Raw genomic sequence first — 115,343 nt, 5'->3', positions numbered from 1 at the left:
CGACCAGTTTACAGAAGATCTTGCCCATTTACAGGATCAACTTCCCGCTTTTGATGGCAAGAAAGCGATTGCGATCATCGAACGAGAACTACAAGGAAAGATCGACGACTTCTTCCTGTCTTTTGACGATACACCTGTTTCAGCCGCCTCTATTGCCCAAGTACACTTTGCAGAAACTCTGGATGGCAATCTGGTTGCTGTTAAAGTTTTAAGGCCCGGTGTCGAAGAAGATTTCAAAAAGGACCTGACCCTTTTCTACAGTCTTGCTGGATTACTGGAAAAAGCACGTCCTGGACTGAAGCGGTTCAAATTAACCGAAGTCGTTGAGACATTTCACGAGACAGTGCGCCTTGAAATGGATCTCCGGATGGAGGCTGCCGCAGCGTGCGAGCTTAATGACAACTTTGCGGGCGACTACACCTATGACACACCAGAGATTGATTGGGATAGGACTGCCCGTCGCGTTCTGACCATGAGCAGAATCGAAGGAATTCCGCTAGATGATCGTCAGGCGCTGCTTGATGCCGGACATGATCTGGAAGAAGTTCTGACAACCGCCGCTGCAATATTTTTCAATCAGGTCTTCCGCGATGGATTTTTCCACGGGGACCAGCATCCAGGTAACATGTTTGTCGGCGACGACGGCAGAATCGTCGCAGTCGACTTTGGCATCATGGGTCGAATAGATAAATCCACCCGCCACTTTCTTGCGGACATGCTCATTGCCCTTTTGAAACAAGACTATCTCCAGCTGGCAAAAGCCCATGTTGCCGCCGGGATGATTCCGCCAAATCAAAAGATAGAGACCTTTGCTCAAGCGTTGCGATCGGTTTGCCAACCAATAATGGGAAAAGATCTAAGCGACTTTTCTTTTGCTAAGTTGCTGGGTCAGATGCTGCATCTGGCCGAATCCTTTGATATGACAATTCAACCACACCTACTGTTATTACAAAAAAATATGGTTATGGCAGAGGGCGTCAGTCGAGGGCTTGAAAAAAATCTAAATCTTTGGGCAATTTCACAACCACTCGTCGAAGAATGGATCATCGAGAACCGAGGACCAGAAGCCATTGTCAAGGAAGGTGTCACAAATCTCTCTGACAGCCTCAAAGCACTCCCTAAATTAATTCATAATCTTGAGGCAGCATCAGGGGTTTTCTCTCAGCAAGGTCTGCGATTACACGACAAAACTATTCAAGACTTTCACAGTGAAAGTAGTGGCACAGCCAAGTGGGCATTTATCATCGCAATTGCCAGTTTCACATTTTCCATTGGATTTGCTGTAAATTTTATATTCTTCAATAGTTAACAATTATTAACATCTACTGTTGACAACTGAGTGATTTAGCCAAAAAATTAATATGTTAATTTACGCAATTTTACAGTGAAATAGTACATTTAATAATGATAGCTGGCAAAAGCATTCTACTGGTGGTTACTGGTGGTATTGCAGCATACAAATCTCTGGAGTTAATTCGTCGCCTTAAAGAGCGCGATGTCTCTGTGCGTGCAATCCTAACCAAATCCGGATCAGAGTTTGTTACGCCACTCTCCGTTTCGGCCCTTACGGGTGAAAAGACGTTTGTTGATCTCTTTTCACTTACTGATGAAACCGAAATCGGACACATACAGCTTTCACGCCAGTCAGATCTGGTCGTTGTCGTCCCTGCAAGTGCCGACTTCATGGCCAAGATGGCCCAGGGACGTGCAGACGATCTTGCATCCACGGTTCTACTCGCTACAGACAAAGATACTCTTATTGCGCCAGCAATGAATGTACGTATGTGGGAGCATCCTGCTACACAGGAAAATCTAAAAACCTTGATCGATCGCGGTGTCAAAGTCATCGGTCCTGATGAAGGTTCCATGGCTTGTGGTGAATTTGGCCCCGGCCGCATGTCTGAACCAGCCGAAATTCTTAAAGCAATTGAAAACTATTTTGCTACTCCGTCGAAAAAGCCACTTACCGGCATAAAAACCCTCGTCACAGCAGGGCCTACTCATGAGGCCCTTGATCCTGTCAGATACATTGCAAATCATTCATCAGGAAAACAGGGTTATGCCATTGCTAAGGCTATGCAACAACTCGGCGCTGACGTTACATTGGTGTCCGGCCCGACCAAATTGCCGCCTCCCAATGGGATCAATTTTATTTCCGTCACAAGTGCAGAAGAAATGCTTGCGGCATGCCAAAGCGCCCTCCCCGCAGATATTGCCATTTGTGCTGCGGCTGTTGCTGACTGGCGAGTGGCAGAACAGAGTAAACAGAAAATCAAAAAGAAAAGCGGTGAAGAAGCACCAACGCTTAGCTTTGTTCAAAATCCCGATATTTTGGCAACTCTGTCAAAGTCAGGGCCAAATCGTCCCGGGCTTGTCATCGGCTTTGCTGCGGAAACAGAGCAGGTAACCGAAAACGCAATCTCAAAACGAGAAAGAAAGGGATGCGACTGGATTCTGGCAAATGATGTATCTCCAGAGACAGGAACTTTTGGTGGAGACGACAACACGCTGTTTTTAATTGATAAAAGCAGTGTCGAAAAATGGCATAAAATGACAAAAGACGCAGCAGCAGAAAAGCTGTCCAAGCGTATAGCAGACTACTTAATCCTCAACGCTTAATAACAAGCAAACATGTCAGGAAGAACTTGTATGAACGTAGAGATTTCGATCATTCGTCTCTCTCACGGAGAAGGCTTACCCCTTCCCTCTTATGCCACCCCACAATCAGCTGGGATGGATCTTCTTGCTGCCGTTAATAAGACAATCGAATTGGCACCGGGCGATCGCACACTGGTTCCAACCGGCCTCAAAATCGCACTGCCTGATGGCTATGAGGCTCAAATAAGACCGAAATCAGGCTTAGCACTAAAACACGGAATAACTCTGGTAAATACGCCAGGGACAATAGATGCCGACTATCGTGGAGAAATCGGTGTTATTATGATCAACCTTGGCAAAGAAACCTTCACTATCGAAAGAGGCATAAAAATCGCCCAGATGGTGGTGGCTCCCTGTATTCAGGCTCGTTGGTCCACAGTAGATTCACTAGAGGATACATTACGTGGAGAAGGTGGTTTTGGATCAACAGGCGTCTTTGCTCAGGAATAATAGGGACTGGGAAATAAAAAATGCTTCGGCTATCAAAAAAACTACTCTTTGCAATAGAAGCAGTAGTAGATATCGCTTACCACGCAGGCTCTGCACCTGTACGATCAACTGAAATATCACGTCGGGAAGGCATTCCAAGACGCTATCTTGAACAGGTGCTTCAACAACTGGTTCATAACGGTGTTCTTGCAGGTCAACGAGGACCGCGTGGGGGTTACCGCCTAGCAAAGGAAAGACGGCGCATAACTGTCGGTGAAATTATCCGCGTTGTCAGAGATTTGGAGGGTGCATCAGATCCTGCCAGCGAAAACGAGGGGTCTGACATTGGTATCAATGTCGTTCGCCCGATCTGGGTTGACATGCAAAAGGAAATAATGGAGCGTTTCGACAAAATAACCATTGAGCAACTTTGCGACGAAGCAAGAAAACAAAACATTCCCAGCGAGGCCACAGCCGCAATGCCTGATTTCAGTATTTAATCAGGCGGTCTCCAGGGGGTCGTATAGCGAGAAACCATGAAGACCAAAAACAACACCTTATCTTCCTCTTTCCGAGGCAAAATATACGATTCTATCCTTGATACGATCGGCGCGACACCACTGGTGCGATTGCAAAAACTTGCCGACGCCCACGGTTCAGGTGCTGAAATTCTCGGAAAGTGTGAATTCTTTAATCCGCTAGCATCGATTAAAGATCGTATTGGCTTTGCCATGATTGAAGCACTGGAAGAATCCGGAGAGCTCGACAAAGATACCGTTATTATCGAACCAACCAGCGGTAATACAGGCATCGCCCTTGCCTTTGTTTGTGCGGCAAAAGGTTACAGGCTGATCCTGACAATGCCCAAAACCATGTCTGCAGAACGTCGCAAAATGCTGCGTTATCTCGGCGCAGAATTGGTTCTCACAGATGGCGCGCTAGGCATTAGTGGCGCAGTTGCACGTGCAGAAACCTTGGTCAAGGAATTGCCCAAGGCAGTTATGCCTCAACAGTTCATGAACAAGGCCAACCCAGCAATCCACAGAATCACAACGGCCGAAGAAATTTGGCACGATACCGCTGGTCAGGTCGATATGGTTGTTTGCGGCGTTGGGACTGGCGGCACCCTCACGGGTGTAGGTGCGGTTCTTAAAGAGCTGAACCCGGAAGTCAAAATGGTTGCAGTCGAGCCCGAAGACAGCCCTGTTCTTTCTGGTGGACAACCCGGCCCTCATAAAATTCAGGGGATTGGTGCAGGATTTATTCCTAGCATTCTCGACACTGGATTGATTGATGAAATCATTCGAATCGGAAATGATACAGCCTTCAGAACTGCTCGCGAAGCAGCAGCTCTTGAAGGACTACCAATCGGAATTTCTTCTGGCGCTGCTCTTGCTGCAACGCTGGAAATTGGCGGCCGACCAGAAATGATGGGTAAGAAAATTGTCACCATTTTACCTTCTTTTGCCGAACGCTATTTGAGTACAGATCTTTTTGAAAATAACTAACGGTCTGAAATCTTAACCAGCTGAAAAAATGCACTCAGATAAAAGTGCACATCTGCCGAACGGAAATTTGAAACGTGAATGAGCAATTGGAAGACGAGCTAACAGACGATCAAATTGACCGTTATGCTCGACATCTTGTCCTTCCAGAAGTGGGCGAAGAAGGACAACTAAAGCTTCTGCGTTCAAAGGTTCTCGTTATCGGTGCTGGGGGACTTGGCTCCCCCCTTCTACTTTATCTTGCTGCTGCTGGTATTGGGACCATCGGCGTTGTCGATGATGACGTTGTTGACCTGTCAAACCTGCAGCGCCAGATTTTACACGATACAAATCAAATCAATCACCCCAAGGTGCAGTCTGCTAGGTCGCGTCTGGCCGCGATCAATCCGGACATAGATATCCAGCCCCATCATTTCCGTCTGGATTCAGATAATATTGATGATCTGATTGGTCAGTATGATTTGGTGGCCGATGGGTGTGATAACTTCAATACTCGTTATCTAGTCAATGACGCCTGTTATCGACAAAAGGTCCCTTTGGTCTCCGCCGCAATTATGCGCTTTGATGGACAACTGACAACGTTCAGAGCTTTCGAAGAGGGAGACAAACCCTGCTATCGTTGCCTTTTTGGCGATGAACAGGTCGCGGAAAAAGGCAGTTGCGCTGATGTTGGCGTACTCGGCGCACTGGCGGGTACAATGGGCAGCCTGCAATCCATCGAGGTTATCAAGGAATTACTGGGAATTGGCGATAGTATGAGTAACAGCCTGTTACTGTACGATTCTCTGGGAACATCATTCCACAAGATGAAAACCAAACGCGACCCCGCCTGTAGCTTGTGCGGAACTGCTAATTAGAACCAGATAACTTCATCACTCCCTATATTCCTCCTTAATTCCAATAAGATAATTCATGGAATCTTCAATATTACTTAAGAAATACAAACTACCGTTACTGAAACTTAAAGACACCATAATGTAGCTGTTTCCACAAAACAGCATTAACAAAAAAACAGTACCGTATTTTAAATGATAAAAGCCTTCCTAATTCTTGCCATCCTTACCCTTTTCATGGCCAGCCCAGCATACGCGTTCCAAATTTTTGTATCTGTGCCAGAAAAGACCATCACTCTTGATGTCGAGGCTTCTGATAAAATTGAAGAAATCAGGATTAAAATTCAAAACAAGGAAGGAATAAGCCCCACCCAACAAAAACTGACTTTCTCTGGCCAAGTCCTCTTAGATGGCAAGACACTCTCGCATTATAATATAAAAAAAGAATCTACGTTACAGCTCGTCATTATTAGCAACGAAATAGACGTATCCAATAATGCTCAAGCAGCTGTACAGGTATCCATATCAAACTCACAATCTATCGTACTTACCAACAATATAGGTGCCAGAATTACAACAATTGGCAGCCCTTCAGGTATTAGCCGTTCGACCTCCACAGGCGCGGGGCGTGATTCTCCTGGTGGCACTGGCCGCACATCACCCCAATCTGAGTTAAACCAAATCACGCTGTTTACTGAAAACTTTGAGACGGGAGCCAATAGTTCATCCACAAAAGGAAACTCAGCACGTGAACTTGCGATGTTGGCGTCCTTTGATTCAAGTGTAACATCCATATTCGCGGCTCCTCAAACTGATTCTCAAAATGAAATTAAATCCAGAACAGACCTATCAACAGATCAACCTTGGACAGTTTGGGGGCACGGTTCTTATAACAGCATTGAAAACAAACATGATGAAACGGATGGTGATAACCGTTTTACGGGTGATGTCTGGGGGTACAATATTGGATTTGATTACAGTTTGAATAATGCAACCTACGTCGGCTTATCATTGGGTTATTCAGATAGCGATCTTTCAACATTGTATAACTCTGGAACTTACGATGAAGCCAATTGGTCCCTAACCCCGTATGCTGTGTATCAAGCAACCGATAACATCAAGCTTTCTTTTCTTGGTGGATATAGTTTCGGAGATATAGAACAAAGTCGCAATAACGGATCAGTCACATCAACCACAGACAGTTCCATGCTCTACGCAGGTATAAATGCCAGCTACAAAATCGAACCTCTACAGGATATCCCTTTTGCGGTCTCAACAAAATTAGGATTAACAGCACTTCATAAAGTCGTCGATGCCTATACAGAAAGCGACGGCACTCATGTCGATAAAACAGTATCTAATACTTGGCAGATACAGCCAGGGTTAGAGGCAAGTTATAGCTTTATCAGTGATCAAACAGAAATTCAGCCCTTTGTTAAAGTGGATTTCATTCATGATTTCAGAGATTCTATAAACAATGATGATAATGCCTATGACTTTGGGGGAGGTATACGTATTAATAACCCATCAATGGGGTTGAACGGTATAATCGAAGGGCAATCACAAATTGGTCGTGATGATTACAGCGAATATTCAGTGAGCGGACTATTAGCTTATGGTTTCTCGCTAGATGATGGCCATTCAAAGACATCAAGCTTTTTGGAACCATTTGTTAAATCGAGCTTTATAAACGACGCGCGAATTTACGGGACAGGAATCACCTACCAACATGAATCAGGGTTGATAGAAGCCGATTTTGATATATCCCATACAATGGAAACAAACAGCCAAGAAGGCTATACTTCGGTACTTCTTGGCGCAAAAATCAATTTTTAAATTCCATATCATTTCGTAAAAAGTTGCTAAAGAAGCTTTTCAATCGGATAGCCAGAAAAATGTTTGGATGTGTTTAGCACGACATGACTACTGATGTTCATCACACCAGGTGTGTCCGTCGCATCCAATAGATGATCGTTTATTTCGTTGTATCGTCCCATATCAGGAGCCACGATCCTTAAACAGAAATCAAAAGACCCACTGACCATATAGCACTCGACAACTTCCGGGATCTTTTGCACATAATCCTGAAAGGCTTTGAATTGATCCCGGCTATGGTCTTTGAGGGTCACAGTTGCGATGACCATGACAGACCGACATACCCGTTCCAGATCAAGCATTCCAAAATAGGGACCGATAAAACCGCGTTCTTCCAGTTTACGGACTCTATTTAAACAAGAACTTGGTGATAAGTTAACTCTGTCAGACAAATCCTGATTGGTTATGCGGGCTTCTTGCTGAAGAATCGAAAGAATCTTTTGATCTATTCGATCCAGTTGCTGACTAAATGACATTTACAGGCCTTATTTTTACCAGACTATACATTACAGAACGCAGTTTCATTCTGGATAAACAGAAAATTATTCTCTGGAAATCCTTATTTTCTCAATACATCAGACTTGCACATTAATCAAAACTCTAACGATATTTGTAAATACCTATTACAAAGAACAAAACAAAATATAATTCGGTATAGTTTATTTAAACCGCAGTATCTGCAGTTAAATAGAGCGACTTCGATAAGACCTTCGGCAGATTCTGCGATAAACTTATTTAACTGAGCGAAACCACGGCGTTAGAAATTCGCCAACAACAAACTCGCCGAACAATGCGTAATACACAGGTAATATACTGGGACGCCTGATCAAAGATCAGGCACAGATCCACCAAAGGAGCACATAATGTCTAACGTTCTTCCTGGCCGCGAAGCCATGATGACCACCTACAACCCGCCAAACATCGCCTTTGAAAGAGGTGAAGGAACCTGGCTTTACGCAGAAGATGGTACAAAATATCTCGACTTTTATAGTGGGATTGCCGTTTGCGCCTTTGGTCACGCGCACCCGCATCTGGTTGCTGCGCTGAAAGATCAGGCGGATAAATTCTGGCACTGTTCCAACATGTTCCGGGTCACACAATCAGAAACACTGGCAAAACGCCTAACAGACAATTCTTTTGCGTCAAAAGTTTTCTTTAGTAACTCAGGTGCAGAAGCCAACGAATGTGGCCTGAAAATCCTACGAAAATATCAAGACGCCAAAGGTCGTCCGGAACGTAAGCGTATTATTGGTATGACCAGCGCCTTTCATGGTCGTACACTCGGTACCATTGCTGCAGCAGGAAACCCTGCGCATACAGCCGGCTTCCTGATGGAAGACGAAGGCTATGATCACGTTCCCTTTGGTGATCTGAAAGCACTGGAAGCCGCAATCACAGACAAAACAGCTGGCGTCATTTTTGAGCCCGTTCAGGGTGAAGGCGGCATTCGCCCGGGCACGGCTGAGTACCTTCGGGGTATTCGCGCCCTGTGCGACAAACACGATATCCTGATGATGGTTGACGAAGTCCAGTGTGGTATGGGTCGTACCGGCAAGCTCTTTGCTTATGAGTGGTCAGGGATCGAGCCTGATGTCATGTCCCTTGCCAAAGGCATTGGTGGCGGGTTCCCACTTGGTGCTTGCTTGGCAAATGACAAAGCTGCAGAAGCCATGATCTTTGGTACACATGGCAGCACCTATGGCGGTAACCCTCTTGCTGGTGCTGTTGGCAATGCTGTTATGGATCTCTTGATGGAAGATGGTTTCCTTGCTTCCGTGACAGAAAAATCCAACAAAGTTCGTGCCCAACTGGAAGAGCTTATTGCGAAACACCCCAAAGCCCTGATTTCTGTACATGGTCTTGGCCTGATGATCGGCCTCAAGTGCGCAATTCCAAATGGCGATGTACTGCTTGAGCTTAGGAACGAAGGCATGCTCTGCGCAAAATCTGGTGACAATCAGATCCGCTTCCTGCCACCGCTCAATGTCTCTAATGATGAACTGGATACCGCGATTGAAATCCTTGATCGTGTTTGTACGAAACTGACAGCCTAAGGAAAACGGTCGATGACTTATACCCCTTTGCTCGAATGGATCGATGCACAACAGGACAGTATGCTTTCGGAAGTTTTGACGCTGAGTGAAATCAACTCCGGAAGTGCGAACATTCCGGGAATTGAAAAGGTCATCGACCGACTTTCTGACTTTGCATCTTCGTTAGATGCAGAAGAAGAACGTCTTGAGTTGCCACCCCGAACAGATGTTCTTGATAACGGTGAGGTCGTCGAGAGCGAAAGTGGTCCGCTGCTTCGCCTCACAAAATGGCCAAACGCCAATCGCCGTATTCTTCTGGTGGGCCACAGCGATACCGTCTATCCCAAAGACCATAGTTTCCAACACTGTACCAAGCTTGATGAAAACACCATCAATGGTCCCGGTGTTGCCGATATGAAGGGCGGCATTGTTGTTATGCTCACTGCCTTACAGGCTCTTGAGCGCAGCCCCTATGCCGGTAATATCGGTTGGCAGGTTATTATCAACCCAGATGAAGAGATCGGTTCTTTTGCATCAGCACAACATCTGGACCAAGCCGCCAGAGCAGCCGATATCGGTATGATTTTTGAGCCCGCATTGGCCGATGGTACGTTGGCTGGCGCAAGAAAAGGCAGCGGCAACTTTGCCCTGATTGCTCGCGGACGTGCTGCGCATGCCGGTCGGGAACATCACCTTGGCAGAAATGCCATCGCAGCCCTCGCCCGGGCTATCTCGCTTCTGGATGGCCTGAACGGTCAAATGGAAGGCGTCACCATTAACGTTGCCAAGCTCACCGGCGGCGGACCCAACAATGTCGTTCCCGATTTTGCACTATGTCGCTTTAACATTCGTGTACCAAACCCGGAAGGGCAGGCCTGGGCAGAAAAGCAACTGCAAAAAATCATTGATGAAATCAGTCAGACCGATGGTATTTCACTTGAACTGCACGGTTCATTTGGGCGGCAACCAAAGGTTATGGACAAGGCCCACCAACAACTCTTTTCCCTGTTGAAAAGCTGTGGAGATGATCTGGGTCTTTCAACAGAAGCAAAAGCGACAGGCGGATGTTGCGATGGAAATAACCTCGCAGCTGCTGGCCTTGCAAATATAGATACGCTCGGTGTTCGTGGTGGGGCAATTCACAGTACAGATGAATTCCTGCTGATCGACAGCCTGAGTGAACGCGCCAAACTTTCTGCTCTCCTGCTCTTTAAACTGGCAGCAGGCGAAGCAAGTTGGCCCGACCGTACAACCACAGCCTAATTTGGCTGACAAATCCGGGGAAATCGTCCCAATGTTAATTATCAGACCTGCTCGACAAAGTGATCTAGGTGATCTTATGGATTTGTCCCACGCTGTGGGAACAGGCATGACATCCATGCCAGCCAACGAAGGTTCCTGGCTTGAAAAGCTCACCCGTTCAGAAGCCAGCTTCAAATCCCCCGCAATGGGACCACAAGGTGAGATTTACTTTATGGTTCTCGAGGACACTAAGACCCAAAAAGCGGTTGGCACCACGGCGCTATACGCCGGGGTTGGGCTAAAGTATCCCTTCTATTCCTATAAGATATCGACATTGGTCAATGCCTCATCCGAGTTGGAAACAACCCGTAAAATGAAGGTCATGATGCTAGTGAACGACTACACCGGCGCAACTGAGATCGGGTCGCTTTATCTTTCAAAAGAATACCGCCAGCCCGGTATCGGTCAGTTCCTGTCCAGATGCCGTTATTTAACTTTGGCGGATTTTCCGGATCGTTTCGGTGACATGGTGATGGCCGAAATGCGTGGCTGGCAAAACAAAGACGGCTCCTCTCCTTTCTGGACGCATCTCGGCGAAAAATTCTTCGGCATTGCTTTTGAAAACGCAGACAAGATTTCTTCCGTCAAGGGAACCCAGATCATTTCAGATCTGATGCCAAAGTACCCGATCTATATCGATCTGCTTCCGGAAGAAGCACAGGAAGTTATTGGCAAGCCACACGAATCATCCAGCCCAGCGTTGCGTCTGCTTGAAAAAGAAGGCTTCAACTTTAACGGTTATGTCGATGTTTTTGACGGCGGCCCCTCTGTAGAGGTTCCAACCAGAAACATTAAAACCCTACAATCAAGTCGTGTTGCCTCTGTTAGCGGCACAACAGAACAGGTCGTAACAGAAGATCAATCAAATCTCTATATCATCAGTAACGCAAATATCGATGCTTATCGCATGTGCCTTCAGCCCGCAGAGCTGGACGACAAACAATCCATCAAACTGACACAAGAAACGATTGACGCGCTCCGCCTGAAAGATGGCGATGAAGTACGTTACGTAAAATTCCGGGAGAACAAGTCATGAGCCTAGCACAGAAACTTTATATCAATGGCGTGTGGCGCGATGGCAAAGGCAGTATACTTTCCTCTACCAACCCCGCAAACAACGAAGTCATCTGGCAAGCGGCCTCTGCAACGGCAGAGGATGTAAACGATGCCATTATCGCAGCACGTTCTGCGCTGCGTGGATGGGCGCTCACTTCATTAGACAACCGTATTGAAATCATCACAAAATATCGCGACCTTCTGAAAGAACGTCAGGAAGATATCGCCGTAGCAATTGCAATGGAAACCGGCAAACCGCTTTGGGAAACCAAAACTGAAGCAGCCGCGATGATTGGCAAAGTTGCTCTGTCCCTCGACGCTTTTGAAAAACGTACAGGCGATCATGAAAATCAAATGGGCGAAGGACTGAAAGCAACCCTACGCCACAAACCTCACGGCGTTGTTGCTGTCTTCGGACCCTATAATTTCCCCGGCCACCTGCCAAACGGGCACATTGTACCCTCTTTGATTGCAGGCAATACCATCGTCTTCAAACCCAGCGACCTGACCCCGATGGTTGCCGAAGTTATGATGCAGGCGTGGCATGACGCCGGACTTCCTGCGGGCGTCCTTAATCTGGTGCAAGGTGCCAAGGAAACAGGTGTAGCCCTCGCCGGACATGATGGCATTGATGGCCTCTTTTTCACTGGTAGCTCCGCAACAGGCGAGCTATTGCACCGCCAATACGCAGGTAAAACCGGTAAAATTCTGGCTCTGGAAATGGGCGGTAACAACCCACTGGTTGTTATGGAGGCAAGCGATCACAAAGCTGCGGCTTATCACACCATACAATCAGCCTATGTCACCTCTGGACAGCGTTGCACCTGCTCCCGCAGATTGATCGTTCCAACAGGGAGTGAAGGCGATAGATTTATCGAAACACTATCATCGCAAATTGATGGTATCAAAGTCGGACAGGATGATCAGGAAAATCCACCTTTTATGGGGTCTTTGATTTCCAATGCTGCGGCGGACGGTATCCTTGCCGCACAGGAAAATCTTGAGAAACTGGGTGGTAAAGTTATCAAGCGCCTGGAACGTCTTTATGATGGCAAACCATTTTTAACGCCTGGCCTGATAGACGTTACAGCCATCAAAGACCTGCCAGACGAAGAATATTTTGGCCCTCTCCTCCAGATTATCCGCGTTGCTGATTTTGACGAAGCCATTGCGGTTGCCAACAACACCCGCTTTGGACTTTCAGCCGGGATTCTAACGGACAACAAAGGCCTTTGGGAAAAGTTCTGGATCGAAAGTCGTGCCGGTATCGTGAATTGGAACCGTCCGCTGACAGGTGCCAGTGGATCAGCACCTTTTGGGGGTGTTGGTGCCAGCGGCAATCATCGCCCAAGTGCTTTCTATGCTGCTGACTATGCCGCTTATCCTGTCGCTTCTCTTGAAGCCGATACGCTTAACGTCCCTGCACAGCTAACACCTGGGATCATTCTACAGGATAAGGGATAAGTCGATGACCTATTACGAGGTTAACTTTGACGGTCTTGTCGGCCCAATACATAACTTTGCAGGTCTTTCCTATGGCAACATAGCATCCGATAAGTCAGCCAAAGGAACCTCGAGCCCTAAAGGCGCCGCCTTGCAAGGGTTGGAGAAAATGAAAGCCTTAGCTGACATGGGTATGAAGCAGGGGGTTTTACCTCCTCAGGAACGTCCTCACCTACCAACCCTTCGCGGCTTGGGTTATAGTGGAAACGACGGTGATATCCTTAAGAAAGCCGCAGAAGAAAATCCAGCTCTCTTTGCAGGTACTTGCTCTGCCTCTTCAATGTGGGTTGCAAATGCGGGAACGGTATCTCCGCGTCCTGATACAAAGGACGGCAGAACACATTTCACCCCGGCAAACCTGATCTCCATGTTTCATCGCTCTATTGAGCATCCGACAACCGGACGTACGCTACAGACGATCTTTGCCGATGAGAGCCGCTTTGCTCATCACCCTGCCCTACACGGCAGCCACCATTTCGGGGATGAAGGTGCCGCGAACCACACACGTTTTTGCACCAACTATGGCGACCCCGGCGTAGAGTTCTTCGTTTATGGTGTCGAAGCCCTGCGCAAAAACGCGCCGGGTCCGAAAAAATTCCCCGCCAGACAAACCTTAGAAGCCTGTCAGGCTGTTGCTCGTCTCCATGGCCTGTCCGAAAATCGGGTTGTTTATGCGCAACAGAACCCCGATGTGATTGATCAAGGGGTCTTCCACAACGATGTGATCTCGGTTGGCAACGGACGAGTTCTGTTCCATCACGAAAAGGCTTTTCTCAATACCGATGCTGTCAAAGAAGAGCTGAACAGGAAGCTCTCGAGCAGTGACATGGTTTTTGTCGAGGTTCCCGACAATCAAGTATCCGTTGAAGATGCTGTGCAAAGTTATCTCTTCAACAGCCAGCTAATTTCACCTTCAAGCAGTGGCAGCAATGCCATGACCTTGATAGCCCCTATCGAGTGTCAGGAAAATCCACGGGTAAAAAAATATCTGGAAGATCTTGTTCAACAAGGCGGTGCCATTAGTAATGTAGAGTTCTTCAATCTTCGCCAATCCATGAAAAACGGCGGCGGTCCGGCATGCCTTAGACTGCGTGTTGTCCTCAGCGATGATGATTTAAGCAATCTGGGTGCACGTGTCCTGCTTGATGATGCCCTTTACGAAGACCTCAAGACGTGGGTCTCAAAACACTATCGGGATGAGCTTTCACCCGATGACATCAAAGATCCAGCACTTCTGTATGAAGTGCGAACTGCCCTTGAAGAGTTAACTGACATTCTAAATCTTGGCAAACTTTACGATTTCCAGCGGGCTTAAGTCGGATTCCCGTCCTGACTTAAGCTTCTTTTATCCCGGGTGATCATCGCATCACTCGGGATCTTTTTGTCCGCCACAAGAACGGTTTACAACAGTTCTAAAATATTCCTGTACGATATTTTCATCAAACCATACCGCTTGCACTGATGTATCGAAAGAGATGATATCTCCATTTTCATCGACATCATTCCAAGTCAGTTGTTCAATAAAATTCAACGCATCTAGAACTAATGTTTTACCATTTTCCAACATCTGACAACTTGGCCGATACGCTTCTACATACGGTATGATCTCATCAAAACTAATCTTTTGCTCTCCCCACGCCGTTTCCATTGATGCCACAGGTTGATACAAAATATCCAAAGTAATGCCATTTATAAGCGCTAAGGTACCGCGCTCTATCAAATCCTTATAAGATGCTGATTCTCCGAAATGATCATCAAAATCAATGGAGAGGTACTTCCAGTATTCTTGTTTAAAGACGTCAAAAGGCAAATATAGATCCAGTGCTTCTCCAACATTTTCATCAAAATACAATAAAATATCTTTTCTGATTGAATGAAGCTCTAGATAAGATAATTCAACTTTTTTCCCCTCTAAACTCAACCGATAGAAAGAGCTATCTGACATAACCAAAGCCTATAAATAATATATTATTTGTAAAGTTAATCCCTAGAGATAAAGATCAGATCGTGTTGGCGGCATTCCGGAAAGCCCCTTGGTTCTTTTGGTGGCGACGGTCTGGAAAATATTCAGTGTGCCTCGTGTAAAGGCTAACGACACACCAGTGAGATAGAGGACCCAGAGGCGATAGCGTTCTTCACCAGCTTCTGCAATCGCTTCTTCTTTTTTCTCGATCAAGCGACGCGCCCACAGTTCCGTGGTTCTGGCGTAATGTTCACGCCACGCTTCGACGTCATGGACCTCAAAACCATGTGCTTCAAGGTTTCTCGCGGTCATACCGATATGATCAACTTCCGCGCCGGGGAAAATATATTTGAGCATCGAATTATATTCTGGACGCTTTCGATTGAACTTCGCATCGCTGGTTTTGCCCCTGCGGGTAATGGCGTGGTGCAAATAAATTCCGCGCGGTTCCAGCAAACGATTAACCGTCAGATAATATTCCCGGTGATTTTCTATGCCCACATGTTCAAACATACCAATGGATGAAATCTTATCAAAGGTGCCTTCAAGCAAACGAAAGTCCTTGAGTTCAACCGAGACCTTATTTTCAAGACCTCTCTCTTTAATCCGCTGTTGTGCCAGAGCCAACTGTTCTTCGGACAACGTAACCCCGACAGCAGTGACGCCAAAGTGTTCAGCCGCATGGCAGATCAACGCGCCCCATCCACACCCGATATCCAGCAAGCGATCCCCGGGTTTCAGGCGTAGCTTGCGACAGATCATATCCAGCTTGTCGCGCTGTGCCTGTGCAAGATCATTGGCCCAGTCCGTGAAATAGCCACAGGTATAAACCATCTCGGGATCAAGAAAGAGCTCATAAAACCTGTTGGATACGTCATAGTGATATGCAATATCGTCCTGCTTGCTACCCCGGCCCGACGTCTCGCCTTGACCGTCCAGCTGGACGTTTTGTTGATCCGTTCGCGCAAAGAGAAGCGGAAAGAGATTCCGTAGTAGAAGGCTTTTATTCAGGCTTTTGAGCAGCTTCTTGGTTTTGCCTTGGGGGCGACGTTCGGCCAGATCAAAAAGCGTGCCGCCACGAATATCCAGCCCACCTGAAAGATAGAGATCAATAACCGTCTTAAGTTTTGGCCGCCTGAGTAGTTTGGTTAAGACCGTTCTGTCCGTAAGCGCCAGACGGAGGTTATTTTTTTCAGCATCAGAAGGCGGAACAAGAGACCCATCCCAAAGTTGAAAAGAGAAATCCAAACCAAGTTTTTCGTGGAGATGCGAAAGTGCTTTTCTGACGCTTTCTAGCGAACGGTCCTGTCCCATAACAGACATTACTAATCCTTTGATAAATCAAACAAGATTGCACCACACCCATCAAAAGCTTACCCAAGCAAATAGCCAGAAGCAAATACTCTGTCCGGCACCACTGAAAATTGATCAGAACGATGATAATTAAACCATTATCATCGTTCCACACATCCCCAATCAACAAAGGTTCTAAACATACATTGAGAGATAAGTATCAGCTTGTAATTTAGCTTTCCGCGTCCTATTTAGCTTCGAAGAGACGTCATGTTTAAGCAGACAAAAACACCCAGATAACTTATTAGGTAATTGCCTTGGGTAATTGCTTTGCTTGAATATAAAGAAGCAGGTATGTAGGCTGTTCTTAATTTATTATTGCCTGCAACCTCCCAACCAGTTGAGATGTGTTTACAATGGACATTATTCTAGGGCCTTTGATTACTGTACTCGTGATTGCGCTCGATCTATTCAAATGGGCTGTTATCCTTTCGGCAATTCTAAGCTGGCTCGTTGCTTTCAACGTAATTAATACGCATAACCAGTTTGTCAGTATGGTTGGAGAGTTTCTCTGGCGTTTGACAGAACCTGTACTTCGCCCGATTAGAAATATCATTCCCAATATCGGCGGCATGGACCTGTCCCCAATCGTACTTTTACTGATCATCATATTCCTACAAAATGTGCTCATTAACCTCCGCATCAGTTTTGCGTAAAACAGCTTAAATCTGGCTTATCAACAAAGAAGGTATCGCGTTATGTCCCATTCTCTAAGTTTGAGCAGCCGCGATGCCCTCTTGATCATTGATGTGCAAAACGATTTTTGCACGGGTGGGGCTTTGGCGGTACCAGAAGGTGAAGCCATTGTCCCCGTTGTGAACAAACTGATTGACCGCTTTCCCCACGCACTTGCTACACAAGACTGGCACCCCGAGGGACATTTATCTTTTGCTTCATCCCACAAAAATCAGACCCCTTATGGAATAATCGAGCTTAGCTATGGTCAACAGGTTCTTTGGCCGGATCATTGTGTTCAAGGAGAAGACGGATCAACTCTGCATAAAGATCTCAATAAAAATGCGCTGGAGCTGATCCTGCGCAAGGGCTTTCGGAAAGAAATCGATTCCTATTCCGCCTTTTACGAAAATGACAAAAGTACCTCAACCGGCCTCAGCGGATATTTGAAAGAGCGCGAGATCACGCGCATCTTCCTTTGCGGCCTTGCAACGGATTTTTGTGTGTATTACTCGGCAATAGACGCCATCAAGCAGGGGTTTGAAACCTTTGTGATTGCCGACGCCTGTCGAGCAATTGATCTGGATGGATCATTGGCTAAAGCGATGTCTCACATGCGAGAATCAGGCGTTGAAATTCTGAGCTCTGACGAGCTTTAACCGGATTATCCGATCAATTAATTCAGAATTCAAAACAGAAAGCCTATCCTGCCTTGCGATAAGTCATTGCATCGCCAGACCGAAAGCCATAAAACCACGAAAACAGAAGTCGAGATTCCCCATACTTTACATCGCCTCAGGCGGAATTTTGTTGGGCTTATGATACTGACCAATTGACATTGAGATCAATCGCCCCCGATGTCAATTGGCACTGGGATCAATCAAGGAGACCTATGATGTCCACTGCGACAATTATTGACGGTAAAAAGTTTTCCGCTACCCTTCGTGGCCGCATTGCAAAAGAAGTTACCCGCCTGAAAAACGATCATGGGCTAACACCCGGTCTTGCCGTTGTTCTGGTTGGTGAAGACCCTGCTAGTCAGGTTTATGTGCGCAGTAAAGGCAAACAGACCCTTGAAGCTGGCATGAATTCTTACGAACACAAGATGCCCGTTGAAACTACTCAGGAAGAGCTTTTGGCAAAAGTCGAAGAGCTCAACAACGATCCTGCTGTTCACGGTATCCTTGTTCAATTGCCTGTTCCCGATCATATTGATGATCACGCCATCATTAATGCCATTGATCCAAACAAAGACGTTGATGGTTTCCACGTTATCAATTCTGGTCGTTTGGCAACTGGCGCACGTGGCGCAAGCGCACCAATGATCCCTTGTACCCCGCTTGGTTCTATCATGTTGCTCAAAGATCACCTTGGTGACCTTTCTGGCAAAACAGCCGTCGTTGTTGGTCGTTCTAACATTGTCGGCAAACCAATGGCCCAACTTCTGCTACAAGAAAGCTGTACCGTGACCATCGCGCACAGTCGTACAAAAGACCTTCCAGACGTTGTGCGTCAGGCTGATATTGTGGTTGCCGCTGTTGGACGTCCTGAAATGGTTAAAGGCGACTGGATTAAACCGGGCGCAACCGTTATCGACGTTGGGATCAACCGCATTGAAGTTGAAGGTAAAAATAAACTGGTCGGTGATGTCGCGACAACAGAAGCCATGGAACATGCTGGCGCAATCACCCCGGTTCCAGGTGGCGTAGGCCCGATGACAATTGCTTGTCTTCTTGCCAACACACTGACGGCTGCAAGTCGCCAAAACGGACTAAAAGAGCCTAACCTCCTCTAAGATTTCGCTATGGAATTAGCCATAAAAAACCCCGGGCCTGAATCCTCAGTCCCGGGGTTTTTCTTATTATCGTCGTTGGCGCTAAAAAAAGCCAAGCAAGACACACAATTTTAATGCTTGCCCTTAAGCAATCACAAGCTTGAACAGCCCCTTGATCGGTGCCTTCGGGTCAGCCACTTCGCCTTTGCGAATAATATTGATCCGGCCTGTGCGTGCCAAGTGCAAAGCCTGCTGGCGAACGGCAGGTAAATATTTGCGCCAGGCATCCGGGCGATCTTCTTTCTTTGCACGAGGCTTGTAATAAGCGCGCGCAAGAGCATCCGGGCTAACGGCATTCTCAGCCCCGTAGAGTTCCCCAAGGATAAAAATCGCAATCGGGTCGTCAGTTTTTTTCTTCTCGTCGCTCATATCAATCTCTCATCATAAGAATGGCGCCTTCACTAACGTGAATCTCGCCCGGGGGCAATGACAATCTACACGATCCTCTGCCTAGCAGCTTTGCGGTGAAGGCATTGGATTAAACCATGAGGTTAAGATAGCTTATCAAAGTTTCTTTTGGACAACGATAAATAATCGCGGAAAAGTCAGTAGAACGCGGCCATCCTTCAACGGCTTATAAGCCTGTTTAATCTTGCTTAGATACTGTTCCAGATATGCAGTCCGTTCCTGATCATTTAAGGGATCCAAGAAAGGCCTGAGACCTGTTGATTTGAACCAATCCACAATGCCCTCCGCATCAACCAAAACATGCTCATAACTGGTCCGCCATATATCAATCACATCAGATTGATCCGCCACCCAATTATAATAATCCGCACAACGGCCAATAGTTTCGCGCGATTTCACCGCTTCTGAGAGCACCTCTGCCCATGGTCCTTCTGAAGCAGTCTCTCTCATCAAAGCATGAGTTGGCTCGGATAGGTTATCCGGCATTTGAACGGCGAGGATACCGCCCGGCTTAAGGCACTGCATCAAACGAGGAAACAAATCGCTATGCCCAGTTACCCACTGAAGCGAAGCATTGGCAAAAATAACGTCTGCTTTTTCCTGCGGATGCCAAGTTGCAATATCATCAAGGGAGAACTCTGCGTTAGGGAGTCTCTTTTTTGCCTCTTCCAGCATTTTCGGCGAAGAATCCACCCCAAGAATAGCAGCTGATGGGAACTTTCTCTGTAAAAGCTCTGTCGAATTGCCGGGACCACAGCCAAGATCAACAACCGTCTCAGGCTTATCAATACTTACCCTGTTCAGTAACTCATACGCAGGACGTGTCCTAAGATCCTCAAACTGAAGATATTGATCAGTGTTCCAGTCGTTTTTCAAAACATCTCTCCCAAAAACAAAAAGCCCCGCGATTGCAGGGCTTTTTTTATTCGAAATTTACAAAGAAATTATCTTTGCTTATTCAGTAGCTTCAACCGCAGAGCGTTCAGCTTGATAAAGCCTTCAGCGTCGCGTTGGTCATAAACCGTATCTTCTTCAAAGGTCACATGCTCTAAGCTATAGAGTGATTTTGCTGACTCACGTCCGGTAACGATTGCATTGCCTTTATAGAGAGACAAACGCACATTACCTTCTACATGTTCTTGCGATTTATCGATCATAGCCTGCAACATTTCACGCTCTGGACTAAACCAGAAACCGTTATAGATAAGCTCGGCATATTTCGGCATCAGCTCGTCTTTTAAGTGCATCGCGCCGCGGTCCAACGTAATGGATTCGATCGCGCGGTGTGCCGCAAGAAGGATTGTTCCACCCGGTGTTTCGTAGATACCACGAGATTTCATCCCGACAAAACGGCCTTCAACCAGATCAAGGCGTCCAATACCGTTTGCACCACCCAGCTCATTCAGCTTGGTAAGGATTTCAGCAGGGGACATTTTTTGACCATTGATTCCAACCGCATCACCTTTTTTGAATTCAATGATGACTTCAGTCGCTTCGTCCGGCGCATCCATTGGTGAAACAATGCGCTGATAAACATGTTCGCCCGGTGCGACCCACGGATCTTCCATTTCCTTACCTTCAGAGGAAGTATGTAGAAGGTTGGCATCAACAGAAAACGGCGCTTCGCCACGCTTGTCTTTTGCGATTGGAATTTGGTGCTTTTCGGCAAAATCAATCAACTTTGTACGGGATGTCAGGTCCCATTCGCGCCAAGGTGCGATAACCTTGATATCCGGGTTCAACGCGTAGCAGCTTAGCTCAAAACGAACCTGATCGTTTCCTTTACCCGTTGCACCATGGGCAACAGCATCTGCACCTGTTTCTTCAGCTATTTCAATCAAACGCTTGGAAATCAGCGGACGTGCGATTGACGTTCCCAAAAGGTAAACACCTTCGTAAACAGCGTTGGCACGGAACATTGGAAAGACAAAATCGCTGACAAATTCTTCACGCACATCTTCGATATAGATATCTTTAACGCCACAAGCTTCTGCTTTCTTACGGGCTGGCTCCAGCTCTTCACCTTGACCAAGATCCGCTGTGAAAGTCACGACTTCACAATTGTAAGTTTCCTGAAGCCATTTCAGGATTACCGAAGTATCAAGTCCGCCTGAATAGGCAAGTACGACTTTTTTGATATCGCCCATAAGAGTTCACGCCTCTGCAAATAGTGGCTATGCCGCAAGAAGGCATAAGTGCCGTTTGTTGGTAAATCTGCCGGGAGTATAGGTAAATCCTGATCCAGAGCAAGTATTGTCCGCAGAAATTACAGGGAAAAATACAATTATTTTACCTAAGCAAATTAGTCTATTTGCCTATAAATCCAATACGACTTCACTCTCATCATCAGAATAACCTGCTGGCTTTTGTGGCACGGCAGAACAAAGAAGAACCTCATCATCTGCAATTCCTGCTGAATACCCTTTCGGATAACTGACAGCACCAGACTTCAATTTCGTCACGCAAGCACCACAATTTCCTGATCGACAGGAAAAATCTGGAAAGATACCATTTTCTTCTGCCAACTGTAACAGGCTCCCTTTTTCAGGACTCCATTCTGCCACCTGATCTGAAGACGCAAACCGAACCATGACAGGTTCTTGAGGGAGGTCACTTTGGGCAGCCATTTCGAGACTGGCGCTACCTTCTTCCGAACCTATTTTTAACTCCGCAGAGGATTTAAGCACCGTCGAGGAACCAAAGGTTTCATAACGAATACGTTCCTCGCGCACGCCCAGTGTCCTCAAGGCTTCATAAACGGATTGCATAAATTTCTGAGGGCCACAGAGATAAAAATCGTAATCATCAAGGGACAGATGTTCCCGCAACAAATTCAGATCAATACGCCCTTGAACTTGAAACCCTTTACCCAAAACATCAGAGGATTCTGGCTGAGAATAGGTGTTATATACTTCAAAGCAGTCAAACCATGTCGCCAAGGCATTTGTATATTTTCCAAAGGCGTGCTCATTCCCGTTCCGCGTCCCATGGATGAAATGGATTTTACGCCCACGAGGGAACTTTTTCTCTTGCTCCAAAAGTGCTTCGGTTATGGCCATCATTGGCGTCACACCGACACCGCCAGAGAGAAGAACGACAGGACGCGTACTTTCTCTATCCAGATAAAAATCACCCCATGATCCTTGCGCTTCAATGATATCTCCGGGTTTCATACGATCGTGAAAGTATTTGGAAACCAATCCTGCTTCTTCACGTTTGATCGAAAGACGATAATAACGCCCGTTAAAAGCATTCGAAATTGTGTAGGTTCTTCTTACCTCTTGTTTTTCTCCCGTTAGCGTCTTGTTCGGGATATCAACCCGTATTGGTAAGTGTTGGCCGGGTTCATAGTCAGCCAGTGCCTTTTTATCTTCCGGGACCAGGTAAAAGGATGAAATGCTTTTGCTTTCTTTCTCTATTTTAGCGACCACATAGCGCCGCCATGCATTCCGATCCTTTAAAGTCGAGAGTATCTCTTCCGCTTCTTCCCAAGACCCCGTCAAATCAAGAAAAGGAGAATAGCTCTCAAAAGTCCAGGACATCGGTAGGCTCTTTTCAACAAGGCGTACCTCTTCCACCTTAATCTGCACCAATCGTTGAGCATCAGCAAAAGCCAGAACTTCTGGACCATCCCAGATGACTTCAGCCTGCCCGGTAATATAGAGAAGATCGCCAGTTTCGAAATCAGGAACCAGCAAACCAGCTTTCGGATAAACCTCTATGTTCCCAAAAGTATTAAAGTGGTTATTTCCCGGGAAATCAGGAAACAATAATGTCGTGTCATCAACAACCTTTAGAAAACCTGGTTTGCCGCCACGATGGGACACATCCACACCAAACCGATGATCACGATTATCCGGAAAATAAGCTGACGAGATAAAAAAAGTATCCGCTTTGCCAATGATGTTTTTAGCACTCTTACCCAAAACCTCAGAGTGTTTTCCTGATTTTTCTCCCAAAGTTTTTAGAGCTTCTAGTTCAGAATTTTCATCATAGGCGGGCGTACGCGCTTGTATATATTGTGGGCAATTGCCAAAGCTCTGATCAACGCCAACAGTAAAACCGTTTTTAGCCGTTCGCCCGCGCACCTTACCTGCCAGACGATTTCGACGCCGCGTATGGAATTCAATTCCTAAAAATCCTAACGGAGATCCGATTTCCACGTTTTCTGACAAGGGATCCCCCGATAAAGGTGCGTTATCAATAACCAGCGTTTCTCGATCAGGTGAAGTTATAAAGCCAGATTGACCAACAACCATTGATGCCCATGGGCGACCCTTTTGGTCCAATGATCCGACAATAATTTGTGGCAGATTTCCATAAAATTCACGGTGTTGGTCTGGTAAAAAATTGCGAACAAATTTAGGTGCGTAGTGATGAACATTCTCCAGGACACCCAAGCGTCGCTGAACCGCCAACTCTCCTTCGTGAAAAGGTGTTGTTTTGGGATCAAAAAAGGATGTGCTCATAACTGAACTCCTTATTCATTCTTATTTTTTTGAACGAATGGGCAAAATGGAGCGAGAACCCTGAATCATTCACTATTTTCAGAGTTCTCTCGCAAACCTTTAATTAAGCCACATCACTCAAAGGCGTTTTTTGCATGCCGACAAAGTTTGGCAAGGCTTCAATTCTTGAAATCCAAGCTTGGATGTTTGGGTAAGGATCAAGGGAAACACCACCTTCAGGGGCGTGAGCGATATAGGTATAAGCAGCAACATCCGCAATACTTACCTTCTCGCCAACCAAATAACTCTGCCCATCAAGAATCTTGTTCATTGTTTCAAAAAGCGCTGTCGCACGTGCTTTAGCAACATCGTGATCCAGATTTGCACCAAATACAGTTACCAACCGCGCCGAGGCAGGACCGGATGCAATCGGACCAGCTGCAATGGAAAGCCATCCCTGAATTGCAGCTTCGTCTTGCGCAGAACCCAAGCTCCAAGTCTCGCCCCCATATGTTCGGGCAAGATAAACAAGAATGCCATTGGAATCCCACAGGACGACACCGTTATCATCAAGGACAGGTACCTGTCCAAAGGGGTGCATTTTCAAAAATTCTGCGTCCTTATGCGCACCAGCCATCAAGTCCACATCTACCAAATCATGCTCAAGACCCAGCAGAGAAAGAAACAGTTCAATACGATGAGCATGACCGGAAAGTGCATGGCGATATAATTTAATCATCTTCTAATCCTTAGAGGCTTAAATCAAAAAAAGAGTCATTCGCTTGAGAAACGGAGTGTTATCCGCCCTCTTGAACATAAGATAATTCGCTAGATATTCATTTATTATCCATACATACTGGACATAATTATAAACAAAATAGATATAATAATGGACACACTTGAGAGTATGCGTGTTTTTACCGCAGTCGTAGAACACGGCAGTTTCACCGCAGCCTCAAAAAGCCTCGGTATCTCAACAATGCTCGCCAGCAAGCATGTAAAAAAGCTCGAGGAAAAGATAGAAGCACGCCTGCTTAACCGTACAACGCGCAAAGTAAGCGTCACAGAACTTGGACAAGCCTATTATGATCGATGCCTATTAATCATTGAGCAAACCGATGAATTGCATGACCTCGTAAGCGAGCAAACCGATACCATAAAAGGGCATCTTCGCATCACCGCCCCCAGAGTTCTGGGTGAAGAGATTGTTGTCGATTGTGCCAATGATTTTATGAAACTTCATCCCGCAGTCACTCTGGATTTACGATTGGAAGAAAGAACCGTAGATATCATCCAAGAAGGGATTGATGTCGCAGTAAGATTGGGTGCCCTCAACGATAGCAGCTTAATCGCCAGACACCTCGCTAAATACAAATATCTGCTTTGTGCAACACCGGGGTACCTAAAAGAACGAGGTACACCAACGCACCCTAATCAGTTAATTGATCACGATTGTATTCTTGGATCAACCATCAGTCCGACAAATCAATTGGACTTTATTGTCGACGGAAAAAAAACGGCGCTAACCATCAAACCACGTGCACGTGTAAACGCCGCACAACCCATAAGAAAAATGACTTTAGATAGCCACGGTATTGGTATGTGTTTAATTTCTACTGTTAGAAAAGACCTTGAAGAAGGCCGTCTAGTCCGGGTTCTTCAAGAGTTTGAAGCCTATGACAGAAGTGCCTATGTGATTTACCCACATCGGCGGCACCTTGCCCCGCGGGTGAAGGCCTTTGTTGATCATGTTGCCCTGCATTTCAAAAAATCAGACAAGGTTGAACACTAATCGGCAAAAGCTCCGGATCGACTATAGTTGTTCCAGGCAAACCAGTAGGAAATATGTCCCGGTAATCGTTCCAGTTGATGACCATCTTCAGAAATCAGTGCATCCTCGGTCACTTCCCAACTACCATTTTCACTTTTTAAATAACCTGCTTTTTGAACAAGAGAAAATACTTCATCATTTCCAGCATAAGCCCGCACTGTTCGGGTCTTTTCATTTCCGATCAGAATAATTTTTTGTTCACCAATCTTATCCTGAACCACTTGCCCACCACGGAATCTCGAAAGCGGCCAAGCCTGTTCTTTGCCCTGCAAACGCAAGACAAAAACATAAGATTTTGCGACATTTTCGCTTTGGTCTACCTGCGCCGGAAACATGAGTTCGGGCGAGGAAAAATACTCTCTATAGGCAACCCCTGATCCATAGTCTCTTCGGTATCCCGTATCGATATTCAGAATTCTTGTTTTTGGATGATGAGCCTTCCATTGTTCCCAGCGTGTAATCGTCACCGGTCTGGTTTTAAGCTCCAGATCTGTGCCCGTTAAAGTCCCCACGACAGGACGTCCTGTAAACTGATTCCACAGCGAATGTGTTCGTCTATCAAACATAAGCTTATTTGAGCGATAGAGAAAACCAGATGATCCGAATATCATCGGCTCTTTTCCGTCTCCCAAATCAGTTTCGTACAAAATACCCGACCCGCAAAGTGTACAGTAAGCCAAGGCAACGGGAACTCCCCCAATGACATCATTGAACATTTCATGCCAGTTCATAATGCGTAGCGGGTAAGCCCTGGTGTCGCCATTAATGGAAATGCCAAATACCAAATCATCATCGCGCATGTAGTCAGCTTTTTTCGCGGGGATCATTCCTGGATGATCCAGTGAGGGAATACCGTCTTTGTTTACGCCACCCCATGCTATTTCCTCTAAGCGGATTGAATGACGAACGCCCGGATAAAGAAAATCAGCAAAATTTGGATCGATGAGTTGTGTTACACGCGCTTTGAATACATCAAAACCGTCAAAAGGTTTAATCTCGGGGTGTTCTTCCTGCCAAAGCATCCAATCGTCCCAACTCTGATCCGGCTGCCCCGTCAAGGAAACCAGTGTAGATCTAAGTTGAGTGCTATTGGGTTGAAAACGAAGCGCTTGTATCAAAGCAGGAACGACATCTGTCTTTCCTCGTTGTTCGAAAATCGCAAGGTTTTTATCCCGATCTTCACGACTACCCACCAAAACCTGCAGGCTCTGTTCAACAAGAAGAGGGGGATGTTGAACACTTTGAGCCTGAAGGTGTAGTGGTAACACACAGAGGAACATAGACAACAATAGGGCAAAAGCCCTTCGTGTAGAAATAAAGACCATAATATCCTCGCGACCTTCGAACACTCTCAAGGTAAGCAGAGATCATTACGGGGTAAAAACACAGCGCGTCACAGTTCTGTGACGTCAACTTGAGCGAATTGAACTAATTCCTGTTAGGCCAAAGCTCATGATGGCTATCGATCACAAAGGTATGTTTGTGTACCTGTTTGGGGTGGTAATGCGGGTGGCGATGTGGTTCCGGCCCTTCCCATCCTTCGTGGTCGTGGTCGTGGTGTTCATCATGGGTGTGCAAATGTAGGTGTGATACTTCTGGATGTACATGAGTCAACACGGCACTATCTTTTGAAGGCCACACAATAATTGCGACGACCAGTCCACCAAACACACCAACAGCGCTGACAAGGAATGTTTCTGATAGTCCAAGATACAGGCCCAACCAACCAGCTGCCGGATAGGCAATAAGCCAGCAGGCATGGGATAACGCAAAGTGGCTGGAAAATAATGCGGGAAGATCCTGTTTATGGGCAGAGCGCTTCAACAATAAACCGCCCGGTGTTTGGATCAAGGAAGTCCCTGCCCCAATCAGGCACCAAACGACCAAAGCAAGGCTATAGGACAATTCCAAAGAGCCGACAACAAGCGTGATCAACAGGACCACAGCCCCTAAAAGCATAATGGATCTCGGTTCAAACTCATCGAGTATTTTCCGTAAGCTTAAAGCAACACACATCGAGCCCAGACCTGCTGCCCCAAGAAAAACAGCGACGTCACTTTCTGTACCATCAAGGACTTCACGCACGTAAACAATAGTATTCACGATGACCATGACACCCGCTGCTGAAACAACAAAACTCAATGCAAGCAACCCTCGTAACCGTGGTGTCGCCAGATAAATCCTTGTTCCTCTGGATACTTTGCGAAAGAAATTTCGCTCTTCTTCTGTTGGTTCAACTTTGGGCAGAACAATCGCAACCACAAGTAAGGCAGACGCCAAGAAACCAATGATCGTTCCTAAAAACAGCCAATGAAAACTCATAATCGATAATAACAGCCCTGCAAAAAGCGGGCTTAATAAGGCTTCGAGATCATAAGACAAACGAGATAAGGAGAGCGCTTTGGTAAAATCACTCTCTTTAGGCAAAACATCCGGGATGGTCGCCTGAAAGGTCGGAGTAAAGGCAGCAGAGAACGACTGAAACAAAAATACCAATAGATAAATTTCCCAGATTTCGGTCACAAACGGTAGAAAGATAACCATTCCTGCGCGGCATAAATCCAGGATAACTAAAAAACTCTTCCGCGGAATCTTATCTGCAAATGCCCCGACAACAGGCGCAATTCCCACATAGGCAACCATTTTAAGTGCCAGTGCTGTTCCCAAAACAGCACCCGCATTTTCCCCGGCCAAGTCATAGGCCAGAAGACCGAGTGCCACCGTTGTTAATCCGCTCCCCATAAGGGACAAAATCTGAGCGGTAAATAAAGTTCGGTAAGTCTTGTTTTTCAGAACACTGAGCATAATAAAAGTCTTACAGAATGATAAGCTACTCCCCAACGCTATCCCCCCATAGGGGATAAATCAAGGAGCCTTTCTCAAGAAAAAAACAATTTTATAAATTCTTTTACGTATTCGTTAAAGAATACAATATTCATAAGAAGCTGTATTAGTTTATCTTTTCACACTTTTTGAAGAAAAATAAAAAATTTCACCATCGTGACAAATTATTTACCTTTTGCACTTTAAGCTTCTGGTCAAAATTAAATAGAGCAGTAATTGTGCGGTTAAGGAGCAAGAGGTATGAACGTCCCAAATACTAATAATTCCCATGAAGAGGGCGTAAGGGAAGATAAAGTTGGCGACATGCCTAATACAGGTGAAACCAATACCATCGCAACAAATGACGATGTAAATAATCATAATCCGCTGGAAGCGCCTGAAACAACCCAGCTTTCGGAAGAAGCACCGCAAATAAAATTCGGTATTGGTAAGCGCCTGATTCTTTCTTTTGGTATTGTTGCCACCATGACAATTTTGGTGAGTTTCATTAGCTGGTACAACCTAACCAAGCTTTCCCAAACACAGGTCGCACTGACAGAAGAAACTGTTCCAGCCATAACCTCTGCACTGAAGTTATCTGAAGAAATATCAAGACTGGCTGCAACCGCACCCCTTTTAGAATCTGCATCAGACACAGCACTAAGGGATCAGAGATTTCTAGAATTACAAAGCTCTATTTTATCTGCTCAGGGGCATCTTTCGAGTTTAGGCGAACTAAATGTGAGCCAGGAAACAGTCAACAATATCCAAACAAGTCTGGGGGATATTGGACCAAAGATTGACGAACTTCGCGAATTGGGGAATGAAAAACAAACCTATGCCGTTCGCAGAGAAGAACTGGGCAAACAACTTTCATCTTACAGAGATCTCGTTGCCAAGGAAATTTCGCCTCACCTTATCAAAGTAAGACTTGCCGTCATTGACGGAGAAGGAGAACCACTCCAACTTTTCCAATTACAACAAGGCCTGTTGGACTTCAAAGGATCGACCAACCTTCTTATTGGCCTTCTTGCAGAGGGTGGACAGACGAATACACTGGAAGATATTGAAAAAATTGAACAGTTATTCCTGACATCTTTGGGATCAATGGCAACACCGCTTTCGAAGCTATCCCAAACCCAAAAGGTGGAGAAACTCTCAGAACTTTTCAAAAATCTCTTAACTCTTGGTAGTAAAGGGGATCTTCAGAATAACATCTTCGCGCTTCGCAGAGCTGAATTAACAGCGCAAAACAAGAGCAACGCGATTATGGAAGAAACAAGAAAAATCGCAGAGAATCTCTCGGGACAAATCAGCGAATTGGTCAATAATACGGAAGCTGGGATTGCTGTCACCGCAAAAGAAAACAAAGCATCATCCAAACGAACTGAAATCATTATGATTGTGATCGCCGCAGCTTCCCTGCTTGTATCAATTTTGATCGGATGGCTTTATGTTGCGCGTTCTTTGCTGAGACGGTTGATGGGCCTTGTTCAATCTATGGAACAAATTGCCAATGGCGATCTGACGATCAGCATCATGCGAAACGGAAATGATGAAATCAGTAAAATGGGTTTTGCTCTGGCCGAACTTCGTAACGTTTCAAGAGAAGCAGAAGCTTTGAAACAAGAGCAAGAGCTTAGCCAAGTGCGTTTAGAGGAAGAAAAACGCCTCAACGCAGAGAAGCTCGCTAATGATTTCGATGCTTCTGTTGGTTCTTCTATCAGTATTCTCTCTAGTAATGTCACCGTAATGCGGGATCAAGCCAAAGAAATGCAGAACTTGGCCGCGGGGTCACAAAAAGAAGCCCAGGAAATCAGTGGTGCAAGTGAAGCTATGTCCAATGACATTTCCACTGTTGCCGCCGCAACAGAAGAACTTTCGGCCTCAATTTCAGAGATTTCAAATCTCGTAAATAAATCAACGGACTGCTCACACAGTGCCGTCGAACGTGCCGCCACAATGAACGGTAATATTTCTCGCCTCAATGAAGGCTCGCAAGAGATCGAAAATGTCATCAGTATGATCAGTGGCATTGCAGAACAAACCAATCTTCTTGCTCTCAACGCGACCATTGAGGCTGCTCGCGCTGGCGAAGCAGGCAAAGGATTTGCCGTTGTTGCTGCCGAGGTCAAGAACCTCTCAAATCAGACTACATCAGCCACGGAAGATATTCGTTCTCTCATTGGCAACATTCAAAACGAGATAAGTAGTGCCGGCGGTGCGGCAGAACAAATTGATAACGTCATCAAAGAAATCAATGAAATCGCTGGCGGCATCTCAACGGCAGTAGAAGAACAAGGTGGCGCAACCCGAGAAATAAGTCAGACAGTCAACCAGTCCGCAAACAATTGCTCGGTCATTGCTGAACGTGTGCAAGAAGTTTCCACAGCCTTAAGCAAAACAAACCAATCTATGGAGCAGGTCATAAACGGTGTCCAGAAAATTGATGAGGAAAGTTCACTACTCACTGAAAATGTGGACCAATTCCTAAAATCAGTTCGCGGACAGTAATATCAAGACAAAACCAAGCCCCGGGTACGTTAGTGCTCGGGGCTTTTTCGTGTCTTATGACACAGCTTGCATCACCAGAGATATAGCAATAGTCCACATGACGATGCCAATAAAACTGTCCAGTATACGCCATGCTATCGGACGCTTGAATAAAGGAGCCAGCCACTGCGCCCCTAAGCTGAGCGAAAAGAACCAAACAAAAGAAGCAACAACAGCCCCCAGCCCAAACCATATTCTGGTCTCTGCAGGGTATTGCCCGCCAATGGAGCCCAATAAAACCACTGTATCCAAATAGATATGCGGATTAAGCAAACTAATGGCCAATGTTGTTAGTACGGCCTTGATAAGAGTGTCCGAACCTGTGCCCTGTTCTGCCATCAGCACAACAGGGTTTAAAGCTGACCTGAATGCTTTCAAGCCATATACAAAAAGAAAAAGAGCACCACCCCAAACAGCTAAATCAAGAAGCAAGGGGTTTGATGTGATCAACACCCCCATACCAGCCACGCCAATGGTGATTAGTAGCGCATCAATAAGGCTGCAGAGCCCCGCAATAAGATATTGATTATTTCGGCGAAGCCCTTGAGTAAGAACAAACGCATTCTGTGCCCCAATCGCGATAATCAACCCGGCACCAATTCCCATGCCTTTTAAAAAGGGTACAGCAATCCCGAACATTATCCCATTCCTATAAAACCAATTGAAGCCACTGAGTTCCATCCTCAGCGGCTTCAATTTATTCAATCACAAGAAACAAGTAATGCTAATAATTTTTATGTTACATAAGAATTACTAATTAAGCTTCATCTTCCTGCACGATCCAAGGTTCAGCCTTTCCTGCTTGTTCCCATTCCTGCCAGGCGGATAGATCTGTCATCGCTGAAGAATAGTGCTTAACGACGGGATCATCGCTCAACTGATACTTAGCAATACGGTTCACAACCGGGGCAAACATTGCATCAGCGTTACAAAATTCCCCAAACAGAAAAGGCCCCCCGGACTTTTCCAAACAATCGCGCCAGATATCAACGATACGTCGGACATCTTTATGAACACCATCAGAAACATTCATCGCTTCGTCCTTACGGCGCATGTTCATGGGACACTCAGCTCTTAAAGACATAAATCCCCCATGCATTTCATTTGAAATACACCGGGCTTTCGCTCGATCAGCTTGATCAGCAGGCCACAAACCTGCATCTGGAAATTTCTCTGCTAGGTATTCAAGTATCGCCAGAGATTCCCATACTGTCAGCTCACCGTCTATAAGAACCGGTACCTTTTTTGTCGGTGAAAAAGCCGCAAAATGTTTGTGCCCCGTCGATTCATCAAATTGAGAAAAAACCTCTTCAAATTCAATTCCTTTCACCTTTAAGGCAATCCAAGGGCGTAAGGACCAGGATGAATAGTTTTTATTAGCAATAATCAGCTTTAAATCTGACATAACAACCCCTTTGGATCAGTCGTGGAGCAAAGAAAACAAGATAGAAGAAGCACACTATGATCAATAAATCCTCCTTCTACTACCAACTATTCCACTTTTGGCAGCACTTATCTGAACTTTGTCATTTTTCAGTACACCTTTTCAGTCAGCTAAAACCTCTCTACAGTCGACCTAATGAAATAAGATAAATATTAGCAGAGCTAATTATGTTTGATTATCGACAACTTGCTGCACTCAATGCCATTCTCGAAGAAGGTAGTTTTGAGAAAGCTGCAAAAAAATTATTTATAACCCAATCTGCCGTTTCTCAACGTTTACGACAACTCGAAGACAGTCTGGGACAAACACTCGTTGTTCGCGGTACCCCGCTTACCGCAACGGTCTCTGGTCAACGCCTGCTCAAACACTATAAACAAGTCAGCCTGCTGGAAAACGAACTGGATACAGAGCTCAAAAACCAGAATAGTGAAGATTTCACCAGCCTCACGATCGGTTTGAATGCGGACTCTATCGGTACATGGTTCTTCGGGGCAGTTAAAAGCTTTGCTGAAGAAAATAAAATACTGTTGGAGCTCAAAGTTGATGATCAGGAACAAACCCATCACCTTTTACGAACTGGCGAAGTACTTGGCTGTATTAGTGGCAGTCCTCTTGCTGTTCAGGGATGCCGCTGCATCCCTCTGGGCCAGATGATTTATCAGCCTTTGGCCTCTCCTGATTTTGTAAAGCACTATGCGCCACGAGGCCTTACCAAGGACAACGCATCCAACACTCCCGTCGCTGTTTTTAATCGCAAAGATCCCTTACAGCACCGCTATTTGGAAAATAAATTCGGCATCACGGACTTCCCTCATCACCTTATTCCAGCCTGCGATGGTTTTGTTGATGCGCTAGTCAAAGGATTTGCCTATGGCCTTATTCCCAATCAACAGGGGCAACCTTACATTGATAGCGGTGATTTAGTTTCGATAGATCCCGATCATAAAATCCCGGCCCCTCTTTATTGGCACATCTGGAATTTACACACCGACATGATGAAGGGCCTGACAAAAGCATTGGTTTCAGAAGCAAAGCGTGTGCTCACACCGCTTCCGGATTGTTAAACTGTTTAGTTCTTGCGACTTGTCAGGATGTGGCTGCATTATCACCACAAATATTTTAAATAGCACCCAAAGAATAAAGCACAAAATCAATGCAAAATCGTAAATATTATACCGAAGCTAATCGTATTTCCTGGAACGAAGCTGCACCGCGGCACGAAAAGAGAAATCAGCAAAAGCTGTTACAAGACGTCACGCATACAGATTTCAATGCTTTGGAACCCGAGCTCACAGAAACTTTAAAGCGTATAGATATTCAGGGAAAACGGGTCGCTCAAATTTGCTGTAACAATGCAAAAGATTTGCTGTCTGTTATGAAGATGGGCGCAAGTTATGGCCTAGGTGTCGACGCAGCCTCGGCCTTTATCGAACAGGGAAATGAACTGATCACAACAGCACACTATCAAGACAAAATGGAATTGCTCGTCAGTGATGTCTACGACATTCCAGACCAGTATAAGGAACAGTTTGATGTCGTTTTAACCACCGTCGGCGTGATGAGCTGGATGCCTGATATCTCTGCCTTTTTTAAGGTCATTCACAGCCTGATTAAGCCCGGTGGACACTATGTCGTCGAAGAAATGCATCCTGTATTACTGATGTATGAAGCGGATGATCAGGGCGTATCAAGACCTCTTTATTCATACTTCAAGAAAGATCCTTGGAAAGATACTGACGGTTTGGATTATTTCGGACATGTTGAATACGAAGCAAGCCCAAGCTATAGCTTCCAACATAAGATGGATGACATCCTCATGGCGGGGATCAATCTGGGTATGAATTTGAAATATATTCGGGAAATTGATCGGGATATTTCAAATTTCTGTATGGATCTAGAGCATCAAGAAGCGAAGCCACCACTTGGCTTTAATATGATCATGCAAAAGCAAAGGTAACGTCTTGTCCCAATGATCCTAATAACGCAAAAGAAGGTCCGTAAATCCCAGGCTTTCTTTTGTTCTATTATTCTGCGGCACAGGGTTTCTTGGTTTTACGCTTTCTTTCCGATTCAGATTTCAACTGACCACAGGCGGCAAGAATGTCTTCGCCTCGTGTTGTACGGATCGGCGCTGACACACCCTTTTCAAAAAGATAATTCGAAAAACGGCGGATCTGATTGTTTGAAGAACACTCAAAAAACGATCCTGGCCAAGGGTTAAAAGGAATCAAATTAATTTTTGCCGGAATACCCTTTAGAATTTGAAGCAGTTTCTTTGCATCTTCCATAGAATCGTTCACATCCTTGAGCATAACATACTCAAAAGTAATGCGACGGGAATTACTGACACCCGGATATTCACGACAAGCATCCAACAGCTCTTTTAGGGGATACTTGTTATTGATTGGCATAATCTTGCTTCTGGTCTCGTCGTCAACCGCATGAAGAGAAACAGCAAGATTTACACCTAAATCAACACCACAACGTCGAATTTCAGGTACAACGCCAGATGTTGAAAGTGTAATGCGTCGTCTTGAGATGGTCAGCCCTTCTCCATCCATAACGATCTTCAAAGCCGCTTTTACATTTTCATAGTTATAAAGTGGTTCCCCCATTCCCATCATCACAATGTTTGTCACCCGCCGTCCGGGCGCAGAGCTTGGCCATTCTTCCATGGCATCTCTGGCATGAATGATTTGGGAGACAATTTCATTGGGGGATAGATTACGAACCAGCGGCTGCGTGCCTGTGTGACAGAACTTACAGGTCAAAGTACAGCCAACCTGCGATGAAACACAGAGCGTGCCGCGATCATCCTCAGGAATAAAGACCGTCTCGACTTCATTTCCATCGGGAAAACGAAGGAGCCATTTGCGCGTCCCATCAACCGAGATTAGGTCTTCAACAATTTCCGGGCGCCCCACAACATATCCGGCTTCCAGCTTTTCTCGAAAGGGTTTGCCCAAAGACGTCATGTCTTCAAAGGACGCAGCGCCGCGATTATAAATCCATTGCCACAGTTGTTTAGCACGAAACTTCGCTTCACCAAGGCTGAGAACTTCAGCCTCTAATTCTTCGCGGGACAACCCCACCAATATCTTCCGACCATCCGCAGCATGTGACGACGGAGGAGCAAAGGCTTTCGCGTGCCCTCGAGAACCTGCATTACTTGCCTGCGCACTCTGAACTTGCGCTTTGGCAGTATTTTCAACTTCTTGGGTCGTCTCTACCGTATTTTCAGTGATTTTCGGTGCTGTGGTCATAGCTCATCAATCCTTATGGCAGATATTTTATCTGCGATTGAGGCTTAAATAAAGCGAGTCACTTCCGGGTTCAAGCGGATTCGCTCTGCAGTAACTGCATAACAGCCGCTTGCTGCGGGTTAAAATGCCGTCATTGCCCCCAATGACGGCGACAGCTTTCTATAAATTTATCAATCTATAAGTAACTGTTCTATCCCGATCAAAACAGCCACTTGCAGAGTATCAAGGATATTATTTTTTACCACACGCCTGATTAATCGCGCGATAAGCCGCTGAAAACCCACTTAAAGAGTAAGTATCTTTGGTTTTTGTACCACGGCCAGAAACGCCACGTACAATAAGACTGGACCCTTTGATCATCGCCTTGATAGCCTTCTGATCATCTTCTTGATTATAAGCCCAAGCACTGTCCCCAGCGGTAAAGAATTTATAGCTGCTTTTACCCACACTGAGAGTTACTTGAGAATCCGGGCGATAGCTATAACCAGCCTGGATAGAAATTTCATCCCAGCGCTTTTCAGCTGCTCTGTGGGATACAACCAGATAAATATCGCCACGTTTTTTGTAATTCCCTTCAGCTTTCTTCGGAACCGAGTTCATAAAACAAACTTTATGACCATTTTCTGTATAGCTGTAAGAAGTCCAATCCTTGTGCTGTCCGATAGCTTTAATTCCCTGGGCAGAACTTGGTGTCGCAGTAAAAGCAGACAGACCAAAGGAAACGGATACCATAAGAGCCATAGGAATGGCGGATTTCATTGACAATAGCTTACTCATTATTTTCCCAGTTTATTCTAAATATCCAGTTACTCTAATACTCTGCGCTGTATAATATTCTGCGCGATAAATTCTTAATCTCAAGCATTAAGCCACAAAATAGGTAATTCTAAGGCAGGTCTTTTAATTTCGTCCAGCCTGTTAATCTTTTTTTGTTCGAATGATCTGACGACCCTGAACATGTTTGGGTAGAGGAACCGCCGCAGCCCTTGAATTAACAGGCCGTCCCGGGAACCTACCCATAGAAATCAATCTGTCATAAAGCACGATTGCACCTGCTACGCCAACATTCACACAAAACTTCATTGGAATTTTCACAATAAAGTCACAGCGTTCTTGCATTTCAGGGGACAAAGATCCTTTTTCGGGACCTAAAACATAAGCCGCCTGTGTTGGGTGACGAAAACTTGGAAGCTCAATTGATTCGTCTGTAAGCTCAACCCCAACCAATTGAACACCCTTTGGCAGTACCATCTCCTCGACACTGTCAAAGTTATAAAGCGGCAAAGTCTTTGCGGCATCCGATGTATCAGATTGTTTGACCTGTTTTGCATCGTAATGCGGTGCAACTGTAAAAAAGAAACTTGCTCCAAAGCTATGCGCTGACCGAAGCAAATTCCCCAAATTCATGGGTTTGCTACCGCCCTCGACCCCCATGCCAAAAAATCCTCTCATGGTTCTCTCTGCCATAGTCTTAATTCAGGTCCTTCTTAAGCCTGTTAATCTTCATTATTTTGCGCCTATAATGCCTGCGTAAAATAAGTGGGTGGTTGAGCCCCTCGGTTCAGAGTAGTTCTGAATTGAGCCTCGTGTTCTTAACATAAGAGTTTTCTAGTGTCCGATTTAACAAAAAACAACAGCTCATCCTCAAATGAGGGTCAAAATAACCCGATTATGGTCGAAGTGACCCGGGGAAATATGGTCGAAAGTATTCATCGTGCATCTTATGCCGTTGTGGATACGGATGGAAAAGTTGTTTTATCTGGTGGTGATTATGAAAAAGTCACCTATGGCCGCTCAGCCATAAAATGCATGCAGGCTCTCCCCCTTATTGAAAGTGGTGCCGCAGATGCGTTCAATCTAACCGATGCAGAAATATCTATTGCCTGTGCCAGCCATGACGGCCAGCCAGAACACGTTGAAACCGTTAAAAAGTGGTTGAACAAAATTGGCTGTACCGAAGACGATCTGGAATGCGGATCTCACCTTCCCTACCATGTCCCTTCAATGGTTGATCTTTTGAGAAATGGTGGTACAGAAACAACGTTGCACAATAACTGTTCCGGCAAACATGTTGGCTTCCTAACTGTCTGCAAACAATTGGGCTTCGACCTCAAAGGCTATGTAAAATACGACCATCCTTTGCAACAACGCATCCTTGGCGCAATGGAAACCATGTGCGGCATGGATCTAGGTGATGCCCCTCGCGGCATCGATGGTTGTGGCATTCCGGTTATTGGGGCGCCCCTTGCGAACATCGCTCTGGCCATGGCGCGCTTTGCCGACCCTTCCGATCAACCAGAAGCACGTCAGGAAGCTTGCCAACGAATTAACAAAGCCATTGCAGCAGAGCCCTTCATGATTGCGGGGTCGGATAGGTTCTGTACAAAAATTGTTGAGGCAACCAAAGGTCGTGCCTTGATTAAAACGGGAGCCGAAGGTGTTTACACAGGTATAATTCCGGAACTCGGATTAGGTATCGCTCTTAAAGCAGATGATGGGGTTACACGCTCTGCCGAGACAGTTATCGGTATGATTTTAAAGCATCTAAAGATTATTGATGGCCCCCTAGCCCAAGAAATGAAAGACGTACTGGAGCCTCCTTTGTTTAACCGTGCTGGAATACAGGTTGGTCAAGTTAGAGCCGCGCAAAACGTTCGCTTCTAAAAAACAAGACCTCTTCTCTTAAGCTATTGCCTATAAGAGAAGGGGCTTCTTCTAATGAAATACAGATACAGCTGCCCATTATAAATCTGCCAGAGGAATCGGCTTGACCAAGATGACCGTTCAGCCAGAAGTTCAAGATCAATATGAAGCCTATCCCTATCCGTCCAGAAATCCGGCGGATGAACATAAACGCTTAATCACAGGTTCCCCGAGTAATCTCGCTGAACTTAATCACTATCTTTTTGCTGGTAAGAGAAACTTCTCCAACCCCTTCAGAGCATTGGTTGCGGGTGGCGGCACGGGTGACGCTACTATTATGCTTGCCCAGCAGCTGGCTGATGCATCCGACGATGGACAAGGTCAACCAGGACAAGTTACCTATCTTGATCTTTCGTCAGCATCACGGGACATCGTAGAAGCAAGAGCAAAGGAACGTGGCCTAAATAATATAACGTTCCTGAGCGGATCATTGCTCGATTTACCAAACCTTACTTTAGAGCCTTTTGACTACATAGATTGCTGTGGCGTCCTTCACCATCTCTCCTCCCCGGAACAGGGATTGCGAGCTCTGACCTCTGTTCTCAAGGAAAATGGTGGTATGGGCATAATGGTTTATGGGGAATATGGGCGTGAAGGCGTTTACCCTATGCAAGACCTTCTGCGCAACCTGAGTGGAGATTGTTCAAGTCTAGCCGAAAAGGTAAAACTGACCCGACGTCTTTTGGAAAAACTGCCCCCAACGAACAGCTTTAACCGCAACCCCTTTGTCATTGATCACAAAGCGAGTGATGCAGAGCTTGTCGACCTCCTTTTACATAGCTGTGACAGAGCCTACACCGTTTCACAAATTTCCGACCTCGTCGCCTCATCCGGATTAGAACTAACCGCGTTTGTCGAACCAATTCGCTACAAAATTGATACCTATGTAAAAGACGCAAAACTTCTTCAGCATGCACATGCATTGACCCCTTTAGAACAGGCTGCTGTAGCTGAAAAACTTGCCAGTAATATGAAACTGCATGTCTTCTATCTATCTCGCCAAAAAAATACGATTGCTGATCTATCGCAAGCAGAAAGGGCAATCCCAGTTTTTCGCGAGATGCAGCCCAATGCCATTGCTGAAAGCCTAAAAAAATCGACCACGCTTAAAAGCAACCTTGATGGCATTCCGCTTAACCTTACTTTACCGCGACTGTCTGCTGCGATAGCAAAAAGATGTGATGGTAAGAAAAATCTGTCCGAGATTTATACCGAGCTGAAAGAGCTGGATGCACGATTGGAATGGGACAAGTTCTTACAACAGTTTAAAGAGTTTTATATGGTCTTCAATGACTTGAACCATCTGCTTCTCAGGTATGAAGATAATTGAATTTATTCACTTAAAACATGACAATCCCTTTTGGGTACAGTAGGCTTCAAGTCCTCTCCAGCCCCCAAGGCGTCTATTTTTATGTCCCATTTCAAAAACATTCCGGCTCCTTTACAAGGAGCCCTTTTGGTTGTCCTTGCGACTTTCGGCTTTTCAATTATGAACCTACTTGTTCGTATTGCCGCAGAAGAGCTACCTCTATTCGAAGTGACTTTTTTCCGTAATTTTTTTGCGTTTGTTTTTATGCTCCCCTGGATGCATAAAATTGGCTTCAAAGAACTCAAAACAAAGCATCTCAAATTACATTTTTTACGTTCTGCTGTGGGCATATCTGCAATGATTGTCTGGTTTGCCTCTGTAAGCTGGCTGCCGATGGCACAGGCCGTAGCTTTGAACTTCACCGTCCCCCTTTTTGCAACAATCGGGGCAGCACTTATTTTAAAAGAAGATGTTAAGCTTCGCCGTTGGGGCGCAACAATTATGGGGTTTGTGGGTGTGCTTATTATTGTACGCCCTGGGTACGGAGACTTCAGCCCCTTATTACTTCTACCCGTTTTAGCAGCCTTATTAATGGCAGGGTCGGTGATGATCGTCAAAACGCTCACCAAAACAGACTCTTCAAGCGTTACTGTCTTTTATACAACGATTTTTATGACCCTCTTATCTCTCTTACCAGCAATCTTTGTCTGGGAGTGGCCAAGTACCAATGTTTGGTATGCTGTTATTGGACTTGGTGTCATTGGCGCCCTAAGTAACTTGTTAATCACAAAAGCACTTTCAATTGCTGATGCGTCTGCCGTAATGCCCTTTGATTATGCCCGCCTCCCCTTTATGGCACTTATGGCCTTTCTTGCCTTTGGAGAAATTCCGGATATATGGACCTGGATTGGTGGTGGCGTAATCGCAATCTCGGCAATCTATATTGCACAGCGAGAAGCAAGTATTCGCAAAAAAGCTGACGCAGCGCTATCAAGTCGTAATACGGTCAAACCTGCAAGTAATTCACCCCAAGGCACGCTATAACTTTTAAATATACGTAAGGTTGCCTTAACTTGGATTTTCCACTGATTGTCGCTTACGAAGACGATCCAACGCAGCCTGCCACTTTTGAACCGTCGCAATCGAGGTACTTTTGGAGAAAGCCAGATACATATCATATTGCCCGATGAAAGCTGCCTCGCTGACCGTATCTTCGGAAACATCTTCCTCTTTAGCCATATAAGCCATGTAAGTGTCAGATGTTTCCAACAAATCATACCGTCCTTTTAGCAATAAAAATAAAGCTTTATTGACGTTTATAATTTTATTTAGGTTCTGAAACTTTAACGTTGTCAGCAATTCTTCACCTGCGCCACCTAACTGAACAGCGATATTACCAACCTTTCGAGCCTGCTCTAAGTTTTCTTTATTACTTCCCTGATAAAAGTGTTTATTCCCTTGTATTGTATAGAGACCAACACGAACGGTATAAAGTGGCCCAACCCATTGAAAAACGTCTTCTCTTTTTGGCGTTCTCACAATAGAAAAAATACCGACATCCGGCATTTCTTGTGCATATTTATAAGCACGAGCCCAAGGTAAAACCCTTATCTTGGGCTCCTCCCCAACCTCTGATGACAACTCTCGGATGATATTTGGGCCAATCCCCTTTAGTTCACCTTTTTCCAAATAATTGTATGGGGGGAAATCTTCTGTATAGAACTCGGTCGCGTTAACGTTCCCGATCGCAAAAAAGGAAAAGAACCAACAAAAATATATCCATTTAAACATAGCTACTTTCCCTGAGAATTCTCAGAATGCAATACCATAGTATGCAAAAAAAATTAGAAAATACCTAAGATTAAAAAGAAACTTGCTTTAAAATGTCAATTACCCGCTTCTTAATCGTTCACATCAAGCCAGACTTGCGCTTTCTCTTCATGCTCTGTGGTTATATGAGACTTCACAGAATTGATTGCAGCGATAAGAACCGAAATATCATCCGTAAAACCAAATGCGATAATAAAATCAGGAATTAAATCAGCGGGCACAACAAAATAGGCCAAGGCTGCCATTAAAATCGCTTTGGCTTTCAGCGGTGTCTTTCGATCAGTCGCACAGAAATACGCTGCCAAAAGCTTCTCTGAGAAGGTTATTTTTAAAGCGACTCTTTTAAGCTTCCTTAAAAAGCCTTTTTTAACAACCTTTTCATCCGCGGCCAGCAAAGCGGGCTCAGAATCTTCAGGATCTGGTTTTCGAAGCTGTATAAATCTCATATATCGAAGATGAGAGAGCAAGGCGTAGATTACAAGTCCTCACCCTCATGCCGATTTAGACTTTAGAAGCAAAAAGGTTCATTTTTTTCGCCAATTCAACATCCAAAGCTGATAGGCCATTACAATCATGTGTGGTCAGGACAATATCGACCTTGTTATAAACATTAAACCATTCAGGGTGATGCCCCATCTTTTCAGCAACAAGAGCCACACGGTTCATAAAGCCCCAAGCTTGATTAAAGGTTTTAAAGGTAAAAATCTTGCGAATAGCATCCCGGTCACTTTCCTGAGCCCACCCTTCTAGTTCCGGAAGAAGACTTGCTCTTTCGCTATCAGATAGCTTCGTGGGAATATTACGTTCCGGCATAATGAAAATCCTGTTTTACTGAAATTTGTTCTTTTTTTAACAATAGCATAGAATAATTTGATAGATGAACGGTGATTATGAAAAAAGGTGTTTGATTTTCCCTACGGTCTACGGGTAGGACTTTAAGATTGACAGCGCCTTTGAATCTATGCCTATTGCCGTCCTCGGTTAACTGGATTGAGAAAATGGGCCAACTTCATAACATAGAACGTTTTACGACTCCCCCAGAGATCAGTGATATTGAATCTCTGGCGCGTGAAGCCTATGCGCATATGCCTGATGAGCTCAGAGATGTCGCCAGCCAACTTAGAATAGAAGTTCAGGATTTCCCATCAGAATACATGATGGAAGCTATGGATTGTGAAACCCCTTTCGAAATTTTGGGGCTATATCAAGGTGTCGACCGCCGTTCTATGACTCAACAAAGTAGAGAGCTGAACGAAGAAAAAGATACTGTTTTCCTTTTCCGTCGCCCTATTCTTGATTTTTGGTGTGAAAACGGTGAAGACCTTAATCAGGTTGTCCGCCATGTATTGATCCACGAGATCGGTCACTATTTTGGCATGTCAGAAGACGATATGGACAAAATGGAAAGCCGTACGGTAAGTCTTTCTTAAGGCTCAGCATCGACATAGAACCCAACTAAACAAGTTCTTGCACGCGGTTACGCAATACAGGCAGCACATCATCTTCAAACCATGTATTTTTTTTGAGCCACATGGCTGAACGCCAACTCGGGTGTGGGGTAACAAAATAATCCGGTTGATATTCCTTCCATGCTTTTACTGTTTCCGTCAGTGTTTTTTTCTTTCCCTTGCCCAGATAATATTTTTGGGCGTATTGGCCTACCAATAATGTAATGTTCAAATTTGGTAATACGCCAAGCAATTTATCATGCCACAAAGGGGCGCATTCCGGTCGTGGTGGCGCATCGCCCCCTTTATCTAATCGTCCCGGATAACAAAATCCCATCGGCATAATTGCTATTTTTTCTGGGTCATAAAAAAGCTCTTTCTCAATCCGCAACCACTCTCGCAAACGATCACCCGAGGGATCATTCCAAGGAATACCTGTTTCGTGAACCCTGGTACCAGGGGCCTGTCCAATTATAAGAATTTTAGCTCTTAGAGAAATTTGCACAACAGGGCGGGGCCCCAAAGGAAGATCCTTGGCACAGTGCGTACAGGCACGCACGTCCCCTAATAGTTTGTCCAAAGCATTATCCATCAAGCTGCATTCTCCATAATAACAGGGCGTACGACATCCCCCACTATAAACTAACGAGAAGTAACAGACATCAAATCAATGTGATTGTCTTCTTGAAAAGGTATCATTGAAAATCTTCGAGCACTTTGGAATGGAAAACCTAGATGCCAAACATTCAAGCATCCTTTTCTTACTCAAAAGAGCTCTTAATCACGCACCCGTCTTTTGCATAAACTCAAGGCGGTTACCAAAGGTATCATTCACGAAAAACCTTTTATAACCTTCCAATTTATCATCCCATTGTACGGCAACATTATTAATAGCCAACTTGTCCGCCAGAAGATCAAGATCTTTTAAAAGAAAGGCAGGATGAGCCTTTTTCGCAGGTTGAAAATCTTGTTCTATGCCGAAATGAATTTGAAAAGAATCTGTACAAAACCAGACACCTCCTCTACCCGCTAAGCTTTCGGGTTTAGGGACTTCAGTCCAGCCCAGAATTGCTCCATAAAAATTTCGACATAAATCTTCACTATCGACAGGAATAGCTAATTGGACATGATCAAGACCTATCCAGTTCATACGATCCCCTCTTCGTTAAAAAAGTTACCGACAGAAATCCTAAATTCCAGTACGTTCGAGTACGGACAACCAATTTTCATGGGCAATTTTGTTGATTAATTTATCACCAAAGCCAGATTTCTTCAGTCCGTCCAGTAACTTAGGCAGACCTGTTGCATCCTTTATTGCATCTGGCACCAAGCACCCGTCAAAATCAGACCCAAGAGCAACACCATCTTCACCCAACTTATCAACAAGATAGGCTGCATGCCGGACCAAAACATCGATGGATGTGTTCACATCATGAGCACCATCGTCACGTAGGAAAGCAACATGGTAATTGATGCCCACAAGTCCTTTACTTTCTTTAACAGCATCCAACTGTTTATCCGTTAAATTTCGTGCAGAAGGGCATAAAGAATGTGCATTGGAATGGGACGCGACCAAAGGCTTGGTTGATAAATTAGCAACATCCCAGAAACCTTTTTCCGTGATGTGAGACAGATCAATCATAACGCCCATTTGGTTACAGTTCGCAACCAACTCGCGCCCCACATCGGTCAAACCAGTACCCGTATCAGGCGAACTGGGAAAAGCCATAGGAACTCCGTCCGCAAAAATATTTTTGCGGCTCCAGACCGGACCAATAGAACGAAGACCTGCGGCATAAAGGACTTCCAGAGCATATAGATCTTTATCAATTGCCTCGGCCCCTTCGATATGCATGATCATCGCAAGCTTGCCCACAGACATCGCTTTACGGGCCTCGGCAACCGACTTCGCAATAACGACCTGGCCATCACTCTCCCTTACCCAACGTCGTGCCATCGAAAACATTCGATTGGTAAAGTTAAGAGCTCCGGGCTGGTCAACAGGAGCAAAGTTAGCAGGATCTTCAGGATCAAACGGCACACCGGATGTATCATCATATTTAGAAGGAACAAACATCGCAAAAAGGCCACCTTGCAAGCCACCTTTTCGTGCCTTTGGCAGGTCAATATGCCCGCGCTCATTTTCAGAGAAAAAAGATACTTCTTTCGCTGTTCCTTCGTTCATGACATGGCGAAGTAAAGTATCATTATGCCCATCAAATACGGGAATAGGTAAAGCTGACATTAATCAATCCTGCTACATACAAATACAATAATATAAAATTTCAGGCTTCTGGTTGATAACCTTCACTGGCTTCTAGTAACTCACGGGTATATTCGTGTTCAGGTTTTGATTCACGCATCGTTTCGACATCCATAATCTCAACGATTTCACCGTGGCTCATAACCGCAATTTCATCACACATATGGGCAACAACTGCGAGATCATGGGTTACCAGAATATAGGTCAATTGACGCTTTTTACGAATATCCGAAAGCAAATTGAGAATTTCAGCCTGCACAGAAACATCCAGAGCAGATGTCGGTTCGTCCAACAACAGAATGTCTGGCTCCAACATCAAGGCCCGCGCAATTGCCACACGCTGTCGCTGACCACCAGATAACTGATGGGGATAGCGGAATCTGAACGAGGCCCCCAAACCAACATCAACCAAAGCCTGATTCACCCGGTCATCAATATTATCAAACTTGTGAAGTCGCAGCGGTTCCGACAATGTACGGTCTATACTGTGCCGGGGATGCAAAGACGCATAAGGGTCTTGAAAGACCATTTGAATCGTCCGGCAATAGGACATCTCTCGTTTTTTGCTGATTGGTTCGCCATTAACGGCAACAGTACCGTCCCAGCTTGGTACCAAGCCGCTTACCGCGCGAAGGACCGTGGATTTACCTGATCCGGATTCCCCTACGAGACCAAATGACCCCCCTGCTTCAACAGAGATAGAAACATCTTTTACCGCACGAAACCTTTCATGCCCTTCGCCAAAATAAACATTCAAATTTTGAATATCTAAAGCAACCGGGGCTTGGTTCAACTTTGTATTATCAGAGGAAGGCATCGACACTAGGGTCCTCTATCCATTTCGGGTCACGTTCAAGAACCGATAGCTGATCTTTGGGCTTGTGAATATCCGGCAAGGCATTAAGCAAGCCCCGCGTATAAGGATGTTTCGCATTTTGAAGTTCATCCGCGCGACAGGTTTCAACAATCCGGCCACCGTACATAATAATCACACGATCACAAAAGGATGCGACAAGGTTCAAATCATGGCTAATAAAAATCAAGCCCATACCTCGTTCTTGCACCAACTTATCCATGATCTGCAAAACACGGCGTTGAACGGTTACGTCCAAAGCTGATGTCGGCTCATCCGCAATTAATAGATCAGGTTCTGGAATCAACATCATGGCAATCATGATACGTTGTCCCATGCCGCCAGAAACCTCATGCGGATAGCTATCATAAACCCGCTCAGCATTACGAATTTGCACCGCATTCAGCATCGCAATAGACCTTTCCTTGGCCTCGGTCTTTGATGCATTTGTATGAACGCGATAAGCCTCGGATATCTGATCACCAACTTTCATCACCGGGTTCAGGGAAAATTTAGGATCCTGCATAACCAGAGAAATCTTATGTCCTCTGACATCACGCATTTCCTTTTCGCTTAGGGCTTGTAAATCCTGTCCATCAAAATGGATTTTCTTTGCTTCAACCTCACCCGGATGGCGGATCAACCGCAAAATCGACCGACCAGTCATAGATTTACCGGATCCGGATTCACCAACAATCCCTACGCGTTCTCGACCAACAGAGAAGGAAATGCCCCGAACGGCCTCTACAACACGTTTTTTAGACGCAAAACGCACCCAGAGATCTTCTACTTCTAAAAGTGGTTTACTCATGACTGTGCCTTCTTCGGATCGAGGATATCACGCAAGCCATCACCAAGCAGGTTGAACCCAAGAGAGACAATAAAGATCGCCAACCCAGGCATCGTCGCAATCCACCAATGGTCATGAATGAACTGTCGTCCAGAAGAAATCATCGCTCCCCATTCCGGACTAGGCGGTTGTGCGCCAAGACCGAGAAAACCAAGTCCAGCAGCTGTCAGAATAATGCCCGCCATATCCAACGTCACCCGTACAATCAACGAAGACATGCACATAGGCCAGATATGTCCCAGAATGATCCGTAATCGACCTGCCCCCTGAAGCTGAATGGCAGCAATATAGTCACTGTTTCGAATGGTCAGCGTTTCTGCCCGCGCAATACGGGCATAAGGTGGCCAAGCCGTCAAAGAAATGGCAAGAATTGCATTTTCGATCCCCGCACCCAAAGCAGATACAAATGCAAGTGCCAGAACAAGTCGGGGAAACGCAAGGAAGATATCAGTGATACGCATCAAGACCGTATCAACCCAACCGCCGAGATAGCCGGCTACAGTTCCAACCAACAGCCCAAAAACAGGCGCTGTAAAGGCAACCAATGCGACAATAAACAATGTTATCCGTGATCCGTATATTATACGGCTCCAGATATCGCGCCCAGAATCATCCGTCCCCAGAATATGTCCATCTGTAAATGGCGGCAGCAGTGTAGATTTTAAATTTTGAATAGAAGGATCATGGGTTGCCAATAACGGCGCAAAAATTGCCACCAAGATTAGCAAAACAATGATCATAAAGCCCAAAAACGCAAGACGGTTGGCAACAAGGGACTGCCACCCTGCATATAGCTGTACCATTTGGGCATGAAATCGTGATTCAGGGGACTCGCTGTTCAACCAGCCCTTCAATCCCTGATCGTACGATGTTGTATCTGTACTCATTCTAACGTGCCCTCGGATCAACAACTTTATATAGGAAATCAGACAAAAGATTGAGGCCGACAAAAATCAAACCAACGACAACTGTCCCGCCGATAACAGCATTCATATCGGCTGAAAGCAGAGCTGTTGTCAGATATGAGCCTAATCCAGGCCAAGCAAAGATAATCTCTGTCAAAACAGAGCCTTCTAGAAGGTTTGCATAGGAAAGAGCGATCACAGTTATCAAGGGGATCATGACATTACCCAATGCATGGCGCCAAATAACAGTTCGCTCTGAAAGGCCTTTGACTCGGGCCGTTGTAATATATTCTTGCGAAAGCTGCTCAAGCATAAAGGATCTGGTCATACGGCTTATATACGCCAGGGAATAATACCCAAGGATAGAAGCCGGAAGAATGATATGCGAGAAGGCATTCCAGAAAATATCAATATCGCCCTCGATAAGACTATCGATCAAAATTAATCCGGTTACGACAGGAATGATATCTTCGTAATAAACATCCAGCCGCCCAGGGCCACCGACCCAGTCCAACACGCCATAGAAAACAATAAGCCCGACAAGACCAATCCAGAAAATGGGCATGGAATAGCCAAAAAGGCCGACAAAACGAACAACTTGGTCCTGCCACTTTCCTTCGTGCACCGCAGCCATAACCCCCATTGGCACACCAAACAACACGCCAAAAATTGTGCCAACTGTTGCCAATTCAAGGGTAGCAGGAAAAACACGTAAAATGTCTTCGGATACAGGCCTTGCAGTTAGGTTGGAAGTACCAAAATCACCCACTGCGATCTGTTGTAAAAAGATCCCAAACTGAACCATCAGGGGCTTGTCTAAACCAAGGGACTTGTAAGCCGCATCATAAATTTCTTGCGACGCACGTTCGCCTACGATCGCCAAAACGGGATCGACGGGCATGACACGACCAATAATAAAAGTAACAAACAAAAGGCCAACTAAGGTGAGCAGCACAGTAAAAAGCACTGTGATCAAACTCTTAAGACGCTTTAGAAGCGGCACGGAAGACCCGCGCCGCTTCGGCGTCGCTGTATCAACAGCATCACTCATCAGATACTACTTTGTAACAGTCCAATAAACGACCTGAGAAACCGCAGAACCAGTATAGAATCCTTGAACATTGGTACGACGGCCAGTTTGTTCGTTCTTCTGGAACATTTCAACAAACGGTGAATTCATCTGATGCTCTTTTTGCATATCAACATACATCTGAGCACGTTTCACACTATCTGTTTCCTGAGCCGCGGCGATGGTTAAGGCGGTCATTTCCGGGATATCCCATGAATTACGCCAAGCCAATTTACCAGCGTGCGTTCCATTGTTGTCCGGGTTTGATGCAAATGTATCCGCATTTGTATGTGGATCCGGATAATCTGGTCCCCATGCCCCAACATAAATCTGGAAGTCACGTGCACGATATTTACCCAAAATCTGTTTACCAGTACCCTGGGTCAGACTAACGTTTATACCAGCTTGTTTGAAGGTATTCTGAACAGATTGAGCAATCTGAATACGTTCTTGCGCATTCCGTACAATGATTTCAACATCAAAACCATCTGCGTGACCAGCTTCGGCAAGTAGCTCCTTGCCTTTTGCTACATCCAGTTTAAATGGCTTGTCTTTCAGCTCACCCATATAGGTCAAAGGCAAGAAAGCTTGATGAACAACGTATTGACCTTTTAGGAAGGAATTCACCATTCCATCATAGTCGATCAGATAACGCAGCGCTTCACGTACTTTTGGTTTGGAAAGAATAGGATCCTTCTGGTTCATGGAAATATACATGATCCGACCACGCAGATCATTATCTACTGCCAAATCTGAATTATCAGAAATACCTTCGACATCAGTCGGATTTAGATTACGCGCAACGTCAATATCACCTTTTTCCAAAAGCAACCGCTGTGTTGATGATTCTGGAATATGACGAACGATAATCTTCTTCATTGTTGGCTTTGCTGCCCAGTAATCAGCATTAACTTTCAGGTTATATGACTGGTTAGGCTTCCAGTTAACCAAAGAATAGGCACCTGATCCTGCTGAATTAGTTTGCAACCATTTATTACCCCAGTCACCGTCAACTTCGTGAGACTGAACCAGTTTTGAATCAACAATAGATGAAACCACTGCGGCAAAACAGTTCAACACAAAAGAAGGGGCATATTTTTTGTCAGTTGTCACAACAAGCGTATTATCATCTGTCGCTTTGATTGTTGCATCAACATTATCAGCGTTAAAACCGAACTGTGTCAGGATAAAAGACGGTGTCTTTTTCATAACGACAGCACGACGAAGAGAATATTCTGCATCGTGCGCTGTAATATCATTACCCGAATGGAACTTACGACCTTTGGCAATTTTAAACGTAAAGGTTTTGCCATCTTCACTGATCGTCCAGCTTTCGGCCAAACCAGGCTGATATCCTTTGGATAGATCTGCAGGATCAAAGGTTACAAGCTTGTCGTAAACATTATTGGAATAATCAGACCCGGCAAATTCAAACAAATCGTGCGGATCAAGTGATGTAATGTCATCAATACGATTGGCAATTACGAGTACGTTATCTGGTGTTCCAGCATAAGTAGCAGTCGCCGATAATGCAGAAACAGAAACAGCCGTGGCAAACGCCAGACCTTTCAATAAATTCTTTATCTTCACTTTGGACTCCCTGTATTAGATGCGCCGCTTTTTGGAAAACCAGTTTCGGTTCTCAGGTGATTTTTTTCGCGCCGCTACCATAGCGTTGCCGTAATCAGAACTTTTGTCAACGCTATGGAAACAAATTAACCGAATGAAAACTATAGAAAATTATCAAAACTTGGCCTCCATACTTCAACTTAAAATTGAGAAACAGATTGCAAATAACATTTTAAAAACGACTGAAACTATTCAATATCTACCATCAAAGATGGTTTAATATTTATAAAATTCAAAAATTTAGCACTTTTACAAGATACGCGCATGAAGTGTCTTATCTAAAATCTATACGCATTAAGTGACTTCTTTGTAATTCAGTCAAATTGGTTGAACCAAATTTTTCCTATTTTTTTCTCGCCACATCAAATTGTATACAATCTGTGCTGGACAGACGATCTCGCATAAGATTTAGTAATTGTAATCACAATGCACCGTATCGGTTTTGTGTTCCTTAAAACGGAAATTCGCAGTCCGTTTTTCCAAAGAATCTCTGAATAAGTTGTATCACACAAGCCATACAATGCCTAAGACCACATAACAGAACGCAGACCTTTAGCAGGAATATTCCATTAATGAAAAAGTACAAAGTTCTCTTCGTTTGCACAGGCAATATTTGTCGCTCACCCGCGGCTGATGGCATCTTAAGGCACAAGCTAAGGGAACAGGGCTTGAATGAGATGGTTACGACAGATTCAGTCGGTACACACAGTTACCATATAGGTGAAGCACCTACCCAAACTGGTCTGAAACTAGCGTCAAAGAAAGGCTATGACTATTCTGACCTCAGAGCACGCCAACTTTCAGCAAAAGACTTTGAAGAGTTCGACATGATTCTCGCAATGGATTTTGGCCATCGAGACATCATTCGAGAAAAATGCCCCCCAGAATACCAAAACAAAATAAGCATGTTTTTGGATTACAGCCCTTTTGATATCAAAGAAGTTCAAGATCCTTATTATGGTGGACCTAAAGATTACGAAGACATGCTTGATGTCATTGAAACGGGCGTTATCAACCTTGTGAACCACTTTAAAACACAACTCAAAGATCAATAAAATGAGTACATCGACAGGGGCTACGAAAAAGCAACACGAAGATAGAATTATTCTTGGAATCATTTTGGCGATTCTGATGGTTTTTTGCACATCTGTTATGGATGGCATAGCCAAATGGCTCACAGCGTCTTACAGCATCATTAGCATTATACTTATCCGGAATTTATTCAGCCTGCCACTTGCTATTACCCTAGTCGCTAAAACAGGGGGGATTGCTACCCTTAAGTCAGATCGGCCGCTTCTTTTGCTAGTACGATCATCCCTGATTATTTTTGCAGCCGGGTCATTTTATGCAGCATTACCTTTTATGCCGCTGGCGGAAGTCTTTGCCATCGCTTTTGTCGCCCCCTTGTTCACAACATTACTATCGGTGATTTTCCTAAAAGAAAAAGTGGGCTTTCATCGCTGGGCCGTCGTCTTCACTGGCTTTGGCGGCGTTCTGATCATATTGCAGCCAGGGACAGACACTTTCCAGCCCGTTGCAATACTCCCGGTCATTGCAGCCTTTTTTTATGCCTTGCTGATGATCATGACCCGACAACTCCGTCATCATTGCAGTTCATCTGGTATGACTTTCTGGGGGACAGTTACAACTGTTTGTCTCGCATCAACAACCCTCGTCTTACCTTGGGAAGCCTTTGCCTGGACTCTGCCAAGCAACACAGACCTTCTTATGCTAATGGGCATGGCAGTCGTTGCAACAACCGCGCACTTTTTAACCGGACAAGCCTATCGCTACGCCCCGGCAGCTGTTGTCGCACCTTTTGACTATACCATGCTGATATGGGGGCTTATTTTCGGTTGGGCCTTTTGGGACGAAATTCCCGAAGCACATGTTCTATTTGGGGCGAGTATCATCGTCATCAGTGGCCTCTACATTATATATCGAGAGTCTCGGTCCACGAATAAAACGGTTCTGGATAGTCAGCTTCCAGAAAATAGCACGCCCCCGATGGTGTAAGTTTGCTGGAATAAAGGCCAAAACTTTCCACTGTAAATTCAGGATGAGAAAAAAGATTATTGTCGCGTAGATACGCCCCAAAAGCAGGACCGGGGTTACTTTTAAAACGACAAAGCGTCACATGGGGCGTGAATTTCTCTCGCTCTAACTTTATGCCAGTTGATTGTGCAGCATATTCTACCTTACGGCGGAGATCTGAGATTTCAGGGGTTTTCTCAACCCCTGCCCACAACATTCTTGGACCGTTCTCTTTACCAAAAAAACCCACGCCACTTAAACGGACAGGAAAGGGATTGAAATGCAATCGACTAAAAGCATCGTCCAAATCCCGAGCCTGTGCACCGTCCAAGTCCCCGAAAAACCGTAAAGTAATATGAAAGTTTTCAGGAGCAACCCACCGCTGTCCGGGTAATCCGTTACAAAGCCCCATAAGTCGTAATCTTGCTTCTTCGGGAAGAGCAATGGCGCTGAACAGCCGCATGGGTACCTCCTGTAAACAAACAACAAAGCTAAAAGGCTGAAACAGAATAGCTTATTCTTGAAACACTATACCGAGACGATTTTTTAAACCTGAATGACTTTTTCTTATCCCAATGGCTAAACCCATCTATCAATTACGGGTCATTACGGGCAAGGAATCGTATGTTTTCGTCCAAGTTCTTCGATTTCCGCTAAAACCTCTTTTGAAAGATCAAGTTCCGCTGATTCAATATTTGCCTTCAATTGTGCCATCTTTGTGGCCCCGATAATAGGCGCGGTAACAAAGGGACGCGAACGGACAAACGCCAATGCCATTTGCGCAGGATCAAGGTGATATCTCTCCGCAAGATCCACATAGTCAGCAATCGCGGCCTGACCTCTTTCGCCCATATAACGGGTATTATCAGGGAAAAGTGTCATGCGCGCACCTTGTGGCCGGGCACCAGCAAGATATTTGCCTGTCAAACTGCCTGCACCCAATGGCGCATAGGGAAGCAAGCCAATATCTTCACGCATAGAAATTTCGGCAAGGCCAACCTCAAAGCTTCTGTTTAAAAGGCTATAGGGATTTTGGATAGAAGCCATACGCGGTCCTCGCCCTTCTTCAGCGAGCTTCAGAAACTGCATAGTTCCCCAAGGCGTTTCATTGGACAATCCAACATTTCGGATCTTCCCGGCCTTAACAAGGTCATCAAGAACACTCAACGTTTCTTCTGGCTGAGTAATTTGCTCCTGATCACGATGTTCAAACCCGAGTTGCCCAAATATGTTGGTGTTCCGATCAGGCCAATGAAGTTGGTAAAGATCGATATAATCCGTCTTTAACCGTTTTAGTGAATTATCAAGCGCCTCGACAATGTGTTTTCGATTAAATCGAGCAATTTCACCGCGAATATAGGTTTGCGCAGCGCTTGGGCCTGCAACTTTTGAAGCAAGAACAACTTTGTCCCGATTGCCCCGTTCTTGAAACCAATTCCCGATTATTTCTTCTGTACGGCCATAGGTCTCAGCTTTAGGTGGCACGGCATAGATTTCGGCAGTATCAAAAAAATTAATCCCTTTACCCAGCGCATAATCCATCTGTTCAAAGGCTTCGTCTTGTGTGTTTTGTTCCCCCCAGGTCATCGTTCCCAGGCAAATTTCACTGACTTTAAGATCTGTACGACCTAGTTTGGTATATTTCATAACATCCTCAATAACTTTAATAAAAAAGCGTCAAAACCCCTGTGTACCCATACAAGCGATCATGGGACACTTCACCATTCGCGTAAAACCCCACCAATGGCATATCCCCGAATTCCTGACGAAGGATATTGAGTTCTTCCGAATTTGGCCCAAAAAGTGCCTGCCCTCTCCCCAGACAAGAATAGTATAGCCCAGCTTTAGGGGCGCGTGGTAATCGTGCGCGTATATCATCCAGTAAACGATTGAGATCTTTTCGAGCGGCCTCGTTATCTCGTCGGCAGAAAAAAATCGGCTGCCCTGCCTCTACCTCTTCTGTAATGTTCAAGGAACCGTCACTGGTATCAATGCTCATGAGATTGCGCACCAGATAGTCATCACCGTCACTACCTTCAACCGGAAAACCGACAAAGATATAGCCCCCAATCTTACTCAAATCCCGGGATAAAAGCTCTCCTATATCTTCTTTGAGAACATCCAACGCCGGTCGACCATCGATCGTATAAATCTTCTGATCATCCGCTGATGTAATCGTTCTCTTTGGACCGATTGGTGTACACCCTTGCGTCAACCCTGTGATTGCAGGCACAGAATCGTTAAAGAAAACACCGGACAAAGGACAGTCTGTAATATGGTTTGCAATTTGTGGCAACTCGCCCCGCGAAGACGTCAATCCCCCGACGAGATAAACCTCTAACCCCGCGGAAAGAGACGAAATCTGCAAAGGAAGATCATAATGCCGTGGATCACCATGTATCAGCCCCAGATAGGCCTGATTCTTTTCCAACCAACTTTCAACGCCCTCACCAGTGACGACAAGTTTGTCCCCTTCTTCCGTTTCCATCTGCCCCGATTCAAACACTTGAAACGTGCCAGATGGGAAAGAGCCAATCATAACGCTCAAGCCTGGTTCGTCGTATAGCTCTACAGCTGAAAAACGCCCGAGTTGATTGGCAGCATTAGTCCCGACACCAATCCCGATTGTGCCGGTCCAGTTTTCAAGGCCCGTTTTTGTCTTCAGAAAGGTCAAGATACTCGACAAATCATCTGCGAAAACATCGGTGGCATAAATAAACCCCAAGTTAGCTTCTGACGGCAAATCTCCCAGACCATTCAGAATCTCAGCACAAGCCTTGGACCAGTCCGGCGAGGACGAGAAAGCCGCCTTAAATTTAGGATCTGGCTGTAACATACTCACTCTGTGCCTTTCTCTGCGCCTTTTTCAAGCAACGGCACGAGATAAGGCAGAATATTCTGAACAATCAAATCCACTCCTGCACGGTTAGGATGGATGCCATCAGCTTGATTCAATGCAGGGTCAAGTGCCACGCCTTCCAGAAAGAAAGGATAAAAAGCAACATCATATTGCTCTGCCAATTCTGGGTAAATCTTATCAAATTCAGTCACATATTCAGTACCCAGATTTCTGGGGGCCTGCATTCCGGCTAGAAGTACTTTCGCCCCTGAATCTTTGAACCCCGCAATAATCTGGCTGAGATTTTCACGGGTTTGCGACGGCTCCAAACCTCGCAGACCGTCATTCGCGCCAAGCTCGACAATAACAACCTGCGCTTCATCCAGCAAAGCCCAGTCTAGACGGGATCGTCCCGAAGCCGAGGTGTCACCAGAATTCCCACCATTAATAACAGTGATATTATACCCAGACTCTTTCAAAGCTACCTGTAACCGTTCAGGGAAAGTATCCCCAGCTTCCAGGCCATAACCATGGGTAAGACTATCCCCAAAAGCCAACAGCTTAACGGGCGTTTCTGCATAGGATAAATTTGCGGTAAGAAGAGTAAGTAGAAAGTACGGAACGAGACGGAATACACGTCTGCAAAGAAATTTAATCATCATCTATAGGATCAATCATTTCCCAAAAAAGCAATAACCATTACGTAGTATACCCTGAAATATGTTCGATACCTTAAAGGAACAAGCCCTGTTCACGATCTCCTGACCATTCTTGTATGGATTTGTTTTTTAATTCTGCAGATACTTTTCAACATTACTGTTTTAGAACAAATATTTAATCAATATAACGAGAGTACACTTAATCTCAATGATTGAAATCCTCACATCCACCACCATATAGGTTTTTGATCAAAGCTTTATGACAGTGCAGAGAAAGTCTTTCTTACCATGACCACGGGCTCAAAAAATCTTGTTTGTCTTTCCGACGTCAACCTGACCTTGAGCTCATTGGCCGGAAAGGTTGATATCCTTAAAAATATCAACCTTCATATCGATAGGGGCGAAACTGTTTCTGTCGTCGGGCCATCCGGTGCCGGTAAATCATCCATGATGATGCTGATGGCAGGACTTGAAGCAGCAACGTCCGGAAGCGTTGAAATAGACGGACACGATCTGGGCAAAATGGACGAAGACGCCCTCGCCCGTTTTCGCAGAGACTCTGTCGGTATTGTTTTTCAGGACTTTCATCTCATCCCCACAATGACGGCATTGGAAAACGTAGCTGTTCCATTAGAGTTTGCGCGCAAACCCGATGCATTAAAACGGGCACAAGAAAGACTGGAAGCTGTAGGGTTAGGACACAGGCTTGATCACTTCCCCGGACAGCTTTCTGGTGGTGAACAGCAAAGGGTCGCTCTTGCCCGGGCCTTTGCCGCAGAGCCAAAAATCCTTTTGGCAGATGAACCGACCGGGAACCTTGATAGTACAACAGGGGAAATGGTTATTGAACTTCTTTTCAAGTTGCAAAAAGATCACGATACGACGCTTATTCTCATCACCCACGATCCGCGCCTGGCAGCAATGTGTAACCGAACAATCACGCTCCAGGACGGATTGTTAAAAGAAGAAACCAGCAGCACCGCAGCCAAAGATACGGCATCAGCAATGGCATCGCAGGGCTGATTGTCATGTCAAAAAGTTTACCGTTCTCCCTTGCCGCCAGTTATGCCTTTCGCGAACTTCGAGGCGGTATAAAAGGCTTCCGCATATTTCTTGCCTGTTTATTTTTAGGTGTTGCGGCCATTGCTGCGGTCGGATCAATCTCATCTGCGATTGAACAGGGATTGCGTAATGATGGTCGAAATCTTCTGGGTGGAGATATCGCGCTTAACCTAGTTCACCGGAAAGCCTCTGACGATCAACTGAGTTGGCTCCAGGACAAGGGGGATATTTCTCTTGTCCGTGAAATGCGGACGATGGGCAAGCAACCCGTCGAAGGCGGCAATCGCACCCTGATTGAACTACGCGCCGTTGATGATATTTATCCGCTCTATGGTGATGTCATCCTTGAACCCAGCATGCCCCTCTCAGAAGCACTAGCTAAAACAGACAAAGGCTGGGGCACAGTTCTTGCGCCAAACCTTTTAAGAAAACTCAATTTAGAAGTGGGCGATCAAATCGTTGTCGGCAATGGACACTACGAAATACGCGCGTCACTCATAAAAGAACCAGATCTTTCAACACGCGCCTTCACTTATGGCCCAACGGTCATGGTATCAGGGGATAGTCTCGACGGCACAGGCCTTATTCAACCCGGCAGTATGGTTCGGTACGATTATCGTTTGGCCTTGCCCATTGAAACAGATCTCAAAGCTTTTCAGGAAACGATCACCACAACTTTCCCAGAAGCAGGGTGGCGGATTAGAAGTTCAGAGAAAGCAGCGCCGCGTATCAGCCAGTTCATTGATGTCCTAGGCATGTATCTAACGCTTATAGGATTGGCGACATTGCTTGTTGGCGGTGTTGGTATCGCAAACGCAGTGAAAAGCTTTATGGACAGTAAAGTCGGTGTGGTCGCAACATTGAAATGTCTCGGCGCCCCGTCCCGATTAATTTTTCAGATCTATCTTATTCAAATACTTTTCCTCACGCTAATTGGTACGGTGACAGGTTTAATCGCTGGCGCGTCGGCACCCTTTGCTGCCAGTGCCTTTGCCAAAGATATGCTTGGCTGGGAAATCGCCGCACAGTTTTACGCTGAACCTCTTTTGCTGGCCGCAGCTTTTGGCTTTCTCACTGCCTTTACTTTTTCAATCTGGTCGCTATCCAAAGCCGGAAAAACCTCTCCTGCCCGCCTTTTCAGGGATTTAACATCCCCGATCACAGGACGGCCCACACCAAAGGCAATGATCGCCCTATTTTTCAGTGCTGTTCTGTTGGCACTAACGGCTGTTACCTTCGCAAGTAACCCCAAAATTGCCGGGTTCTTTATTGTAGGTGCCATTGGCACTTTCGCCATTTATCATTGTGTAGGGTGGCTCATAACCAAACTCACCAAGTTTTTGCCTCGTGCAACACACCCAGCCCTACGAACCGCGATCGCAAACCTTCATCGACCTGGTGCGCCGACAACAAGTGTCATTCTGTCAATGGGGCTTGGGCTTACCGTCCTTGTTATCGTTGCACTATTGGAAGGAAATGTTCGACAGGCTGTAACACAAAGTCTGCCCGAAGAAGCCCCTGGCTTTTATTTCATTGATATTCAGCCTCAACAGGTTGAAGAATTTGAGAAACTTGTGCAAAGCACCAAAGGCGTCAACGAACTGCGACGCGTCCCCATGATGCGGGGCAGAATTACAGCCGTGAATGGTACCCCGCCTTCCGAGCTTGAGATTCCAAGCGAGATCAAATGGGTATTCCGCAGTGATCGCGGTCTGACATGGTCGGCTGAAATGCCACGAAATACCAAACTGGTCGATGGAAACTGGTGGCCTGAAGACTATAACGGCAAACCCTTGGTTTCTCTTGATCAGGCTGTCGCAAAAGGACTGGGCCTCACCCTTGGTGACAGTCTTACAATCAATCTGCTCGGACGACCCATTGATGTCGAAATTGCTAACTTGCGAAAAATCGACTGGGGCGGATTAGAAATCAACTTTGTCATGGTTTTCTCACCTGGCCTTATGTCAAAAGCGCCACAAACACATATTGCCACGGTAAAGGCGCTACCTGAAATAGAAGACGCGTTGGAAATCAAAGTCACAGATGCATTTTCGAACGTCTCGTCCATTCGGGTCAAGGAAGCACTAGAAGCGGCAACCGAGCTACTCAGTCACGTAGCACTTGCCCTTTCTGTCATTGCCGTTGTCGCCCTGTTAGCAGGTACGCTTGTGCTAGGTGGTGCCGTCGCCGCTGGACATCGACGCCGGGTTTATGATTCCGTTGTCTTGAAGGTTCTGGGTGCCAGCCGACGATCCCTTGCCGCAACTTTCTTTCTGGAATTCGGTATGCTGGGGCTGATTTCAGCTGTCGTCGCCGTCGTCATTGGTGCCGCTGCATCCTGGGCAATTACGATCTATATCTTACGCCTTGAATTCACTTTATTAACCGAGGTTGTCCTCTTCACACCTTTGCTGGCCTTGCTTGCAACACTGGTGTGTGGCTATGCCGGAACGTGGAGCGCATTGCGACAACGCCCCGCTGCATTGTTACGAAATGAATAAATTTTCGGTTGAGATAATAATATCCGACTAAAAAACCCGATTATTGTTGATTTTTAAACAACAAGACCCAATATTAGGATCAGCTTTTTAGTACAAACGAAACGAGGTTTCTTATGATCGACCGTTCCACACACCGCAGTGTTGGATATGGCCAGGCAACAGCGGCCGACACAGATGCTGGTCTGCGCGCATACATGCTTGGCGTATACAACTATATGTCAATTGCACTTGTCATTACAGGACTTGCAGCCTTCGGAGTATCCCAGAGCCCGGAACTTCTACAACTCGTTTACGGCACACCACTAAAATGGGTTGTGATGCTTGCGCCATTGGGAATGGTGTTGTTCCTAAATGCGCGTATCCACGCTTTGGCCGCATCTACAGCCCAGATCCTTTTTTGGGTCTTTTCGGTACTCATGGGGATCTCAATCTCCTACATCTTTATCGCTTACACCGGTGAGTCCATCGTTCGTGTTTTCTTTATCACAGCGGCGTCCTTTGCAGGCCTTAGCCTTGTTGGTTATACTACCAAGAAAAACCTCTCCGCTTTTGGTTCTTTCCTGACTATCGGTCTGATTGGTATTGTAATAGCCAGTATCGTGAACATCTTCTTAGCATCCTCAGGTCTAAGCTTTGTCATTTCCATTCTCGGGGTTCTGATTTTTGCTGGACTGACAGCTTACGATACCCAGCGCATCAAACTGATGTATATGGAAAGTGACCATTCGGAAGTTGCCCAGAAAAAATCTATTATGGGTGCCCTTTCACTGTATCTAAACTTCCTGAACATGTTCCTGTTCCTGCTACAGCTTTTTGGTAACCGCGAATAAGCGTTGATGACATAGCGTCATAAAAAAAAGCCCGGCGATTTGATCGCCGGGCTTTTTCGTGGCCTTAAATCCTAAAACAATCTAATCAACAATTTGCACAACCTTCTCTTTAAGAGAGTCAGCGACCTGTTGAAATATTTCAGGACCATCGCCCAAAATTTCATTCTCAATCACCGACTTCATCGCCTTGAGGTGTGCTTCGTAAAGTTGGGGTGTCGACAGATGGAGTGTATCCTGTGCCACTTGATGCTTTAAAAGCGTATAAAAACTGTCACCAATACGTGTCATCAAAGGAAAACCAAAACTGGTCCCCTGTCCCTTAATGTTGTGAACAATACACCGGGCCTGATCCATAGCTTTAAATGCTTTATCAGAATTGTTTTGAATTTCATCTAAAATTCTATCCAGAGTAGAGAAATCTTCTTCTATACCTGATCGGTAAAGTTCGACAAGCTCTTCATCGGCATAAATATTTTGACCTGTTCTTGACACCTTAACATCCTTTGTTTGGGTATGCTTACAAGCAAAAAAACGTATTTCTGAATAATAATGGCAACAACTTATATCACATGCGCATTCAACGATAGCGAGAATATTAAACAACACATACAGAATATAACATAATCTCTTAACAAACTCTTTTTGACCGACCACGGCGGACTTGGCTATAAGCCAAGCATGGATTCAATCACCCCTCAAATACCATCTGCACAGGATATTCTTAGCCGTATTTTTGGCTATGATAGTTTCCGTGGAGATCAAGAAGCTGTCATTGACCATGTGATTGATGGTGGTGACGCACTTGTCTTGATGCCGACAGGCGGGGGAAAATCCCTTTGTTACCAAATTCCGGCACTTTGCCGCCCTGGCCTTGCCGTTGTTGTTTCCCCCCTGATTGCCCTTATGCAGGACCAGGTCACTGCGCTTCAACAACTTGGCGTCAAAGCATCAGCCTTGAACTCGACCCTCCCCTATAGCGAGATCCTCGCCACGGAAAGGGGTATGCGATCCGGGGAACTTGATATGGTTTACGTGGCCCCGGAAAAGCTTCTCACCGATGGTTTCCTTGGTTTGTTGGAACAGTGTGACCTGTCGCTCTTTGCTATTGATGAAGCCCATTGTGTTTCACAGTGGGGGCATGATTTCAGACCGGAATACCTGCAGCTGAGTCTTCTGAAGGAACGTTTCCCCTGGGTTCCCCGAATTGCCTTAACGGCAACCGCAGACGGACCAACAAGACAAGATATAAAAGAGCGCCTTCACCTAAGTGAGGCCAGAGCATTTGTCGCCGGGTTTGACAGACCAAATATCCGCTACAAAATTGGCCTTAAGGCAGCCCCAAAAAAACAGCTGACAGATCTGCTAGAACGCGAACATTCGGGGCAGTCCGGCATTGTCTATTGCATGTCTAGAAACAAGGTAGACGAGATCGCACAAGCCCTGTGCGAAAAAGGTTTCAATGCCCTGCCCTATCACGCAGGCCTTTCTAAAGACATCAGAGCAAACAATCAGGATCGCTTTCTCAAAGAGGATGCTGTCATCATGGTTGCCACCGTTGCCTTTGGCATGGGCATAGACAAACCCGATGTCCGCTTTGTTATCCACCTCGACCTGCCCAAAAGCTTGGAAGCTTATTATCAAGAGACAGGGCGCGCAGGGCGTGATGGTCTTCCGGCCGAAGCCTGGATGATCTATAGCATGAATGATGTCGCCCGGCTTTATCATATGGCATCACAATCCGATGCCCCGGAAGCCCAAAAACGGATCGAAAACAGAAAGCTGGAAGCTCTATTGGGATTTTGTGAGACCACCCGTTGCCGTCGACAGGTACTGCTAGAATACTTTGATGACAATCCGATTGAGCCCTGTGGAAATTGTGATACCTGCCTGACACCTGTTGAAAGCTTTGACGGCACACAGGCCGCGCAAAAAGCATTGTCGACAGTCTATCGTACTGGCCAAATTTTTGGATCCGCCCATGTGATTGATGTGCTTCTTGGCGCAAAGACAGAACGCATCGAAAAACTTGGTCATGACCAACTCAGCACCTTTGGCATTGGTACAGAGTTCTTAAAACAGGAGTGGCGGTCTATTTTCCGCCAACTGGTCGCCCTTGGTTATTTAAAAGTGGATATGGAAGGCCATGGATCCTTTCAGCTCGGCGAAGATTGCCGTCCCGTGCTAAGAGGTGAAAAAACAGTACAATTCCGCCGCGATCCGGCGAAGAAAACCCGCGCCTCTCTCCGCAGTCATTATAAAAAATCCTTTGGTCCTGCAGCAACAATTGATGATCCAAGAGACGAAGCGTTATTCCAGACCCTTAGGGCAAAACGCCTCGAATTGGCGAAGGATCAGGGGGTCCCCCCTTATGTGATTTTTAATGATAAGACGCTTTTGGAAATGGTCATGGCGCGCCCGGTTGATCTCGGTGATATGGCAAATGTACCCGGTGTCGGCAAGCGCAAGCTCGAACGCTATGCCGATATCTTCCTAGGCGTCATCAACGAAAGCCGCGCATAGTTTTCGTCGTCGGTGCGGCCCGTATCCTCAGGCTTTTTGGGTTCTAAGATTAGCCTTTTTGATTTTCACTTTGCGTTTCAGGAACATCTTCATCAGAAGCGAGCTCTTCCTCCCAAAAAGCGGGGCCATCCTCTAAAATATCGGACTCGGCTTCTTCCTCTTCCGTGACATGGTCAGGACTATCACCTTCAGCTTCGGCGATCACTTCCTCATACCATTCTTCACCTTCAGGGGTCATTGCAACAACCATCGTAGATGATTCTGCTGGCACCCCAATGTAATCACCTTGGTCTGCAATTGGCACAGAACTACGTTGTGTCATACGGAAGACACCAAAAGATGAAATCATAAACAAAGTAACGGACATACTATACACAAATGCATTAGGACCCAGTTGCCCCATCAAAAATGTACTGATGATTGGTCCAACAATAGCGCCGATTCCCCCAATAACGATCAGGGCACTCGTGGCTCCAACAATTTCAGATGCATCCAGATAGTCATTGGTGTGCGCAATGGCTAATGAATACAACGGCAAGCAAAGTGCACCAAATAGGAAGGCACTTCCCAAAAACCACACTGTTGCTTCAGAACCAGAGAAAAAGCCCATCGAAAGCGCAATCAGCCCTGCAAGAAGAGCAACGACAATTAAAACCTTACGACGGTCAAAGTGGTCAGAAACCTTACCAATTGGCCATTGTAGCGCAACCCCGCCAATCGACATTGTTGCCATGAATATAGAAATATCCACCGTATCCATTTCCAGCTCTTTGGCATAGATAGCCCCAGCACCAAAAATTTGTGCCTGTACGACGCCGACCCCAAAGGCACAAACAAAACCCAATGGAGAAATTTTAAATAGCCGTTTGAGGCCAACAGGCGTCGGGGATTCAAACGTAGGCACCTGGGCAACCGTCAGAGTTGTTGGAATGAGCGCCAAGGATACGAGTACTGACATTAAGATAAACGGTAAGAAACTACCTGGATCCGAGGTATTAATCAGGAGTTGCCCCAGTCCCATAGCACCATACACGACCACCATATAAACAGCCAAAAGTTGTCCACGGGTTTCATTGGTAGAGCTATCATTAAGCCAACTTTCTGCAACAATATATAGCCCCGCGAAACAAAATCCGGTTATAAGGCGCATCGCGCCCCAAGTGTAGGGATCAATAAAGACAGCATGTAACAAGGCTGAAGCAGAAGATAATGAAGCCAGTGCTGCAAAAACACGTACATGCCCTACATTGGCAAGAACCTTGGGTGTCACAAATGATCCAGCAAGATATCCGATGAAATAACAGGTCATCACCGCACCAATTGCTTCTGTCGAGAATCCTTCTATGGATCCACGCACACTCAACACAGTACTCTGCAAACCATTGCCCAGCATAAGAAAGGCAATACCGAGCAAAAGTGCCCAAGAATTAGTAATTGCTGATAACATTTATTATTTCCCTAGGCCTAAAGCGTGACCAAATTCCATTCCTACCACTTAGAGAATATTTATTAAGATAATTCTACCTTAGTAGCGACTTTTCGCTTCTCTATTCACCACTTTGACAGGCAAAAACAAATAACTATAAATCTTTAAAATCAACCAATTGAGCTTCTGGATATTACAAAGGTGGCTAACACTCCATCGTCAGCCACCTTATATCACTTAAATTTTAGACACCCTTTTATGCAAAAGGTGCTACCAGCTCTTCTTGGGCAAAAGCCCTCAATACAGCCGGATGTTTGCTCATAAGAGAAACATTTTTCCCCAGGCACTTCATTTCACTCGGTTTTTTAGGAAGAAAACGTCCCCAACGGCAAAGCATCAGAAGATAAAAGTCCAAAAATGAAATTGCCTTACCCATCATATAGGGACCTTTTTTAGCAAGCTGGGCATCGATTATCTCAAAATACCCCATCAAGCGTTGCTCTGCGGCTTCTTTAATCGCCGCTGCATCAGACGCATCGCTGCTATAACGTTCGGAATAATAATAAACCAGAAACTCTGTTTGGATCGTATTCGTTAAAAACATCAACCATTGATAAAACTTGGCGCGTTCCGGGGTTGCAACATCGGGCACCATGCGACCTTCGGGGTGTCGATCTGCAAGATGCAGACAAATCGCCGCTGTCTCAGAGATAACCATGGCGCCATCTTCCAATACTGGGATACGGCCCGAAGGATTCAAAGCAAGATACTCTGGGCTTTTATGGGCTTGCTTATTCCGATCGACATAAACAAGTTCATAATCAACGCCGAGTTCTTCCATCAACATATGCGGAGCAATGCTTGCGTTACCGGGGTAGTAGTGAAGTTTATACATTAGAAGCCATTCCTGTATTGATAAACACCCATCAACAGATTGTTATCTATGCTCAAATCCTGACAATAAAACGATAACAAAATAAAAAATTGATTTTAAGTTGCAACATAACACATCAGCTATCAACGCTTTATGGTCAAGGCATAACTATGAATGGAAGGACGACTTGCGCGCACGAAGATGTGAATTGATAACGTTAATACACGCATAAGATTCAATGTTCACAAAAATCACACAAGTCACAGAGTAAATCACGGCAATTAGAAAGGAATTGGTAAGGATTAGTATCTAGAATCATCAACAGTAACAAGATTAGGTAAAAATGTATTAGATGATAGAAAACCGCCAATATAAAAGGTATGCCGCCGGGGATAATGCTTCCTTAGGCATTGATGGTTCTTGGCACCCTTGTTCGGTTCAGAACCTTTCTGGAAATGGTCTTTTTCTGGAAACCTTTTGCCGTCCACCTATTGGTACCGTTGTGGAACTCGATCTAAGCAGCCTGGGCAGGTATTCAGGCACTGTTGTGCGGCACGCTTGGGATGGTGTTGGCGTACAATTCAGAGACGGACACCCCCACACACCACACCTCCCCGATCACCGTCAGGGTGCACTTTTTACCAATATTTGATATGATTTCTCTTTTGACAAATTGGCCAGTAGCAGACTGACCAGTAGCAAAGTTCCATTGATTAACGTTTATTTCTTCAGAATTCAAAAGTTTGAATATTAAATAAACCTGATTAATAATCTATCTTTTAAGCAGCCGGTTTTCTGTTCTTAAGTTTCAATGCCGTGATTTTATAAACATCCAGACCTGTAATGCTCGAAATTTCACGGATTGTGAGCTCTGTTTCTCTCAACAAAACAGCAGCATGAATTTTGGGGGGCATACCACGTGGTTTTTTATTTCTGACTTTCACAGGGCTCGCCAATGATTTTTGAGGCTTGTTATCCTTTGCCAATCCCCGTTCATAAGCAGCTTTTAACGCAGCTTCATGGCGTGCTTTTTCTTGCTCAAGATGGGAATCCATCAAATGGAGAGAATTTGCAAAAACCCGTTCCGTTGCAGACATACTATAAGAAGCAGGACGTGCCTTCTGCTTTGGCTCGTCTCTTGGTCCACCTTCTGCAGCCTCTTCCAAAGACATGTTATGCTTTGCCGCCATACGCTTAGCAGCAGCCAGAGCATTCTCTCTCTCCCCGTCATAGGGGCTTAAGGCCGCAACCTGTAATAGGTTGTGAAACCTGATACGCTCTGCTTCTGAAAATCCCTCACTAATGGTCTTAGTTCCTTTAATCTGTTTCCAAGCCACCCATTATACGCAAACTCTGGCTTATGGGCAGTAAACTTTATTTATTTTCTTCTGTTTTTTTCTTCTGTTGATCTGTTTTTGGGCCTCTACGAAGATCAGGCTCTTTCACTGGGTACTTTCCTTTTCCCTCAATCACATTGAGCAACAGGATAAAGGGGATAAAAAATATCCACATTATATAGTAGAAAACCTTAGCCAATAGAACCGCTCTCCGCTTTATTCCCCAAAAAATTCCAAGAAAAACCCTTACCTAAACGCACCCTAGTTCTCAGCACCATTTGTTGAATCAACTTCAGCTTCAATAGAATATTGGCCAGCGGTGGTTTCGTCTGCCAACCCGGCATGAAGGGTTAACATCACAATTTCTGCATCAATGCCATCTTCGAAAATTTTGACCATTTCTAACCGACGAAGCATTTCTTTTGAATCTTCCGGGCCATTAAAATCCTCGAAATCTTCCTGCCCCAGAATACAATAGCTTAAAAAACCAGCGAGATCATGAAGGGTCACCTCTGGGTTATCTTTCAACAGTCCCCGATCTTTTGCCAACCGCCACAAAGTTAATTTTACTGCATCAGGCACAACAGCACTAAACGTGCCCGCCCGCTTCAACCCATCATCAATCATATGGATTTCTTTTTTCCGGCCAAAAAATCCAAAAATCATCGGTTCAATCTCGCATCAAAATTCGTGACTAGAGCTTATCTCACTTCGAAAGCCCCTCGTTTCAAACCAAGGGTATAGATCAAGAATCATAAAAATGAAACTCCGGGATTAATCAGCAATAAAACTCAGCACGGAATCACAACGTAAGAGATGGTTTCCTCAAGCCCAGAAACTGGTAAGTTAAATATAAATTTTCAAGGATAACTATTTCTGAATCATGTGTGGACGTTTTGCCTTAACCACCCCTATTGCTGACTTAAGTGACCTTATGGGCTTTCCTGAGCGCCCCAACCTGGAAGAACGGTATAATATATGCCCCACTCAACCTGTTGCGGTCATTGTTCTCGGTTCGGACAAAAAAAAGCATTTTACACTTCATCGTTGGGGGCTGATTCCAAATTGGGTTAAAGAACCGAATCTCAACAACCCAATGCACAACGCTCGTAGCGAAACAGTCAACGAAAAACCATCCTTCAAAGGTCCCTTTCGGGGCAGGCGTTGCCTGATTCCCGCCGACGGCTTCTACGAGTGGCAAAGTGGGTATTCCGGGAAGACAGGTACAACGACGAAACAAGGCTATTACATCACGCAGACTAACAATACGCCCTTTGCTTTTGCAGGAATCTGGGATGATTGGCTGGGCGCAGATGGCAGTGAAGTTCAATCCTGTGCCATTCTGACGATCGAGGCTAATCACGACATTTGCCATATACACAATCGTATGCCTGTCATTGTGCCAAGAAAAAATTACAACACATGGCTTTTCAAGGGTGGGCATGACCTGTTGAAGCCACTCCCAATCAACAGCCTAAAATCAACCCCCGTAACCAGCTATGTGAATAATGCACGCCATGAAGGTCCCGCCTGTCAGGAACCACAAGCTCAGCAAGCACAACTTTTCTAACGCTTAACAAACAACAACGTTAAACCGTCACAAACAGACATTAAATTTCGGTAATACAGAAAATCTGTCCCCGAAAAATATTTTAAAAATATTTCTAACATCTAGCCCTGTTCTCCTTTGAAACAGATCACTATCATCACCTTTCTTACCAATCAGCCCCTATAAAAGGCCTTATAATGTCTAAAATAGTTGTCAGTGACCTTCTGATTTATCCCGTTAAATCTGTTGCCGGTATCTCAATGTCCAAGGCTTCTGTGCTGACTGCGGGTCTGGCTGGGGATCGTCGATACCTGATCACAAAACGCGACGGGACCTTTGTTACTGGGCGAACACACCCAAAAATCACAGCGATTATCAGCACCTATCAGGGGGCTCTTTTAACTTTGTCTCATGAAGACAAAGAACCCATCATCCTAAATCCGGAAAGCTTCACTGATACATATCAAAACAGTAATGTTTGGGGTACGGATCTGATCGGACAGGAATGTGGTGCTCAAGCCGATAAATGGATAAGTGATCTTCTCGGCGAGCCAATGAAACTGCTCTATTTCGGCAACAGGTCTGAACGCTTTATCAAGCAACATCCAGAGAACGATGTCGGATTTGCTGACGGATTTCCAATTCTCATCACCGCAAATAGCTCGTTAGACGAGTTAAACAGGCGTTTACTTGCCCCTGTTTCAATGGCCAATTTCCGCCCGAACATTACAGTTAGTGGCACCTTGCCTTTCGAGGAAGATGGCTGGTCCTTAATCAGGATTGGCGATGTAAGATTCGAGTTGCCTAAACCCTGCGCGCGCTGTGTTTTTACAACGGTTGATCCCTTTGCCCATGCCGCAGATAAAAATCTTGAGCCTCTAAAAACTCTCACCGAATTTCGCCAAGTTCAAGGTGGAAAAGACGTCATTTTCGGGGAAAACATGATTCCCTTGAATACAGGAACCATTCAAGTTGGTGATCCTGTCGAAATACTAAAAACCAAGTCCAAACCACATTACATTGATAATTGGAAACCAAAATCAGCGCGCATTACCGCTCACCTGAAGCCTAGGCCAGCAGAAACTTTTGACCAAGCCCCCATATTGCTGAGGTGCGTACAAGTCATAGAAGAAACCAAAGATGTGAAAACCTTTAAATTCACGTCTGATCCGGTAAAACGTTTTTCTTATCAACCCGGTCAGTTTCTGACTCTCCATATTCCGATTAACGGCGAAATCGTTAGCCGTTGCTATACCATTTCCTCCACACCATCACGCCCGGATACGATTACAATTACAGTCAAACGGGTTAATGGCGGACGTGTTTCAAATTGGCTGCACGATCACGTTGCTGTTGGATCCAGTCTGGAAGCAATCGGTCCGGCTGGCGTTTTCCATCTTAAAGAAAGCCAAAAGAAAAAAGTTCTAATGATTTCCGGTGGTTCAGGCATAACCCCCATGCTCTCCATGACCCGGTTCATCACGGATACAGGGTTGGATTATGACATCCATTTCCACCATTCTGGTCATACTATTGATGACTTGATTGCTTGGTCAGAACTGTCCTTACTTTCAAAGCAGTTTCCCCAGCTCGAACTATCCTACAACACAACACAGGGTGTTCCTTCCTCTCATTTAGCAGAACACGGCATCAAGGGCCGAATCTCGCCAAAAATATTAAAAGAAGTTTGCCCCGACTATATCCAGCGCGATGTGTTCGTCTGTGGCCCTGATCAGTTTATGGAAACTGTGCAAACGCACTTGATGAACAATGGCCTGCCAAAAGAACAATACAATCAAGAAAGCTTCACCATAGAACCAACTCTACCACCAGAAGATGGATCAGCTGCAAGCTATTCAATCCACTTTTCTAAATCGGGTATGACTGCGGAAATAAAGGGGAATCAATCCATTCTCGATGCAGCAGAAGCTGCGGGGATTGATATTCCCTACAGCTGTCGAGGCGGACTGTGTGGCACCTGTAAAAGCGAGTTAAAAACTGGCGAGATTACAGCACCCAATGCGATGGGGTTAAGTGAGGAAGACACAGAAAACAACCTCTTTCTCGCCTGCTGTAGTTTTGCCAAAAGTGATATCGAAGTCGATCTTTAAGCAAACAGGACCGGTACACATAATCAGTAGAGATGAAAATAACCGCAGGCATTCATTGTACATAAGCACAATGAATGCCTGAGAATATATATCCCTTTAATCTTGCTGTAATGCCGGAATATTACGGTAGAGGTCCAAAGCTTCGGGGTTAGCCAATGCTTCCTTATTCCCCACCTCGCGACCATTGATGATATCGCGTACAGCCAGCTCGGTGATTTTACCCGATCTTGTTCGCGGTATATCTGAAACTGCAACAACCTTTGCCGGAACGTGACGCGGTGTACACCCGGTTCTGATTCTAGTTTTTATTTTCTTGATCAGCTCCTCACTAAGGCCTTCAACACCATCCTGCAAAATAACGCAGAGAACCACCCGCACATCGCCATCCCAGTTTTGACCAACGACAATAGCTTCACGAATTTCTTCCAGTGTTTCGACCTGACGATAGATTTCTGCAGTACCGATACGCACGCCGCCGGGGTTGAGGGTTGCGTCAGAACGACCATGGATAATCAGACCGCCATTTTCCGTAACTTCAAGAAAATCGCCATGGGTCCAGATATTATCAAAGCGTTCAAAATAAGCTTTGTTATAGCGCGATCCGTCTTCATCACCCCAAAAACAAAGCGGCATGGATGGAAAAGGTTCCGTACAAACCAACTCGCCCCGATCATCGGATACAGGCTGCCCTTCATCGCTAAAAGCAGAAACCGCACAGCCCAAGGCAGGTGTTTGGATTTCACCGCGATACACAGGCCCAATAGGATTTCCAAGCATAAAACAGCCCAAAATATCTGTTCCGCCAGCAATCGATGCCAGCTGAACATCTTTTTTCACATGCTCATAAACAAAATCAAATCCTTCGGGTAACAGAGGGGACCCGGTAGAATAAATCGCCCGAAGTGCTGGTAACTTATAATTTTGGATCGGGCTTTCACCTGCTTTTTTCAAGGTATCCAGATACTTGGGTGACGCCCCAAAATGGGTCACCTTTTCCTGTTCCGCCAGATCGAAGAGAATTGTTGGACTACCCGCAAACGGCGACCCATCATAGCAGATCAATGTTGCGCCACAGCCCAATCCGGCGGCAAACCAGTTCCACATCATCCACCCACAGGTGGTGAAATAAAATAGGCGATCATTTTCTTTCAAATCGCCGTGGAACTTGTGCTCAACCAACTGCTTCATCAGCGCCCCACCTGCACGGTGAACAATACACTTGGGCGCCCCGGTCGTCCCCGAAGAGAACATAATATAGAGAGGATGATCAAAGCTCTGTCTGGAGAAGGCTATTTCTGTGGGTTGGAAAGGACCGACAAAATCCCGCATATCGACAGCATTTGGCAATCCAGACAAATCAAGATCTTCACCCGACCAAGAGATCACAACAACCTTTTCAATAGCAGGAATCTCTTTGACAACCTCTGTAACCTTGCCCAAAACATCGTGATTTTTCAGGTTATAATCATAACTATCAGGAGCGATTAAAACTTTTGGTTCAATCTGACCAAAGCGATCCAGAATTCCCTGAGCACCGAAATCCGGTGAGGCCGATGACCAAACACCGCCGATGGCAGTTGTTGCAAGCATCGCGATAATGGCTTCCGGCATATTCGGCATCAATCCGGCAACACGATCGCCAGGCTCAACACCCTGTGCTTTCAGCGCTTGAGCAAGGCGGGAAACTTCATAGTACAAATCGTCTCTACTTAGTGATCTCTGACGTCCTTTTTCGCCCCAGAAAACGATAGCATCCTGATCACCGCGATAACGCAGCAAGTTTTCAGCAAAGTTGGTTTTTGACTGAGAAAACCATACGCTTGATTTGATATCCAGATCATTACGCGTATAAACATGACCGCCCTTTTCGCCAGAGAGGTCAAAATAATCCCACGCGGCAGACCAGAAATCGGCGATATTCTCTACAGACCATTTATGCAGATCAGCAAAATTATTCACCTTTGTTCTATTCTGTTGATTCAGCCAGGCCATAAAATCGGTGACAATCGCATTTTGCACACGATCTTCGCTTGGTACCCACTGAGGTTTGGTCACAGAAGTCATATCGCCTGTCGCTCCCTGATATTTTTTTATATGTCGATTTGGACTAGCGATCATTTATGCTGCACCGCACACCAACCGTCAAGGGATGGGATATAGATGCGCGCGTTGAGCAGGCAATATTCAGAAATACTGTTTCAAAAACATAGCGAAACTTAATCCATGCCTAATACTTATTCCTGATGAAGCTCATCCATAGACGCCGTTATATAGTTGACCAGCCGCAGCCCAGCCTCACTTAAGTTTCCCTGACGATAAAACAGACCAACTTCAACATCTGCCAACCCCGGATAACCGTTTTCTACAGGTACGACTTCTAGGCTGTCCGGTACTGTTTTTTCAGACAAAACAGTCAAACCCAAACCTGCTTTTACCGCAGCTTCGATACCCGATTGGCTGGGGCTGGAATAGGATATGCGCCACTTCTTTCCGGCCCTGTTCAGGGCATCAACTGACCTCTGTCGATAGATACACCCTTGCGGATAAACGATCAGAGGTAAGGTATCTTGCGATAACAATTCTGCATCTCCGTTGCCAACCCATGCCAGACGATCAGACCATGTTTTGGCCAACGAAGGTGACGGTGTATCGGAACAAAGGGCAATGACCACATCGTACTCATTCTTGTCCACGGATTGAATAAGATCACGACTGATCCCGCAATCAACTTCCAGCGTGATTCCGTCGTGGGCACTGGTAAATCCGCCAAGGATTGTCGGCAACAGAGATACGGCAAAATCATTTGGCAAACCCACACGGACAACGCCCCCGACTTTCGGGGTTTTCAATCTGGAAATAATCTCATCATTCTGCGCAAGGATTTGTTTGGCATATCCGCGCAGAATTTCCCCCTCTTCAGTAAGTGTAATCTTTCGCCCGCTCCGGTTAAAAAGCGATATTTCCAAAAGATCTTCCAACCGTTGCAGTTGAAGACTTATCGCAGGTTGAGAACGCCCCAATGTCTCTGCTGCCCGGGTTATGCTTCCCAAGTCATTCACAGTAGAGAAGGTACGCAACAGATCAGTGGGGATATTAATCATAGTGCAAAAAAACACATTATCTGGCAATCTGGGTTCGTTTATGGATAAGATAAAGCTTATCAATATTTTACACAGGAACAAAGCCTGTTCGCCGTCAACGAGTTTCTGCGCCTGATCGATAGCTAGAAAAAGAATATCACCTCCAGGATATAGCTCCTGATTTTGACAGAATTCCTTTGGCTGAAATCATTTGTTTCAGCTTTCCCGGATGCCGCATAATGTATATTTGGCTTATCTGTCCTTTTGCGTCATATCCGAATGATAGTGCCGCATGCGTTTTACCCTCATCCACAATCACCAACCCCAAAGTACCATTAAGTACTTGAAGCTTGATCATCATGTCTCGCCATGCATGCGATAAAATATCCTCGATAAATCGACAAATTGCATCATGACCAACAATGACATCGCGCACAGCCTGAACTTTACCACCACTATCCGCGCGCAAATCACTATCCGCCCGTAACATGGTTCCCAGATCGTCAACCTCTCCGGTTCGGATCGCCTGCTGAAAAGCTTCTAACAATTTTTCCTGATGCTGCTTTTCCGGTACATGTCGCACATTATTCTTTGCCACATATGCGCGCGCACGTGTCGCCAACTTACGGCAATTTGCTGATTGCATATCCAGAACACGCGCCACCTCGTCAAACGGCATCGAAAATACATCGTGTAACAAGTATGCCGCTCTCTCCTTTGGCGTCAGTCTTTCCAACAACAAAAGAAAGGCTGTTGTCAAAGACGAAGCTATTTCTACCTTCTCTTCCGCACTGGCTTCAAATTCCGTTTGAATTTGATCCGGTATCCACGAACCAACGTAATCTAATCTTTGATGACGGGCCGACTTCAGTTGGTCCAGACACCGGTTTGTACAAACGCGTGACAACCAACCGACAGGGTTCTCGATCTCCGGTCCAGAATAAGAGATCCATTTCAAATAGGTTTCCTGCACAACATCCTGTGCATCACTTACAGACCCCAACAAGCGATACGCGAGCCCCATAAGCCGGGGCCGCGATAGCTCAAACACATCAGTTTTATTTTCAAGCATTATATGAGCCTTGCCATATCAATGCTTGGAGATCTGTACACGGTTCCAAAGGTTGATCATCCCGATATCTGTCGTAATTAATGTAATTTCCTTGTCAGAAAAATGTTGCCGTAACTCAGACCGAAGCTTCGCATAATTTGTTTTTGGGTCCAATGTTGTCAACGCTTCGGTCCACGCCAAAGCTGCACGTTCTGGTGCAGAAAATATACGCACATAACGCCAGACAATCACTTTATCCAACTTATCCTGACTAACACCGGCTTTTCGCGCGTCAGATATATGCATATCAACACAATAGGCACACTGGTTTATTTGAGATGCCCGTAATTCAATGAGTGCAGACAAAGAATGTTCTAAACCACGCTCTGCCATCATCACATGAACCTGGCCTAGATACCCAATCAGTTTTGGGTCATTTTTTTCATGAATAACGGGGCTTTCAGATGCCAAAGGCACAAAAGAAAGAGGCCCGGAAGACGTTGTCATCATTGTATTTCCTTTGTTGTTCTTGAAGTTGTTTTCAGGAATATGACGCTTGATGAACCCTTAATGTGACATCAATTATTTAAATACTTCACCAAAAAGAAAACCCGGCACCAATATGCCGGGTTTAAAGTTTGAGACATCAGAACCTCCAAAATGGAGTTTCCAAACAAGGGAAGATATTTACTTACTGATAATGTTGTGCTCCGGACCGTAAGGGAATTTGGTGATGTTTTCTGCACCATTTTCGTCCACAACCAGAATGTCATGTTCGCGATAGCCGCCAGCGCCAGGATTACCCTCTTCGATCATGATCATTGGCTCCATAGAGACGACCATACCCGGTTCCAGAACGGTTTCAACATCTTCACGAAGCTCCAGTCCGGCTTCACGGCCGTAGTAATGGCTTAGCGTTCCGAATGAGTGACCATATCCAAAGGTCCGATACTGCAACATATCGTGCTTCTTGAAAATTTCATTGAGCTCAAGCGCAATATCGCAACATCGAACGCCGGGCTTGATTAAATTCAAGCCAACTTCGTGCACTTCAACGTTGGCTTTCCAATATTTCAAATGTGCATCAGATACATGCTCGGCAAACAGGGTTCTTTCCAGCGCGGTGTAATATCCGGCAATCATCGGAAAGCAGTTCAAACTCAGGATATCACCCGCTTCAATCTTCCGACTGGTCACAGGGTTATGGGCACCGTCTGTATTGATCCCGGATTGGAACCAGGTCCAGGTATCCATTAGCTCTGCATCGGGAAAGGTCTTTGCAATATGGCGAATCATTGCCTGCGTCGAATGAAGCGCGACTTCGTGCTCTGGAACGCCCACAGCAATGGCTTCTGCACAGGCAGCACCACCAATATCAGCCGTCGCTGCACCATGTTTGATAATCGCGATTTCTTCTGCAGATTTCAGCATCCGCATCCGCATGGTCGATGCACCGATATCAACAAACTCAGGACTGCCAAGTGCCGCAGCCATTTTGTTTTTGTTATCGATGTTAATATGATCGAATTCCAGTCCTACACGGCTCAGGTTTTGCCCCGACAGCTCATCCTTGATCGCAAAGAAATAGTTATCTTTTTGCCAATCCGTGTAGATGACGTTGTCGTCAAAGCTGCGTCTCCACGGTTGCGCACCATCAATATTCGCCGTTACAGAGATATGTTTGTCCTGTGTGACAATCAGACCGTAAGGACGCCCGAAGGCACAGTATACAAAATCATTGAAATAGTTGATGTTGTGATAAGAAGTCAAAACCACGGCATCAATATCATTATCAGCCATATGCCGACGTAGATTACTGACACGGCGTTCCATTTCTAATCTAGAAAATGTGCCTCGTACTTTTTCTCCGTTACGGATGCGCAGTGTGCGTTCCATTGCTGACTCCAATAGTAAGGGAATTATTTTTCGCCCTATTGGTATCAAAAAAACCTACATAAAAATAATTTATAATATGAATTCAAACATTAATAATACAAATGGGTGAGGGTCACCTTCGGGGGAAGGCGACCCTCGATACGCAAGCCAGCAATCTTTTAAGGGAAAAGTTGCGGCTCAAGCGCAAACGGATTGTAGAGGCAGCATTTAAATAAGCTGCTCACAATCACTATAATGTCCCCTGCTTAGGCCAAATGATAACCCCCGCGCAACAAGAATTTATTGGGCTAATTTTATGTAAAATTTTATATATTTTAAGGACTTAAGATTATTTCATTTAATAGTAAAGGAAAACAATAACTTATAATTTAACCAGCTCGTTCGATAAGCAAACATGGGCGCTTTATTCATACAAACAGGAAGGAAAAATTATCCAAAATTCTTTTCCGTTAATATTAATTGAGTATGTGAATCTCTTTTAAATTCCAGATCCAATTTACGGTCGAGATTTCCCTGTAATTCATTTCCCCATCCCTTTCCTTGATCATACAAGGCAAAAGAAGGCGGATCGGTCCCTTCTTCTCAACTCTGATCTCACGAGATTGATATCGTGTCGCGACAAACAGACAACTCGCAGGCCACTTCGCAAGCGTTAAATCAATTGCATAACCACCTAAAGCAACCATTCTAACTTGTCTAGCATCTGATATTCCCGAGGTTCTTAGAATATCTGGCAATAATACTCCCTGATACGGTCCAGCCTCATTCTCCCAGATTGACGGCAGTGAAACTTCATAGAGAGGTAATTTTTCAAGATCCACGGTTCTAAATTTTGAAACTTCTTCTCCCTTCTTAACAATAAGCACACGTTTATTGCTAATAGAGGTCTCTAAATTTTCTTTGAAAAAACTAACCGAGCCTAGATCAGCATAGACTTTTGAAACCCCGATAAAAAATATACTTACAAAGATCAAAACTGGTAGAAAAGAACGCTTATCCACTAGACTAACTCTCAAAGATTTTTCCTGATAAACATATGATAAATATTAATAATTAATAAAATACCTAACTTATGATGTTTTATTTAAGCCATACGATGTGCAAACATTATTTTACTGAACCTTCTCCGACTATTATTAAAGGTTTCAGTCGCTTGAAAAAAGAACATCGCTCAACCTTGCAAAATACAGCCTGTTAAGCAGGGGTATCTGATTCAGGGAAATAGAGTTACAGGAAGTCAAAAAATATCTAACAGGAACGCCTACAGAGGCGTATTACAATTCCGTAGCTTACATTCCTTACCAAGCGGTATTTGAGAGTATGACACACCTTAGCCAAAATAAGGGCTAAAGCCCGACGATATCGACAAAAAAGTGGTGATTTTTCACCTTAGTAGTGGGTAATAAACTTTGGTCTCTTTAGTATCTTGTTTAAATAAATGCAATGTTATATCATTACGTTTATTTAAACTTACGTGATGACATCCCCCGAATAAACATTGATGAAAGGCACGGTCTCTTGAAAGGCCTGAGCGGTAAGGCATAAAAATGCAATTGACTAAATCCCTCATCCACACCGAAGCTGACGTTATGGTGCAAGGAAGTGACGCATCAACACTGTCACACATCCAACAACGTGGTGTTGCAGCAGCTGTCTGGCAACGAGAACTAGCATTAGATTTTTCGGACTGGATCAGAGAACTCAACCCAGAAAACTTGCCACAATTTCGGAGCCTGGTAACCCTAGACGCACTTGAAAAAAGCATCCATGCAGCTTGCGACCTGTCGCATACACCACTCGGCAAATATCGCGACATGTTGGCTGGGGATATCGCTGCTCTAGGATTCATTATGAGCGAAATCATGGGAAGTTCTTTACTTCACGTTCGGCTCGAACCTGTAAATACAAACGCTTGCCGTAAATTCCATGTCGACAATATGACGGCCCGCATGCTTTGCACATATCGCGGAAGGGGTACTCAGGTGGCGCAACGAGGTGCTGAAGACACACCAATCACTGTGTCTGCAGGAGATGCTATTTTACTGCGAGGCGCTCGTTGGCTTGGAAAGGAAGAGACCACGCTGCAGCACCGCTCTCCACCAATCATAGGAACTGGAGAAACCCGCTTGTTGCTCGCGATAGACCCAGGCTCAGACTACAAACCTGAAATTGTTAGTCATTAAGCACTGTGGCCGTTTTACGCATTCAAATACCACTCCGGCAGATGAAACATCACATGCCCAAAGAAAGACAGTCTCAACAAAATCATAGCGTTGTGACCACCCGCTCAGCTATCGATAAAGCACACACCGTGTTTCTACGCTGGGTAGAGGCTGTGTCAACGCGCGATATCGATGCAGTTTTGGCACTATACGCAGAAGACGCCTTTCTCATACCGACCTTGCAAAATAAAATCTGCTCAACCACACAGGATCGTCGCCTCTATTTCGAAATGCTATTTGGAAATCCTGATCTAAACTGTCGTGTCGACGAGTGGGATGCACGATCCAATCACAATCAGGAAACTGTTGTCTTGGGCGGACACTATACGTTTACATTTGCTGTTGATAAAAGCAGACAAACCATTCCGGCACGCTTTATTTTCATGTTCGAATGCATCAACAGCACATGGCTAATTATTGGTCATCACTCTTCACAGTTTATCTAAGAGTCCTTTTTACTTGAGCGATAGTGGATCGGCAAAATATTGTTTCATTCACCTTATATTAAAGTGCCCGATTACTAAGCTTTTAGCCGTGATATCCGCGACTGATGATGAAGAAACAAAAAAGAAGTCATCACGTTGAGTTTACGCCCAAAGAAATAACTTCTTTTCTTAAAATAATAACCTTTCAAAACAGGATCTAAGCACCTGTCTCTCTTGCTGCCCCTTCAATTGCTGTTGGTTTAGCGATCACAATTTCATTGCTTTCAGTATTCTCTAGCACCAAAGATGTGCTTGCTTCTTTTCCAATACCCTTTGGCTCAGATCCCTTCGACACAAGAGCATTTTTTTCCGTCAATACTGTCGGACGTTTCCAAGCAAGGGAATCAAAAGAACCACAATCACCACAATGAGCTTGCCAATTTTCTGCGATCGCTCCACAGGATTCACAAACCCAATTATGTGCAATAAGAGCCGTTTCTGATTTTTCAAACCACTCTGCAGCAGCGCGACTATTTCCATGTTCTTCCTGCTCCAGCCGCCCCATCAAACGACAGACCAAACGGCTAGGACCACCTTGATCAGATGCCTGCTTCAGGTGACGGCGTGCTTCGCCCCACAGCTTCGCTGATAAATTAGCTTCGGCCAAGGCAATATGACTTTCATAATGATCTTTATTCTGAGCAACCATCTGGCCCAAACGTTTGGCTCGCTCAACGCTACTTTCAGAAGGCCAAAGGGTTAGAAAGACACGGGCTAGATCACGGTGAGGCTGTTTGCCCCACGCTTTTTTTAATGTTTTTTCAGCATCCTTGATTCGCCCGGCACGATTATAAGCCTCAGCAAGGAATGCCACAGCAGGCACCAGATTAGGCGCGAGTTTGTAGGCCTCTTTAGCGAAAGCCAACGAAGCCTGAAGATCCCCCTGATCATTTGCTTTCAAAGCTTGTTGTAGCTTTACAACAGCTCGTTTCCGCGCCGCTTCAGCAGGCGCAAGATTTTTCGTCTTTGCCCCTTCTTTCAAAGCCTGATCCGCAATTGCAAATTGTCCCGTTGCTTCCGAAAGTTCGAACAAACTTTCTTGAACCCAGGGTGTTTTTGGGCTCAAGGCATGTGCTTGTTTGGCAAGCTCCAGCGCCTCGGTAAAATCACCGCGCCGTTGGGCTTGCATCAAAAGCCCACGTAACCCGAGAAAACGGGTCTCCTTGTCTTCCAACATAGCTTTGAAGTAATTGGTCGCAGCTTCCTCATTACCTTGCAACTGTGCAGCCTGAGCAGACAAAAGCATGGTCAAAGGCGGTTCATCTGATAACAAACTCTCCGCTTTTCGGGCCATCGCAAGGGCCGTATCGGCTTCGCCAGCGGCCACAGCAACCATGCCGTGGGTCAAAGCCTTATACCCACGTTTCTTGCGATTATCTTGCCGGGCCTGGCCAAACAGTGCTGGCGCGTTGATAAGACTACGCCAAAACCGGTAAAGAAATGCGGCAGATATAGCCAACGCAGCAGCAGCAAGGAAAAGCACCCCAACTGTTGTTTCCAGACGGTACCCAATCCAATCTACAGAAACCAGACCAGGACGATTCGCAATCCATATAACAATCGTTAAAACAATCGCCAGCTTAAGAAAATAAATCAGTGTTTTTTTCATTATTCAATTCCTCCGGCACCGCTACCCTGTGCCGTGACACCGATCAAAAGCAACGCCAGTTGTTGGCTGATTTGTTCGCCTTCTCGACGTTGCTTTGCCAACAAAAGCCAATTTTCCATGCCAGAAGTTGCTGCAGAGGTAAGGTTTTCAAGTTCCTCCAAAGCACCCGATAGATCACCATCTTTCAGATAATTTTCTGCACGAGCCAGAACACTGGAAGTCCCCTGTCCATCAAGGATATCAATTGGACGTATGGAAACCACATCTGTTACCCGGCCAATGGCTTTATCAACCCAGGTTTGCCCCCCCGCAATCTTATCAGCTGAAAGCGCATCGCGTGCAGCTGATGGGAAACTCGCCCGCAGATCAGTCAAACTAGGCAAGCCGACAGCTGCAAACGAAGAAAGCGGAGACACCAGTTCACGAATAGTGCTGTTTTCCGGCGCAACAGCGCGGACAAGATCCAGTTCTTTCACGAAAGGGCCAGATCCGCGTAAAGCATCACGTAACTGCAGAACCCCAAGCGCAAGATAAACATCACCCGTTGCAGGGCCACCAACCAATGATGGAGAGGAAACTGCGTCCCCAGACTTAAGGCTTGCAACTTCTGAGATCAGGGCGTTCATTTGTGTTCGAATAGATGCCAGCTGTTGAACAGATGCCCCATCAGAACTGTCCCCAACGGAAGATGAGGCAAACCCCGTACTCTCGATAGCATCCACGCGTTGGCGTGTTTGCTCCAGCTCGGTTCTCAGGGCCTCAACCAAATCCTTATCTGCATCACTGGATGTGACAACCACTCCACCGTCGGTCAGGTCATTGAGCTGCCGTTCAAGTTCAGATTGTTGAAGTTTTAGCGTCCGTACTGTTTCTGAAAGCGCGAGAAAACGATTTTGATCAATGCTCTGGCTTTGCGCATTGAAAACATCTTGCTCCAAGCCGACAATTCGCTCTTCCAAAGAACTGACACTTGTTGTTTCCGCTTCGCCCCCAAATGTCGGAATTTTCTCAACAAGGGGTAACCACTCACTGCGAAAGAAAACAGCAGCCGCCATGGCCAGAGCACAGAAGCCAACCCCGTAGAAGAAGCTGTTCAGACTTCCGCCCTTTTTAACAACCGCAACGGTTTGCGTATCAGAGAGCAGTTCATCAGCTTTGCCTGATCCCTGACCGACACCGCTATCTTTTTCAACACCCGTGTTTGCCTGAGCGTCATCATTCTTATCGCCAACAGTTGCTTTTGACCCGGACACCGGTATAGCGCTCGACGCTTTAAGAGGTGACTTTATATCGGGCTTACCACTGGAACTACTTGAGCCAAGATCACTCGAAGCGCCTTGTTCTGCTTCATCTGAAAGTAAAAGATCACTTTCGCGAACACGAACCACATCAAGCGTAATTTTCGCTTTTGCCGCGGCTCTGAGTATATCTTCATGGCGAGCAGAAGGAATTGAATCGCGCTCTTTCCAACCTTGGACGGTGCTAACAGCAATACCAAGTTTACTCGCCAAAGGCCTCAAACCACCAAAGGCATTAATAATTTCCTGTGTTGGACTTTCCGTAATCGCTTCTTTATCAAGCGATTTGTTTTCATCTTTCACAGAAGAACCTGTTGTCGGTTTGTTTGATTTGTCGCCCTGTTTGCTGGCCATAGCATCCTCTGTTATCCAGATTGTGTAGATCCAAACGATCGAAACACGTGATTAAGGAAACTATGCGCCAGAGTTAAGGTAAAATCTAGTACGTACGTACACTTATTTGTTTAGGGCGATTAACTTTATCATATCAGCCCTGTTTGGCTGTTCTGAAACCAAAAGCTTAACCCCGCATATTTGCTCAAAGCAATCGGCAACCGCCTTGCTCAAACAATAGATGGTTAAGCCCTCTAGACTGGACACTAAATTCTCTTGGGATACCAATGCCAAGAACACCTTGGAAGAACGTGGCGAAAAAAAGCTTATCTCGTTGATTTTATTTTCTTTTAACATTTGACATGTTTGTTGAAGCAACACTTTGGATGACATGGCTTCGTACAAAATTTCACGACGATAAACATAACCAAACTGGTCAAGATCCACCTGAAGATCCCCTGCTATTTTTGACGCTGCAGGATGTAATAAAACACCTGATTTTGTACTCAATTTTGCTCGAACCAGTTTGGCTAAATCACCCACATCACCGTTGGCAGAATAGACCCTTTCGAATCCACACTCACGCGCGGCTTCAGCAGAGCTTTGCCCAACACAAAGCGCTGGCAATGAACGATCTTTGCTATTCAGTTGATAAGCACGTACACCATTTGCAGAGGTAAAAAGAACAGCCTGTACGTCAGAAAGATCTAGTTCAGCAGAATTTTGAAACACAATGTCAAAAACGGCATCAAAACACACCTCGCGCCCCAACAGACGAAGTTCAGAAGCAAAAGGCTCCTGATCTGCTTGTGGACGCGTAACAAGGTGAGTGATCATTAACGACCTCTATAACGAATCAAGGGCAAATCAAGACTGTTGCGCTTCCAATATTTTGAAAAACTCTTCACCAGCCTGCTCTTTTAGGTCTCGCCCTGCAGAGCGTCCCATTTCCTCAGCCGAGGATATCGGGCCACGCCGCTCTGTTGTGAATATTTTACTGCCATCTGTCGCTGCCAGCATCGTACGAAGATAAAGCTCATCACCCTCTATTTCAGCAAGAGCAGCAATTGGTGTTCGACAAGATCCATCAAGTTCCGCGAGGCAAGCACGTTCGGCGGTGATTCGTTGCATCGTCGGTTCATGATGGATGGCATCAACATAGGCACGAATACGATCATCACCCGTTCTTATCTCTAGCCCGACAGCACCTTGTGCCGGGGCTGGCAACATTTCTTCGGTTGAAAGTGCTGCCGTGATCAAGTCGGATTGTTTCAGTCTATTCAGGCCAGCAACAGCAAGAAGTGTCGCATCAACTTGCCCTTCTTCCAGTTTACGCAGTCTGGTCTGAACGGAGCCACGAAAGGTAATAACTTCAATGTCTGGGCGTTTTGCTTTGATCTGGGCCTGTCTGCGCAAAGAAGCAGAACCAACAATAGCACCTTTCGGAAGCTCTGCCAGTGAGTTGGCTTTCGAAGAGAAAAGTGCATCACGGGGGTCTTCCCGCTCTAGAACTGTGGAAATTTCCAACCCATCAGGCAACCACGTCGGCACATCTTTCATAGAATGTACTGCAATATCAATGCTGCCATCCTGAAGACCGTCTTCAATCTCTTTGGTAAAAAGGCCCTTACCACCAATTGCAGACAATGCCCGATCTTGAATCTTATCGCCAGTGGTATTAATCACCACAACCTCGACAGACTCATCATCCTTTAAATCAGAATGGACCTCTTGCAACAGGCGTTTAACTTCAAAAGCTTGAGCTAAAGCAAGGGGACTTCCCCGGGTACCGAGACGAAGAACAGGATTATCAGTCATAAATTATTGCCATACGTTTCTGTAAGTCTGAAAAAAGAATTTACCCAAAGAAAATTCAATCACGCGCACCTTACTCTTTCAGTCCCGTTTCGACAATTCTTATGGTGAGAGTAAATCACGCGGCGAACCGACGCAGAGCCGATCTCCCCCATAACGATAACTTCAGAATATAAAAGTGCCGTAGATACGAATAATCAAAAACACTCACGGGTTTTCTTGGTTCGCCGTTATATTTTTCAAACCTTCAGCCCAATCCATTCCTTGAGCTAACCATTTCATTTTAATTTTATGTCCCCCTTTGTGGAGACATAACTCCATTTCTTTTCCCGCTGCACACCCGCGCCAGATCTCACAAGACATATCGTCAAGGGAAACAACTTCGGATTCACCTTCACAGCGGTTAGTTTCTTGCCAGATACGCACGCCTGTTTTGACATCACCTTGATGCCACCGCGCACCGATAGGTCGTCCCGTCATCGGCACAACACGATCTGACAATCCGTGAATATGACGTATGTTTACCGGGTTATCACACGCAACGGGATGGGGACGCCAGAACGAGCCAGCAATCGGGAAGAAGGCAGAAAATTCTTCGCCTATATAACAAGCAACATCCCAAGCCATTGACCCACCTTGGGAAAAACCCGAAACCCATAAACGATCTTTATCAAGCTTATGCCGAGACTTCACATCACTTAGAATATCACTGGTAAAGGCAATTTCATCACGTCTTTCGCTCGGAGCTCCGACATTGGACCAACTACGATTGAGACCATCAGGAATAACCAGCATCACCCCTCGTGAAGCAGCCAACTTCAATAAAGCATTATTCTTCAGCACAAGATCTGCACTTTGCCCATAGCCATGGTAGTAAAACAGTGTCGGATACGTCTCTTCAACTTCATTTTCAGCTTCTGGCATAACTGTGATATAGCGCCCTGACTCGAGAACTCTTTCCTCAATCTTTGAGCCTGCCTTTACTTGCTGGCTCGCGGCTTGAGATAGGGAAGCGAGAAATAATCCACCGAGCAACAGTCCAATAACAACAAGAGCTTCAACTCGTTCCATAAAACCTCCAACTGAAAACGCGTATGATCAAACCGCCGCTTATTTATCAAGTAGGCGAGTTTGACGACTTTTCCACCTCACAGGAAAACAACTTTTAGTTATACCCGTTGAAAAGAGAGAGCTTTTTTATCGTGAAAAGCGGATTAACTAAGATTTACACAGTCAAACCTTGCCGAAACGCTGCTAATGGTATTTTCTACAGAAATATTTTGAACTAAAAAGCTGGGCTGAAAATGAGAGATTGTCTCTCTTATTACTCAGTCGAATTGAAAAGCATGGTCCATTTAAAAAACATAAAAGTACTTGGTATTGAAACCAGCTGTGATGAAACAGCAGCGGCCATTGTTGATAGTAACCACAATATTCTCGCCAACAAGGTTCTTACCCAGCTAGAAGAACACAAGCCCTATGGCGGTGTCGTTCCTGAAATTGCCGCGCGCAGTCACATGAATCACCTTGATCGCCTCATCAGATCTGCGCTGGAAGAAGCCAAGCTAGATTTTGATCAGTTAGATGGTATCGCGGCAACGGCAGGTCCTGGCCTGATCGGTGGTGTTTTTGTCGGTGTCATGACAGCCAAGGCAATCGCGGCTGCACGCAAACTGCCTTTCCTTGCGGTTAACCATCTCGAAGGGCATGCGTTAACCGCCCGCCTGACAGAAAAAGAAGCCGCCAGCTTTCCCTACCTTCTTCTTCTCGTCTCTGGTGGGCATTGCCAGCTCCTCGCCGTAGAAGATGTGGGACGATACACCCGACTGGGCGGCACCATTGATGATGCCGTGGGCGAAGCTTTTGATAAAACAGCTAAGATGATGGGTCTTCCCTACCCGGGGGGCCCTATGATCGAGCAGATTGCCAAAAACGGTGATCCCAAACGTTTTGATCTGCCGCGCCCGATGAAAGGGCGTCCGGGGTGCGACTTTTCTTTTTCAGGTTTAAAAACTGCCATGCGCAAACAGATCCTTGAGTGCGCCAGTAACGAAAGAAGCGAAGAAGCAGATATTGCGAACCTAAGCACCCAAGACAAAGCCGATCTTGCGGCTTCGTTCCAACTGGCCGTCGGCGATGTGCTTGTTGATCGTTGTAAAAAAGCCATGGATATCTTTCAGGATACCTATGGCCAACCAGGACCATTGGTCGTCGCGGGCGGGGTTGCCGCCAATTTGACTCTGCGGGCTCGCCTGGCAGAATTAACAGATACCTATAACACCAGCCTACTGGCCCCACCGGTTAAGCTCTGTACAGATAACGGTGTTATGATTGCATGGGCCGGATTAGAGCGTTTGCGTCTCGGCCTGACAGACTCGTTGGACTTCGCCCCTCGCCCTCGTTGGCCGCTTGATCAACTCACGGGGGTAGAAACCGCAAAGTCATGACAGGACAGCCGGCGAAAAAAATTGGTGTTCTCGGGTCTGGGGCATGGGGAACGGCTCTGGCCGCTGTCGCAGCTGAGGCAGGAAATGATGTTATTCTCTGGTCGCGTAATAAGAACGTTGTTTCTGATATCAACAACGAACACGAAAACAAACTCTACCTGAAGGGCGCCGACCTTAACCCTAGAATCACAGCAACGACAGAAACATCCAACCTTCAGAACTGTGACGTTCTCTTACTGGTTGTACCTTCTCAACACTTGGGCTCTGTACTAAAAGCCAGTAAGGATCAGATCAACCCAAACACACCACTTGTCCTTTGCACCAAAGGTGTAGAAATCAAAAGTGGGCTTTTGATGACAGAGATGATTGCAGAGATCCTTCCGAAAAATCCTCTTGCTGTCCTCTCGGGTCCAACCTTTGCCATTGAAGTTGCCAACAAGCTGCCAACCGCAGTTACACTTGCCTGTGCAGATGAAAATCTGGGTAAAAGTTTATCCTTAACACTCAATAATCGCTCCTTTAGAATTTACCAATCTCTTGATCCTATCGGGGCCGAGATTGGCGGTGCAGTAAAAAATGTAATCGCGATAGCCTGTGGCATCGTCGAGGGCAAAAAACTAGGTGACAATGCCCGTGCTGCCCTCATTACTCGCGGTCTATCTGAAATTGTGAAACTTGGCCTTGCAAAAGGTGGGCGACGGGAAACTCTTATGGGGCTATCGGGGATGGGGGATCTCACCCTGACCTGCACAGCCACACAATCCAGAAACTATGCACTTGGTAAAGCCTTGGGTGAAGGTATCTCGATAGAAAATTACCTAAAGGGTCGAATCACGGTCGCCGAGGGTTTAAGCTCCAGCAAGTCAGTAACAAAACTCGCCCAAAAGCTATCTATAGACATGCCAATTTGTCATGCTGTTTGCGATATCCTTCATAATGATGCAGATATTGACGCAACAATCGCCCAACTTCTCGCCCGCCCTCAAAAGGCAGAGGCATAAAATATTCAACACTTTGATTCACTAATATTAGGGAAATATCCAATGAAATTTATCTTTTCATGTGTCGATAAAAAAGATCACGCCCACGTCCGCGCCGAAAACCGTCCAGCCCATCTGGAATACCTCAACAAATTCATCGACCATATTGTTGTGGCAGGTCCGACACTAGGCGCTGATTACGAAAGCATGACCGGTAGCCTGCTGATCCTCGAATTTGATGATGATACCGCAGCTCAAGAATTCGCCCTCAACGATCCCTACAACAAAGCGGGCCTATTCGAACAGGTGACCATCACGCCTTGGAAGCAGGCCCTGCCGAAATAGTATTTAAAGCAAAATAAAAATCTATCATTCTAAACATTATAGCACTGCTTGTTTACCTCATGAGCAGTGCTATTCTATTTATAGGGATAGTACTTAAAGGAGCATGCTTTGGCATATTGGCTAATGAAGACAGAACCCGGTAGCTGGTCTTGGGAGGATCAGGTTGCCAAAGATGTTGAGCACTGGGATGGTGTTCGCAACTACCAAGCATCAAACAATATGAAGGCGATGAAGATAGGGGATCGCGTATTTTTCTATCACTCTGTCAAAGAGAAGAAGATCGTCGGCATCGTAGAGGTTTGTAAAGAATACTATCCGGACCATACGGATAAATCCGGACGGTTTGGCATGGTCGATGTCAAAACCCTTTACCCCGTGACCACGCCTGTCAGTTTGGAAGAGATCAAAGCTCATCCCGAATTGCAGGACATGGCTCTTATCAAGCAATCACGACTTTCCGTCATGCCGGTAAGAGATAAAGAGTGGAACATCATCTGTGGTATGGGAGATACAAAGCCTGCTTAAACAAGCGAAAAATTCAAAACTTTGATACTGGATGAATCGCCCGGTCTGGATTAGATAAACCGATCTAATCTTTCGCCAAAACCTTACCAACAGCTTCTTCCAAAGCCGTTATTAAGCCCTGGTCCTCTTCACAGCCATTACCTTTGATTTTTTGTGAGATAATGACGCGCATCGTATTCACATGCACTTCTATCAAATCCAGACGCTCAGCTGCTGATGCATTTTCCTGAATAAAATGACACAACGACTTTGCCGCCATCGTCAAAAGCGGATAGCTAAATGTTGCGGCCTGCCCCTTAATATTATGGCTCACGGTATGGATTTCTTTTACGCAATCAGCAGCTTTGGTGGGATCCTTTTTTGCGATCTGAAGAAACTTAGAAATACGTGCGACTTCTTCGCTGACCAATATTTCATAGTCATCTTCCATATTTGAAAGTGCCCGTTCTGCTTTCTCAACGATATCCTCAAGTTCAGGACCACCTTCTGATGGTACCTTTGGCTTCAGATTGTTGGTTGGCATATGCAATTTCACTTCCACTTTTACGTCCTGTATATTTCTGAAACGACCACTATTCGACCCTAATATTCGATCTGGGTTTCAGGCATATTATCATCTAGTTTACAGGATGAAACCTTAATCAAGTACAAAGAAAATTATCTCCAACCCTAATTCAACCAACAGTCGTTTTATCTTTTAAAACCCCGAGTTAACCGACTTATCCTTCAAGCCGTCTGTGAAAATCGTCGTAAAGGTTGATCGGTAATTGGCCAGTGAACCATCGCAGCAAAAACACCGAGGAAGATCGAAGCCCACCACACCAAATCATAGGATTGGGTAGAATCATACAGAACTCCGCCCAACCAGACGCCGATGAAGCTGCCGACTTGATGGCTAAAGAAAACAAAGCCAAACAAAGTTCCCATATATTTTGGGCCAAAAATTTGAGCCACCAGACCTGAAGTCAAAGGCACAGTACTCAGCCACAAAAGTCCCATGACAAATCCAAAAACAAGAAAGGATACAGTGGAAGCCGGGATCAAAATAAAGGCAAGAATAGCTACAGAACGTGCCAAATAAATGCCTGAAAGCAAATATTTCTTCCGATAGGCACCACCTAAAGCACCCGCTGTGTATGACCCAAAAATATTTGCGAGCCCAACCAGCGCCAAAGTCCAGGCCCCCACTTCCGGCGCCAGACCTTTATCGATCGCATAAGAGGGAAAATGAACAGTAATAAAGGCCAGATGGAAACCACAAACAAAGAAGCCTGCGATCAATAGCCAGTACCCTCTATGTCGTGAAGCTTCTTTCAAAACATCAACCATGGACAAAGAATTTTCGGGCGAAGGACTTTCAGATATAGCCAAGTGATCAGAAGCGGATGAACCGCCCCGAAGAAAATAGGCTGCAGGAACGATTAACATCAAAAGCCCCGCCAGAATTAGCAAGGCATCTTGCCAACCAAAACTTTGTAACAAACTACTGCCAAAGGGGATAATGAGGAACTGGCCCAATGATGCCGATGCTGTCGCAATCCCAAGGGCCAGCGATCGCTTTTCTTCAGAAACAGAACGCCCGATAACGGCGAGGACAACCCCAAAGGTAGTACCACTCAAGCCGATGCCAACAAAAAAACCAGGGCCTAAATGCGAGGCAATTGGCGAATAGTCCATCGCACCAAGGATAATACCCCCAGCATAAATCAACGCACTCAACACCAAAACGCGTCCGGCACCATAGCGGTCAGCAACCATTCCGGCAAAAGGTTGTGCTGCTCCCCAAAGCAGATTTTGCAACGCCAACGAAAAAGCAAGGACCTCTCGTCCCCAATTCAGTTCATCCGAGATCGGCTTTACAAAAAGGCCATAGCTTGACCGAACCCCAAAAGCTAAACAGAGGATGAGACACCCTGACAGTAGAACGACCCATACAGGCCTAGAGGATGAAATAGATTTGTCAGCGCTTGTCATAGGCATTAGCTCACTCAGAGGACGGGGATAAATAAAGACGAATTTTAATTAAGAAAAACAGCCACCAATCCACAAAGCTGTATCCCAAAACTTGGCCCCAAAAGCCTCAATAGATCCGGGAAACACGGCTATAATCAATAAGCAGAAGATTATAATAGTGAGCAATATCAGTAGATGTTGTTTAACAGAACTCATAATAAACATTATATCCTCAGTTATTGAATTCACCAATTGAATCAAATTAATCTCTTGCCTTAGATTTTGTAATACATCTCTGTTCAGCTAGGATTTCGGCTTACATTACGATAAAAACCAGCTCACAAGCATAAATACTTTCATCTTGCTTTAACTTCTTCCCATTACCCTAAACACTCACTAACTGAGCTCTCAGGAATAAGAGAGTCAACGAAACTTGGGGGCCAGATGGGCAACGAAAGTTTGATAAGTTCCTTACGTCAGGAACGCGATCGTTTTCTCGCTTTTGCTTTTTGTCGAGCAGATCTTCTGCTCGAACTCTCTGAAAAGCGAGAAATTGTTTTTGTCAGTGGGGCAACTCAAGCCATCTTTGGACTCACAGTTAAAGAGCTGATCGGTATGTCGATTGATGACCTTGTTTTACCCCATGAAGAACCTGTTCTAAAGGGCCTGCTTTCTGGCATGGTTGGCGGTATCAGGCCCAACCCGATGAATCTTGACTTTAAAAACAAATTGGGAAAAGCCCAACCGCTTTCACTTACTGGCTATTATGTTGAAGATTTAGAAAAGCATTACTTCCTATCTTGCAAATTACCTGCCGCAGTAGCTGCAACATCCCCCAAAAGCGCCCGTGAAGCAGGCGGTACAGTTGTCCATGACAGGGTAAGTTTTGGTAAAGTGGCAGCAGAGCATCTAAAAGCCAATCCCGAAGATAAGCTCACATTTATTGAACTTGAGAACTACGACGAGTTTGCAAAAAAACTTAACAAAGACACACGGCAAGAACTGTCTGAAACAATCAACAGCTATCTTAGAGCCAGCTCATCAGAAGCCAACTCAGCAGCCTCTTTCGGGAATGGTAAATACGGCCTGATTAGCCGACCTGACCTGGACATCGAAAAATTAACTGATGAAATTTCAAAGCAAGTAAAAGCCGCAGACCCCAAAGGGGTAGGCTTAAAAGTCGAACAGGCCAGTATCGCTCTTGCAGACAGTGGTATTTCCGGTGGTAATGCCGCACAGGCCTTAAGCTTTATGATTCAACAGTTCGCTCATGATCAAAGCGAAAGCTTCAGCTTAGAAGATCTGGCTCATTCCTTGCCTGAAATTCTTGCGCGCATCAAAAAAACAGCCGAGCGCATCATCAGAGTCACCGAAGGCGAAGACTTTATGATTGTCTTCCAGCCTATTGTAGACCTAAAGACCCGCGCGATTCACCACTATGAAGTTCTGGCCCGCATAAATGACGAAACAGGGTCACCGCAAGAATTTATAAGATCGGCCGAAGATTTAAACCTCATCAAAGGCTTTGACCTCGCCATTTGCCGAAAAGCAATTAGGTGGATACAAAACAACCCCAGCAAACAATTCAACAGATCAATCGCGATTAACCTGTCTGCTGCTTCGATAGGGGATGCTGATTTCATCAATCAACTTACCCCCTTGTTGACTCCCTTGAAAGACACGCCAGAAGCGTTGTTATTTGAAATTACCGAATCAACCAGAATACCGGACCCAGTTATTGCCAATAAAGCAATGCAAGCTCTTCGGAACCTCGGTCACAAAGTATGTCTGGATGATTTTGGAGTCGGCGAAGCTTCCCTTCAATATCTGCGCCAATTTCAGGTCGATGTTTTGAAAATAGATGGAAGCTACGTTCGGGATGCTCTGGAAGATGAAACCTCTGCTCATATTCTCAAAGCCATTGCTAATCTTTGTCGAAAGCTGAAAACAGCAACTGTTGCAGAAATGGTAGAGGATGAGGAAACAACTAAGCTGTTGATCGAGTGCAACGTTGATTTCGGACAAGGCTATTATTTTGGGCGTCCCTGTAACGACATCAGTATTTTTGAAGAACCCGACAAACCGCGTACCGTTGTTCGTCGCGGTGAAACCACAGAAAGTTGGTCATAGAACTCATTTTAAAGTCCTTTCTCGCTAAATTTTTTCTGTAGCTCCTCTTAAATAATTATTTTTTCGATCATTTAGATTTGAGCTTAACCTCACAACGAAAAGCGAATGTGAACAGCAATGAATGCTGCATCGCAATATAATTTTCATTAACATGACAATAGCTTATCGATTATTTCCAAATTACCCTTGAGAAATCAGGAAATTCCGTAAATAATCCCTCCGAACAAAAAACCGCTGATAAAAATAAAGCAGCGCAACAATAAATAAGAATATAGGGAGACCGAAAGATGTCGGACGCCACTGTTTTTCCCGTACCGGAAGACCTCGCCCAAAAAGCATGGGTAGATGAACCCCGTTACCTTGAAATGTACCAGCAATCCATCGAAGACCCCGAAGCATTTTGGGCTGAACATGGTAAACGCATTCACTGGTTTAAACCCTTTACCAAAGTAAAAGACGTAAATTACGGCCCCGGCGATGTGCATATTCGCTGGTACGAAGATGGCACAACAAACGTCTGCTACAACGCAATTGATCGCCACCTACCGACAAAAAAAGATGACACGGCAATTATCTGGGAAGGCGATGATCCCAGCGAACATGAGTACATTACTTACGGGCAGCTTCACGATAACGTAAGCCGCTTTGCCAATGCCATGAAGGCCCGTGGCGTGAAAAAAGGTGACCGCGTCACTATTTACATGCCGATGATTCCCGAAGCCACCTATGCCATGCTGGCTTGCGCCAGAATTGGCGCGGTTCACTCCGTTGTTTTTGGCGGCTTCTCACCAGATGCCCTGGCTGGTCGTATTCAAGGCTGTGAATCCAACTGTGTGATCACCGCTGACGAAGGTCTTCGTGGCGGGCGTAAAGTACCTCTCAAAGCCAACACAGATAAAGCGCTGGAATCCTGCCCTGATGTCGATACCGTTTTTGTCGTGAAACGCACGGGTGGCGACATTAAATGGGACGACAAACGTGATGTTTGGTGGGATGAAGCCTGCGCCGCAGCTGACAAAGAATGCCCCGCCGAAGAAATGAAGGCCGAAGATCCGCTTTTCATTCTTTTCACATCTGGTTCTACTGGCAACCCAAAAGGTGTTCTTCATACAACTGGTGGCTATCTTGTCTATGCGTCAATGACACACAAGTACGTCTTTGATTATCATGACGGTGATGTTTATTGGTGTACTGCCGATGTTGGCTGGATTACTGGTCACAGTTACATCGTGTATGGACCTCTGACCAATGGTGCAACAACGCTTGTATTCGAAGGCGTTCCAAACTATCCGACAGCATCCCGGTTTTGGGAAGTATGTGATAAACATAAGGTCAATATTTTCTATACTGCACCAACCGCTATTCGTGCGCTGATGCGCGAAGGTCTTGAAGCCGTCAAAAGAACATCTAGATCAACAATCCGTCTTCTTGGAACAGTTGGTGAGCCAATCAACCCTGAAGCGTGGATGTGGTATCATCAGGTTGTTGGTGAAGGTCGCTGTCAGATTGTTGATACATGGTGGCAGACTGAAACTGGTGGTATTCTTATTACCCCATTGCCGGGCGCGACACCGCTTAAACCTGGCTCTGCGACAAGACCATTCTTTGGCGTAAAACCTTTGCTCGTCGATAATGACGGTAAAGTAATCGAAGGGGCTGGCGAGGGAAATCTTTGTATTTCTGACTCATGGCCCGGGCAGATGCGGACGCTTTATGGTGATCACGAGCGGTTTGTACAGACCTATTTCTCTACTTACGATGGTCTTTATTTCACAGGCGATGGTTGCCGCCGTGATGAAGATGGTTATTACTGGATTACGGGACGTGTTGATGATGTCATCAACGTTTCTGGTCACCGCATGGGAACTGCAGAAGTCGAATCCGCGCTTGTTGCTCATGCAAAGGTCGCCGAATCTGCTGTGGTCGGCTATCCACACGACATTAAAGGACAAGGCATCTACGCTTACGTCACATTAAATGCAGGTGAAGAACCAAGCGATGAACTTCGCAAAGAACTTGTCGTTTGGGTAAGGAAAGAAATTGGCCCAATTGCCACACCGGATATGCTGCAATGGGCACCGGGATTACCAAAAACACGTTCCGGTAAAATTATGCGTCGTATCTTACGCAAAATTGCAGAAAACGACTATGGCAGCTTAGGGGATACTTCTACCTTGGCAGATCCCTCTGTCGTTGACGAACTTATTGAAAACAGAATGAATAAATAAACCATTCTTCGTTTTATCAGAAAGGCAGCTTCGCAGGAGCTGCCTTTTTTGTTTTAGACCGTCCCAATCAAGCTGGTTCTTTCCATTGCTGCTTCAAGAAATCAAGTAACACACGTAGTTTCAAAGGCACAAAATCAAGCTTTTGATAGTAGAACCACATTTCAAAGGTTTTGCTTTTTAAATGTGGCAGCACCGGAACCAGATCACCCCTTTCAATCTCGTCTTGAATAATCAGTTCCGGAATATAGACAATACCCTGCCCCTGACAAGCCGCAGCAATCAAAGCTTCTGTATTGTTACTGGAAAGCCGCCCAGAAACATCAACACTAGCCTCACTGGTGACATCTGTATTATCCCCACAATGAAAATGCCAAGTCGTCGCCTTTGTGTTTTCACCATACAATAAACATGCGTGTGATCTCAGGTCATCGCTATCAGACAAAGGCTTGCTTTGAGCCAGATAATCCGAGCTGGCAAAAAGTTGATTATAATAGCGACAAAGCCGTTGCCCCACATAGGCCATGGAATCAAAATCATCAATCCGCCGCGCCAGCGAGAGATCAACGCCGGCTAAAGGCAACGTCCCGTAAGCAGCAGATTTAAATTCGATATCAATGTCAGGGTTTTTACTTAAAAAAGACCCCAGAACCGGTAACAAGACCCTATTCAATAGGGGCGAAGGTGCCGCGAGCGTAAGACGGCCACGCGGATTCTGCCCCAGATCCTGCGTTTCATCCAACAGTGTCTGCCACTGACCATGCAGAGAAACCATACGATGATAAAAATTGCTTCCAGCCTCGGTTAAGGTTATCCGGCGAGTGGTTCGTCTTAATAGCTGCACCCCCATCGCTGATTCCAGTTCTGCGATCCGTTTGCTGATAACCGACGGGCTGACGTTCATAATACGTGCCGCCGCTGCCATCGTATGATTTTCCACAACGGTTTTAAAAATCAAGGCACGCTGAAATGAATCCATATTCGTTCCAAAATGAGAATAAACACTTATCAATTATGGTAATTGTTCTCATTTATTTAAGCAATATGATGCCTCGTCATTTATACGAACCAAAAGGACAAGACGATGTATGTTGTTGAGATTGTGAGCTGGAAAGCGGCACCAAACGTGACGGATAAACAGATGATTGATGCCGTTCAGGCAATGGTTCCCGACCTCGAAAAACTACCCGGATTTAGGTATCAGTCCCTCTCAAAAGATGATGATGGTCTATGGATGGATATTTACTATTGGGACACCAAAGAAGACGCCCATAAATCAAACGATTTGATGGCAAACAAACAGTCTTTGCAAGACCTTGTCCCTCTCATTGATATGAGCAGTCTGAAGATAGATGTTTTGACGCCCCATCAAGAATCAGGCCTGATAAGCTTTCCCCAATAACAAGCTGCAAACCACCATAAACACAAACTCTAGGGCGGTGCGCCTCATTAATGGTGCACTGTGCTGTTTCTCAGATCTTTCTACACCAAGCCTTCATATATCTTCTTATCCGGGTCGATTGCCGCGCGTTCTTTTTGGCGCATCACTTTCCAAACCTGAAACAGAGCATCCGAAAGCTTGCTTTCCCCGGCAATCGGAGTTGCCTTTGGATCGCTTGTAATATTTCCCAGATTCATCTGCTTATAATAATCACGCCACAACACAGCAGCACTTTCGTCTATCCCCTGATCCATCATGATCTGGAGCCAGTCATCTTCGGGCAGTGACAGAGATGCGATATGTTTATTCAGAACATTACGTCCGGCTTCAACGATATCGTCCAGACTATAGGCTTCTGGCCCATGCAGCTCTAACAGACTATACCCAGCCAGCGGATCAAGGGCCGCCGATACCAGAATGTTGACAAGATCGTTTCGTGCCACCATCGCATAGCTTTGCTTCTCACTAAAAAAGCTGGGAAGAACAGAATGGTGTTTGGCCATCGCCATCCCGGATGCCAGATTTTCCATTATAAAAGCAGTCCGAATGATCGTCAGGTCTTCACAAATGTCTTTGAGATCGCTTTCCAACTGCCCAAGCGTATTCGCCCAACCAAGTTTTTTTTCTGCGCCCATAGCTGATAACAGCACAATTTTTATCTCTCGCGCATGATCAGCCCGAAAATCAGAACCACTGGAAGAAAGCGCATCCATCAAGGCAGATCGATAGTCATCCACAGCGCCCAACAAACCCTCTTCACTTAAAAAGGGCGGTAAGATAACAATGAGTGTCTGCACGCCGGAAAGTGCCTTTGCCCAACTGGCTGCATGTTTGGGGTCACCTTCATTTACCTCAACCCCACGACCACGCCATAAATCGCGACAAGCAGCATCCGCAGTTAAAACCCGAACCAATTGCCCTTGTCCAACCAACTGTTCTGTTACCGCGCGTCCAATGGGGCCACCTGCATCTGCCACAAGGTACATCTTAAACTCCCTTTAGATTAGGCTTTCCTTATCTCTCTCCTGATCCGGGCAATCAAGAAACAAAAAGACGCACGACGATTTTCTTTTGGCACTGTCGGCGAGGATATTGTTTTTATTTTGAACCCAATAAAATGATAGACTATCTATGAGGTGATTTTTCTCTCTTAACAGCGATTAAAATTGCCATCTTACTCTAGTCAGAAAGCGACCAATGCGATCAACTTGTCCTATTTCCCAAACACTGGAAATTCTGGGTGATCGCTGGACCCTTCTCATCATTCGCGATCTGATGTTTTTTGGCAAAAGCCAATACAAAGAGTTTTTGAGTTCTCCAGAAAAAATATCGACAAATATTCTTGCTGATCGTCTCAAGCGCCTCGAGCAATCGGGTATTATTGAGAAAACATCCTATCAGGATAATCCACCACGGTATGAATATCACCTCACTCAAAAGGGACAGGGTCTCCGCCCGCTCATGCGCGAAGTGACAACCTGGGGGCTGGAATATATTGAGGGCACCGAGGTACCATTGGATGCGTTGAAGAAAGAGACTTCCAAGACCGAATCTCCCGATTGATCAACTAGCTTTAACGAACTGCAATCATCAGAGCTTCAAACCGCACTTATCGGGTTTTTGGAACTACTACAGCATCAAGAAAACAACCGATTAATTTACAAGCAAAATAACACCAAAGGTTGTGCATCAATCAATTTTATATAATGTTTGAATTGTTACCGAACTTCCGCAACCACCCCAAAGCGGATATTCCAATATACAAAAGTTGGATAGAGAAAAATCGATGAAAATTGCATTCGTTGAAATACAAAACTTCAGAAAACTCAAATCTGTGAGAATTGATTTTTCTGAACAAAAAACAATCTTTGTCGGCGCGAACAATAGTGGAAAAACCACCGCAATGGACGCATTAGGCCATTTTTTAATCAACCATAAACGCTTCTCAACGAATGACCTCACACTATCTAACTGGGAAAAAATCAACAAAATTGGTGAAAGCTGGGAGAAGGCACTGGAAAGCGGTGAAGAGTTTTCTCCATCCAAAAAAGAATGGAAGGAAGAAATCCCCATTTTGGACTTATGGCTTGCGGTTGAAAAAAATGAAATTCACCACGTTAGCCATTTATTGCCCAGCTTGGATTGGGAGGAAGGAAAACTAGGAGTCAGACTCCGTTATGAGCCCGCAGATATTGAAGAACTCTATTCGGAGTATATAAAAGCTCGAAAACATGCCGAAGAGACACTACAAGCAGCAAAAGAAGCACATAAAGAAGAAGACTACACCTTAAGCTTGTGGCCTGGCTCAATGATTGATTACTTGAAAAAGAGAATGCACAGCCATTTTACAATAAATGCCTATACGCTTGATCCAGAAAAATTAACATCACCAGATAACTCAACAGGAGCACAACTTCAAAATCTTCCTGAAGAAACCGAGCCAATAGATCAACCACCTTTTGATCGCTTACTGAAAATCCATGAAATTAATGCTCAAAGGGGTTTTTCTGACGCACAAGGAAGTAGTCATTATGATGATTCTTCCAACACAAAAGACAACGTGGGTAGATATAAACTCTCTGAACAATTGAGAGGATACTATGCTAGTCACTTAGACCCCTTAGAATTCCCCGAGCCACATGATGTTAAGGTTCTTCAAGCGACAGCGAATGCCCAAGCTTTATTTGACAAGCAGTTAAGACAAGACTTCAAAGTGCCCGTCGAAGAACTAGAAAAACTGGGTTACCCGGGAGTTGCCAATCCAAAAGTCGTAATAGCAACTGAGCTTCGCCCAATAGAGGGGTTAAACCATCCAGCAGCACTACAATATGAAATAGAAACCTTAGGAAGTGGTGAAGGTACTTCTTCTCCTCTCCGACTTCCCGAGCAATATAATGGGTTAGGTTATCAAAATCTTATATCTATGGTCTTTAGATTAATGGCTTTTCGAGACAACTGGATGCGTGTTGGAAAAGCAGAGAAAAAGGTACATGAAGATAACATCGCCCCCCTTCATTTAGTGATTATAGAAGAACCAGAAGCCCATTTGCATGTTCAAGTGCAGCAAGTTTTCATCCGAGTTGCTCATGACATATTAAGAAATCACCCAGATTTAAAGGACAATAAAAAATTAACCACACAACTAGTTGTCTCAACGCACTCTAGTCACATCGCTCACGAGTGCAGCTTCGAAGCTTTACGCTACTTTAGACGCTTTCCAGCAACTAACAAAGGTGCTGTACCGACGACTAATGTTATTAATTTGTCTCAGGTATTTGGCAAAGAAGACAAAACTGAGCGATTTGTTATGCGGTATTTAAAAACAACACACTCTGATTTGTTTTTTGCTGACGCGGCCATACTGGTGGAAGGACCAGCAGAACGAATGCTCGTGCCATTTTTCATTGAAAAATTCTATCCGAAGCTAAGTCAAAGTTATATAACTCTACTTGAAATCGGCGGCAGTTATGCACACACGTTGCGCCCATTAATTGAACACCTTGGCCTTACATCTTTAATTGTTACCGATCTAGATTCAATAAACAAAGATACAAAAAAGTCAGAACCTCCAAAGCGAGCCGCACAACAAATAACTGATAATACAACTTTAAAAGGTTGGCTACCTAAGAAGGAAGCCATAGATGATCTTTTAGACTTAAAGATTACTGATAAAGAAATTAGAGACGAAACCGCATTTTATACCCTCCGATCTGCATATCAATCCCCAGTTAAAGTTTCCATTAACGGCAAGGAAGAAGAGGCTTTGCCCTACACATTTGAAGATTCGCTTGTTTTAGAAAACATAAATATCTTTAAAGGGCTTGAAGGTACTGGCCTAATAAAAAAATTTAAGACCCATATCGAAACCCATAAAGATGTTGTTCAACTTAGCAATGCTCTATTCCTTGAACTTAAAGGGACAAGTGATAAAGCTAAATTTGCTTTAGACCTCCTATATGAACTTCCTGATAATTTTAATGTACCCTCATACATACAAGAAGGGCTCGAGTGGCTGCAGAAAGAACTAGCCGAAAGACCTTCTGAGGCATTAGCCGCATCTAAGGAAAGCGCCGCATAATGAACCAGGATGCATTAGTAAATTCAAATACACTCGATGACCCTATCGATGATGAAATAGCTGAATACTTGAGCTTAACCAATCCCAAAAGTTTCTTTCTATTTGCTGGTGCTGGATCAGGAAAAACACGCTCACTAATTCATGCACTCGGTAGAATTAAAGAACGATATGGGCGCCAATTAAAGTTAAACGGCCAAAAGGTCGGAGTAATCACCTATACAAATGCCGCTCGTGATGAAATTAGGAGGAGGCTTGAATTTGACACCGCTTTTCACGTCTCAACAATCCATAGCTTCGCTTGGTCTTTAATTGCAGGGTTCACGAAAGATATTAAAAACTGGCTCGAAACCAGCTTAAAAAGTGAAATTCAAGAACTGGAGAAAAAGCAAGAAAAAGGGCGAGCTGGTCAGGCCTCAATAGATAGAGCAAGGAAAATTGAATTAAAGACTAAAAGGCTGACAACTCTCCCTGAAATAAAAAAATTCATTTATAACCCTACAGGAGACAATGTAGAGCGAGATTCATTAAGCCACAGTGAAGTTATTAAAATTTGCTCTGGTTTCTTAACTCACAAAACAACTATGCAAAAATTGCTAGTCACCAGTTTTCCTCTTTTATTAGTTGATGAGAGTCAAGATACCAATAAACACTTCATGGATGCCTTATTCGAAGTCCAGCGGCATAATTCAGATTGCTTTGCGCTGGGCTTACTCGGGGATATGATGCAAAGAATATACTCAGATGGAAAAGATAAGTTAGGGCAAAACTTACCCTCAAACTGGGCCTCTCCAGCAAAACAAATGAACCACCGAAGCGCGAGTAGACTAGTCGAATTAATCAACAAGATCAGAGCCAATGTAGATGGCCAAGAACAGACTCCCAGAAACGATAGAGGGGAGGGTTTAGTTCGATTATTTATTTTACCAAACGATACTGAAAACAAAAAAGATGCCGAGACGACTATTCGTAAGTCCATGGCCAATGCTACAAATGATCACGGCTGGTATGGGGCTCCTCAAGATGTCAAAACCTTAATATTAGAACATCACATGGCCGCAGGGCGGATGGGCTTTGAGCTAATGTTCGAACCTCTATATAAAGTCGATAAATTCAGAACAGGATTACTAGATGGATCAATGCCTGAATTAAGATTATTTGCAAACCTTATTTTACCATTAGTTACAGCCTTAAAAGAAGAAAACAAACATGCTGTCGCCTCCATTATCCGAGAGAAATCCCCTCTTTTAGATAAGCGAGTTTTGAAGAGAATTAGTAAAGACCAAACTATTCAAATCAAAAAAGCTAATAAGGCTGTTAATGAATTATACTCACTTTGGGAAAACAACAATGACCCAAGTTTTTTAGAGGTATTGCAAACTGTTACTCAAAGTGGGCTATTTGATATTCCAAATAGATTTATCCCAATAATACAAAGAAGTGTTGAAGAGCATAAAGCTGCCAAAGTTGAAGATGATGAGGACGATCAAGACATTAAGTTAAGCGCCTTAAGCGAATTCCTATCAACACCATTCTCTCAAATTCAGCCCTACACTGACTATATAAATCAATCCTCTCCATTTGATACGCATCAAGGCGTAAAAGGGAGAGAATTTCCAAGAGTAATGGTCATTATCGATGATACTGAAGCTCGAGGCTTTATGTTTAAATATGATAAGTTATTTGGTGTCGCTCCCCTAACTGGTAGGGATAAACAGAATGAACGAGAAGGGAATGATACAGCTCAACTACGGGCAAGACGATTATTTTATGTTACTTGCAGCAGGGCTGAAGAAAGTTTAGCAATTGTGGCATACTCTGAAGATCCTCAAGCTGTATATAATACGGCTTTACAAGAAAGCTGGTTTAAGAAAGAAGAGATGCAAATTGGCTTTTAATATTATGGTAGAGCGTGTCCTCGATCTTGTAAGTGTTTAGGGTTCCAGATTTCTATAGCGTAACCTTATCTGATTTGAAGATGAAGTGTACGCTAATGGCACTAAACAGCTATAAATCATGATCTGATTTATTAGTCACAATTTATTGTGGTTTGAGATGGATGATTACAGTTCGTTACACCTAAGCATTCTGATTGATACGTTTAAAAAGGAACGTCAACGGCCTTACACAGAAATTTCATCAGTGGCGCTGCTGTTTTAAACCCTTCAACCACCTCGTTTAAAAACTCGGGACTTTGAGCTGCTTTGGGTGTTGTCCGATGCATGAGAAAAAAGGTTTTTCGCTTAAGGTCTTTGATATGTGGCTCATCTGCTGAAAAACCTTTTGGGGGGCGCTTAAGTCCATCGCCACCGATTTCACCGAAAACATCGCGTATTTTTGGATCTGATAAAACCTTTTCCCATTCTTTTGGGCGATCAGCGATTGCCCGCCTGATCATATAAAGCGCATCACTTGGTGGCATCCAGATTCCGCCACCATAGAGCACTTCATCCGTTGCCAGATGGACATAAAAACCCGGTGCGTGTGCATCCCGCCCCAATGAATGACGGAAATGACACGCCGCATGCTCTTTATAGGGACGTTTGTCTTTCGAAAATCTGACATCACGGTGGATTCTGAACATCGACCCGCCATTGCGACGGGCATCTGCCACGAAATGAGGGGTAATTTCAGCAAGGGGCTCGACCATTGCCTGAATAAAATCCAGCAGATGATCTTGCAACGTTTCCCGGTATCGCGCTTTGTTTTCGGCGAACCAATCCCGGGTGTTGTTTTCTTTTAGATCATCGAGAAACTCAAACCCCGCTTTGGGAAAACCGGGAAAGTCAGTGCTCATTTTTATCCCCCTCGTCGAAACATGCTGCCATCAAACTTTGGAATTTCACTGTCCATCATATCCCAGGATACAGCCTGTTTAACAAACATATCTGCATCAGCCGAATAAAGTTCAGGATTATCCAGGCTCATCGCGACAATCAAAACCATCCCTTTGGCAATTTCCGGCGTCCCGTAGATTCGGCTGTTACATTTCGAACAGCAATAGCTTTTCATTAAACCACCACTTCCGCCCTGATGCTCAAAGCAATTTAAGTCTCCGGTGACAGAAAAGCTGGTTTCCGGCACGCCCATCACAGCAACATAGGGACTCCCACTCAATTTTTGGCAATCGCGACAATGACAATTCACTTTAAAAAGCGGTTTTATACAACTCGTCTGATATCGAACCTGCCCACACAAACATCCGCCTTCGATAATTTCAGTCATTTTTATCTCCATTAATTATGTTTTTGATCGAACACCTCACTAACTTGCAAAATAAAAGTGACTTGATTATGACAACCTATAAACAAAATGTCACTCCTTTGCCACTTTTCGAAAGAGATCATGACCACAACATCCAATAGCTGCCATATTTCAGACACTTACCTTTTTTCTGACACAGGAATGTTTAAAAGATGCACCCAACTTTGCCCTCTTCTTGTTCCTTCTCAAATGCCCGATGAGAACGTAACTTTTGCTCATCGACGCAATCAATTTGTCAACAAAGGAACAGACAATGAAAAAATTAATTTCTAGTGTTATCGCTCTTGGTCTTATCGCATCTGCATCCATCGCAAGTGCAGCTGAAATGACAGGCCGCGTTATGACAGCGGACCCGGCAACAAACACAATCGTTCTTGAAAACGGTACAGTTATGGAGCTCATCGACGGTCTGACTGTTGAAGGTCTGGAGCCAGGTACAGAAGTTGTCCTGACTTATGATGAAAAAGAAGGCAAAAATCTGGTTACCAACATTGCACCAGCTTCTTAATCAACTGGCTTCTTAATCAGCCAGCTTGTTAACCAAGCACACATAGTTACCTGAATAAGCCGATAAGTCAGCGAAACCAAACCCCATTCGCCCTTATCGGTTTATTCATTTCTGGGTACATGTTTTAGAAAGTTTAGTTTTCTAAATCAGGATTTTTAAGTTTATCTCTAGATCCGGCGAGCCGTTTCTTTCGCGCTTCGGCGTAACGTGTGGCTAATTTAAAAGACAGCCAGTACCCCAAGGCACCAAGACCGACGCTATAAGGTATAAACCCAACCAGAATTGAAGTTCCGACCTGCTCCAGCATAAAGTGGGTAACCTCTACAACCGTTTCCCAAATGCCGCCCTCAAGCGTCAGATGTTCACTCATCATCCTTGAAAAATCTTTAAAATTCTTCTCGCCGTCAAAATCCAACAGTATTAACCGGCCCGTAATATAGTACAGATAATAAAGCGGGATCATGGTGACCGGATTAGAAAGCCAGGACCATGCCATGGCAATAATCAAACTGAATTGCCACTTAAAAACATACCGACAAAGCCACCAGGCAATAAAAACACTATAAAGCTGGATACCGACTGTCGGTGTCATCCCAAGGGCCAAGCCCATCATGACACCACGGGCAACGGTTTCAGGTTGGTCAACAGATCGTAAAACAGGAATTGCGAGACGGAAATAGAGAAGACGAAGCAAACTAGCAATAGTTTCCTTCTTATTTCGGGCGTGAATTTTCTTCTTAAACCAGAATCTCATTTAGTCTTTTACAAACGCCCTTTGTTTCCGTTTTTTTGGCGATCTTTTTTTATCGTCCTTGTGACCGCTCTTAGCGACTGTTATAAACCAAAATCACCTATAGTCCACGGACAAAAATCCGCCTTTCACGAGATAGCGGAAACCAAAGGACCTTGAAACTATCTCATGCAAAGGGCAGCAACAGCATGAATCTTCCCAATTGGCTTAGTGTGTTTAGAAGTGGCGCAGGTTTTATCGTCATTTATCTTCTCCTACAGGGAACACAATCATATTTACTTGCGGCTATCGTCGTCATGATGATTGCAGAGATTTCAGACATGGCAGACGGCCATATCGCCCGTCGCTATGGACAGGTCACCAAACTGGGCATGATCATTGACCCCATGAGTGACAGCCTCTATCGCGCCATGGTCTTTATCGGCTTCTTGGGGATCGGCTGGATTCCAGTCTGGTTTGTTGCCATCATCATCACACGCGACATCGTTGTTTCTTACTTGCGAATCTTTGCCCAGCAACAGGGCTTTACCATGGCCGCAAGATCAAGCGGCAAAATCAAAGCCATCGTTCAGGCCTGCGCACAAGTTTGGACAGTTGGCCTCTACGCGCTTAGCGGATTTTTCAGCCAATATATGGATACGGTTCAGGTATCTTTCTGGCTATTGGCAATCGCAACGGCTGTGACAGCATGGTCCGGTATTGATTATGCCCTTGGCTATATTAAGTCCATGCGGGAAGCCAACTAAGAACTTTCTAGCTCACAGCAAAAACAGCCCGATCACTATTTGATAATTTTGGCCTTGTTAGTCTTCGCCGATTTCAATCTTATCCGTTACCCACGGGGCGAATGCCGCGATCTCCGGCATGCATCTTTGTGTAAGAGTATCGCGAGATATATCGCTTATCATCTTTTGCAGCGATTCAAGTTCATGACGGCGTGTCGCCAGCATCAAGCTGCGGGAAAAAGCAGGGCCGGGAAGCGGTTCACAGCGTATATTGCTTAGATGAGTCTTCGCCTGCAACAGGCACAGCGGCGTGGTGATCGCCCAACCGATGCCCACGGCAACCATTGCCAAAGTCGTATCTGCCGTGTCGAACTCAAACCGCCGCCGTGCAATAATATCAAGCGAACGCAAATGGTTTTCGATATTAATTCCGGTTAAGGATCGAGAGCTGTACCGCACCAATGGCAGATCCTGATTCAACTGACTCAAGCTTTCCACTGGCTTGCCATAAGTGGCGGGTAACGCCAGAACAAATGGTTCTTGCAACAAGCGGTGCGAAATAATGCGTTCGTCGGCCGGAATACTGCCTTCGGTTATCACCACATCAACTTCGCGGGTAAAGAGGCGTTTGAAGTGAAGTTTTGTCAGGCCGGACCAAACGGACCACTCCACAGCTTCATCCATCAGGCCGCTGACCAGATGCGGTCCAACCGTCGTGCCAAAGGAATCAACCATTCCCACATTCAACCTCGGCAGAGATCTTTGCTGATAGGCCCTGACAAGAAAGGATGTTTCACGAGCGGTATCCAGTAACGACTTTGCCCGCTCAAACAGCGTTCGTCCTGCAGGGGTTAGTGCCGGGGGACGCACCGAGCGATCCATCAACTGCACCGCCATTTTTTTCTCAAGAGCGCTCACTGCCTGAGAAACCGCAGATTGAGAAATATCCTTGTGTTGAGAAGCGGCTGTCATGCCCCCCGTTTCAACAACAGTGACAAAAATATCAAGTGCGCGCAGATCAAGATCAAATTCAGACATCACCTCAACAGCATGCTCGCAAGCTCAACGAACCCCTTGCCACTCCGCTCTTTGGTGACCCACGTTGGTTCATGGGGAATCCGATCTGCGAAATCCTTCACATTTGCAACGCCGACGGAATGTGGAAAACGCGCGAACATCGGTGCGTCGTTCGGCGAATCACCGGAAAAAACAACCTGATCCAAAACCTGATTCAACTCCGAACCATACACTTCACGGAACAGAACCTCAGTCATGGATAGTTTGTCATAGTCACCAAACCAGCCGTTCACGTGAATAGAACTCACCTTTGCCTTGGCACCCGCTTCTTCAAACAGCGAGACAATCCTGTCGATTGATTCCTGACCAAGCGGAATGACGTCTTCACAAAAGTCCACGGCAAGGTCCGCAACCCGATAATCTTGATCTGATGCGATTCCAGCCCCCGGTACCTCTAGGGGTATCGACTGACGCAACTGATTGATGCGCGTGCGATCATTTGCACGCTCTTCTGCATTTTTCCAAAAGCGGCAAGTCATTTTTTTGGCATGATGTTCATAGCGAAAGTAAAATGCGCCATTTTCCCCAACGATGGCATCAACTGGCCACATACGGGCAAAATGATCACACCACCCTGCGGGACGCCCTGTAATCGGAATAACCTTGAACCCCGCCTTGCTCAAACTCTCCAAAGCAACGTAACTCTCAGCACTAAGCAGGCCATCTGTCGTTACCGTATCGTCTATATCTGTCAGGACATAACGAATCTGGTTTTTTACAGCTTGCGGAAAATCACATAAGGGTTTCATTCTGTTCCACCATCAATAGGGCCAAAATAACCATTTATTGGTCCTGAAATTAATCTGTACACATAATCGACACTCATATGTACAGCGGTAAATATAAAAAGAAAAGGAGAGGCCAAGGCTATTGATCCCCTTATAATTCGGGTCTTATTCGTCCCATTTAATCCGTCATCTTTTTGAAAACAGCTGCAAGCCTTTTACAGCCGGATTCAATCTGATTCTGATGACATGCTCCATACCCCAATAGAAGACCCTGCCTGGCAGTGGTTTTATTATTATAAAATAGAGATAAAGGTGATGCCGAAAGATTCATCTTGTCTGCTTCGGCAACAATTTCACGATCCGTCGTCTTCTCACTTACTGTATCTGTAAAATAAGCGGTGATATGTAACCCCGCGATGTTCGGATTTATTTCCAGATAATCAGATAAATATTTCTCTATTCCTTGAACAAGCATTTTCTGTCGTTGCGCATAAACTTTCCGCATACGCCTGATATGCGAAGAAAAATGTCCTTCCGCCATAAAATCGGCTAACGCGGGTTGAGCTAACAGAGAAGAGCGTTCATCCATCAACATCCGCGCAGATCGAACAGCATCGACGAGATGCTCAGGCACGACGAGGTATCCCAAACGTAAAACATGAAACAGAACTTTGGAAAAAGATCCCAGATAAACAACGCGGGACGCCCCTTGCGTATGCCCTCTTCTTTCCGCTTCTAACCCCTGCAAAGAAGAAATCGGTTTGCCTGAAAATCTGAACTCACTCTCGTAATCATCTTCCAATATCCATGCGTCGTTCTCTTCAGCCCAGTCAAGCAATTCAAGGCGTCTCCTTAAAGACATCACCACACCCAATGGATACTGATGCGATGGCGAGACAACCGCCATTCGGGCATTTTCAGCCATAGATCGACCAGTTTGAACGGAAAGACCTTCGTCATCAACAGGAACAAAAGCCATCTCTATACCCGCAGAATGCAAGGGCCCCTTTAGACCCGGATATCCAGGCTCTTCAAACCAGGCTGCATCCCCTGAATCCAAAAGAATACGCGCCATGAAATCAGTTGCCTGTCGAGCCCCAGACGTAATCATAATCTGCTGCCAGTCACACTTTATTCCCCGAGCAACACGTAAATAATCAGCGATCTCTTTACGAAGTGGAATATACCCACAAGGGTCTGGATTCCTGAGCAGATCATCCTTTGGATAACGCCAAGTGCGGGAAAGAGATCGTGCCCAAAGTGGAAAAGGAAAGGATTCAACGTCCGTCATGCCCGGTGAAAATGCTGGATGGTTTTTATGCGCTCGCTTCTCTTTTTGCATAATCGCCAGTTGCTCTCCGCGTTTGGAAAGCCCTCGCTGGCTGGCATCCGATGCCGCCTGGCTATAAGAAGACGACTTTGCAGATGCCAGACCGGTGTCATCCGGTAATTCATTTGAAATATAGGTACCAGAGCCACTCAACCCTTCCAGATACCCTTCGGCAAGCAGCTGGTCAAAAGCGCCCAAAACCGTGTTGCGAGAACAAGCCAATTCCTTTGCCAAAGACCGGGTAGAAGGCAGTCTTTCTCCTGGTTGCAAACGACCATTCAACACCATTTCCCTCAATTGTGAGAACAGCTGATGCTGAAGAGATTCGTTACTGGTTTTATCCAAAACCACGTCTAACAAAGGAGTATTTGTTGGTTTTCCAACCATCATTAACCTCAACAATTGGCTCTTAAAAATGATAACATTATTTTTAAATTATTAGAGCCATTTATCAAGCTTTCAGGAAAACATCATGGCTTGCACCCCGACAAATTGAACCCTGACAATATCAATACTGCAGAACACAGTGATCTTTGCTATGAGAGTTTATCTATCCGATACAAAGCTGAGCCTTATGACCAAAACACCGCAAGAAAATTCGTACCTCCTCGCTATACTTGCGCCCTGTACCTTTGTTTTGATTTGGTCAACAGGCTTTGTTTTCGCCAAAATGGCCCTCCCCTACGCAGAAACAATGACACTTTTGACCACGCGGTTCTTAATCGCAGTGGGGTTGCTTCTGCTTATTTCATTGATCTGGAAAGCAAAATGGCCAAAGAGTCTGATGCAAGCTGTCCATATTGCGGTGGCTGGCGTACTGTTACATGCAATCTATCTAGGGGGTGTTTTTGCATCTATTGAATTGGGCCTACAGGCTGGTGTTGCGGCATTAATTGTAGGAATTCAACCGCTTTTAGTAGCTTTTGCAGCTGGTGTTTTCTTGAAAGAGAAAATTACACTCAGACAATGGATTGGTCTTTTCCTAGGGGTCAGCGGAGTAATTCTGGTCGTCTGGGCAAAACTTGAAAATGGCCTCGGCACACCATTGGGGGTCAGCATCGCCGTTCTTGCCCTGTTTGGTATATCAATTGGGACCGTTTATCAAAAACGCTTTTGTGGCGAGATGGACTTACGGACTGGGGCGGTTATTCAATATACAGCGGCCTCAATTCCCACGGGCATAATCGCTTATACGACTGAAAGCATGACCATAAACTGGACCGGAGAAATGATCTTTGCCATGTTCTGGTTGGTTGTGGTGCTATCTGTCGGGGCGATAAGCCTGCTCTATATTTTGATCCGCAAAGGGGCGGCCTCAAAGGTATCAAGCATGTTCTTTCTTGTGCCTCCTACCGCAGCCCTCATGGCATGGGTTCTTTATGATGAAACCTTTAGATCCACAGCCTTGATTGGCATGACCATGACGGTGGTTGGCGTTGCTTTGGTAAATTTACGCCCACTTAAAAGATTTGGCTTAAGAACCAGACCAAGCTGAGAGATAACTACTTTTTATTGCCCATCAAACGATCTTCCAGATCGCACGATTCATCAATAATCAACGTATAGAGCTTGCGAACAAAGTCCGCATCTAAGCCTTTATCCACACCCGTATTCGCATTTCTCTCCCGGACTTCATCAACCCGGTCTTGCAGTACAGCTGGAATATTGTGCTCGTTTTTTAATTCTGCCACTTCACGAATAATCTCGAAACGCTGAGAAAAAAGCTCCATAATCTGATCATCAAGATCATCAATGCGCCGACGATAAGGGCTAAGAAGCTCCATAACTATTGGGTACTCCGACTTTAAAGAATTAGAAATGATACAGATGAAAATGATTTAAAAATCAACACAGATACCTTTACGCTCCCAATCACCATAGCGCGTTGGCTCTGGCCCACTTGGCCCTCCAATTTCAGGCTTTTTATCCAAGCCTTCCATCAGCTGTTTTTCACGTTGAAGACGCGCCTCCATGGCCTTATCAAGGTCATCAGGCGTAACCTTCCTTCGTTTCGCACCAGAAGTGACATCACCCGGTGCCGGGAAATGATTCTTCCGAGTTTTTTGATTAGGCGTATGTGTCGTAAAAGATCTTGTCATAACTACTCATATGGCATGTCACGATGATAATGCCAAGCCTTCGAGCCAAAAGATATAACGCAACTTGTCGCGCCTTTTTCAAACAACAGCTTACCTGTATTGTTATCAATATTTCATCAAGAACATAGCACCTGCGCAAAAATAGCTCTTTCTTCCCACTATTTTCATGGTAAACCCTAGCCCATGACTGAAAAACACAACAAACACGACAAAGCTGCTGGATCAAAAAACAAAACAGGTAACAGGCCCAAAAGTGGTCGACCTGTTAACCCCAGGAAGCTCGTTCTGAATCTTTTGAAAGACATCATGCGGGAACAGAAAACCCTTGATGAAGCCCTGAACAATAACAAGGCTGATTTTGAAAGCATGGAACGACGCGATAGAGCTTTTGCCCGTTTGTTGATTTCCACACTAATGCGTCGCCTAGGCCAGATTGATAAAGCTATCAACGCCTGCATGAAGCGACGCTTGCCTGCTAAAATGGCTGACGTCCGTGATATTATACGTTTAGGCGCCGTCCAATTGCTGTATCTCGACACACCACCCCATGCAGCCGTCAGCACCAGCCTTGACCTTGCCAGAGGACCGAAACTCAGTGGCAATAAACCCGTCATGAACGCTGTTTTGCGCCGCCTTGCCCGCGAAGGCAAAGATATGTTGGCCAAGATGGACGAAAGTCAGGACAATTTGCCAAACTGGCTTTGGAAAAAATGGGCCGAAACCTATGGTGAAGAAACAGCCAAGGCGATTTCACTCAGTCACCTTGCTGAAGCACCATTGGATTTGACCGTAAAAGACTCTCCAGATGAATGGGCTGAAAAGCTCGGTGGCATTGTTACGTCCGGCAACTCTATCCGTTTACCCGCTGGTACGGGCGATCCTGTCTTCCTTGAAGGTTACGCAGAAGGACATTGGTGGGTTCAGGATTTTGCTGCAAGCCTTCCTGTTTTGTTACTCGGATCAGTAAAAGGTAAAAAGGTCGGCGATATTTGTGCCGCACCTGGTGGAAAAACAGCCGAACTCATCACTGCTGGCGCAGAGGTAACGGCTATCGATTCTTCAGCTAAACGTCTAACTCGGGTTCATGAAAACCTCGAACGCCTTCAATTGGACGCAGAAGTCATTCAAGCCGATGCGACAACATGGCGACCAAATGAAGAGTTTGACGCTCTCCTTCTTGATGCTCCTTGCTCTGCGACAGGCACTTTGCGAAAACATCCTGAATTGGGTCGAATTAAACGCTCTGAAGACATCGAAACATTAGCTGAATTGCAACGTGAGTTGCTTGAGAATTGTGCCAAAATGATTAAGACGGGCGGTACACTTGTTTATGCCACCTGTTCGCTTGAGCCTGAAGAAGGGCAATACCAGATAGAGCGTTTTCTCAAGAAGAATGGCACTAGCTTCGAGCGTGTCCCCGTCAAGCCCGAAGAGCTTGGTAGTGCTGATTGGTTGCAAATTTTACTGACTAATGACGGTGATCTTAGATGCCTGCCATGTCACAGACATGACGAAGGCGGCATGGACGGGTTTTACGCCTGCCGCCTTCGAAGAATTGCTTAAGGATTGACCTTGCTCTTGCTAAAGGCCTATCTCTCTAAGCAGCCCTGATGCCCTGAATAAACGCCTCTACGCTTTTACGCATATCATTAGCTTGTCGCGCCAGACCTTCTGACGCTTCTAATACTTGCTGAGAAGAATTTCCGGTCTGTGTTGAAGCTTCGCTTACGCCCTGCATATTCGACGTAACCTCGGCTGTACCTGCCGAAGCTTCTTGCACATTACGTGATATCTCCTGTGTCGCGGTACCTTGTTCGTCAATAGCCGTAGAAATAGAGACTGAGATCTCATTCATTGATTCAATCGTTTTCCCAATTGCTTCAATCGCAACAACAGCTGTTTTTGTAACGCTTTGCATTTCATCTACCTGGCCACTGATATCCTCTGTGGCCTTCGCCGTTTGATTAGCAAGGTTCTTCACTTCGCTCGCAACAACGGCAAACCCCTTACCAGCCTCGCCTGCTCTTGCCGCTTCGATTGTTGCATTCAACGCCAAGAGGTTGGTTTGCTCTGCAATATCAGAAATGAGGCCAACAACTTCACCAATACGGTTCGAAGCTTCTTCCAAGCCCTTAATCGTTGCAATATTTGCATCTGCCTTGGAAACAGCATCACTGGCAATCTTACTTGATTCACCAACCTGACGATTGATTTCTTCGATGGAACAACTTAGTTCTTCAGCCGCAGCCGCAACGGTCTGCACATTCACTGATGCTTCTTCCGCAGCAGCAGCCACAGTATTTGAACGAACCGCTGTATCCTGAGCAACAGAAGACATCTCACCAGAAGTTGTGTTCATCTGAGACGCCGCAGCACTCACACCCGTTAGAATCTGATTACTATCTGCTTCAAACTGCGCCACCAGCTCTTCTATTCGTTTGGTTCTCTCCTCACGCAATGCCACCATCTCTTGCTCTTTTTGGACCATTTCATCTTGTTTGATCGCATTCTGTTGGAAAGTTTGCAGTGCTGAAGCCATATCGCCAATTTCGTCAGCACGCCCCACACCAGATACTTCAAAGGATTTATCACCATTAGCTAGCATCAGCATTTCTGACGTAGATTGGCGAATAGGGTTACTAATAGAGCGCGCAAAATACCACCCCAGAAGCGCAACCAGTACAAGAACACCCACACCAATCATAAGAATATAAAAACCAGCTGTATGCGATGGTACGAGAACTTCTTCCTCGTCAATCTCAGCCATCAAAGCCCAGCGAACGCCGTGAAGATCAAGTGGTTGATAAGCAGATAAAACATTTATACCCCGATAATCAGGGACAATTGCTATACCCGTTTCGCCCTTCAGGGCTTTGGTAACTGTCTCGGTTTTCACCTCAGTCTTCAATATTGTTGATTCTTCTGCAAATCTGGAATCACTACGCATCAGGTAATCCGAACCCACAATATAGGTCTCGCCACTTTCACCCATACCCGCTTGCTGTTGTAGAACACCATTAATACGATCAATAGGCATTTGGAAAACCAAAACACCCTCAAGACCCTTTGCTGAAATAATTGGTGTCGACATAAAACTGGCCGGAGCACCATAACTCGGTGCATAAGCCGCAAAGTCGATAAAGTTGATTGATCCAGCTTTCCCGTCTTTCATTGCACCTTTAAAAGCCTGCGCCAAACCGGAATCTTTATACTTTCCGTTATTAAGATTTGTTGCGTAATCAAGTTCTTTGAAAACCGTATAGACAACGTTGCCTTCAACATCGATAAGGAAAATATCGTAGTACCCTCGACCTTCTAGCATTTGTCGGAACCATGGGTGAAAACTACGGTGACCTGAATGGTAAGAACCTTCTATTTCTGGGCCGTTATATAAATGCTTCTCGCCTTTTTTCTCGGGGTTACCCCCCGCGTTCGTTGCTTCAGCTGTTGGATCATTAATATAGACACCATGTAAAGATTTCAGCGGGTCGCCATGTCGGCTCTTTTCATCTTGAAAACCCAGTGCAAGGCTTGACATCGCATCCTGAACATATCCATTTCCCGCAGTAATCTGAATGTCTTCTTCTATCGACTTCACATAATCCAGCAATGCTGAATTCCGGGCTTCCGTTAGCGCCACTAAGGTTTGTTCTTCCTGATGCATAAGACTTGCTGACGTATTGAAAACACTAAACACGCCCACAGAAACAACAGAAACCGCAGAGATAATTATAAATAAAATCGGAAGCTTTTTAGATATTCGAATATCAAATAATTTAGAGATTTCCATCGCCTTTCAGGCCCTCCTAGTACTTTTTGAGTCTTGCTCGTCGGCCCTCTGCCAGTATTTTCTCGCCGAGACCGTTCGCCTTAATGACCACACTACATACTATAATATGCAAAAATTCTTAAAGAATCATTTAGATGGTTGGCTATGAGAGTTTAGAGGAACTGGTATCTTATAGATTTTTGAGAATTCAAGTTTGCTGAGATATAAACCAAGTAATGAATTTTTCGCATTCAGAAGTTAAGATCTATAAAGCCAAACAAATACTTATTATTTACTTTAACTTGTGTGTATTGGTATAGACATCCCTACCTTAACGGAATCCATCACAATATTTGTTTTAAATTTACTGACTGCCGTATTACCAAAGAAATATTCACGGGTAAATTGCTCATAGTGTTGAATATCCCGTACCAATAGAACCAAAATAAAATCGGCCTCACCGGTTGTATAATAACACTGCTGAACTTCTTCTGCCTGTCGCATACGCTTTTTGAAACCATCAAGTACATTCAGGTTTTCACGCTCAAGACTTATTTCCGCAATCACAGTCATTGGATGACCCATTTTTTTAGGATCAAGCAGTGCCACTTCTGCTCTGATAACACCGTTATCCTTTAGCTTCTTCAACCGCTTTTGAACTGCTGCAGGTGATAGCCCAATTTCTGCGCTAATCTTTTCAGCAGTCATCCGGCTATCTTTTTCCACATGGAAAAAAATTTTACAAACAAGAGAAACCATTAATATTCTCATTCAATATAACAATTATTTTCA

The 115,343-nt window shown here is 45.3% G+C and carries 108 protein-coding genes (1 of these 108 running past the window's edge); 48 read left to right on the top strand and 60 right to left on the bottom strand.

All coding sequences use genetic code 11. From position 1 onward, the window contains the following. The 7 genes from ubiB to ACN0W5_RS15720 all read left to right on the top strand — a co-directional run. A protein-coding gene (ubiB, locus tag ACN0W5_RS15750) for a 2-polyprenylphenol 6-hydroxylase (protein ID WP_417455036.1) crosses the window boundary here: on the top strand, window positions 1–1,309 show its 3' portion. The gene continues 260 nt to the left of window position 1, outside the view; the window shows 1,309 of its 1,569 coding nt (coding positions 261–1,569); its start codon lies off the left edge, out of view; it ends in the stop codon at window positions 1,307–1,309. A gap of 95 nt (window positions 1,310–1,404) precedes the next feature. Beyond that, window positions 1,405–2,619: a bifunctional phosphopantothenoylcysteine decarboxylase/phosphopantothenate--cysteine ligase CoaBC gene (gene coaBC / locus ACN0W5_RS15745; RefSeq protein WP_417455035.1), complete on the top strand. Its 1,215-nt coding sequence runs from the start codon at window positions 1,405–1,407 to the stop codon at window positions 2,617–2,619. A 30-nt stretch (window positions 2,620–2,649) separates the two neighbouring features. Next, the gene (gene dut / locus ACN0W5_RS15740) at window positions 2,650–3,108 is read left to right on the top strand and encodes a dUTP diphosphatase (RefSeq protein WP_417455034.1); all 459 of its coding nucleotides are present in this window, start codon (window positions 2,650–2,652) and stop codon (window positions 3,106–3,108) included. Between the two features lie 20 nt (window positions 3,109–3,128). Beyond that, a complete protein-coding gene (locus ACN0W5_RS15735; protein ID WP_417455033.1) occupies window positions 3,129–3,587 on the top strand; it encodes an RrF2 family transcriptional regulator in 459 nt (152 codons plus the stop codon). Between the two features lie 36 nt (window positions 3,588–3,623). Further along, window positions 3,624–4,595, top strand: coding sequence for a cysteine synthase A (cysK, locus tag ACN0W5_RS15730; RefSeq protein ID WP_417455032.1), 972 nt, complete (start codon window positions 3,624–3,626; stop codon window positions 4,593–4,595). 74 nt (window positions 4,596–4,669) lie between these two features. Further along, on the top strand, window positions 4,670–5,449 hold the full coding sequence (locus tag ACN0W5_RS15725; protein ID WP_417455031.1) for a HesA/MoeB/ThiF family protein: 780 nt from the start codon (window positions 4,670–4,672) through the stop codon (window positions 5,447–5,449). Window positions 5,450–5,620: 171 nt separating this feature from the next. Continuing rightward, the gene (locus ACN0W5_RS15720; RefSeq protein ID WP_417455030.1) at window positions 5,621–7,261 is read left to right on the top strand and encodes an autotransporter domain-containing protein; all 1,641 of its coding nucleotides are present in this window, start codon (window positions 5,621–5,623) and stop codon (window positions 7,259–7,261) included. Window positions 7,262–7,287: 26 nt separating this feature from the next. On the opposite strand, the gene ACN0W5_RS15715 is transcribed toward ACN0W5_RS15720, so the two are convergent. After that, on the bottom strand, window positions 7,288–7,776 hold the full coding sequence (locus ACN0W5_RS15715; RefSeq protein WP_299374208.1) for an Lrp/AsnC family transcriptional regulator: 489 nt from the start codon (window positions 7,774–7,776) through the stop codon (window positions 7,288–7,290). A gap of 387 nt (window positions 7,777–8,163) precedes the next feature. Between ACN0W5_RS15715 and ACN0W5_RS15710 the strand changes: the two genes are divergently transcribed. From ACN0W5_RS15710 to astB, 5 genes are read left to right on the top strand one after another with little or no spacing between them, the layout of a single operon-like run. Continuing rightward, window positions 8,164–9,354: an aspartate aminotransferase family protein gene (locus ACN0W5_RS15710; protein ID WP_417455029.1), complete on the top strand. Its 1,191-nt coding sequence runs from the start codon at window positions 8,164–8,166 to the stop codon at window positions 9,352–9,354. A gap of 12 nt (window positions 9,355–9,366) precedes the next feature. Further along, window positions 9,367–10,596, top strand: a complete 1,230-nt coding sequence (locus tag ACN0W5_RS15705) for a hydrolase (protein ID WP_417455028.1) — start codon at window positions 9,367–9,369, stop codon at window positions 10,594–10,596. A gap of 31 nt (window positions 10,597–10,627) precedes the next feature. Beyond that, window positions 10,628–11,671, top strand: coding sequence for an arginine N-succinyltransferase (locus ACN0W5_RS15700; RefSeq protein WP_417455027.1), 1,044 nt, complete (start codon window positions 10,628–10,630; stop codon window positions 11,669–11,671). Beyond that, window positions 11,668–13,155: a succinylglutamate-semialdehyde dehydrogenase gene (gene astD / locus ACN0W5_RS15695; RefSeq protein ID WP_417455026.1), complete on the top strand. Its 1,488-nt coding sequence runs from the start codon at window positions 11,668–11,670 to the stop codon at window positions 13,153–13,155. Before ACN0W5_RS15700 ends, astD begins: the two co-directional genes overlap by 4 nt. 4 nt (window positions 13,156–13,159) lie before the next feature. Continuing rightward, on the top strand, window positions 13,160–14,509 hold the full coding sequence (astB, locus tag ACN0W5_RS15690; protein WP_417455025.1) for an N-succinylarginine dihydrolase: 1,350 nt from the start codon (window positions 13,160–13,162) through the stop codon (window positions 14,507–14,509). A 51-nt stretch (window positions 14,510–14,560) separates the two neighbouring features. Here astB and ACN0W5_RS15685 read toward each other — a convergent pair whose 3' ends face one another. Then, window positions 14,561–15,139, bottom strand: coding sequence for a hypothetical protein (locus ACN0W5_RS15685; RefSeq protein WP_417455024.1), 579 nt, complete (start codon window positions 15,137–15,139; stop codon window positions 14,561–14,563). 42 nt (window positions 15,140–15,181) lie between these two features. After that, window positions 15,182–16,480, bottom strand: coding sequence for a class I SAM-dependent methyltransferase (locus tag ACN0W5_RS15680; protein ID WP_417455023.1), 1,299 nt, complete (start codon window positions 16,478–16,480; stop codon window positions 15,182–15,184). A 386-nt stretch (window positions 16,481–16,866) separates the two neighbouring features. On the opposite strand from ACN0W5_RS15680, the gene ACN0W5_RS15675 reads away from it, so the two are divergent. The 3 genes from ACN0W5_RS15675 to folD all read left to right on the top strand — a co-directional run bounded on the left by ACN0W5_RS15675 (window position 16,867) and on the right by folD (window position 18,980). After that, a complete protein-coding gene (locus ACN0W5_RS15675; protein WP_417455022.1) occupies window positions 16,867–17,166 on the top strand; it encodes a YggT family protein in 300 nt (99 codons plus the stop codon). Window positions 17,167–17,208: 42 nt separating this feature from the next. Continuing rightward, the gene (gene pncA, locus ACN0W5_RS15670) at window positions 17,209–17,844 is read left to right on the top strand and encodes a bifunctional nicotinamidase/pyrazinamidase (protein ID WP_417455021.1); all 636 of its coding nucleotides are present in this window, start codon (window positions 17,209–17,211) and stop codon (window positions 17,842–17,844) included. 236 nt (window positions 17,845–18,080) lie between these two features. Further along, window positions 18,081–18,980, top strand: coding sequence for a bifunctional methylenetetrahydrofolate dehydrogenase/methenyltetrahydrofolate cyclohydrolase FolD (gene folD, locus ACN0W5_RS15665; protein WP_417455020.1), 900 nt, complete (start codon window positions 18,081–18,083; stop codon window positions 18,978–18,980). Window positions 18,981–19,103: 123 nt separating this feature from the next. On the opposite strand, the gene ACN0W5_RS15660 is transcribed toward folD, so the two are convergent. The 5 genes from ACN0W5_RS15660 to ACN0W5_RS15640 all read right to left on the bottom strand — a co-directional run bounded on the left by ACN0W5_RS15660 (window position 19,104) and on the right by ACN0W5_RS15640 (window position 24,614). Beyond that, entirely contained in the window at window positions 19,104–19,388 is a 285-nt protein-coding gene (locus tag ACN0W5_RS15660) for a DUF3253 domain-containing protein (protein WP_085901731.1), read from the bottom strand. A gap of 135 nt (window positions 19,389–19,523) precedes the next feature. Further along, window positions 19,524–20,303, bottom strand: coding sequence for a trans-aconitate 2-methyltransferase (gene tam, locus ACN0W5_RS15655; protein ID WP_417455019.1), 780 nt, complete (start codon window positions 20,301–20,303; stop codon window positions 19,524–19,526). Window positions 20,304–20,371: 68 nt separating this feature from the next. Continuing rightward, on the bottom strand, window positions 20,372–21,574 hold the full coding sequence (locus ACN0W5_RS15650; protein ID WP_417455018.1) for an argininosuccinate synthase: 1,203 nt from the start codon (window positions 21,572–21,574) through the stop codon (window positions 20,372–20,374). Between the two features lie 168 nt (window positions 21,575–21,742). Then, window positions 21,743–23,896 carry a pyridoxamine 5'-phosphate oxidase family protein gene (locus tag ACN0W5_RS15645; protein ID WP_417455017.1) on the bottom strand — a complete coding sequence of 718 codons (2,154 nt, stop codon included), beginning with the start codon at window positions 23,894–23,896 and terminating at the stop codon, window positions 21,743–21,745. A 103-nt stretch (window positions 23,897–23,999) separates the two neighbouring features. Continuing rightward, entirely contained in the window at window positions 24,000–24,614 is a 615-nt protein-coding gene (locus ACN0W5_RS15640; protein WP_417455016.1) for a glutathione S-transferase family protein, read from the bottom strand. Window positions 24,615–24,764: 150 nt separating this feature from the next. Between ACN0W5_RS15640 and ACN0W5_RS15635 the strand changes: the two genes are divergently transcribed. Then, window positions 24,765–25,667 carry a LysR family transcriptional regulator gene (locus ACN0W5_RS15635; protein ID WP_417455015.1) on the top strand — a complete coding sequence of 301 codons (903 nt, stop codon included), beginning with the start codon at window positions 24,765–24,767 and terminating at the stop codon, window positions 25,665–25,667. Here ACN0W5_RS15635 and ACN0W5_RS15630 read toward each other — a convergent pair. Both ACN0W5_RS15630 and ACN0W5_RS15625 read right to left on the bottom strand, forming a co-directional pair. After that, the gene (locus ACN0W5_RS15630; protein WP_417455014.1) at window positions 25,664–27,031 is read right to left on the bottom strand and encodes a DUF3179 domain-containing protein; all 1,368 of its coding nucleotides are present in this window, start codon (window positions 27,029–27,031) and stop codon (window positions 25,664–25,666) included. The genes ACN0W5_RS15635 and ACN0W5_RS15630 overlap by 4 nt on opposite strands. Before the next feature lie 103 nt (window positions 27,032–27,134). Beyond that, a complete protein-coding gene (locus tag ACN0W5_RS15625) occupies window positions 27,135–28,511 on the bottom strand; it encodes an MFS transporter (protein WP_417455013.1) in 1,377 nt (458 codons plus the stop codon). A gap of 279 nt (window positions 28,512–28,790) precedes the next feature. On the opposite strand from ACN0W5_RS15625, the gene ACN0W5_RS15620 reads away from it, so the two are divergent. Next, entirely contained in the window at window positions 28,791–31,043 is a 2,253-nt protein-coding gene (locus tag ACN0W5_RS15620) for a methyl-accepting chemotaxis protein (RefSeq protein ID WP_417455012.1), read from the top strand. Window positions 31,044–31,097: 54 nt separating this feature from the next. Here the strand turns inward: ACN0W5_RS15620 and ACN0W5_RS15615 are convergent, their stop codons facing one another. Continuing rightward, complete coding sequence (locus ACN0W5_RS15615) at window positions 31,098–31,721, bottom strand: LysE/ArgO family amino acid transporter (RefSeq protein WP_417455011.1); 624 nt, start codon at window positions 31,719–31,721, stop codon at window positions 31,098–31,100. A gap of 118 nt (window positions 31,722–31,839) precedes the next feature. Next, a complete protein-coding gene (locus ACN0W5_RS15610) occupies window positions 31,840–32,487 on the bottom strand; it encodes a glutathione S-transferase family protein (RefSeq protein ID WP_417455010.1) in 648 nt (215 codons plus the stop codon). A gap of 206 nt (window positions 32,488–32,693) precedes the next feature. On the opposite strand from ACN0W5_RS15610, the gene ACN0W5_RS15605 reads away from it, so the two are divergent. Beyond that, window positions 32,694–33,590 (top strand): LysR family transcriptional regulator ArgP, encoded by an 897-nt coding sequence (locus ACN0W5_RS15605; protein ID WP_417455009.1) that lies wholly within the window; start codon window positions 32,694–32,696, stop codon window positions 33,588–33,590. 89 nt (window positions 33,591–33,679) lie between these two features. Beyond that, the gene (locus ACN0W5_RS15600) at window positions 33,680–34,483 is read left to right on the top strand and encodes a class I SAM-dependent methyltransferase (protein WP_417455008.1); all 804 of its coding nucleotides are present in this window, start codon (window positions 33,680–33,682) and stop codon (window positions 34,481–34,483) included. Between the two features lie 67 nt (window positions 34,484–34,550). Here the strand turns inward: ACN0W5_RS15600 and rlmN are convergent, their stop codons facing one another. From rlmN to ACN0W5_RS15585, 3 genes are all read right to left on the bottom strand, one after another. After that, entirely contained in the window at window positions 34,551–35,789 is a 1,239-nt protein-coding gene (rlmN, locus tag ACN0W5_RS15595) for a 23S rRNA (adenine(2503)-C(2))-methyltransferase RlmN (RefSeq protein ID WP_417455007.1), read from the bottom strand. A 231-nt stretch (window positions 35,790–36,020) separates the two neighbouring features. Next, the gene (locus tag ACN0W5_RS15590) at window positions 36,021–36,566 is read right to left on the bottom strand and encodes an invasion associated locus B family protein (RefSeq protein ID WP_417455006.1); all 546 of its coding nucleotides are present in this window, start codon (window positions 36,564–36,566) and stop codon (window positions 36,021–36,023) included. Window positions 36,567–36,707: 141 nt separating this feature from the next. After that, complete coding sequence (locus tag ACN0W5_RS15585) at window positions 36,708–37,241, bottom strand: RNA methyltransferase (protein WP_299375839.1); 534 nt, start codon at window positions 37,239–37,241, stop codon at window positions 36,708–36,710. Window positions 37,242–37,400: 159 nt separating this feature from the next. Here ACN0W5_RS15585 and ACN0W5_RS15580 point away from each other — a divergent pair, with 159 nt between their 5' ends. The 3 genes from ACN0W5_RS15580 to ACN0W5_RS15570 all read left to right on the top strand — a co-directional run bounded on the left by ACN0W5_RS15580 (window position 37,401) and on the right by ACN0W5_RS15570 (window position 40,845). Next, window positions 37,401–38,453 carry an asparaginase gene (locus ACN0W5_RS15580; RefSeq protein WP_417455005.1) on the top strand — a complete coding sequence of 351 codons (1,053 nt, stop codon included), beginning with the start codon at window positions 37,401–37,403 and terminating at the stop codon, window positions 38,451–38,453. A gap of 112 nt (window positions 38,454–38,565) precedes the next feature. Continuing rightward, the gene (locus ACN0W5_RS15575) at window positions 38,566–39,822 is read left to right on the top strand and encodes a class I SAM-dependent methyltransferase (RefSeq protein WP_417455092.1); all 1,257 of its coding nucleotides are present in this window, start codon (window positions 38,566–38,568) and stop codon (window positions 39,820–39,822) included. An 81-nt stretch (window positions 39,823–39,903) separates the two neighbouring features. Beyond that, the gene (locus ACN0W5_RS15570) at window positions 39,904–40,845 is read left to right on the top strand and encodes a DMT family transporter (RefSeq protein ID WP_417455004.1); all 942 of its coding nucleotides are present in this window, start codon (window positions 39,904–39,906) and stop codon (window positions 40,843–40,845) included. A gap of 24 nt (window positions 40,846–40,869) precedes the next feature. Here ACN0W5_RS15570 and ACN0W5_RS15565 read toward each other — a convergent pair whose 3' ends face one another. The 3 genes from ACN0W5_RS15565 to ACN0W5_RS15555 form a co-directional block, all read right to left on the bottom strand. Next, window positions 40,870–41,592, bottom strand: a complete 723-nt coding sequence (locus ACN0W5_RS15565; protein ID WP_417455003.1) for a substrate-binding periplasmic protein — start codon at window positions 41,590–41,592, stop codon at window positions 40,870–40,872. Window positions 41,593–41,702: 110 nt separating this feature from the next. Further along, window positions 41,703–42,077, bottom strand: a complete 375-nt coding sequence (locus ACN0W5_RS15560) for a YkvA family protein (RefSeq protein WP_417455002.1) — start codon at window positions 42,075–42,077, stop codon at window positions 41,703–41,705. A gap of 55 nt (window positions 42,078–42,132) precedes the next feature. After that, a complete protein-coding gene (locus ACN0W5_RS15555) occupies window positions 42,133–42,444 on the bottom strand; it encodes a 4a-hydroxytetrahydrobiopterin dehydratase (protein ID WP_417455001.1) in 312 nt (103 codons plus the stop codon). Window positions 42,445–42,629: 185 nt separating this feature from the next. Here ACN0W5_RS15555 and ACN0W5_RS15550 point away from each other — a divergent pair, with 185 nt between their 5' ends. Then, on the top strand, window positions 42,630–43,061 hold the full coding sequence (locus ACN0W5_RS15550) for a metallopeptidase family protein (protein WP_047763928.1): 432 nt from the start codon (window positions 42,630–42,632) through the stop codon (window positions 43,059–43,061). A 25-nt stretch (window positions 43,062–43,086) separates the two neighbouring features. On the opposite strand, the gene ACN0W5_RS15545 is transcribed toward ACN0W5_RS15550, so the two are convergent. From ACN0W5_RS15545 to ACN0W5_RS15510, 8 genes are all read right to left on the bottom strand, one after another. Next, window positions 43,087–43,671 (bottom strand): uracil-DNA glycosylase family protein, encoded by a 585-nt coding sequence (locus tag ACN0W5_RS15545; protein WP_417455000.1) that lies wholly within the window; start codon window positions 43,669–43,671, stop codon window positions 43,087–43,089. 189 nt (window positions 43,672–43,860) lie between these two features. Next, the gene (locus ACN0W5_RS15540) at window positions 43,861–44,229 is read right to left on the bottom strand and encodes a glyoxalase (RefSeq protein WP_299375817.1); all 369 of its coding nucleotides are present in this window, start codon (window positions 44,227–44,229) and stop codon (window positions 43,861–43,863) included. Window positions 44,230–44,268: 39 nt separating this feature from the next. Further along, window positions 44,269–45,324 (bottom strand): dipeptidase, encoded by a 1,056-nt coding sequence (locus tag ACN0W5_RS15535; protein ID WP_417454999.1) that lies wholly within the window; start codon window positions 45,322–45,324, stop codon window positions 44,269–44,271. A gap of 40 nt (window positions 45,325–45,364) precedes the next feature. Then, window positions 45,365–46,159, bottom strand: coding sequence for an ABC transporter ATP-binding protein (locus ACN0W5_RS15530; RefSeq protein WP_417454998.1), 795 nt, complete (start codon window positions 46,157–46,159; stop codon window positions 45,365–45,367). After that, a complete protein-coding gene (locus ACN0W5_RS15525; protein WP_299375812.1) occupies window positions 46,146–47,006 on the bottom strand; it encodes an ABC transporter ATP-binding protein in 861 nt (286 codons plus the stop codon). Before ACN0W5_RS15525 ends, ACN0W5_RS15530 begins: the two co-directional genes overlap by 14 nt. Next, the gene (locus ACN0W5_RS15520) at window positions 47,003–47,932 is read right to left on the bottom strand and encodes an ABC transporter permease (protein WP_417430609.1); all 930 of its coding nucleotides are present in this window, start codon (window positions 47,930–47,932) and stop codon (window positions 47,003–47,005) included. The genes ACN0W5_RS15525 and ACN0W5_RS15520 overlap by 4 nt, the downstream gene beginning before the upstream one ends. Window position 47,933: 1 nt before the next feature. Continuing rightward, entirely contained in the window at window positions 47,934–49,001 is a 1,068-nt protein-coding gene (locus ACN0W5_RS15515; RefSeq protein ID WP_417454997.1) for an ABC transporter permease, read from the bottom strand. Between the two features lie 6 nt (window positions 49,002–49,007). After that, the gene (locus ACN0W5_RS15510; RefSeq protein ID WP_417454996.1) at window positions 49,008–50,609 is read right to left on the bottom strand and encodes an ABC transporter substrate-binding protein; all 1,602 of its coding nucleotides are present in this window, start codon (window positions 50,607–50,609) and stop codon (window positions 49,008–49,010) included. Window positions 50,610–51,220: 611 nt separating this feature from the next. On the opposite strand from ACN0W5_RS15510, the gene ACN0W5_RS15505 reads away from it, so the two are divergent. Together ACN0W5_RS15505 and ACN0W5_RS15500 are read left to right on the top strand one after the other, a co-directional pair. Beyond that, a complete protein-coding gene (locus ACN0W5_RS15505) occupies window positions 51,221–51,703 on the top strand; it encodes a low molecular weight protein-tyrosine-phosphatase (RefSeq protein WP_417454995.1) in 483 nt (160 codons plus the stop codon). 1 nt (window position 51,704) lies between these two features. Continuing rightward, window positions 51,705–52,664 (top strand): DMT family transporter, encoded by a 960-nt coding sequence (locus ACN0W5_RS15500; RefSeq protein WP_417454994.1) that lies wholly within the window; start codon window positions 51,705–51,707, stop codon window positions 52,662–52,664. On the opposite strand, the gene thpR is transcribed toward ACN0W5_RS15500, so the two are convergent. The 4 genes from thpR to ACN0W5_RS15480 form a co-directional block, all read right to left on the bottom strand. Next, window positions 52,582–53,145 carry an RNA 2',3'-cyclic phosphodiesterase gene (gene thpR / locus ACN0W5_RS15495; RefSeq protein WP_417454993.1) on the bottom strand — a complete coding sequence of 188 codons (564 nt, stop codon included), beginning with the start codon at window positions 53,143–53,145 and terminating at the stop codon, window positions 52,582–52,584. The two genes, ACN0W5_RS15500 and thpR, sit on opposite strands and share 83 nt — an antisense overlap. A gap of 143 nt (window positions 53,146–53,288) precedes the next feature. Continuing rightward, window positions 53,289–54,329, bottom strand: a complete 1,041-nt coding sequence (locus tag ACN0W5_RS15490; protein WP_417454992.1) for an NADP(H)-dependent aldo-keto reductase — start codon at window positions 54,327–54,329, stop codon at window positions 53,289–53,291. Window positions 54,330–54,345: 16 nt separating this feature from the next. Further along, window positions 54,346–55,518, bottom strand: a complete 1,173-nt coding sequence (locus ACN0W5_RS15485; RefSeq protein WP_417454991.1) for an FIST signal transduction protein — start codon at window positions 55,516–55,518, stop codon at window positions 54,346–54,348. 2 nt (window positions 55,519–55,520) lie between these two features. Next, window positions 55,521–56,183: an arylesterase gene (locus ACN0W5_RS15480; protein ID WP_417454990.1), complete on the bottom strand. Its 663-nt coding sequence runs from the start codon at window positions 56,181–56,183 to the stop codon at window positions 55,521–55,523. A 285-nt stretch (window positions 56,184–56,468) separates the two neighbouring features. On the opposite strand from ACN0W5_RS15480, the gene ACN0W5_RS15475 reads away from it, so the two are divergent. The 3 genes from ACN0W5_RS15475 (at window position 56,469) to ACN0W5_RS15465 (ending at window position 60,573) form a co-directional block, all read left to right on the top strand. After that, the gene (locus ACN0W5_RS15475) at window positions 56,469–57,203 is read left to right on the top strand and encodes an ABC transporter ATP-binding protein (RefSeq protein WP_417454989.1); all 735 of its coding nucleotides are present in this window, start codon (window positions 56,469–56,471) and stop codon (window positions 57,201–57,203) included. A 5-nt stretch (window positions 57,204–57,208) separates the two neighbouring features. Then, on the top strand, window positions 57,209–59,743 hold the full coding sequence (locus ACN0W5_RS15470; protein ID WP_417454988.1) for an ABC transporter permease: 2,535 nt from the start codon (window positions 57,209–57,211) through the stop codon (window positions 59,741–59,743). A 113-nt stretch (window positions 59,744–59,856) separates the two neighbouring features. Next, window positions 59,857–60,573: a Bax inhibitor-1 family protein gene (locus tag ACN0W5_RS15465; protein WP_417454987.1), complete on the top strand. Its 717-nt coding sequence runs from the start codon at window positions 59,857–59,859 to the stop codon at window positions 60,571–60,573. Between the two features lie 81 nt (window positions 60,574–60,654). On the opposite strand, the gene ACN0W5_RS15460 is transcribed toward ACN0W5_RS15465, so the two are convergent. Beyond that, window positions 60,655–61,065, bottom strand: a complete 411-nt coding sequence (locus ACN0W5_RS15460; protein ID WP_417454986.1) for a hypothetical protein — start codon at window positions 61,063–61,065, stop codon at window positions 60,655–60,657. A 186-nt stretch (window positions 61,066–61,251) separates the two neighbouring features. Between ACN0W5_RS15460 and recQ the strand changes: the two genes are divergently transcribed. Next, the gene (gene recQ, locus ACN0W5_RS15455) at window positions 61,252–63,093 is read left to right on the top strand and encodes a DNA helicase RecQ (RefSeq protein WP_417454985.1); all 1,842 of its coding nucleotides are present in this window, start codon (window positions 61,252–61,254) and stop codon (window positions 63,091–63,093) included. A 49-nt stretch (window positions 63,094–63,142) separates the two neighbouring features. Here recQ and ACN0W5_RS15450 read toward each other — a convergent pair whose 3' ends face one another. Together ACN0W5_RS15450 and ACN0W5_RS15445 are read right to left on the bottom strand one after the other, a co-directional pair. Further along, window positions 63,143–64,540, bottom strand: a complete 1,398-nt coding sequence (locus ACN0W5_RS15450) for an MFS transporter (RefSeq protein ID WP_417454984.1) — start codon at window positions 64,538–64,540, stop codon at window positions 63,143–63,145. Window positions 64,541–64,775: 235 nt separating this feature from the next. Beyond that, window positions 64,776–65,414, bottom strand: coding sequence for a glutathione S-transferase family protein (locus ACN0W5_RS15445; protein WP_417454983.1), 639 nt, complete (start codon window positions 65,412–65,414; stop codon window positions 64,776–64,778). 331 nt (window positions 65,415–65,745) lie between these two features. Between ACN0W5_RS15445 and ACN0W5_RS15440 the strand changes: the two genes are divergently transcribed. Then, complete coding sequence (locus ACN0W5_RS15440; RefSeq protein WP_417430639.1) at window positions 65,746–66,045, top strand: PilZ domain-containing protein; 300 nt, start codon at window positions 65,746–65,748, stop codon at window positions 66,043–66,045. Between the two features lie 127 nt (window positions 66,046–66,172). On the opposite strand, the gene ACN0W5_RS15435 is transcribed toward ACN0W5_RS15440, so the two are convergent. Both ACN0W5_RS15435 and ACN0W5_RS15430 read right to left on the bottom strand, forming a co-directional pair. Further along, a complete protein-coding gene (locus ACN0W5_RS15435; RefSeq protein ID WP_299377150.1) occupies window positions 66,173–66,730 on the bottom strand; it encodes a hypothetical protein in 558 nt (185 codons plus the stop codon). Window positions 66,731–66,991: 261 nt separating this feature from the next. Further along, window positions 66,992–67,396: a hypothetical protein gene (locus tag ACN0W5_RS15430; RefSeq protein ID WP_417454982.1), complete on the bottom strand. Its 405-nt coding sequence runs from the start codon at window positions 67,394–67,396 to the stop codon at window positions 66,992–66,994. A 217-nt stretch (window positions 67,397–67,613) separates the two neighbouring features. Here ACN0W5_RS15430 and ACN0W5_RS15425 point away from each other — a divergent pair, with 217 nt between their 5' ends. Continuing rightward, window positions 67,614–68,300, top strand: a complete 687-nt coding sequence (locus ACN0W5_RS15425; protein WP_417454981.1) for an SOS response-associated peptidase — start codon at window positions 67,614–67,616, stop codon at window positions 68,298–68,300. A 176-nt stretch (window positions 68,301–68,476) separates the two neighbouring features. Further along, a complete protein-coding gene (locus ACN0W5_RS15420; protein WP_417454980.1) occupies window positions 68,477–70,390 on the top strand; it encodes an MOSC N-terminal beta barrel domain-containing protein in 1,914 nt (637 codons plus the stop codon). Window positions 70,391–70,486: 96 nt separating this feature from the next. On the opposite strand, the gene ACN0W5_RS15415 is transcribed toward ACN0W5_RS15420, so the two are convergent. The 6 genes from ACN0W5_RS15415 to ACN0W5_RS15390 all read right to left on the bottom strand — a co-directional run bounded on the left by ACN0W5_RS15415 (window position 70,487) and on the right by ACN0W5_RS15390 (window position 77,418). After that, complete coding sequence (locus ACN0W5_RS15415; protein ID WP_417454979.1) at window positions 70,487–72,454, bottom strand: acetoacetate--CoA ligase; 1,968 nt, start codon at window positions 72,452–72,454, stop codon at window positions 70,487–70,489. Window positions 72,455–72,624: 170 nt separating this feature from the next. Further along, window positions 72,625–73,491 carry a LysR substrate-binding domain-containing protein gene (locus tag ACN0W5_RS15410; RefSeq protein ID WP_417454978.1) on the bottom strand — a complete coding sequence of 289 codons (867 nt, stop codon included), beginning with the start codon at window positions 73,489–73,491 and terminating at the stop codon, window positions 72,625–72,627. A gap of 136 nt (window positions 73,492–73,627) precedes the next feature. Then, a complete protein-coding gene (gene sigJ / locus ACN0W5_RS15405; protein WP_417454977.1) occupies window positions 73,628–74,542 on the bottom strand; it encodes an RNA polymerase sigma factor SigJ in 915 nt (304 codons plus the stop codon). Window positions 74,543–74,560: 18 nt separating this feature from the next. Beyond that, window positions 74,561–75,031 carry a carboxymuconolactone decarboxylase family protein gene (locus ACN0W5_RS15400; protein WP_417454976.1) on the bottom strand — a complete coding sequence of 157 codons (471 nt, stop codon included), beginning with the start codon at window positions 75,029–75,031 and terminating at the stop codon, window positions 74,561–74,563. A 177-nt stretch (window positions 75,032–75,208) separates the two neighbouring features. Then, a complete protein-coding gene (locus tag ACN0W5_RS15395) occupies window positions 75,209–76,417 on the bottom strand; it encodes a M24 family metallopeptidase (RefSeq protein WP_417454974.1) in 1,209 nt (402 codons plus the stop codon). A gap of 455 nt (window positions 76,418–76,872) precedes the next feature. Continuing rightward, complete coding sequence (locus tag ACN0W5_RS15390) at window positions 76,873–77,418, bottom strand: hypothetical protein (RefSeq protein WP_417454973.1); 546 nt, start codon at window positions 77,416–77,418, stop codon at window positions 76,873–76,875. Between the two features lie 546 nt (window positions 77,419–77,964). On the opposite strand from ACN0W5_RS15390, the gene ACN0W5_RS15385 reads away from it, so the two are divergent. Both ACN0W5_RS15385 and ACN0W5_RS15380 read left to right on the top strand, forming a co-directional pair. Continuing rightward, on the top strand, window positions 77,965–78,600 hold the full coding sequence (locus tag ACN0W5_RS15385) for a DUF1826 domain-containing protein (RefSeq protein ID WP_417454972.1): 636 nt from the start codon (window positions 77,965–77,967) through the stop codon (window positions 78,598–78,600). Window positions 78,601–78,653: 53 nt separating this feature from the next. After that, window positions 78,654–79,085: a nuclear transport factor 2 family protein gene (locus ACN0W5_RS15380; RefSeq protein WP_417454971.1), complete on the top strand. Its 432-nt coding sequence runs from the start codon at window positions 78,654–78,656 to the stop codon at window positions 79,083–79,085. Between the two features lie 196 nt (window positions 79,086–79,281). Here the strand turns inward: ACN0W5_RS15380 and ACN0W5_RS15375 are convergent, their stop codons facing one another. From ACN0W5_RS15375 to ACN0W5_RS15355, 5 genes are all read right to left on the bottom strand, one after another. Further along, window positions 79,282–80,733: a heme biosynthesis protein HemY gene (locus ACN0W5_RS15375; RefSeq protein ID WP_417454970.1), complete on the bottom strand. Its 1,452-nt coding sequence runs from the start codon at window positions 80,731–80,733 to the stop codon at window positions 79,282–79,284. Then, the gene (locus ACN0W5_RS15370; protein WP_417454969.1) at window positions 80,733–82,385 is read right to left on the bottom strand and encodes a COG4223 family protein; all 1,653 of its coding nucleotides are present in this window, start codon (window positions 82,383–82,385) and stop codon (window positions 80,733–80,735) included. The genes ACN0W5_RS15375 and ACN0W5_RS15370 overlap by 1 nt, the downstream gene beginning before the upstream one ends. Before the next feature lie 102 nt (window positions 82,386–82,487). Continuing rightward, window positions 82,488–83,201 carry a uroporphyrinogen-III synthase gene (locus ACN0W5_RS15365; protein ID WP_417454968.1) on the bottom strand — a complete coding sequence of 238 codons (714 nt, stop codon included), beginning with the start codon at window positions 83,199–83,201 and terminating at the stop codon, window positions 82,488–82,490. A 30-nt stretch (window positions 83,202–83,231) separates the two neighbouring features. Beyond that, entirely contained in the window at window positions 83,232–84,182 is a 951-nt protein-coding gene (hemC, locus tag ACN0W5_RS15360) for a hydroxymethylbilane synthase (protein WP_417454967.1), read from the bottom strand. 204 nt (window positions 84,183–84,386) lie between these two features. Next, window positions 84,387–85,250, bottom strand: a complete 864-nt coding sequence (locus tag ACN0W5_RS15355; protein WP_417454966.1) for an alpha/beta hydrolase family esterase — start codon at window positions 85,248–85,250, stop codon at window positions 84,387–84,389. A 293-nt stretch (window positions 85,251–85,543) separates the two neighbouring features. On the opposite strand from ACN0W5_RS15355, the gene tsaD reads away from it, so the two are divergent. The 4 genes from tsaD to ACN0W5_RS15335 all read left to right on the top strand — a co-directional run bounded on the left by tsaD (window position 85,544) and on the right by ACN0W5_RS15335 (window position 88,476). Further along, the gene (gene tsaD, locus ACN0W5_RS15350; RefSeq protein ID WP_417455091.1) at window positions 85,544–86,626 is read left to right on the top strand and encodes a tRNA (adenosine(37)-N6)-threonylcarbamoyltransferase complex transferase subunit TsaD; all 1,083 of its coding nucleotides are present in this window, start codon (window positions 85,544–85,546) and stop codon (window positions 86,624–86,626) included. After that, a complete protein-coding gene (locus ACN0W5_RS15345; RefSeq protein ID WP_417454965.1) occupies window positions 86,623–87,627 on the top strand; it encodes an NAD(P)H-dependent glycerol-3-phosphate dehydrogenase in 1,005 nt (334 codons plus the stop codon). The genes tsaD and ACN0W5_RS15345 overlap by 4 nt, the downstream gene beginning before the upstream one ends. Before the next feature lie 42 nt (window positions 87,628–87,669). After that, window positions 87,670–87,951: a YciI family protein gene (locus ACN0W5_RS15340; protein WP_417430677.1), complete on the top strand. Its 282-nt coding sequence runs from the start codon at window positions 87,670–87,672 to the stop codon at window positions 87,949–87,951. 108 nt (window positions 87,952–88,059) lie between these two features. Continuing rightward, a complete protein-coding gene (locus ACN0W5_RS15335; protein WP_417454964.1) occupies window positions 88,060–88,476 on the top strand; it encodes an EVE domain-containing protein in 417 nt (138 codons plus the stop codon). Window positions 88,477–88,540: 64 nt separating this feature from the next. On the opposite strand, the gene ACN0W5_RS15330 is transcribed toward ACN0W5_RS15335, so the two are convergent. Both ACN0W5_RS15330 and ACN0W5_RS15325 read right to left on the bottom strand, forming a co-directional pair. Next, window positions 88,541–89,017 carry a hypothetical protein gene (locus ACN0W5_RS15330; protein WP_417454963.1) on the bottom strand — a complete coding sequence of 159 codons (477 nt, stop codon included), beginning with the start codon at window positions 89,015–89,017 and terminating at the stop codon, window positions 88,541–88,543. Window positions 89,018–89,202: 185 nt separating this feature from the next. Then, window positions 89,203–90,450 carry an MFS transporter gene (locus tag ACN0W5_RS15325; protein ID WP_417454962.1) on the bottom strand — a complete coding sequence of 416 codons (1,248 nt, stop codon included), beginning with the start codon at window positions 90,448–90,450 and terminating at the stop codon, window positions 89,203–89,205. 423 nt (window positions 90,451–90,873) lie between these two features. Here ACN0W5_RS15325 and ACN0W5_RS15320 point away from each other — a divergent pair, with 423 nt between their 5' ends. Continuing rightward, the gene (locus tag ACN0W5_RS15320) at window positions 90,874–92,559 is read left to right on the top strand and encodes an EAL domain-containing protein (RefSeq protein WP_417454961.1); all 1,686 of its coding nucleotides are present in this window, start codon (window positions 90,874–90,876) and stop codon (window positions 92,557–92,559) included. Between the two features lie 287 nt (window positions 92,560–92,846). Beyond that, window positions 92,847–94,787, top strand: a complete 1,941-nt coding sequence (gene acs, locus ACN0W5_RS15315) for an acetate--CoA ligase (protein ID WP_417454960.1) — start codon at window positions 92,847–92,849, stop codon at window positions 94,785–94,787. A 67-nt stretch (window positions 94,788–94,854) separates the two neighbouring features. Here the strand turns inward: acs and ACN0W5_RS15310 are convergent, their stop codons facing one another. After that, window positions 94,855–95,763, bottom strand: coding sequence for a LysR family transcriptional regulator (locus tag ACN0W5_RS15310; protein WP_417454959.1), 909 nt, complete (start codon window positions 95,761–95,763; stop codon window positions 94,855–94,857). A gap of 105 nt (window positions 95,764–95,868) precedes the next feature. Between ACN0W5_RS15310 and ACN0W5_RS15305 the strand changes: the two genes are divergently transcribed. Beyond that, on the top strand, window positions 95,869–96,186 hold the full coding sequence (locus ACN0W5_RS15305; RefSeq protein ID WP_417454958.1) for an antibiotic biosynthesis monooxygenase family protein: 318 nt from the start codon (window positions 95,869–95,871) through the stop codon (window positions 96,184–96,186). Between the two features lie 80 nt (window positions 96,187–96,266). Here the strand turns inward: ACN0W5_RS15305 and ACN0W5_RS15300 are convergent, their stop codons facing one another. Then, window positions 96,267–97,211, bottom strand: coding sequence for an SDR family oxidoreductase (locus ACN0W5_RS15300; protein ID WP_417454957.1), 945 nt, complete (start codon window positions 97,209–97,211; stop codon window positions 96,267–96,269). Window positions 97,212–97,422: 211 nt separating this feature from the next. On the opposite strand from ACN0W5_RS15300, the gene ACN0W5_RS15295 reads away from it, so the two are divergent. The 3 genes from ACN0W5_RS15295 (at window position 97,423) to ACN0W5_RS15285 (ending at window position 102,198) form a co-directional block, all read left to right on the top strand. Then, window positions 97,423–97,788, top strand: coding sequence for a winged helix-turn-helix transcriptional regulator (locus ACN0W5_RS15295; RefSeq protein WP_417454956.1), 366 nt, complete (start codon window positions 97,423–97,425; stop codon window positions 97,786–97,788). Window positions 97,789–98,011: 223 nt separating this feature from the next. Next, complete coding sequence (locus ACN0W5_RS15290) at window positions 98,012–100,303, top strand: AAA family ATPase (RefSeq protein ID WP_417454955.1); 2,292 nt, start codon at window positions 98,012–98,014, stop codon at window positions 100,301–100,303. Next, window positions 100,303–102,198, top strand: a complete 1,896-nt coding sequence (locus ACN0W5_RS15285) for a UvrD-helicase domain-containing protein (RefSeq protein WP_417454954.1) — start codon at window positions 100,303–100,305, stop codon at window positions 102,196–102,198. Before ACN0W5_RS15290 ends, ACN0W5_RS15285 begins: the two co-directional genes overlap by 1 nt. A gap of 203 nt (window positions 102,199–102,401) precedes the next feature. Here the strand turns inward: ACN0W5_RS15285 and ACN0W5_RS15280 are convergent, their stop codons facing one another. Next, window positions 102,402–103,097 (bottom strand): DUF2461 domain-containing protein, encoded by a 696-nt coding sequence (locus ACN0W5_RS15280; protein WP_417454953.1) that lies wholly within the window; start codon window positions 103,095–103,097, stop codon window positions 102,402–102,404. Window positions 103,098–103,099: 2 nt separating this feature from the next. Then, window positions 103,100–103,525, bottom strand: a complete 426-nt coding sequence (locus tag ACN0W5_RS15275; protein ID WP_417454952.1) for a GFA family protein — start codon at window positions 103,523–103,525, stop codon at window positions 103,100–103,102. A gap of 292 nt (window positions 103,526–103,817) precedes the next feature. On the opposite strand from ACN0W5_RS15275, the gene ACN0W5_RS15270 reads away from it, so the two are divergent. Then, window positions 103,818–104,072, top strand: a complete 255-nt coding sequence (locus tag ACN0W5_RS15270; RefSeq protein ID WP_299380656.1) for a DUF1344 domain-containing protein — start codon at window positions 103,818–103,820, stop codon at window positions 104,070–104,072. Window positions 104,073–104,205: 133 nt separating this feature from the next. On the opposite strand, the gene ACN0W5_RS15265 is transcribed toward ACN0W5_RS15270, so the two are convergent. Continuing rightward, complete coding sequence (locus tag ACN0W5_RS15265; RefSeq protein WP_417454951.1) at window positions 104,206–104,826, bottom strand: DUF2062 domain-containing protein; 621 nt, start codon at window positions 104,824–104,826, stop codon at window positions 104,206–104,208. Between the two features lie 185 nt (window positions 104,827–105,011). Between ACN0W5_RS15265 and pgsA the strand changes: the two genes are divergently transcribed. Continuing rightward, window positions 105,012–105,569 (top strand): CDP-diacylglycerol--glycerol-3-phosphate 3-phosphatidyltransferase, encoded by a 558-nt coding sequence (gene pgsA / locus ACN0W5_RS15260; RefSeq protein WP_417430709.1) that lies wholly within the window; start codon window positions 105,012–105,014, stop codon window positions 105,567–105,569. A 57-nt stretch (window positions 105,570–105,626) separates the two neighbouring features. On the opposite strand, the gene ACN0W5_RS15255 is transcribed toward pgsA, so the two are convergent. From ACN0W5_RS15255 to ACN0W5_RS15245, 3 genes are all read right to left on the bottom strand, one after another. Then, the gene (locus ACN0W5_RS15255; RefSeq protein WP_417454950.1) at window positions 105,627–106,586 is read right to left on the bottom strand and encodes a LysR family transcriptional regulator; all 960 of its coding nucleotides are present in this window, start codon (window positions 106,584–106,586) and stop codon (window positions 105,627–105,629) included. Beyond that, the gene (locus ACN0W5_RS15250; protein WP_417454949.1) at window positions 106,586–107,374 is read right to left on the bottom strand and encodes an HAD-IIB family hydrolase; all 789 of its coding nucleotides are present in this window, start codon (window positions 107,372–107,374) and stop codon (window positions 106,586–106,588) included. The genes ACN0W5_RS15255 and ACN0W5_RS15250 overlap by 1 nt, the downstream gene beginning before the upstream one ends. Window positions 107,375–107,531: 157 nt before the next feature. Then, complete coding sequence (locus tag ACN0W5_RS15245) at window positions 107,532–109,073, bottom strand: PLP-dependent aminotransferase family protein (RefSeq protein ID WP_417455090.1); 1,542 nt, start codon at window positions 109,071–109,073, stop codon at window positions 107,532–107,534. A 184-nt stretch (window positions 109,074–109,257) separates the two neighbouring features. On the opposite strand from ACN0W5_RS15245, the gene ACN0W5_RS15240 reads away from it, so the two are divergent. Further along, window positions 109,258–110,178 carry a DMT family transporter gene (locus ACN0W5_RS15240; RefSeq protein WP_417454948.1) on the top strand — a complete coding sequence of 307 codons (921 nt, stop codon included), beginning with the start codon at window positions 109,258–109,260 and terminating at the stop codon, window positions 110,176–110,178. Window positions 110,179–110,185: 7 nt separating this feature from the next. On the opposite strand, the gene ACN0W5_RS15235 is transcribed toward ACN0W5_RS15240, so the two are convergent. Both ACN0W5_RS15235 and ACN0W5_RS15230 read right to left on the bottom strand, forming a co-directional pair. Then, complete coding sequence (locus ACN0W5_RS15235) at window positions 110,186–110,467, bottom strand: chorismate mutase (RefSeq protein ID WP_417454947.1); 282 nt, start codon at window positions 110,465–110,467, stop codon at window positions 110,186–110,188. Window positions 110,468–110,521: 54 nt separating this feature from the next. Beyond that, complete coding sequence (locus ACN0W5_RS15230; RefSeq protein WP_417430721.1) at window positions 110,522–110,782, bottom strand: DUF1674 domain-containing protein; 261 nt, start codon at window positions 110,780–110,782, stop codon at window positions 110,522–110,524. 183 nt (window positions 110,783–110,965) lie between these two features. On the opposite strand from ACN0W5_RS15230, the gene ACN0W5_RS15225 reads away from it, so the two are divergent. Beyond that, entirely contained in the window at window positions 110,966–112,345 is a 1,380-nt protein-coding gene (locus ACN0W5_RS15225; RefSeq protein ID WP_417454946.1) for an RsmB/NOP family class I SAM-dependent RNA methyltransferase, read from the top strand. A 34-nt stretch (window positions 112,346–112,379) separates the two neighbouring features. Here the strand turns inward: ACN0W5_RS15225 and ACN0W5_RS15220 are convergent, their stop codons facing one another. Then, a complete protein-coding gene (locus tag ACN0W5_RS15220; protein ID WP_417454945.1) occupies window positions 112,380–114,572 on the bottom strand; it encodes a methyl-accepting chemotaxis protein in 2,193 nt (730 codons plus the stop codon). A 276-nt stretch (window positions 114,573–114,848) separates the two neighbouring features. Then, complete coding sequence (locus ACN0W5_RS15215; RefSeq protein ID WP_417454944.1) at window positions 114,849–115,310, bottom strand: Lrp/AsnC family transcriptional regulator; 462 nt, start codon at window positions 115,308–115,310, stop codon at window positions 114,849–114,851. Window positions 115,311–115,343: the final 33 nt, after the last annotated feature.

Origin of the sequence: Kiloniella sp., from assembly GCF_048270245.1 — a bacterium.
GTDB lineage: Bacteria > Pseudomonadota > Alphaproteobacteria > Kiloniellales > Kiloniellaceae > Kiloniella.
The sequence above is the reverse complement of the archived record's forward strand: the minus strand, read 5'-3'. Positions and strand labels throughout refer to the sequence as shown.

Coding starts and splice junctions, on each gene's coding strand:
- ACN0W5_RS15515 (WP_417454997.1), bottom strand. CDS start 49,001: ATGAGTGATGCTGTTGATACAGCGACGCCGAAGCGGCGCGGGTCTTCC.
- ACN0W5_RS15660 (WP_085901731.1), bottom strand. CDS start 19,388: ATGAGCGACGAGAAGAAAAAAACTGACGACCCGATTGCGATTTTTATC.
- ACN0W5_RS15555 (WP_417455001.1), bottom strand. CDS start 42,444: ATGCCGGAACGTAATATTCCCACGAAGCTATCTGATAGCGAAAGAGCA.
- ACN0W5_RS15505 (WP_417454995.1), top strand. CDS start 51,221: ATGAAAAAGTACAAAGTTCTCTTCGTTTGCACAGGCAATATTTGTCGC.
- ACN0W5_RS15635 (WP_417455015.1), top strand. CDS start 24,765: ATGGACACACTTGAGAGTATGCGTGTTTTTACCGCAGTCGTAGAACAC.
- ACN0W5_RS15685 (WP_417455024.1), bottom strand. CDS start 15,139: ATGTCAGATAGCTCTTTCTATCGGTTGAGTTTAGAGGGGAAAAAAGTT.
- ACN0W5_RS15235 (WP_417454947.1), bottom strand. CDS start 110,467: ATGGAGCTTCTTAGCCCTTATCGTCGGCGCATTGATGATCTTGATGAT.
- ACN0W5_RS15640 (WP_417455016.1), bottom strand. CDS start 24,614: ATGATTAAATTATATCGCCATGCACTTTCCGGTCATGCTCATCGTATT.
- ACN0W5_RS15320 (WP_417454961.1), top strand. CDS start 90,874: ATGGGCAACGAAAGTTTGATAAGTTCCTTACGTCAGGAACGCGATCGT.
- ACN0W5_RS15705 (WP_417455028.1), top strand. CDS start 9,367: ATGACTTATACCCCTTTGCTCGAATGGATCGATGCACAACAGGACAGT.
- rlmN (WP_417455007.1), bottom strand. CDS start 35,789: ATGACCACAGCACCGAAAATCACTGAAAATACGGTAGAGACGACCCAA.
- ACN0W5_RS15715 (WP_299374208.1), bottom strand. CDS start 7,776: ATGTCATTTAGTCAGCAACTGGATCGAATAGATCAAAAGATTCTTTCG.
- ACN0W5_RS15370 (WP_417454969.1), bottom strand. CDS start 82,385: ATGGCCAGCAAACAGGGCGACAAATCAAACAAACCGACAACAGGTTCT.
- ACN0W5_RS15355 (WP_417454966.1), bottom strand. CDS start 85,250: ATGGAACGAGTTGAAGCTCTTGTTGTTATTGGACTGTTGCTCGGTGGA.
- ACN0W5_RS15480 (WP_417454990.1), bottom strand. CDS start 56,183: ATGATGATTAAATTTCTTTGCAGACGTGTATTCCGTCTCGTTCCGTAC.
- ACN0W5_RS15540 (WP_299375817.1), bottom strand. CDS start 44,229: ATGAACTGGATAGGTCTTGATCATGTCCAATTAGCTATTCCTGTCGAT.
- ACN0W5_RS15625 (WP_417455013.1), bottom strand. CDS start 28,511: ATGCTCAGTGTTCTGAAAAACAAGACTTACCGAACTTTATTTACCGCT.
- ACN0W5_RS15230 (WP_417430721.1), bottom strand. CDS start 110,782: ATGACAAGATCTTTTACGACACATACGCCTAATCAAAAAACTCGGAAG.
- pncA (WP_417455021.1), top strand. CDS start 17,209: ATGTCCCATTCTCTAAGTTTGAGCAGCCGCGATGCCCTCTTGATCATT.
- dut (WP_417455034.1), top strand. CDS start 2,650: ATGAACGTAGAGATTTCGATCATTCGTCTCTCTCACGGAGAAGGCTTA.
- ACN0W5_RS15220 (WP_417454945.1), bottom strand. CDS start 114,572: ATGGAAATCTCTAAATTATTTGATATTCGAATATCTAAAAAGCTTCCG.
- ACN0W5_RS15440 (WP_417430639.1), top strand. CDS start 65,746: ATGATAGAAAACCGCCAATATAAAAGGTATGCCGCCGGGGATAATGCT.
- ACN0W5_RS15675 (WP_417455022.1), top strand. CDS start 16,867: ATGGACATTATTCTAGGGCCTTTGATTACTGTACTCGTGATTGCGCTC.
- ACN0W5_RS15520 (WP_417430609.1), bottom strand. CDS start 47,932: ATGAGTACAGATACAACATCGTACGATCAGGGATTGAAGGGCTGGTTG.
- ACN0W5_RS15420 (WP_417454980.1), top strand. CDS start 68,477: ATGTCTAAAATAGTTGTCAGTGACCTTCTGATTTATCCCGTTAAATCT.
- astD (WP_417455026.1), top strand. CDS start 11,668: ATGAGCCTAGCACAGAAACTTTATATCAATGGCGTGTGGCGCGATGGC.
- ACN0W5_RS15410 (WP_417454978.1), bottom strand. CDS start 73,491: ATGATTAATATCCCCACTGATCTGTTGCGTACCTTCTCTACTGTGAAT.
- ACN0W5_RS15485 (WP_417454991.1), bottom strand. CDS start 55,518: ATGTTACAGCCAGATCCTAAATTTAAGGCGGCTTTCTCGTCCTCGCCG.
- coaBC (WP_417455035.1), top strand. CDS start 1,405: ATGATAGCTGGCAAAAGCATTCTACTGGTGGTTACTGGTGGTATTGCA.
- ACN0W5_RS15380 (WP_417454971.1), top strand. CDS start 78,654: ATGCCCAAAGAAAGACAGTCTCAACAAAATCATAGCGTTGTGACCACC.
- ACN0W5_RS15400 (WP_417454976.1), bottom strand. CDS start 75,031: ATGATGACAACGTCTTCCGGGCCTCTTTCTTTTGTGCCTTTGGCATCT.
- ACN0W5_RS15240 (WP_417454948.1), top strand. CDS start 109,258: ATGACCAAAACACCGCAAGAAAATTCGTACCTCCTCGCTATACTTGCG.
- ACN0W5_RS15585 (WP_299375839.1), bottom strand. CDS start 37,241: ATGAGAGGATTTTTTGGCATGGGGGTCGAGGGCGGTAGCAAACCCATG.
- ACN0W5_RS15415 (WP_417454979.1), bottom strand. CDS start 72,454: ATGACTTCTGTGACCAAACCTCAGTGGGTACCAAGCGAAGATCGTGTG.
- ACN0W5_RS15385 (WP_417454972.1), top strand. CDS start 77,965: ATGCAATTGACTAAATCCCTCATCCACACCGAAGCTGACGTTATGGTG.
- ACN0W5_RS15590 (WP_417455006.1), bottom strand. CDS start 36,566: ATGAGTAAGCTATTGTCAATGAAATCCGCCATTCCTATGGCTCTTATG.
- ACN0W5_RS15600 (WP_417455008.1), top strand. CDS start 33,680: ATGCAAAATCGTAAATATTATACCGAAGCTAATCGTATTTCCTGGAAC.
- ACN0W5_RS15425 (WP_417454981.1), top strand. CDS start 67,614: ATGTGTGGACGTTTTGCCTTAACCACCCCTATTGCTGACTTAAGTGAC.
- ACN0W5_RS15345 (WP_417454965.1), top strand. CDS start 86,623: ATGACAGGACAGCCGGCGAAAAAAATTGGTGTTCTCGGGTCTGGGGCA.
- ACN0W5_RS15700 (WP_417455027.1), top strand. CDS start 10,628: ATGTTAATTATCAGACCTGCTCGACAAAGTGATCTAGGTGATCTTATG.
- ACN0W5_RS15285 (WP_417454954.1), top strand. CDS start 100,303: ATGAACCAGGATGCATTAGTAAATTCAAATACACTCGATGACCCTATC.
- ACN0W5_RS15365 (WP_417454968.1), bottom strand. CDS start 83,201: ATGATCACTCACCTTGTTACGCGTCCACAAGCAGATCAGGAGCCTTTT.
- ACN0W5_RS15300 (WP_417454957.1), bottom strand. CDS start 97,211: ATGTACCTTGTGGCAGATGCAGGTGGCCCCATTGGACGCGCGGTAACA.
- hemC (WP_417454967.1), bottom strand. CDS start 84,182: ATGACTGATAATCCTGTTCTTCGTCTCGGTACCCGGGGAAGTCCCCTT.
- thpR (WP_417454993.1), bottom strand. CDS start 53,145: ATGCGGCTGTTCAGCGCCATTGCTCTTCCCGAAGAAGCAAGATTACGA.
- ACN0W5_RS15445 (WP_417454983.1), bottom strand. CDS start 65,414: ATGTATAAACTTCACTACTACCCCGGTAACGCAAGCATTGCTCCGCAT.
- ACN0W5_RS15310 (WP_417454959.1), bottom strand. CDS start 95,763: ATGGATTCATTTCAGCGTGCCTTGATTTTTAAAACCGTTGTGGAAAAT.
- ACN0W5_RS15620 (WP_417455012.1), top strand. CDS start 28,791: ATGAACGTCCCAAATACTAATAATTCCCATGAAGAGGGCGTAAGGGAA.
- ACN0W5_RS15615 (WP_417455011.1), bottom strand. CDS start 31,721: ATGTTCGGGATTGCTGTACCCTTTTTAAAAGGCATGGGAATTGGTGCC.
- ACN0W5_RS15215 (WP_417454944.1), bottom strand. CDS start 115,310: ATGGTTTCTCTTGTTTGTAAAATTTTTTTCCATGTGGAAAAAGATAGC.
- ACN0W5_RS15650 (WP_417455018.1), bottom strand. CDS start 21,574: ATGGGCGATATCAAAAAAGTCGTACTTGCCTATTCAGGCGGACTTGAT.
- ACN0W5_RS15610 (WP_417455010.1), bottom strand. CDS start 32,487: ATGTCAGATTTAAAGCTGATTATTGCTAATAAAAACTATTCATCCTGG.
- ACN0W5_RS15275 (WP_417454952.1), bottom strand. CDS start 103,525: ATGACTGAAATTATCGAAGGCGGATGTTTGTGTGGGCAGGTTCGATAT.
- ACN0W5_RS15575 (WP_417455092.1), top strand. CDS start 38,566: ATGACCGTTCAGCCAGAAGTTCAAGATCAATATGAAGCCTATCCCTAT.
- folD (WP_417455020.1), top strand. CDS start 18,081: ATGTCCACTGCGACAATTATTGACGGTAAAAAGTTTTCCGCTACCCTT.
- pgsA (WP_417430709.1), top strand. CDS start 105,012: ATGAATCTTCCCAATTGGCTTAGTGTGTTTAGAAGTGGCGCAGGTTTT.
- ACN0W5_RS15270 (WP_299380656.1), top strand. CDS start 103,818: ATGAAAAAATTAATTTCTAGTGTTATCGCTCTTGGTCTTATCGCATCT.
- ACN0W5_RS15290 (WP_417454955.1), top strand. CDS start 98,012: ATGAAAATTGCATTCGTTGAAATACAAAACTTCAGAAAACTCAAATCT.
- ACN0W5_RS15245 (WP_417455090.1), bottom strand. CDS start 109,073: ATGATGGTTGGAAAACCAACAAATACTCCTTTGTTAGACGTGGTTTTG.
- ACN0W5_RS15375 (WP_417454970.1), bottom strand. CDS start 80,733: ATGAAAAAAACACTGATTTATTTTCTTAAGCTGGCGATTGTTTTAACG.
- ACN0W5_RS15645 (WP_417455017.1), bottom strand. CDS start 23,896: ATGAGCACATCCTTTTTTGATCCCAAAACAACACCTTTTCACGAAGGA.
- ACN0W5_RS15535 (WP_417454999.1), bottom strand. CDS start 45,324: ATGTCAGCTTTACCTATTCCCGTATTTGATGGGCATAATGATACTTTA.
- ACN0W5_RS15680 (WP_417455023.1), bottom strand. CDS start 16,480: ATGTCTGTTATGGGACAGGACCGTTCGCTAGAAAGCGTCAGAAAAGCA.
- ACN0W5_RS15525 (WP_299375812.1), bottom strand. CDS start 47,006: ATGAGTAAACCACTTTTAGAAGTAGAAGATCTCTGGGTGCGTTTTGCG.
- ACN0W5_RS15395 (WP_417454974.1), bottom strand. CDS start 76,417: ATGGAACGCACACTGCGCATCCGTAACGGAGAAAAAGTACGAGGCACA.
- ACN0W5_RS15340 (WP_417430677.1), top strand. CDS start 87,670: ATGAAATTTATCTTTTCATGTGTCGATAAAAAAGATCACGCCCACGTC.
- ACN0W5_RS15735 (WP_417455033.1), top strand. CDS start 3,129: ATGCTTCGGCTATCAAAAAAACTACTCTTTGCAATAGAAGCAGTAGTA.
- ACN0W5_RS15325 (WP_417454962.1), bottom strand. CDS start 90,450: ATGACAAGCGCTGACAAATCTATTTCATCCTCTAGGCCTGTATGGGTC.
- ACN0W5_RS15255 (WP_417454950.1), bottom strand. CDS start 106,586: ATGTCTGAATTTGATCTTGATCTGCGCGCACTTGATATTTTTGTCACT.
- ACN0W5_RS15500 (WP_417454994.1), top strand. CDS start 51,705: ATGAGTACATCGACAGGGGCTACGAAAAAGCAACACGAAGATAGAATT.
- ACN0W5_RS15280 (WP_417454953.1), bottom strand. CDS start 103,097: ATGAGCACTGACTTTCCCGGTTTTCCCAAAGCGGGGTTTGAGTTTCTC.
- sigJ (WP_417454977.1), bottom strand. CDS start 74,542: ATGCTTGAAAATAAAACTGATGTGTTTGAGCTATCGCGGCCCCGGCTT.
- ACN0W5_RS15430 (WP_417454982.1), bottom strand. CDS start 67,396: ATGATTTTTGGATTTTTTGGCCGGAAAAAAGAAATCCATATGATTGAT.
- ACN0W5_RS15720 (WP_417455030.1), top strand. CDS start 5,621: ATGATAAAAGCCTTCCTAATTCTTGCCATCCTTACCCTTTTCATGGCC.
- ACN0W5_RS15565 (WP_417455003.1), bottom strand. CDS start 41,592: ATGTTTAAATGGATATATTTTTGTTGGTTCTTTTCCTTTTTTGCGATC.
- astB (WP_417455025.1), top strand. CDS start 13,160: ATGACCTATTACGAGGTTAACTTTGACGGTCTTGTCGGCCCAATACAT.
- ACN0W5_RS15450 (WP_417454984.1), bottom strand. CDS start 64,540: ATGTTATCAGCAATTACTAATTCTTGGGCACTTTTGCTCGGTATTGCC.
- ACN0W5_RS15265 (WP_417454951.1), bottom strand. CDS start 104,826: ATGAGATTCTGGTTTAAGAAGAAAATTCACGCCCGAAATAAGAAGGAA.
- cysK (WP_417455032.1), top strand. CDS start 3,624: ATGAAGACCAAAAACAACACCTTATCTTCCTCTTTCCGAGGCAAAATA.
- ACN0W5_RS15225 (WP_417454946.1), top strand. CDS start 110,966: ATGACTGAAAAACACAACAAACACGACAAAGCTGCTGGATCAAAAAAC.
- ACN0W5_RS15305 (WP_417454958.1), top strand. CDS start 95,869: ATGTATGTTGTTGAGATTGTGAGCTGGAAAGCGGCACCAAACGTGACG.
- ACN0W5_RS15250 (WP_417454949.1), bottom strand. CDS start 107,374: ATGAAACCCTTATGTGATTTTCCGCAAGCTGTAAAAAACCAGATTCGT.
- ACN0W5_RS15545 (WP_417455000.1), bottom strand. CDS start 43,671: ATGGATAATGCTTTGGACAAACTATTAGGGGACGTGCGTGCCTGTACG.
- ACN0W5_RS15630 (WP_417455014.1), bottom strand. CDS start 27,031: ATGGTCTTTATTTCTACACGAAGGGCTTTTGCCCTATTGTTGTCTATG.
- ACN0W5_RS15605 (WP_417455009.1), top strand. CDS start 32,694: ATGTTTGATTATCGACAACTTGCTGCACTCAATGCCATTCTCGAAGAA.
- ACN0W5_RS15710 (WP_417455029.1), top strand. CDS start 8,164: ATGTCTAACGTTCTTCCTGGCCGCGAAGCCATGATGACCACCTACAAC.
- ACN0W5_RS15560 (WP_417455002.1), bottom strand. CDS start 42,077: ATGAGATTTATACAGCTTCGAAAACCAGATCCTGAAGATTCTGAGCCC.
- ACN0W5_RS15570 (WP_417455004.1), top strand. CDS start 39,904: ATGTCCCATTTCAAAAACATTCCGGCTCCTTTACAAGGAGCCCTTTTG.
- ACN0W5_RS15465 (WP_417454987.1), top strand. CDS start 59,857: ATGATCGACCGTTCCACACACCGCAGTGTTGGATATGGCCAGGCAACA.
- ACN0W5_RS15530 (WP_417454998.1), bottom strand. CDS start 46,159: ATGCCTTCCTCTGATAATACAAAGTTGAACCAAGCCCCGGTTGCTTTA.
- acs (WP_417454960.1), top strand. CDS start 92,847: ATGTCGGACGCCACTGTTTTTCCCGTACCGGAAGACCTCGCCCAAAAA.
- ACN0W5_RS15475 (WP_417454989.1), top strand. CDS start 56,469: ATGACCACGGGCTCAAAAAATCTTGTTTGTCTTTCCGACGTCAACCTG.
- ACN0W5_RS15550 (WP_047763928.1), top strand. CDS start 42,630: ATGGGCCAACTTCATAACATAGAACGTTTTACGACTCCCCCAGAGATC.
- recQ (WP_417454985.1), top strand. CDS start 61,252: ATGGATTCAATCACCCCTCAAATACCATCTGCACAGGATATTCTTAGC.
- ACN0W5_RS15295 (WP_417454956.1), top strand. CDS start 97,423: ATGCGATCAACTTGTCCTATTTCCCAAACACTGGAAATTCTGGGTGAT.
- ACN0W5_RS15490 (WP_417454992.1), bottom strand. CDS start 54,329: ATGAAATATACCAAACTAGGTCGTACAGATCTTAAAGTCAGTGAAATT.
- ACN0W5_RS15470 (WP_417454988.1), top strand. CDS start 57,209: ATGTCAAAAAGTTTACCGTTCTCCCTTGCCGCCAGTTATGCCTTTCGC.